This window comes from Melissospora conviva, from assembly GCF_049523535.1.
Classification (GTDB): domain Bacteria; phylum Actinomycetota; class Actinomycetes; order Mycobacteriales; family Micromonosporaceae; genus Melissospora; species Melissospora conviva.
Window position 1 is genome coordinate 290,347 of record NZ_JBLLDT010000001.1, and the last position, 115,343, is coordinate 405,689.

Sequence of the window (115,343 nt, forward strand, 5' to 3'; positions counted from 1 at the left end):
CAGGGCGAGATCCTGGAGCTGAAGAACACCGTCAACACGATGGTCGACCAGCTGTCGTCGTTCGCCGACGAGGTGACGCGGGTGGCCCGCGAGGTGGGCACCGAGGGCAAGCTGGGTGGTCAGGCGCAGGTCAAGGGCGTCTCGGGCACCTGGCGCGACCTGACCGACAACGTGAACTCGATGGCGTCGAACCTGACGTCGCAGGTCCGCAACATCGCCTCGGTCACCACCGCGGTGGCGAAGGGTGACCTGTCGCAGAAGATCACCGTCGACGCGCAGGGCGAGATCCTGGAGCTGAAGAACACCGTCAACACGATGGTCGACCAGCTGTCGTCGTTCGCCGACGAGGTGACCCGGGTGGCCCGCGAGGTCGGCTTCGAAGGCCAGCTCGGTGGTCAGGCGCAGGTCAAGGGCGTCTCGGGGACCTGGCGCGACCTCACCGAGAACGTCAACCAGCTCGCCTCCACCCTCACCACCCAGCTGCGGGCGATCGCCGAGGTCTCCACCTCGGTCACCCGCGGCGACCTGACCCAGCAGATCAGCGTCCAGGCGCGCGGCGAGGTCGCCGAGCTGAAGGACAACATCAACCAGATGATTGTCACCCTGCGGGAGACGACCCAGAAGAACGCCGAGCAGGGTTGGCTCGACTCCAACCTGGCCCGCATCGGCGGTCTGCTCCAGGGACAGCGCGACCTCGGCGAGGTCTGCCGCATGATCATGCTGGAGGTCACCCCGCTCGTCGACGCCCAGCTCGGGGCCTTCTTCCTCGCCGACCTGGCGGAGAGCAGCGAGCAGCTGCGGCTCACCGCCGCGTACGGCTACCCCTCGACCGACCAGGACGTCACCTTCGCCGTCGGCGAGGGGCTGGTCGGCCAGACGGCGCTCTCCCGGCGCACCCTGCGCACCGGCGGCGGCGAGGCGGGACCGTTGACGCTGCGCTCCGGGCTGATCGAGATGCCGCCGAACGACCACGTGGTGCTCCCGGTCCTCTTCGAGGGCGAACTGCTCGGCGTGATCGAGTTCGCGAGCATCACCCCCTTCTCCGAGCTGCACATCGCCTTCCTCGAGCGGTTGGTGCTCACCATCGGCATCGCCGTCAACACCATCCAGGCCAACCGGCGTACGGAGGAGCTGCTGACCCAGTCGCAGCGGCTGGCCCGGGAGATGCAGGAGCAGTCGGCCGAGCTGCAGCGGACCAACACCGAACTGGAGGAGAAGGCCCAGCTGCTCTCCGCCCAGAAGGGCAACATCGAGGTCAAGAACCGCGAGATCGAACTCGCCCGCATCGGCCTCGAGGAGAAGGCGCAGCAGCTCAGCCGCGCCTCGGCGTACAAGTCGGAGTTCCTGGCGAACATGAGCCACGAGCTGCGCACCCCGCTGAATTCGCTGCTGCTGCTGGCCCGGCTGCTCGCCGAGAACTCGGAGCAGAACCTGACCCCGAAGCAGACCGAGTTCGCCCGGACCATCTACGGCGCCGGCTCGGACCTGCTGCGGCTCATCGACGACATCCTGGACCTGTCCAAGATCGAGGCCGGCCGGATGGACGTCGAGCCGATCGAGGTCCGCTTCTCCGACATCCGCTCGTACGTGGAGCAGGTGTTCGTGCCGCAGGCCGAGGAGAAGGGGCTCGGGCTGCAGGTCGAGGTCGCCGACGACCTGCCGGAGTTCCTCGTCACCGACGCGCAGCGCCTGCAGCAGATCCTGCGCAACCTGCTCTCCAACGCGATGAAGTTCACCGATCAGGGGTCGGTGACGCTGCGCATCGGCCCGGCGCCGCAGCACGCCTTCTTCGACGTGCCGGCGCTGGCCACCGCCCGGCGGGTGATCGCCTTCTCCGTCGCCGACACCGGGATCGGCATCTCCGACGACAAGCTCTCGCTGATCTTCGAGGCGTTCCAGCAGGCCGACGGCACCACCAGCCGCCGCTACGGCGGCACCGGCCTGGGGTTGTCCATCAGCCGCGACCTGGCCCGGCTGCTCGGCGGCACCATCGCTGTCACCTCGGTGCCCGGGCAGGGCTCGACCTTCACCCTGTACGTGCCGGACGTGCTCAACGCGGTGCTGCCCCCGATGCCGGCCGTGGCGCCGCCGACCCCGCGCCCGGCCGCCCTGCCGTCGGTGCCGACGCAGCCCGAGACGCCGCCGATGCTGCGCCCGGTGCCCGACGAGAAGGACCGGCAGGTCCCCGCCTCGGCGCGGCGGCTCGACGGGGCGACCGTGCTGATCGTCGACGACGACGTCCGCAACGTCTTCGCGCTCACCAGCGCCCTGGAGCTGCACGGCATGACGGTGCTCTACGCCGACAACGGCGTCGACGGCGTACGGCTGCTCGCCGAGCATCCGGAGGTGCGGATCGTGCTGATGGACGCGATGATGCCCGACCAGGACGGGTACGAGACGACCCGCTCCATCCGGCGCAACCACCGCTTCGCCGAGCTGCCGATCGTCTTTCTGACGGCGAAGGCGATGCCCGGTGACCGGGAGTCGGCGATCGACGCGGGCGCGAGCGACTACATCACCAAACCTGTCGATCTGGACGAACTGATCGAACTGATGGCGTCCTGGATGGACGACGGAGCGGAGGACAACCGGTGACCGAGCTGGCGAAGGCACTGCTGGTCGACGACCGGCGGGAGAACCTGATGGCGCTGGAGGCGATCCTGCAGGGCCTGCCGGTCAGGTCCGTCGCGGTGGAGAGCGGCGAGGCGGCGCTCAAGCAGCTGCTGGTGGACGACTTCGCGGTGATCCTGCTGGACGCGCAGATGCCGGACATGGACGGCTTCGAGACCGCCGCGCACATCAAGCGGCGGGAACGGACCCGGCACATTCCGATCATCTTCCTCACCGCCGCCGACCGGGACGCCCAGCTGGCGCTGCGCGGGTACGCCGTCGGCGCGGTCGACTACCTCACCAAGCCCTTCGATCCCTGGGTGCTGCGCGCCAAGGTGTCGGTATTTCTCGACCTGTGGGTCAAGACCCGGCAGCTGGCGGCGCAGTCGGACCTGGCGCGGGAGCAGGAGCAGAGGTATCAGACGCTCAGCGGCGCGGTCGACGAGGCCACCGCGATGCTGCGGTCGGACGACCCGGACGCCCGGGACCGGGCGGTGGACCTGCTGGAGCAGGTGCGCTGGGGTGCGACGTCCTGACGCCGGCGCCCGGCGTCAGGCGAGCGGTTCGTTGCGGATGGTCAGCGCCTGCCGCAGCCCGGTGATGTCCAGCACCCGCAGCAGGAAGTCCCCGACGTTGGTCAGGATCAGCAGGCTGCGGGCGCGGCTGGCGTTGCGGGTGAGCACCACCAGGGTGCCGAGCCCCTGCGAGTCGCAGAATGTCACGTCGGCCATGTCGAGCACGATCCGCGGGGGCGGGGTGACGAGGACTTCGGCGACGGAGGCCGACAGTCGCGCGGCAGTGAGCATGTCGATCTCACCGGCGAGGCTGAGCACCGCCTCGTCGGCCGTCCGCTGCGCGTGGATGGACAGCTCGGCACGATGCACCCGGTCAGCCTAGCGCGATCTCGATGTTCCGGCTTCCTGTGGAAAAGCTGGGTGAGGTGGTTAACCGGCGCAGGGGTGGCGCGGCACCCGATCGGCAGGGTTGACACAATGGCCTCATCGTGAGCGATACGTATCCTGCCGGTGAGCAGCCGTACCCCGCTGCCGCACCCGCCTCCGAGGCCCTGTTCGACCGCGCCCGCGCCATCGTGCCCGGCGGGGTCAATTCGCCGGTGCGCGCCTTCGGCGCGGTCGGTGGTTCCCCGCGTTTCATGGTCCGGGGCGCAGGCCCCTGGCTCTTCGACGCCGACGACCGCCGCTACGTGGACCTGGTCTGCTCCTGGGGTCCACTGATCCTGGGGCACGCCCATCCCGAGGTGGTCGGGGCGGTGCAGGCCGCCGCGGCGCTCGGCACGAGCTTCGGCACCCCCACGCCGGGGGAGGTGGAGCTGGCTGCCGAGATCGTCGCGCGGACCCCGGTCGAGCAGGTACGCCTTGTCAACTCCGGCACCGAGGCGGTGATGTCGGCGATCCGGCTGGCCCGCGGCTTCACCGGCCGATCCAGGATCATCAAGTTCGCCGGCTGCTACCACGGCCACTCCGACGCGCTGCTCGCCGCGGCGGGCTCCGGGGTGGCGACCTTCGGGCTGCCCGACTCGCCCGGCGTCACCGGCGCGGCGGCGAGCGAGACCATCGTGCTGCCGTACAACGACATCGCCGCCGTGGAGGCGGCCTTCGCCGCCCAGGGCGGCGAGATCGCCGCGGTGATCACCGAGGCGGCCGCCGGGAACATGGGCGTCGTCGCCCCCCGGGACGGCTTCAACCAGGCGCTCGCCCGGATCGCCCACGCCAACGGCGCGCTGCTGATCGTCGACGAGGTGATGACCGGCTTCCGGGTCTCCCGTTCCGGCTGGCTCGGCCTGGACCCGGTCGACGCCGACATCGTCACCTTCGGCAAGGTGATGGGCGGCGGCCTGCCCGCGGCGGCCTTCGGCGGCCGTACCGACGTGATGTCGAAGCTCGCCCCGGCGGGCCCGGTCTATCAGGCCGGCACCCTCTCCGGTAACCCGCTGGCCTGCGCCGCGGGGCTGGCCACGCTCCGGCTCGCCGACGACGAGGTCTACCGCACCCTGGACCGGATCTCCGGGCAGGTGCGCCAGCTGGCGGTCGAGGCGCTGAGCGCGGCCGGGGTGCCGCACCGGCTCTCCACCGCCGGCAACATGTTCTCGATCTTCTTCACCGACGCCGACGTGGCCGATTACGACGCGGCCCGCACCCAGCACGTGCCGGCCTTCAAGGCGTTCTTCCACGCCATGCTCTCCCACGGGGTCTATCTGCCGCCGAGCGCCTTCGAGGCCTGGTTCGTCTCCACGGCGATCGACGACGAGGCGCTGGCGCGGATCGCCGCGGCGCTGCCGGTGGCGGCGCGGGCGGCGGCCCAGGAGTGCGGCACATGATTTCGCGGCGCCCCCGCCGCACAGCCCGGAGGAAGGCGACGGCGTGAGCAAGACGGTGGTCCACGTGCTGCGGCACGGCGAGGTGCACAACCCCGAAAAGATCCTCTACGGCCGGCTGCCCGGTTACCGCCTCTCGGAGCTGGGCGTGCAGATGGCCAAGGCCGCCGCCGAGGAGCTGGCCGGCCGCGACATCGTGCACCTCGTGGCGAGCCCGCTGGAGCGGGCGCAGCAGACCGCCGAGCCGTTCGCCGCCCAGTTCGGGCTCCCGGTCGCCGCCGACGAGCGGCTGATCGAGAGCGCCAACTTCTTCGAGGGCAAGCGGGTCGCCGTCGGCGACGGCGCGCTGCGCGACCCGCGCAACTGGTGGGTGCTGCGCGACCCGGTGACCCCCTCCTGGGGTGAGCCCTACCAGCAGATCGCCGAGCGGATGTTCGCCGCGATCCAGGCCGCCCGCGCCGCGGCCGAGGGGCACGAGGCGGTCTGCGTCTCGCACCAGCTGCCGATCTGGACGCTGCGCCGCCACGTCGAACGCAAGAAGCTCTGGCACGACCCGCGGCGGCGGCAGTGCGGCCTGGCGAGCCTCACCTCGTTCCACTTCGAAGGCTCCAAGATCACCGGAGTGGCGTACTCCGAGCCCGCCGCCCACCTGGTCGCGCTCTCGCCCGGCGCCCAGCAGGCCAAGGGCGCCTGATGCGTACGCCTCGGGTCCTGGCGGGTCTGCTCGCCGGTGTGATGGCGCTGGCCCTGGCCGGCTGCACGGGCAACCGGGAGCAGGAGTGCGGAACCGACGAGCAGGGCGCCATCGTCTGCTCCCCGCAGCAGCGCTCGGCGGCCCCGGCGCTCGCCGGTGACCTGCTCGACGAATCCGGGACCTGGGACGTGACGCAGGAGCGCGGCAACGTCGTGGTGCTGAACTTCTGGGGTTCGTGGTGTGCGCCCTGCCGGGCCGAGGCCGACGACCTGGAAGCTGTCCACCTCGCCACCCGGGACTCCGGGGTGCGCTTCATGGGCATCAACATCCAGGACTCCCGGGACAAGGCGCTCGCCTTCGAGGAGGGGCGCGTCACCTACCCGAGCCTCTTCGACCCGCCGAGCCGGCTGGCGCTCGCCTTCGACATCGCCCCGAACAGCATCCCGGCGACGATCGTGCTCGACCGGGAGGGACGGGTCGCCGTGGTGATCCGCGGCGCGGTCCAGCAGGAGACCTTCCTGCCGTACGTCGAGCGGGTCGCCGCCGAGTCCAGCGGCGCGAACGGGCCGGACTGATGGGCGAGGCCTTCTCCGCCGCGGTGACCAGCGGCCCGCTGCTGCTCGCCATCGGGGCGGCGGCGCTGGCCGGCCTGGTCAGTTTCCTCTCCCCGTGTGTGCTGCCGCTGGTCCCCGGCTACCTGTCGTACGTCACCGGGCTGGCCGGCGCGGACCTGGAGGGGCGCAGTGACGCGGCTCCCGGCGCGGGCGGCGGCGCGGTCACGGTCGCCGAGCGGACCACGCCCCGGCGCGGCGTGCTCGCCGTCAAGGGGCGGGTGCTCGCCGGCACGCTGCTCTTCATCGCCGGGTTCACCGTCGTCTTCACCACCACCGTGGTCATCTTCACCAGCCTCGGCAAGTCGATGCTGAGCAACAGCCGGGCGCTGGAGGTCGGCGTCGGCGTGCTGATCATCGCGCTCGGGCTCGCCTTCGTCGGCGTCATCCCGGGTCTGCAGCGGGAGTTCCGCATCCGCAAGCTCCCCTCGGCCGGGTTGATCGGGGCGCCGGTCTTCGGCGCGGTCTTCGCGCTGAGCTGGGTGCCCTGCGTCGGCCCGACCCTGGCGGCGGTGATCGGCATGGCCGCCGTGGGCGGGCAGAACGACCGCGCCGTGGTGCTCGCCGTGGCGTACTGCATCGGTCTCGGCCTGCCGTTCGTGGTCTTCGGGCTGGCCTTCCACCGGCTGCTCGGCGTCTTCCGGGCGGTACGCCGGCACAGCCGCTGGGTGACCCGCATCGGCGGCGTGCTGCTGGTGCTGATCGGCCTGGCGCTGGTCACCGGCGGCTGGGGCGATTTCGTGATCTGGCTGCGGACGACCTTCGGCGTCGGTGAGGTGAGTATCTGATGGCACTCGTCGAGGACCGGGTCACCGACCCGCAGCCGCCACGCCCGCGCCGGGCGAACCCGGTGGTGGCGCTGCTGCGCAACTCCTGGCGGCAGCTGACGAGCATGCGGACGGCCCTGGTGCTGCTCTTCCTGCTGGCGGTGGCGGCGATCCCCGGCTCGGTGCTGCCGCAGCGCGGGGTCAACCCGGAGGACGTCAACGACTTCTTCCGGGAGTACCCCGAATGGGGTCCGGTGCTGGACCGCATCGGCGCCTTCGAGGTCTTCTCCTCGGTCTGGTTCTCCGCGATCTACCTGCTGCTGTTCATCTCGTTGATCGGCTGCATCGTGCCGCGGCTGCGCGATCACGTCCGCGCGCTGCGCGCCCCGCTGCCGGCGGCGCCGAAGCGGCTGGAGCGGCTGCCGCAGCACACCGAGCTGGTCGCCGGGACCGACGCCGCGGCGATCGCCGCGGTGCTGCGCAAGCGGCGCTGGCGGGTGGCGGTCCGCGGCGACGAGGTGTCCGCCGAGAAGGGCTACCTCAAGGAGACCGGCAACCTGCTCTTCCACTTCTCGCTGATCGCCGTGCTCATCGGCGTCGCGCTCGGCTCCTGGTACGGCTGGCAGGGCAACCGGCTGCTCGTCGCCGGCGAGGAGAACAGCTACTGCAACACCCGCCAGCAGTACGTCGAGGCGGACATCGGCCCGCAGGTCGACGACGCCGGGCTGCCGAAGTTCTGCCTGACCCTGGACGACTTCGAGGCCCGCTTCCTGCCCACCGGCATGCCGGAGCAGTACACCGCCACCGTCACCGTGGTCGAGGGCGACGCGGCCCCCCGGACCGAGAAGTTCTCGGTCAACTCGCCGCTGCGCCTGGACGACGCCAACGTGCACCTGCTCGGCCACGGCTACGCGCCGGTGCTGCGCTACACCGACCGGTACGGCCGCAGCCAGACCTCCGACGACGCCTTCCTGGCGCAGGACGGGAACCTGACAAGCGAGGGCGTGGCGATCTTCCCGGACGCCAACTTCGACCCCGACACCGGCAAGCGCGACGAGGCGCTGCAGATCGCTTTCGAGGGCATCTACATGCCGACCGCGCCCGAGGACGCCGACATCGCGGTCAGCTCGCAGTTCCCGGAGCAGAACAACCCGGCGATCTTCCTGATCGCGTACCAGGGGAATCTCGGCCTGGACTCGGGCATCCCGGGCTCGGTCTACAGCATCGACCAGACGCAGGTGCAGGCCGGCCGGCTGACCCAGATCGGCAACGGCAAGCTGCTGGCCCCCGGGGAGACCTGGACCCTGGACGACGGCACCACGCTGGAGTTCCTCGGCACCAGGCCGTACATCACGATCTCGGCGCGGCACGATCCGGGAACGACGCTGCTGCTGGTCAGCTCGGCGACCCTGCTGATCGGCCTGATGGGTTCGCTCTTCGGCAAGCGGCGCCGGATCTGGTTCCGGTTGGCGCCCGCGCAGGGTCCGACAACTGGTGGGGAGGCGGCGAGCGCCGCCACGACAACCGGTAGTAGGTTGATCGCCGCCGGGGGCCTGCCCCGGACCGACTATCCCGGCTTCGCCGACGAGTTCGCCGAGATCATCGCGGCGATCGGCGGCGAGCGAAGCGCCGAAACGGGCGCAGACCGGGCTCCGGCGGCTGAGACTGGCAAGAACGCGGCTACGGACGAGGCGACAACGGAGCACGCGACGAAGGACGACAGCGCCGGGGCGGCACGCCGCGCCGGCGCGCCAGAAGGGACCACGTGATGGCCGCACTCTCCGACCAGCTGGTCGCGATCGCGATCCTGGTGTATCTGGTGGCGATGATCTGCCACGCCGCCGAGTACGCCCTCGCGCCGGCTCCGGCCCGCAAGGCCGCGCCCGAGCGGGAGCTGGTGGGTGCCGCCACGGGTGCCGGCGGCGTCGCGGGTGAACCGCCCGTCGCGACCCCGCTCGCGCCCCGCGGTCCGAGCCCGGCGATCCGCATCGCCGGGCGCCTCGCCGTCGTGGTCACCGTGCTGGCGACGCTGGTGCACGGCGCCGCGACCGTCACCCGGGGAATCGCCGCCGAGCGCATGCCCTGGGGCAACATGTACGAGTTCGTGCTGACCCTCTCCTTCGTCGGCGTGGTCGGCTGGCTGGTGCTGCTCTGGCGGCACCCGGAGGTGCGCAAGCTCGGCCTCTTCGTGACGCTGGTGATGGTGCTGCTGCTCGCCGTCGCGGAGCTGGTGCTCTACGTCGAGGTGGTGCCGCTGATGCCGGCGCTGCAGTCGTACTGGTTCCAGATCCACGTCTCGACCGTCGTCTTCGCCTCGGGGCTCTTCCTGCTCGGGGTGGTGCCGGCGCTGACGTACCTGATGCGCGCCGGCTACGAGGACGGGCGGCGCAGCTTCCCGTACACGCTGGCCCGGCGGCTGCCGGCGGCGGCGTCGCTGGAGCGGCTCACCTTCGGCCTGCACGCCTTCGCGTTCCCGCTCTTCACCTTCGGTGTGATCGCCGGGGCGGTCTGGGCCGAGGCGGCCTGGGGCCGGCCGTGGGGCTGGGATCCGAAGGAGACCTGGTCGTTCATCTCCTGGGTGATCTACGCCGGTTACCTGCACGCCCGCGCGACGCCGAGCGTCAAGCGCAACGTGGTGGTCTGGATCGCCGTCTTCGGCTTCGCCACGATGCTGATGAACCTCTTCGGCGTCAACATGTTCTTCGAGGGCCTGCACTCCTACGCCGACATCGACTGAGCCCACCACCGCAAAATGTAGGACTACACTTATAAGAAGTGTGGTCCTACATTTTGAGGTGCGCATGGAGCTGACCAAACCGGCGGAGATCTTCGACCGGGACGTCGAGTGGGCGGAGCTGAGCCGGTTCGCCACCGACGTCCGTCAGGGCGCCACGCTCGGCGTGGTCAGCGGCCGCCGCCGACAGGGCAAGACCCTGCTCCTGTACGAACTCGCGAAGGCCACCGGCGGCTTCTACTTCGGGGCTACCGAGGCGACCCCGGTCGATTCATTGCGGCGGCTCGGTGCGGCGCTCGGCGAGTACACGGGCGCGGCGGGGCCGCTGCACCTGGCGGACTGGTCACACGCTGTGGACGCGCTGCTGGCGCTTGGCCGCGACCGGCCGGTCACGGTCGTGATCGACGAGTTCCCGTACCTGGCGCGGGCGAGCCGGGACCTGCCATCGGTCATCCAGCACGCCCTGACCCCCGGCCGGCCGGAACGGGTGGAGTCGCGTGCCCGGCTGCTGCTCTGTGGCTCGGCGCTCTCCTTCATGGGTGGTCTGCTCGCCGGCTCGGCCCCGCTGCGGGGACGCGCCGGGCTGGAACTGCCGGTAGCTCCCCTGGACTACCGGGCCGCGGCGTCCTTCTGGGGCATCGAGGACCCGGTCCTCGCCGCCCAGGTCTTCGCCATCGTCGGTGGAACTCCCGCCTACCGGCGCGAATACGTGCAGGACGACAGCCCGGACGGCCCGGACGACTTCGACGACTGGGTGGTGCGGGCCGTCCTCAACCCGGCCCGTCCCCTCTTCCGTGAGGCGCGGTATCTGCTCGCCGAAGACCCCGACCTGCGGGACCCGGCGCTCTACCATTCGGTGCTGGCAGCAGTTGCGGAAGGCAACGCCACCCGCGGTGGGATCGCCGGTTTCATCGGCCGTAAGGCCACCGACATCCAGCACCCCCTCACCGTGCTGGAGGACGCCGGTCTGGTGGTCCGCGACCCGGACCCGCTGCGCAGCGGCCGCAGCCGCTACCGCATCGCCGAACCCTTGATCACCTTTTATCAGGCGGTCATGCGCCCCGCCTGGACGGCACTGGAGCAGCGCCGCAGCGCCGACGTCTGGCGGCGCTCACAGCGCCGCTACGCCAGCGCCGTGCTCGGGCCCGGCTTCGAGGAGACCGTACGGCAGTGGGCGCTGCGCTTCGCCGCGCCCGAGACGTTCGGCGGCATCGTCGCCGAGGCGAGCGCCGCCGTGATCACGGACCCTGTCAGCCGGACCAGTCAGGAACTCGACCTCGTCGCGCTCGGTGAACCGCCGTTCGGGGACGGGCCCCGTCCACTGCTCGCCATCGGCGAGGTCAAGTGGGGTCGTACTCCCGGTGTCGCCGAACTCGAACGGCTCGTTCGGGCCCGGGAACTGCTCGCCGGCCGCCCCGGCCTGGAGACGGCGCAGACCCGGCTGCTGCTCGCCGGCGGAAAGGGCTTCACCGACGAACTCCGCCGCCTCGCCGAGCAGCGATCGGACGTCGTGCTCGTCGACCCCGTACGGCTCTACTCGGGAAACTAGGGCAGCTCTCTGGTTGCGCGGGTGCTGAACGGCTCTGCTCGGGGCACTGACCGGCCTGGAGTGGGCCGGGTGGGGGGAGGTTCAGGTTGGTGGGGGAGACTGGGGGGCATGGCCGCTCGTGGTTTTCCCTACACCGACCTGAAGGACTTCCTCGCCGCACTGGAGCGCGCGGGTGAACTCACCCGGATCAGCGCCCCGGTCGATCCGACGCTGGAGATCAGCGAGATCGTCACGCGTACGGTGCGGGCGGGTGGCCCGGCGCTGCTCTTCGAGCGCCCCACCCGGGGCGAGATGCCGGTGGCGATCAACCTCTTCGGCACCGAGAAGCGGATGGCGATGGCGCTCGGGGTGGGCAACCTCGACGAGATCGGCGCCCGGATCGGCGAGATGCTCAAGCCGGAGCTGCCGCAGGGCTTCTCGGGGATGATGGGCGGCCTCGGCAAGGTCATGCAGCTCAAGTCGATGCCGCCGAAGAAGGTCAAGACCGCCCCCTGCCAGCAGGTTGTCTACCGCGGCGACGACGTGGACCTGAACCGGCTGCCGGGGCTGCAGGTCTGGCCCGGTGACGGCGGGATCTTCCACAACTTCGGGCTGACCCACACCAAGCACCCGGAGACCGGCAAGCGCAACCTGGGTCTGTACCGGCTGCAGCAGCACTCGCGCAACAGCATCGGCATGCACTGGCAGATCCACAAGAACTCCACCGCCCACCACGCGGTCGCCGAGCGCCTCGGCCAGCGGCTGCCGGTGGCGATCGCGATCGGCGCCGACCCGGTGGTCGCCTACTCGGCGAGCGCGCCGCTGCCGGCCGATATCGACGAGTACCTCTTCGCGGGGTTCCTCGCCGGTGAGCGGGTCGAGATGGTCGACTGCCTGACCGTGCCGCTGCAGGTGCCGGCCAGCGCCCAGATCATCCTGGAGGGCTACATCGAGCCGGGCGAGCGGCTGCCGGAGGGTCCCTTCGGCGACCACACCGGCTTCTACACGCCGGTGGAGCCCTTCCCGGTGATGCACATCGAGTGCATGACGATGCAGCGCGACCCGGTCTACCACTCGATCGTCACGTCCCAGCCGCCGCAGGAGGACCACGGCCTCGGCAAGGCGACCGAGCGGATCTTCGCGCCGCTGCTGCGCTTCCTGATCCCGGACATCGTCGACTACAACCTGCCCGCGGCCGGGGTCTTCCACAACTGCGCGATCGTCTCGATCCGCAAGCGTTACCCGAAGCACGCCCAGAAGGTGATGAACGCGATCTGGGGCGCGCACATGATGTCGCTGACCAAGCTGATCGTGATCGTCGACGAGGACTGCGACGTGCACGACTACAACGAGGTCGCCTTCCGGGCCTTCGGCAACGTCGACTACGCCCGCGACCTGATGGTCACCGAGGGGCCGGTCGACCACCTCGACCACGCCTCGTACCAGCAGTTCTGGGGTGGCAAGGCGGGCGTGGACGCCACCCGCAAGCTCCCCGAGGAGGGCTACCACCGCGACTGGCCCGAGTCGATGAACATGTCGCCCGAGGTCGTCTCGCTGGTCGACAAGCGCTGGAAGGAGTACGGCATCTGATGGCTGTCGTCGACGCGCCGGTCGAGAAGCCGGGCCGGGTGAAGGCGTTCCTGAAGCTGGTCGCCATCGAGCACTCGGTCTTCGCGCTGCCGTTCGCGTACCTGTCGGCGCTGACCGCCATGCAGGTCAACGGCGGGCGGGTCCGCTGGCTCGACCTGCTGCTGATCACCGTGGCGATGGTCGGGGCGCGGACGTTCGCGATGGCCGCCAACCGGATCCTGGACCGGCAGATCGACGCGCGGAACCCGCGTACCGCCGGGCGGGAGCTGGTGACCGGGGCGGTGAGTGTGCGGACGGCCTGGACCGGTGCGGTGGTCGCGCTGGCGGTCTTCCTCGCCGCTGCCGCGCTGCTCAACCCGCTCTGCCTCTGGCTGGCGCCGCTCGCGGTGATCCCGCTGATCGTCTATCCGTACGGCAAGCGCTTCACGAACTGGCCGCACGCGATCCTCGGCGTGGCGCAGGCGGTCGGCCCGGTCGGCGCCTGGCTGGCGGTCACCGGCACCCTGACCGGCTCCGGGCCGGCGTGGCTGCTCGGGATCGCGGTCGGGCTCTGGATCGGCGGCTTCGACCTGATCTACGCCTGCCAGGACGTCGACGTCGACCGGCAGATCGGGGTGCACAGCGTCCCGGCCCGGTACGGGCTGCGGTTCGCGCTGCACGCCTCGACGGTCGCGCACGTGGTGACCTTCGCGCTCTACGTCTGGTTCGGCCTGCTGATCGGTTTCGGCTGGCTCTGGTGGGTGGGGCTGGCGCTGACCGCGGTCGCCTTCGGCTACCAGCACCTGGTGGTCACCCCGACGGACCTGTCGAAGGTGAACCGGGCGTTCTTCACCGCCAACGGATTCGTCGGCATCGCGCTCTTCGTCTTCGCGCTGCTGGACCTGGTGGTACGGCTGGGCCTGCGCCCCTAGCGCGGACGGTATGCGGAGAACGGCGGCGGGCAGTGGCCCGCCGCCGTTTCGCGTACCCGGGGCCCGGCAACTTGTTCTAGTACCACTAGAACAAGTAAGCTAAAGCCATGCTTTTCCGCATCGACTCCACCGCGGACGAGCCGCTCTTCACCCAGCTCGTCACCCAGGTCCACCTCGCGGTGGCCCGAGGTGAGCTGCACCCCGGCGAGCGGCTCCCCGCCGCCCGGGAACTCGCCGCCTCGCTCGACCTGAACGTGCACACCGTGCTCCGGGCCTACCAGGTGCTCCGCGACGAAGGGCTGATCGAGCTTCGCCGCGGCCGGGGTGCGATCGTCACCGCCCGCCCGGCGGCCGACCACACCCCCCTGCTGGCCGCGATCGACGAGGTGGTGCGCGCCGCCCGCGCCGCGCACCTCTCCCCGGAGGCCACCGCCACACTGCTGAAGGAGGCGTTCCAGAAATGACCCGCGCCCTCACCCCGGAAGCGGTCGCCGAGCGCCGGACGCGCCGTACGGCCGTCGCCGTCACCGCCGTCGGCCTGCTCGTCGTCGCCGTCGCGGCCCTGATCAGCTGGTCCTGGCGCGGTGACCTGCCGGAGCGGGTCGCCACGCACTGGAACGTCAACGGCAACCCCGACTCCTTCGGCTCATTCGGGGCGCTACTGGCGCTGACGACCGGGCTCGGTGTCGCGATGGTGGCCGGCTTCGGCGCGCTGACGGCCTTTCTCGGCCAGTCCGCGCTCAACCGCCGGGTCTCCGCCGGCGCCACCATCTGGGCCGGTCTCTTCGTGGCGGTCCTGCAACTCGGCACCTTCGCCGTGCAGCGCGGACTCACCGACGCCCGGGACGCCGGCAGCGTCGACGTCGTGATCGTCGGTGCGCTCGTCGGCGCGCTCATCCCCGCGGTGCTGGTCGCTCTGCTGGTCCCCGGCGACCCGCCCCAGCCCGCCGCCGTGCCTGTCGCGGACGACGCCCCCCGGGTGCCGCTGGGCACCGCGGAACGGGCCAGCTGGATCGGCCGGGTCGACGGCGGCCCCGGCATCGGCATCGGGGTCGGCGTGACGGTCCTGCTGGTCGTGCTCGCGGTGCTCGGCGGCATGTGGGTCATGCTGGTGGTGCCGGCGCTGCTGGCCGCGCTGATGGCGGCGATGCTCTCCTTCGTGGTCCGGGTCGACGCCGACGGGCTGACGGTCCGCTCCGCGCTCGGCTGGCCGCGCACCCGGGTCCCCGTCGACGAGGTGCTCCGTGCCGACGTCGTCCCGGTCAACCCGCTGCGGCAGTTCGGTGGGTGGGGCTGGCGGGTCGGCCGTGGTGGCCGGGTCGGCATCGTCCTGCGCAAGGGCGAGGGGCTGCTCGTCGAGCGGACCGGCGGGCGTTCGATCGTCGTCACCGTCGACGACGCCGCCACCGCGGCGGCCCTGCTCAACACCCTCGCCGACCGCAACCGCGGCTGACGCGGCGCGCCGTCGTCAGCGCTGGGGTACGGCGTACCGGGCGCTCTCCAGCGACCAGTCGACCGTGCCCCGCACCGAACAGGCGATCCCCTCGACGTGTGCCGACACCGCCGCGTCCAGTTCCGGGCCGAAGGAGGGCATCCGCGCGCGCAGCTCCATGAAGCGCCGCATCCCCGCCCGCCAGCGCGTCAGCGCCGTCTCCACCGCGCGGTCGACCGGGATCCGCTGTTCGCGGGCGATCGCCAGGACCAGGTTGTGCCCGCCCGAGGTGATCCGGTCGTTCTCCAGCGACACCAGGTCGTTGAACCACGAGAGCAGGTCGTTGCCGGTCGCCGCCAGCGCCCGCAGCGCCGGATGGTGGTAGACCGCGTCCGGCAGCACGTGCCCGGTCGCGAACTCGATCATCGTGTACGAGACGTACGCGGCGGAGGTCGCGCGCCGCAGGGCGACGTACTCGGCGACCGGCGGCGCGTAGCCCCGGGTCTTGTTGACCGCCTCCACCCGGTTGCCCTCCAGGTGATGGGCGACCGCGTCGGCGAAGCGCTCCTGCCACTGCTGCGGCATCCGTGACCTCGGCACCCGCCAGGCGTCGACCAGCATCCGGCGCAGCGGCCCCTGGAATCCGGCGGGGCGGCTGCGCGGACCGGCTCGCAGCACCCGCAGCACTCCCGCCCGGAGCGCGGCGACCTCCTCGCCGGTCGCCCGCTGCGGTCCGTCGCAGGCGTCGTCGAGCAGGAAGAACCAGGTCCAGAGCGCCGCGATCGTACGCAGGTCGGCGGCGGAGGCGTCCGGGTAGAGGCGCCCGGCGTACCAGGCGAAACCGGCGGCGTCGAGGCGACGCAGGGCGGCCGGGTCCAGCGGCAGGTCGAAGCGGCGAACCCAGCCGGAGAGCCACTCCTGGGTTGCCTCACTGTGCGGCGAGCACCGTACGGGCAGCGGGCATTCGGTGCGTAGCGTCCGCGCGTGCGCCACGGTCATCCGCCGCACCACCCCTCCGGTCGCTCCACAGTGGTGATCGTCCCGGGGGAGCATGGCAGAAATTCAGCCGCGGCGATGCCCCGGGTCGAGCTGGTGGGACGCTGCGGTGGTGGCCGGTACGGGGGGTGGTGCCACGGGGCCGGCCGCGACCAGGCAGGCTGGGGGGATGCGTGAGCCATGGGTGGTGGGGGTCTCCGGCGCGTCCGGAACCCCCTACGCGGCGGCGGTGATCCGCGGCCTGCTCGACGCGGGCGAGGCGGTGGACCTGGTGGTCTCCCGGGCCGCCCGGCTGACGATCATGGACGAGACCGGACGACCGTTCCGCGACGGGCACTGGGAGCGGGACCTCACCGACTGGCTCGGCCGGGACCTGAGCGGGGCCGACGTGCGGCACTGGGCGGCCGGTGATCTGGCGGCCGGGCCGAGCAGCGGGTCGTACCCGGTCCGGGGCATGGCCGTGGTGCCCGCCAGCACGGCGGCGTGCGCGGGCATCGCCATCGGGTTGTCCAAGGATCTGCTCCAGCGGGCCGCCGAGGTCAACCTCAAGGAACGGCGCCGGGTGGTCGTGGTGCCCCGGGAGACGCCGGTTACCCGCAGCCACCTGGAGCATCTGATCGCCCTGCACGACGCCGGCGCGGTGGTGCTCCCCGCAAGTCCGGGCTTCTACGGTGCGGGCGCGGCGGCGAGCGGGGCGCAGCTCGTCGACTTCGTGGCCGGAAAGGTCCTCGACGCGCTCGGTGTCGAGCATGACCTGTTTCGTCGCTGGAGCGGAGACCTGGGCGCCGGCCACCGCTCGCGATGACCGGCCGCGGTCTCAGTACGGACCGCTGTTGCCCTGTCCCGGCACACCCTGATTCGGGCCGGTGTTGCGGGGCTGGTTCGCCAGGCCCTCGGCCTCGTCCAGCATCCCCTCGCCCTCCAGCAGGGCACGTACCTCGGATTCGCGGAACCGGCGGTGTCCGCCTGGCGTCCGGATACTGCCGATCCGTCCGGCCGCAGCCCAACGGGTGACGGTCTTCGGATCGACCCGGAACAACGCCGCGACTTCTCCCGGCGTCAGCAGGCGATCTCCAGTGTCCACAGCCCCTCCTCGCGTCGACGAAGCCCCCGGCTGATCACACTGCCCCGGCTGGTGCGAGCTCAGAGCCGTCTTAAGGGACGTACGGCAATTACAACGCAGGAGAAAGGGCGTGTCCGGCAAACGCGAAAAAACCACGAGTGGGCAGGTTGGCTAGACTTCACGGGCGGCTTGGACCGTAGCGTCGGTACTTGTCGCTGCGTTCAACTCCCGCTCCCGGTTGGGCGTTACGCCCCATTTCGCAAAGGTTCTTCCTCGTGGATGCCATCGACCTCGCTCTCGTGGAGCTGCTCCGCGGCAACGCCCGCCTCTCGTACGCCGAACTCGCCCGTCAGGTGGGGCTCTCCTCGCCGTCGGTGCACGACCGGGTCGGCAAGCTGGAGACCGGTGGGGTGATCCGCGGCTACCGGGCCGAGGTCGAACCGGAAAAGGTCGGGCTCGGGGTCACCGCGCTGATCGGGGTCGTCGAGGACTCCAACGCCGACACCGACGACCTGCTGGAGGCTTTCCGGGTCCTGCCGGAGATCGAATCCTGCTATTTCATGGCCGGGGTCGAGTCGTTCCTGCTCAAGGCCCGGGTGAGCACCATCGGCGAGCTTGAACGGCTGATCGTGCAGCTCGGCCGCATCCCCGGGGTCGCCTCGACCCGGACCAGCATCGCCCTGTCGACCAAGTGGGAGAACCGGCCGCAGCCGCTGCACCCCGGGCAGTGAGCCCACCCGCGCCGCATATCCGTACCCGCCGCCCGCTGTCGCCGGCCGGCGCGTTACGTTCAGCGACGTGGACCATCTGGACCGCTGCGACGACAGCGAACGGGCATGGGTGACCGAGGCCATCGGCATGGTCGAGGCCGACGCCAACCGCTCCGCCGACACCCACCTGCTTCCCTTCCCGCTGCCCCGCGAGTGGGGGGTGGATCTCTACCTCAAGGACGAGTCGGTGCATCCGACCGGCTCGCTCAAGCACCGGCTGGCCCGATCGCTCTTCCTCTACGGCCTCTGCAACGGCTGGATCGGGCCGCGCAGCACCGTCATCGAGGCTTCCTCGGGCTCGACGGCGGTCTCCGAGGCGTACTTCGCCCGGATGCTCGGGTTGCCGTTCGTGGCGGTGATGCCGACGAACACCTCGCACGAGAAGATCGAGCTGATCGAGTTCCAGGGCGGCAAGTGCCACCTCGTCGACGATCCGGCCGACGTCGTCGCCGAGGCCCGGCGGCTCGCCGCCGCCACCGGTGGTCACTTCATGGACCAGTTCACCTACGCCGAGCGGGCAACCGACTGGCGGGGCAACAACAACATCGCCGAATCGATCTACGCGCAGATGGCGCGGGAGCGGCATCCGATCCCGGCGTGGATCGTGATGGGCGCCGGCACCGGCGGGACCAGCGCCACCATCGGCCGGTACGCCCGCTACCAGCGCCTGCCCACCAAGCTCTGCGTCGTCGACCCCGAGAACTCGGCCTTCTACCCGGCCTGGGTCAGTGGCGACCCGACAGTACGCACCAATGTCGGCTCGCGGATCGAGGGGATCGGCCGGCAGTGCGTGGAGGCGTCGTTCCAGCCGGCGGTGGTGGACCGGATGGTGCGGGTCCCCGACGCGGCGTCGCTGGCGGCGATGCGCGCGGCCTCGGCGGTGCTCGGGCGCCGCGTCGGCGGCTCCACCGGCACCAACCTGTGGGGGGCGTTCGGACTGATCGCGCAGATGCGTGCGGCCGGTCAGCGCGGCTCGGTGGTGACCCTGATCTGCGACGCCGGGGAGCGCTACGGCGGCACGTACTACAGCGACGAATGGCTGGCCGCCGGCGGGTTCGACCTGCCGCCGTACCTGGAGATCATCGAACGTTTCCTGGCGACCGGCGAGTGGCCGGCGGCGAAAACCGACTGACCGGGTACGCGGACACGGCGGCTCTGTCAATGCGCCTGCCCCTGCCGTCGAGGCGGTACGGGGCTCTCCGCGTGCGGACGGGCGTCAGAGGTAGCCGGGGCGGTGCGCCGCACGTTCGGCGAGCCCCGGGTAGCGCAGCACGTAGCCCTCGGGGTCGATCTCCAGCTCGGCAGTGAAGCCTTCGCTGGCGTAGCGCACCCGCTCCGGGTCGACGAGTGTGTAGCTCTGCACGGCCGGCAGGACCACCAGGCTCGGCACCAGCACCCAGGCGACGGTGATCCGGTGGGAGGTGCCGTCGTCGGCGTCGCGCAGTCCGAGCCGGCGGATCGGCAGGGTGTTGGTCAACGGGGAACCACCCAGGTCCACGTCGAGGGCGTCGCCGAGCCGGGAGGCGTCCTCGATGCCGGGCAACCCGGCCGGAGGATGCCCGGCGGCGACCAGCGCCGCGTCCAGGTCACCCTGCTCGGAGGTGGTGGCCCGCCACTGGCCGTCGCGCCGTTCGAGTTTCAGCCCTCGGGACCAGCCCGCCCCCTCGACCTCCACGGCCAGGCGCAGACTCGCCCAGCCCTCGTCGGTGTTCAGCTCGTACCGGCAGGTGTGCGGGACCGGCTCGGCGGACTGGGCGACGCCCCTGGCGGTGAGTCCCCGCACGTCGTCGAAGATCGCGTGTTCTGATCCGGCGGTGTCGCGACGGCTCCAGAAGAGAGACTTCGGCAAGGTGGGCATGTTCGCGAGGCTACGGCAGTGGGGCGACACGAAGGTGAAAAACGCCGACGACGGGCGCCGCCGAAGCCGGCAGCGCCCGTCGAGGTCGGTACGTGATCAGTAGGTGCGGGTGGGGCGACGCCCGGCGAAGCCACGCCGGTCGCCCTGCGCACCGGTGGCGGCCCGGTCACCGTACGAGCGACGCTCGCCCTGCGGGCGGTCGCCGTAGGTGCGCTCGCCCTGGGGACGGTCGCCGTACGTACGACGTTCGCCCTGGGGCCGGTCGCCGTAAGTGCGCTCACCCTGCGGGCGGTCGCCGTAGGTACGACGCTCGCCCTGGGGACGGTCGCCGTAGGTGCGACGCTCGCCCTGCGGGCGGTCGCCGTAGGTGCGCTCGCCCTGCGGGCGGTCACCGTAGGTACGACGCTCGCCCTGGGGACGGTCGCCGTAGGTGCGCTCACCCTGCGGGCGGTCGCCGTAGGTACGACGCTCGCCCTGCGGGCGGTCGCCGTAGGTGCGACGCTCGCCCTGGGGACGGTCGCCGTAGGTGCGACGCTCGCCCTGCGGGCGGTCGCCGTAACGGCGCTGGCCGTACGAGCGGTCGCCGCCGCCGCTGCGCCGCGGCGCCTCGGCCGGCTCCGGGGGGATCGGGACGCCGCTGGGCTCCCGGGCGCCGGTCACGTCGGCGAGCGCGGTGTCACCGGCGCGGACGCGGAGCTCGGCGGGGGCGACCCCGGCCTTCTCCATCATCGCCAGCGTGGTGCGCCGCTGCTTCGGCAGCGCCAGGGTCGCCACGGCGCCGGACTCGCCGGCCCGTGCGGTACGACCGGCGCGGTGCAGGTAGTCCTTGGGGTCCTTCGGCGGGTCGACGTGCACGACCAGCGAGACGCCGTCGACGTGGATGCCGCGGGCGGCGACGTCGGTGGCGACCAGGACGTTCATGCGCCCTTCCTTGAACTCCGCCAGCGTGCGGGTGCGGACCCGCTGCGTCTTGCCGCCGTGCAGCGCGCCGGCGCGGACACCGACGGCCGCGAGCTGCCCGACGAGGCGGTCGACGCCCATCTGGGTGCGGGCGAACATCATGGTGCGGCCGGAACGGGCGGCCAGCGACGCGACGACGGTGAACTTGTCGTGCGGCGGGACCAGCAGCAGGTGGTGGTCCATCGTGGAGACCGCCGCGGTGGCGGGCGCCGTGGAGTGGGTCACCGGGTCGGTCATGAAGCGCTTGACCAGGGTGTCGACGTCACCGTCGAGGGTGGCGGAGAAGAGCAGGCGCTGGGCGTCGGCCGGGGTCTGCGAGAGCAGTTCGGTGACCTCGGGCAGGAAGCCCATGTCGGCCATCTGGTCGGCCTCGTCCAGGACGGTCACCTCGATGTCGTCGAGGCGGCACACGCCCCGCGAGATCAGGTCACCGAGCCGGCCCGGCGTCGCGACGATGATCTCGACGCCGCGGCGCAGCGCCTCGACCTGACGGTCGTAGGGCACCCCGCCGACAGCGGTCTTGAGGGAGACGCCGACGGCCCGGCCCAGCGGCGCCAGGGCGTCGCTGACCTGCATCGCCAGCTCGCGGGTCGGGACCATGATCAGGGCCCGCGGGTGCAGCGGGCGGGCCCGCTCGCCGATGGAGACCCGGGCCAGCGCCGGCAGGCCGAAGGCGAGGGTCTTGCCCGAGCCGGTCTGGCCGCGGCCGAGGACGTCCCGGCCGGCGAGCGCGTCGGGCAGGGTCGCCCGCTGGATCGGGAACGGGCTGGTGATGCCTTCGCGCTTCAGCGCGCGTACCAGGGTCTGGGGCACGCCGAGGTCGGCGAAGTCGGTGGTGGGCTCGGACGTCACGGCGTCGACGGCGGCATCGGCTTCGATGGTGGCCGGGGCGTCGACCGGCAGGTCGGCCGGGGCGTCAAGGACGGACGGAAACGTGCTGGGGTCAGCAAAGGTGGTCAAGTAATGCCTCTCAAGCGGGGCGCATCTTCGCGATGGCCGCGCAGCATTTTCTCGCCGCTGATCTGCCCGCAAGATCGCCCAGAGGTGCGCGCTTCGGGCGCACCGGGTCAATGATCGGAACCAAGTGTACGGGTAGCGCGCCCCGGCCCGCTCACCTCGGGCACCGGAGTGGGCCGACTCACCATCATTGCGGTGGTTTGCCCGGGTACCGGTGACGACGGGTCATGCGCTGCCGGGGCCGGTCATGCGTTGCCGAAGAGCGCGTCGAGGATGTCACCGGCGGCGAAGACCACGAAGGCGCTGACGCCGACCGCGACCAGCAGCGCCACCGCCAGCACGATCAGGACCTTGGTGTTGTTGCCGCCGCTGGACTCGGGGGTGTCCGGCCAGCCCTGGGCGAGGATGTGGCCGGTCAGCGAGCCGGTGTTCTCCACCGGGTTGGCGGCCGGAAAGCCGGCCTGGAATCCGATCGTGGCGTAGCCGGGGCTGTCGGTGCCGGCGCCGTAGACGGTGCCCTGGTAGGCCGGGTCCGACCCGCCGGCGCGCGGCGCGGGGACCACCGGATGGCTGCCGGTGGCCCGGGCGTCGACCGGCCGGGCGGCGGTGGCCGGTGGCGGCGGGAAGGCCGGCCGGGCGGTGGTGGCCGGTGGGGGCGGGAAGGGCGGCGCGGGCATCGGGCCGGGCGGCGCCGGGGCCGGCGGAACGGGCGGCATCGGGTCCGGCGGGACCGGGACCGGCGGCGCCGGGGGGTCCGGGATCGGGGAGGGGCCGGGCGGAGCCGGCGCCGGGGCCGGCGGCACGGGGTTCGGCGGGGTGGGCGGGGGCTGGCTCGGCTCGGGCTGCCTCGGCCCGGGATCCGGCTCGGCGGGGTGCGGACCCGGCGCGGGCGGCGCCGGAGCCGGCGGACTGGGAGCGGGGCCCGGCTCGGTCGCGGCGGGTGAACCGGCGGAGCGGTAGACCTTGGCGTTGGCCGTGCGGGGCGGCAGGGCCGCCAGCTCCTGGGCGCTGACCGCTTCCCCGCCGGAGACGCTCGCGCTGGCCCGGGCGGGGCTCTGGTCGTCGCCGCCGCCGGCAGCGGGTCGTTGCGCGGGAATGACGGTGGCGCGACCCTGCGATGGCCCCGGCCCGCTGCTGCCCAGGCCGGCCCGGCCCGCGCCGTTCGGTTCGGCACTTCGCCCCGCGCGGTGATCCTCGGGTGCGGCAACCTCTTGTTCGCCCATGGCTTCCTCCGACCGCATAAGCCGACACCCCTGGTGTCTGCTACCGGAGTGTTGAACTCACGGTAGCGACAACCAGGGGTGTCGGCACAGCCGGTACGCCGGCTTTCAGTCTTGCGGTCAGGCCTCGCCGGCGGCGGTGGGTGCCGCCGAGCTGCTCGCCTCCGGTTCGGGGCTCTTGCTCGACTCGCCCGCCGGTGGCGGGCTGGATTCGCCGCCGCCGTCGTCGCCGGGTCCCGGGGTTTCATCCGGGCCGGTGCTCGGGTCGGGGCTCGCCGGCGGGTCGCTCGGCGTCGGGTCGCTCGGTGTCGGGCTCGGCTCCGCCGGGTCGCTCGGTGTCGGGCTCGGCTCCCCCGGGTCGGTGGGTTCCGGGCTCGGCTTGGCCGGCTTGGTCGGATCCGGCTTGGGCTTGACCGGCTTGTCCTTGACCGGCTTCGGCTTGTCCTTCTCGGCCACCGCCCCGAAGATCCGGGTGGCGGCGTAGATCCGGGAGGTGTCCACCGGTGCGATCCGGACCACGTCGCCGAAGGTCGGCGCGTGCACCATCTTGCCCTCGCCGATGTACATCCCGACGTGGTGCACGCTGGTCCACGAGCTGCTCGAGGCGAAGAAGACCAGGTCGCCGGGGAGCAGCGCCGATCGGGCCACCGTGCGGTGCCGGGTGGCGTAGTACTGGTCGGCCGCCACCCGGGGCAGGTTGAAGTAGTCGGCGCCCGCCGTGCGGTACGCCGCCCACATCAGACCCGAGCAGTCGAACGCGTCCGGCCCTTCGGCGGCCCAGACGTACGGGTCACCGAGCTGGGCCAGGGCGTAGCGGACCGCGGCGAGTGCCCGCGGGTGCGCCTCGCCGCCGGCGATGATCACGCCGTTGGAGCCGGGACCGCCGCCGGGAATGCCGGTGGTGGGACCGAAACCCGCCGCCGGGATCGACTGGGCGAGCCGCTGCTGCTCGAGCAGCCGGTTGACCGTCGCCTGCTGGTCCTGGTGCGCCTTTTCGGCCGCGGCGAGTTCCGCGGCGGTGGTCCGCGCCCGTTCCTGGGCGGAGAGCACGCCGGCTTCGGCGGTCTCCACCGCCTTGCGGGCTCGGACGAGTTCCCGGGCTGCGCTGTCGGCGTCGGTGCGGTCGGTCTGACCGCGCTGAACGCGGTTGAGGAGGCTGAGTTTGTACAGGTCGGAGGTGAGGGCGCCGGGCGGGAGCGCGGCGGCCTCCTTGAGGGCGGTGGCAGCAGCGGTGTCGGTCGCCGCCTGGGCGCGGGTCAGCTCCTGCTGCGCGAACTGACGGATCTGCTCCGACTCCAGCACCTGCGCGCGGGCGATGCTGTCGGCCTGCCGTAGCCGGGTGACCTCCTGCCCCAGCCGGAGCAGTTCCTGCTGGGCGAGGGCGACCTTGGTGGTGAGGTCGCCGCCGCCGGCCGGGATTGCCGACACGCCGGGGGTGGCGTTGCCGGCGAGTTCACCGGGCAGCTGGAAGACTCCGTTGGTGACGGGGCGGGCACCGGCGTCGGGCAACCGCACCGCTGCGTTCGCCACCGGGAGGGTGCCGGTCTCCGGCGTTTCCGTGCGGTTGTCGCGCGGTGCCGGATCGGCGTAGCCGGGAGTGACGAGTACGGCGGAGGCGACCGCTCCGATGAGCGCGGCCCAGAGACGGGGACGCAGCACGGGAGAGACCAGTGGCTCCCGTAGGCGGCGATTTTCGGCTTTGGCCAAAAGTGCTCCCCGGGTACAAGGGGTGACGCCGCGCCAGGGGAGACGCGGCGGAGTGACAAGAAAGGCGAGACCAGTGGTGTCGCGCCTCACTTTGTCTACCGCATTGCGCCCCCGATGTCGATCGGTTCAGCAATAACGACGGGTCAGATCACCCAACCGATCGCACAGTGAGAACCCAGTGAAGTATGTCGCTGTCACCGGCCGTCCTCGTCGCCCGCGGGCGAGTCAACGTAGGCTCGCAGGGGATCGCAGGTGGAAGGGACGTGTTGGCATGGACGCCGGACTCAAGCGTGAGCTCGAAGCGAAGGTGTACGCCGGGGAGCGGCTCACCAGGGAAGACGGGGAGGCGCTCTACGCGAGCGACGACCTGACCTGGCTGGGCAAACTCGCTCATCACAAGCGCACCGAGCTCAATGGCGACCGGGTGATGTTCAACGTCAACCGGCACCTCAATCTGACGAACGTCTGCTCCGCCTCGTGCGCGTACTGCTCGTTCCAGCGCAAGCCGGGCGAGAAGGACGCGTACACGATGCGCATCGACGAGGCCGTGCGCAAGGCCAAGGAGATGGAGGACGAGCAGCTCACCGAGCTGCACATCGTCAACGGGCTGCACCCGACGCTGCCCTGGCGCTACTACCCCAAGGTGCTGCGCGAGCTCAAGGCGGCGCTGCCGAACGTCAAGCTCAAGGCGTTCACGGCGACCGAGGTGCAGTGGTTCGAGAAGATCAGTGGCCTGGACGCCTCCGACATCCTCGACGAGCTGATCGACGCCGGGCTGGAGTCGCTCACCGGCGGCGGCGCGGAGATCTTCGACTGGGAGGTCCGCCAGCACATCGTCGACCACGCCTGCCACTGGGAGGACTGGTCGCGCATCCACCGGCTGGCCCACTCCAAGGGGCTCAGGACGCCGGCGACGATGCTCTACGGGCACATCGAGGAGCCGCGGCACCGGGTCGACCACGTGATGCGCCTGCGGGAGCTGCAGGACGAGACCGGCGGCTTCACCGTCTTCATTCCGCTGCGCTACCAGCACGACTTCGTCGACTCCGCCGACGGCAAGATCCGCAATCGGATCCAGGCGCGGACCACGATGGCCTCCCCGGCCGAGTCGCTGAAGACCTTCGCGGTCTCCCGGCTGATGTTCGACAACGTCCCGCACGTGAAGTGCTTCTGGGTCATGCACGGCCTGTCGCTGGCGCAGATGTCGCTGAACTTCGGCGCCGACGACCTGGACGGCTCGGTGGTCGAATACAAGATCACCCACGATGCCGACTCGTACGGCACGCCGAACACCATGCACCGCGACGACCTGCTGCACCTGATCTGGGACGCCGGTTTCCAGCCGGTGGAGCGCGACACCCGCTACAACGTGGTGCGCGAGTACGACAAGGCGCCGTCGCTGGCGGAGCGCCGTTCCGAGCCGCAGCAGGTGTGGTCCTGACGGTGGAGCGGACGTGAGCGAGGCGAAGGGCACCTTCCCCCGCCGTGACGACGAGGGGCGGGTCGTGGCCCTGCCCGACCTGCTCGGCATCACCCTGGCGGGCGTGGTGATCGGCGTGCTGGCGCTGGCCGTCTTCGACCTGGCGGCGGCGAGTTTCGGCGCCGGGCGGTTCGGCGGTGCGAACGGCTGGCTGGCGTTGATCCTGCCGGTCTGGCTCTTCGTCGAGGACTTCCGGGCCTGGCGGTACGGGCCGGCGCGGGTGGTGGCGGCGCTCGTCGCGGCGGCGCTGGGAATGGCCTGCGGGCTGCTGGTCGCCGGGTTCGCGCAGGAGCTGCCGGCGCTGGTCGGCGGCGCTCTCGGCGCGGCGGTCTTCACCGTTGTCTACGCGACGGTCTGGTTCGCCGGCGTGCGGTGGCTCACCAACCGCACGGGCTGAGAATCGGATGAGCCGAATTGCCCGTACGGGCGGCCACGGGTTCGTAGGAATTGCCCTGACGGGCGGGAATGGAGTGCATTCATGAGTTCCGCGATGAAATACACGCTGGGCCGGATCGGCTTGTTCGTGGCGGCGTTCGTGGCGCTCCTGCCCGTCAACATCGACATCTTTCTGAAGCTGATGCTGGCGCTGATCTTCTCCGCCACGCTCTCCTTCTTCTTCCTGCGCGGCCTGCGTGACGAGATGGCCTACGAGATGGCGCAGTCGGCCGAGCGGCGCAAGGCGGAGAAGGAGCGGTTGCGTTCGGCGCTCGCCGGCGAGGACGAGACGGCCGACGGCAGGGACGCCGACGCCCGCTGACGTCCTCCGGTCAGCGGGCCGGCGCGCGGGTCAGCAGTGTTCGGTCTGCACCCGCTGTGCCGCCGGGTCCGCGCCCGCGCCCAGATCGAGCCCGCACCTGATCGCCCCGATCTGCGGGTCGGACCAGCTCAGCAGGGTTCCCTCCGCCGGCGTCCGGTCCGGGCAGGTGACGGTCAGTGGCACGGCGACGCGCTGGAGCGCGACGTACCCGAGGTAGACGCCGTTTTTGACGGGCAGGTCGTCGAGGTACGCGTCGACGCGGTCGAGGCCGGGACTCGGGTAGGTCGGCACCGCGGTGCTCCCGTCCGAGGCGAGACTGTCCATGAGCATTTCTTCGCCGGGTGGCGGAGCCGTCCGCCAGTCGATCCGGGGCACGATCGGGCTGTCGCGGACGAGGCTCGGTTCGACAGAGCCGGTGGCGATGTCGACCCTGCGGACGGTGGTGATCGTGAGGCCGGAGGCGGTCGCCTCGTGCAGTGCGATCGTGCAGCCCGGGGCCGGATCGGGACCGGCGGCGCGGGTCGTCGCGGGCGCGGTCGGGGCGCAGCCGGCGAGGGTGATCAGCAGGGCGGCTGTGGTCCCGGCGGCCCGGCGGTGTCGTGCGTTCATGGGGCGACCTCGTTGCGGGAAATCGCCCGGGAGGGGCGGAGTGCACCTCTCCCGGGCGTCTGGCCGGACGTCGGTCAGCAGTAGCCCTTGGCGACAGCGGCGAGGCTGCCGGAGGGGGCGCTGAGGTCGCAGCGCTGCGCGCCGGTCTCGGGGACCTTGGTGAACGACCGGGCGGTGCCCTTGGAGGCCGCCAACAGCACGCCGCCGGTGCAGTGCCAGTAGGTGTAGTTGCCGGTGACCTGGACGTTGCCGCGGTAGGCGACCAGGTACTTGCCGTGCGGCAGGGTGGCGGTGACCGAGACGCTGGAGCCGGAGGTCGAGGAGCCCGACAACGCCAGCGAGTAGCTGGTGCTGGCGGAGAGTTTGGCGATGACCGTGTTCGCCTCCACTGAGCCGCCGGTGGTGACGGTGACACCGGCGGTCAGGGTCGTCTCCTTGTACGCGGTGAAGTTGGTGCTCAGCGGTGCGCCGGTGCCGTTGTAGTAGCGCTCGGCGTGGGTGATCTTCTTCGGCGTGGCGACGCTGGCAACGGTGTAGAACCGTTCGCCCTGCGTCTCGCAGGGGATGGCCATCGGGGTGATGACGTTGTCGGCGTACGCGGGGGCGGCGGTCGCGAACGCGCCGGTCGCCACGAGCACGGTGGCGGCGGCGAGTCTTCCGGCGGTGGCGAGCCGTCGTCTGCCGGGGCCGGTGGGCTTTCCGATGAGCTGCATGTGGGGGTCTTTTTTCTCGGTGCGCGGGGGATCGCATCGATGGAACCGTTGCGGGACAAGGGATCCCGCCCGATGCAGAGATCATCGTATGCAGATGGATCATCGTCCGCAATGATCTTCGCGGGCCCGCCCCGGTCCCGGGACGGCCGGGTGGGCGGCCCGGGACGCCGCGCCGTGGTGGGCTACCAGTTGGTCGAGCCGGGGACCTTGGGCCACGGCTTGTTCGCCGGCTTGATCAGGTACGCGATGCCGCCCGAGCCGCCGGAGACCCCGCCGGAGGCGTTGATCCGCTTGGTCCGCAGCCAGATCTGCTCGAACTGCTCCCGCGAGTAGACGTGGCGTACCTCGTCGTTGCTCGGTGAGGCCGGGTCGTTGACGATCACGTCGCCCTCGGCGGTGAAGCCGACCACGACGAAGAGGTGCCCGGAGGTGCCGTAGTTGGAGCCGTCCAGTTCGGTGGCGAGGAACGACTGCGAGGTGATCACCGGGATGCCGGCGCGGATGAAGTGCTCCACCTCGTCGAGTGAGTGCAGCCGGGTGACCTTGGCGTCGATGTCGTCGAAGGTCGACGCGTACGCGGTGTTGAAGGGCCAGTTGCCGGCGCCGTCGTAGGCGTGGTCCCAGGTCATCCGGGCGGCGTGGGCGACCTGCGGGTCGGTGTAGCCGGGGGCGACCCAGGCCAGGTCCTCGGCGGAGGGGACGCGGCCGTAGTACTCCAGCACCATCGTCGTCGAGGTCGGGCTGCACCAGACCTGGCCGCCGCCGCCCCACTCGGGGTAGCTGCCCCGGTGGATCATCTGCGAGCGCCGCGGTACCGCCAGCTCCCGGCCCCAGGCGATCCCGCCGCGGCTCGGCGTGACCGTGAACCGGTCCGGCACGTACGAGCTCATCGCGCCGAGCATCCGGACGTAGGGCGACGCGGCGCTGCCGGGGGCCCGGTGGAGGGTCAGGCGCAGCTGGTACGCGGCGAGCAGCACCCCGGCGTCGACGTCGTCGATGGCGAAGGTGTCGGTCCAGATGCTGGAGAAGGCGTCGCCCTGGCGGTTGACGGTGGTGCGGCGGATGTCGTCGTCACCGTCGGCCCAGCGTCCCATCACGAACCAGGGGCTGGTGTCGCCGGTGTTGTAGGTGCCCTGCAGTTCGACCTGGATCCAGGTGCCGGGCGGGGTGTCGGCGTTCCAGGAGGCGACGAGTTCGCTCGCGCCGAAGCCGGCCGGGGTGACCGGGGAGGTCCAGGTGGCGTACTCCCAGGTCGCGGTGGTGCCGGTGTGCGGGTCGGGGTAGTCGACGGTGCCGGCGGGTTCGGCGATCGTCACGCCGGGGCGCCGGCCGGGGACCGCGGTGGTGCCGTCGTGGTGGCCGCGGCGCCAGTCCGGGTAGCGCGACCACTCCTGGAAGCCGATCTGTTCGTCGTGGGCCGAGGGCGGGGCGGCCGCGGCCGGGGCGAGGGCGATGGAGAGGGTGAGCGCGGCGGCGCCGGTGACGGCGACCGCGCGCAGGCAGGGCCTGGTCATGTGAGCTCCACAGGTGACAGGGGGCGAGGCATCGGCTGCTGCCACTATCCTGCTCGGCGCTAACTTTCGCCAGTGGTGAACTATCGGAAAATCTTTTGCGGCGTGATGGTGAAGCTGACATGGAACATATCGGTCGATGTGGATGCGAGGATGGTGAGCGTGCCGGAGTTGTCACCCCCGCGACTCCGGTCCTCCCCTTCCCCCAGGAGGCAGGCATGTCCCGACCCGTACCTCACCGGCGCCGGTTCGTCCCGGTCGCCGCCGCGCTGCTGGGCCTGGCCCTGATCGGCAGCGCCGCCGGCCCGGCCGGCGCCCAGCCGGCCCCGGCCCGCGGTGAGGCCCCCGCCGCCGCGCAGTACCGGGTGCTCGGCCCGAAGACCCTCGACGACCGCAACGCGGTGGCCGCCACCGGCGCCGCCATCGACTACTCCGAGCACGGCGTACTCAACATCTCCGCCACCCGCACGGAGGCCGCCGCGATCCGCAAGCTCGGCTTCCAGCTGGAGGCGGTGCCGGCCGCCCCGGCGGCCGCGCCGCACGACGAGGGCGTCGGCACGATGGACTTCCCGTCGGCGGACTCCCGCTACCACAACTACGCCGAGCTGACCGCCGCGGTGAACAAGGTCGTCGCCGACCACCCGGGCATCGCCCGCAAGATCAGCATCGGTACGTCGTACCAGGGCCGGGACCTGATGGCCGTCAAGATCTCCGACAACGTCGGCACCGACGAGAACGAGCCGGAGATCCTCTTCAACTCGCAGCAGCACGCCCGCGAGCACCTGACCGTGGAGATGGCCATCTATCTGATGAACCTCTTCACCGACAGCTACGGCAGCGACACCCGGGTCACCAACGTCGTCAACAGCCGCGAAATCTGGATCGTGCCGAGCGTCAACCCCGACGGCAGCGAGTACGACATCGCCACCGGCTCCTACCGCTCCTGGCGCAAGAACCGCCAGCCCAACAGCGGCTCGTCGTACATCGGCACCGACCTGAACCGCAACTGGGGCTACAACTTCGGCTGCTGCGGCGGCTCGTCGAGCTCCAAGTCGTCGGACACCTATCGCGGGCCGTCGGCCTTCTCCGCCCCCGAGACCGCGGCGCTGCGCAACTTCGTCAACAGCCGCGTCGTCGGTGGTGTCCAGCAGATCAAGGCCAACATCGACTTCCACACGTACTCGCAGCTGGTGCTCTGGCCGTACGGCTACACCACCGCGAACACCGCCACGGGCATGAACGCCGACCAGTACAACACCTTCGCGACCCTCGGGCAGCAGATGGCGGCGACAAACAACTACACCCCGCAGCAGTCCAGCGATCTGTACATCACCGATGGGAGCAGCATCGACTGGATGTGGGCCACGCACCGGATCTGGGCGTACACCTTCGAGATGTATCCGGGGTCGGCGTCCGGGGGTGGGTTCTACCCGCCGGACGAGGTGATCGCGGCGCAGACGTCGCGGAACAAGAACGCGGTGCTGCTGCTGGCCGAGTACGCGGACTGCGCGTACCGGGTGATCGGCAAGCAGTCGACGTACTGCTGACGGATCCGTAATACCGAGCTGGACCGGGACCCATCCCCCCACATGGGGTCCCGGTCCTTCGGTGTGTCCGGCTCGCTCCGACTCTCAGCGGGGCCGTAGCGCGGTTACGGCGTGGCGGGGCACGGGCGGACTTTGCAGGTGGGCATGCAGGGCAGCGGAAACCCGGGTCACCTCGGCGGAAGCGACAGCGGGCTGGTCCGGCTTGCCGATGAGAGCAAAGACCCGAGGGCCCTGGAACTGCTCGGGCAGCCCGTCAGCGCGGGGCACGATGTGGAAGTGGACGTGCGCAAAACCTTGCTGCTCGGCGAACTGCACGACGTAGGTCTTCGCGCATCCGGTCACCGCGTGCAGTGCGCGGGACAACCGGACCTGCCACGTCCCCAGCGCGGCGGCTTCCTCGTCGGTGAGGTCCGCGATGGTGACGACGTGCCGGCGCGGCACCAGGACGAGCCAGCCGGCGACCGCGGCACCGAACGCGTGGCCAACCCGCCAGTGCTCGTCGGAGGCGATCCAGTTCTCCGGGCGGCGGTTGTTCGTGTCCTCGGCATTCTGCACGCAGGAAAGGCAGGCTGACCGCTCTGACATGACACTCCTCAACGTTGCGGTGTCACCGGGGCGTGAAGGGTAACCCAGGCGCGTTCGTCGGCGGCGCCTCGCGACATGGGTGCCCGTTGATCGGCGTGCGCAGGCTGGTGTCAACGCCGTCATCAGCCCCCCAATGCGCGTGCTCCTGGGGCACAGTTCACCCAACCGTCGACCGCCATGGCGGGTCACCGCAACCCGTCATAGCGATGCTGCCGAGCTCGTGGGCGCTACCGACTCACGTGCCGTGGAGGAAGGACTCGACTTGACGCTGAAGGGCTTCAGGAGCGCTGGGCCATGCCGGGCTCCGCATCACCTCGCGTAGCTTGACCGCCTTTACGTCCCTGGGAGCGTCCTTGCGCAGGCCCACGTGGGCCCAAAGCTGGTCCAGCTCCGTGTACGGCAGGTCCCAGACACTGCCGACGGTCGGCTCAACGGCGCCGGCCGGCTCCTGAGGTGGGACGTGAACCTCCTTGGCGGTGGCGGCAGGGGTGATCTCGATGAGAGTGAGGCCGAACCGATCGACGGCCTCGCGGAGCAGCGCCCGGTGGCTGTCGACGGTCTCATTCGAGGGCGGTTCCCCGTCGAAGAACAGAGTGAGCACCCAGCCGGACTCCCCGGTGGGGGCCAGATCCAGGACGAGACGGGTACCGGGGGTGTCTGCGAAGGAACGGTGAGCCACGCTCTTCGCCGCTGCGGGCCCCTCGCTGCGAGGAGTACCGACGAGCTGAAGCATGCCGAGTAGCTCTTGCAGCTGGTCGGATGTCAGCGTTCCCTGAGAGAGCACCCGGAGCGCGGGCCAGAGCATGAGAGCTTCCCTTCTCTCGATCTTCACGATTGCGGTGTGCGGGACGGGCCAGCACCCGGTCCAAGGTAGATGGGGTTGCTCCATGCGCGCTGCCCGTCGACGTCCTCGACAGTGACCCGACACCAGCCACGCCTGAACATCGCTATCGGCAGGGAGCACTCCGTGAGTGCCTCGCCCTGGATCACCTGTGCACCCGGCAATCGCAGCGTGGTGTGAGAATGACGGCTCGCTGCCCGTGGACGAGTTAGACCAGCTTGCCCGGCTCGTCGACGGCATCTGCTGCACCTATCGGCGGGCGCATGTCCAGCCTGGACCGGGACCTCGCACTCCGCCGGGTCCCGGTCCTTTTGCGTATCCAGGCCTCCTGGCTTTCAGCGCGGTTTCGGGATCTGCCGGTTGAAGCAGGGCTGGAGGGCGCGCACGAGTGTTTCCTTCGCGGGCTTTGGGTCGTCGGTTTCCTGCCAGCGCAGTTCGCGACGGCCCAGCCAGGCGACGACGTCGTCCGTGGTGGCGGTGTGGTCCGGGGTGTCGAAGAGGTGCGCGATCTGGTCGTGCAGCACGGAAGAGCCCCGGTTGCCGGTCAGGTGCTGGCGGAGGCGGCTGCGCAGGTTGCCGGTGTAGCCGACGTAGACGACGCTGCCGGCGTCGAGGACCACGTGCACGCCGGGCGCCGGGGGAGCGTCGGCGGCGGCTTCCATCGTGTACGGCCGCGGGGGCGTGAAGCCATCGAGGAGTTCTTCAAGATCGAGCATCCGGGGAGACTACCGGCGTCCTCAGGCGCGTGTCCCCGTACGGTGCTGGCTCCGCACCCGGTTCCACGCAGACCCTCTACATGATCACCTATGTGGCTTGCTCAGCAGGCGCAAGTGAGCGGCAAGGCTGCGCTTTAGTGGGCGGTCCTGCGGCCGATGGGGAACGAACAGTGGCTTGCCGTGCAACTTCGCATAGGTGGAACCGGCGAGGCTTTCGGAAACGACGAGTTTGCCGTCCCGGTCTATTCCGATCAGGTGTAAATCGAACAGCGCGTGTAGATCCGAGCGGAGAAGTAGGCCGTTGTCAGGACGGTTGGTGTGCGCCCCCTTGTACCCACCGATGTGGGCCGCTTCGAGCACGCCCTCGACTCGTTCACCGGTGACAGCACACTGCCCGTCGTATGCATCGAGCAGGCGACGCCGGAAAGCCGGCTGCCCTTGCCTTAGAACGATGGATCGCAGGGTACGGAGTCGCAGATCTTCGTCAGAGCCGGGCTCGCCGCTCAGAGTGGCCAGCGTGACCTTCTGACTCGTCAGCCAGTCGTCAAGCACCTTGCTGGTGTGCTGGTCGGCTCGGACGGCCGCAGTCCGCGCTACCTGACCGAACATCGACCGTGGGATGGGATCACTAATCAGCCGCTCAGTGGCGGCACGGTCCCAGGCCAGCGAAATGAGCCACCTTTCACCGTCGTGATCCACGTCGACGGCTTGAGCGAGTGCGTAGATGTACTGGTGTGGGTTCGAGGCATAGATCCAGATGGCGTCACCAGGGCGCATCTGGCGGAAACCCGTCGTCAAGAGCCACTGATCAGCCTCGTCGCGCATCCGCCGGATGTGGTGGAGCACAGTCTGCGGCGATACCTCGATGTTTCCTTGCGTGTCGAGGGAGTAGTAGCTCTGTTCGTTCGTGGGATAGATCCAGTGCGTGGCTGGCATATCTCTCCGTCCTACAGGCTTCGGTCTTTGCCTTCGCGCCACGCGATCACGTCGAGGATGCGCAACGCGCTGATCTCCTCCGGAAGCTGAAGCGCATCACGGAGGTGCAGCAGCCGGCGGTGTAGCGCGAGTTTGTCGGCGCGCAGTGCCACGCGAAGCGGTTCCCACTGGTCCTTCGAGGTATCGGTCACGTCACGGATCACGATGTCCCAGATGGGCAGCAGACGCGGCCGCTTCCGCGCCAGCAGCTTGGAGGCAGTGGTCCTGCCGACGCCTGGAATGAGGCGCAGCTTGTCTTCGAGCCGCCATCCCGGCCAGGAGTTGTCGAGTGGTTTGTCCTCGTCGGCCAAGTCGCGGTCGGGGCCCAGTTCCATGAGCAGGGCGGCGAACTCATCGGCGCGGTCCCGTAGCAGCGCACGTACGGCTGTTTTGGGTGCCTCGACGGAGAGGAACTTGACCGCGAGCAGGTCGTCGGCGGTGAACCGCATGGGGTCGCTGTCGGTCGCCCAGGTGTCGAAGTGTGCGCCGTCTGCGCAGCCGGCACCGAGATACGGCGCACCGTAGTAGCGCCTCAACAAGGCGATGGCGGTGGCGTCATCGGATGTCTGGAGCGCCTCGGGCAGCCGGAACGTCATGACTGGAGACCCTGCCAGTGAGAGTCATGACTGTCCATGGACGAACGGGGGGCGCCGGCCCGAAACACGTCGGAATTTCATGTGTCATCGGTCGATGCATGACCGCCCACGCCGCCGACGAGTCAGCGTGACTGGTTCTCTGCGACGAAGACTCCACGTCCAGGGCGTCCGATCAGGATGCCCTGTTTCCGCAGCGTGGCTACTGCGCGATGGATCGTCGACAGCGAGAGGTTGTAGTGGTCGGCGAGCTCGCTCGTGGATGGGATCTGCGAGCCAGGCGGCAGCTCGCCCTCATCGATCCTCCTCACCAGGTCTTCGAGCAGCTCGTTCATCGTCGGCGGAATCGGCACGTCGGGCCCCTTGCGGTTGGTTGGCGCGCCCAGTATCGATCAACCCCTACCTCAGGAGCAAGGAATGCGAGGGGAACGCTAGTAGCCAGATGGTCCAGGGCTAATAGGGAAGCAAGGGTTGACAGAGGTTGAGGGAGTGGCTAGCTTCGATCTCGGCAAGCGGACCTCGTGCGGTTGGTTGGCGCCTTACGCACCGGGTTTGTGTCGCCGGGATCGGTCCACGGCAGGGCGACACAACGGCGTGCCGTTCTGCCGTGGCCATCCATCAGATGCACCCACTAGTTGGTCCTGCTGTCGTACTCGCCGCTGGGCTGCGGTGGCAGGGCCGGGTGGTCCTGCCGGCACCCGCACGGCAGGACCACCCATCCATCTGGCACCTGAACGAGAAAGGCGGAACCGATGCGCAACCTGCTCCGACGGATCTTTCTCCGCTCCGAGGACAACCGGACAGGACCACTCGAAGACCTCGCCCAGCACGCCGACGCCTGGTCACCACACGCCAGCCGGTGGGCCGATAGCGGCCCAGCGGTCGGGCACGTGCCGGCGGCGGACACCCGTAAGCCGCCGCGTCTGCCGCTGTTGCCCTGGCAGGTGCGCCACCGGCGCTTCTCACCGACCCGCTGGGGACGGCGGGGCGTCGACCCGGCGGAGGTGGACGCCTTCCTCCAGCGGATCGCCGACGACCTCACCACCATGTACGCCCAGCTCGCCAACAGCCGCGACGAAACCCTGCGGATCAAGGACGCCCTGCGCGACTGGCAGAGCCGCCAAGCCCGCAACACCTACGAGTACGCACGCCGATGACCGACCCAAACACCCGCTGGGTAATCCACCTCCCCGTCACCGCAGCAGACCTGCCGCGCGCCCGCATCCTCGCCCGTACGGCCGCCCGCGCCCTGTCATTCCTCACCGAACTCGACCCCGGCGAAACAACCGTCTCCGCCGAAGACACCCAGAGCGAACACCACCGCGCCTTCTGCGACCAGCTACTCCCCGGCGGCCGGCGCTGCATCCTCCGCGCCGAACACCTCCACCCCTGCACCGACCGCCCACCCCGCTCACCCCACAACGGCCGCCCGTACGGCACCTCCCGCCGCCGCTGATCCCTACATGCGCTCGCGGACGTCCTGACCTGCCGGTTACATCTTCACCCGGACGCGGATCGCAAGATCAATTTGTCGATGCGGGTAACGCCGACGCCATCGTTGCCCCGCATCTGCGCAGCCACCTGCGTCGAAGGTTTCCACTGGCCAGGCAGGGAGGGAGAAGGCGCGGCAGGCTGGCATTCCTTCCACGGGTCTAGTATCTCCGCGTTGGCAGCGAGGAGGAACCCTGTGGCGCGTGTTCGGTCGTTCGGTCCGTCGAAGCAGAGTGTCAAGGTGCATCCAACAGAGGTGGATTGCGAATACGTTGTCATCAACAACGGGTCACAACGTTTACTGCATCTGAGCACGTTCGGCAGTGATGACCGCGAGAGTGAAAGAAAATCGAGCCAGAGTCTGCAGCTGGATTTGAAGGCGGCCCTTAGCCTCATGGAGATTCTCGAGCGAGCTTTTCCGGACCTCAGGCACCGCTGATTGCGCTGGAAATGGGTACGTCTGCCGGCAGTTCCTCAGCGGGAAGCCGTCCGCCTCCCCTGAATCGGGCGGTCTCATCCCAGATGAAGAGGATGCCGAGAGCATCCACGAAGCCCGAGGTGGCCGTTCGGAGAGAGTTGCACAGGCGTGGGCTGCGTTATCGGACCAACCACCCGGGGTTGCCGGGAAGGCCCGACATCGCCTTCACGAAGGTGCGTCTGGCCGTGTTCGTTGACGGCTGCTTCTGGCACCGCTGTCCGGAACATGGGGTGCTGCCAAAGAATAACCGTGAGTGGTGGCAAGCGAAGTTGCAGCGCAATGTCGAGCGTGACCGGGAGAAGGACGCCGCACTAGTGGCGCTCAACTGGCACGTCTGCCACTTCTGGGAGCACGAGAATCCAGAGCGCGTCGCGGACGAGATCTCGCGCCTGTGGCGAGCCTTGCGGTACGGAGGCAGTGCCTGAAGCAGCATTCAGGGGTGTCGTGTGACATCCTGGTCCCGCTGCTGGAGCGCTGATGGAGGTGGGCCGACATGCCAGACAAGGCTTGGTTCGAGGTGGCCCCGTCGGCCGCGCGCCTGACCAGCTCGTTGCGGGACATCGGTTACGACTTCCCCACCGCGGTCGCGGATGTGGTCGACAACAGCGTTGCTGCTGGAGCGACCCGGGTGGAAATCATGATGGAGTTCGCCGGATCCAAGTCCCGGGTGTACATCGCCGACGACGGTCACGGCATGTCGCCGGGAGCACTGCTGGAGGGTCTTCGGCTCGGCACCCGTCGTTCATACGGGCAGGGTGAACTCGGTCGCTACGGTCTCGGGCTCAAAACCGCCTCGCTATCCCAGTGCAGGTCCGTCGGCGTGATCTCCCGGAGCAATCCGGAGGTGGTGCGGACGGCCGCCCGCGTCCTCGATCTGGACGTGGTGGAGGAGTGGGACCAGTGGGTGGTCGTCGATCCGGGGGCGGATCCGGACGTGGCCCGAGCCAAGCAGTGGCTGGCGGAGGGGACCGGCACTGTTGTCCTGTGGCGGAACCTCGACCGCGTGCTGCCCGAGAAGCGGCCCGAGGGCGGTTGGGCGCGGCGCCGACTCGAAGCGTTGGCGACAAAGACGGCCGAACACCTCGGGATTGTCTTCCACCGCTTCCTTGAAGGGCTGGAAGGCGGAACCCCGCTGGTGATAACGGTCAACGGGCAGAAAGTGAAGCCCTGGAACCCGTTCGCGCCCGATGAGGAAGCCTGCACGGAGTTGCCGTCGCAGCGTTTCGAGGTCGCTATTGGCGAGGTGTCCGGCCACGTCGGTCTCCGTCGATTCATACTTCCTTCACGTGACCGTTTCTCGAATTCGAGTGAATTCGAACGGTTGTCCGGTCCGCTCAACTGGAACCGTCAGCAGGGGCTTTACGTGTACCGGGCGAACCGTCTGGTGCAGTGGGGCGGCTGGAGCGGCATCCGGGGCATTGACGAGCACACCAAGTTGGCGCGTGCGGCGATCGACTTCAGCACCGATCTCGACACGGCGTTCAACATCAACGTGGCGAAGATGAAGGTGTCTCTTCCTCCGCAACTCCGTCAGATGATCGAGGCGCCGGTCAACGAGCTCTGCATCTACGCCAACGACGCCTACCGGCGCGGTGCCCGCACCAAGCCCAAACCGGTTCCCGGAAACCTGGATGCCGCCCCTGATGTCCGCGCTGCGGCCCAGGCGGTGTCGACGGCAGGGTTGGCGCTCCGCGCTGCGGCCATGCAGGCCGGCGAGTGGGAAGCATGGCAGCGGATCGCTGCCCTGCTGCGCCGCGAAGCGCCGGAAATTGCGGAGTCGCTGCGGCTCAACGACTGAGCAGCTCGACGGCGATTCAGAAGAGCCGCAGCGGGTCCGCCCGCGATTCGACGCAGAGCTTCTGCAGCGGGCAGGCATTGCATGCGGGTTCGGTGGTGCGGCACAGCGAATTGGCCAGCTCCACTAGGCCCAGGTGGGCGCTGCGGGCGTTGCTGTCCGCGCCGATCATCCGGGCGATTTCGAGCCGTCCGTCAGTGAGTCGGTTCCGCCGGTTGACAGGGTCCCCGCTGAATCGGGCGGCCACCCGAAGTACGCCCTTGGTGACCAGCACAGGTTCCTCGGAACCGCTGTCACCCTCAGCGGGAACAACCAGGATCGCGAGGTCGGCGACGGACTCCGTCAAGCCGGGCACCTTACGCAGGGCGTCGTCATCCAGCAGTACCTCGGGAGTCTCGGCGAGCCGGCCCGCCAGTTCAAGGATCATCCCCGCCCGTTGTGGCCGGGACGCCCATTTGCTGATCTCCACCAGTTCGTTCTCGGCGAGAACCGTGTCCTGTGGCATTCGCCAGCGTGCCAGTAGGGGCCAGATCAGGCGGGCGACCTCAGCGGGTGCGCGGTCCAGCAGCAGCTCGGCCTGGATCACCTGCCAGCGGGCGGTCGCACGCAGCCAGGGGATGCCGCGGACGGCGCCGCTCTCGAACCACCCGGCAAGAACACCTGCCACATCCTGGGTCGTGGTCGTGGCAGGAACTGGCTCGTCCAACGACTTGCGCACGGCGGCCGCCAGGTGTTCCCCCAGCAATGGCGGTACGGCGTTGCCGATCTGACGGAACGCCGCCGAGGGAGGGCCCGCGAAGCGGAACCAGTCGGGGAAGGTCTGCAACCGTGCGGCCTCGCGAACGGTGATGGTGCGGTTCTGGCGTGGGTGGATGTACCAGTACCCGTCCTTGGCGATGTGCGCGGTGATCGTCCTGGAGAGGTTGTTCTCGTCGAGACGCTTGTACTTGTCGTCGAAGATGTCGTCCCGGTACCGCTTCACCTCGTCCGGCAGGTCGCTGTACCGCGTGTTGTGGTCCATGGCCTCGAAGGCCCGGGCGTCGTCCTCGCGTACGGGCCGGGTGACGTGGTCGAAGACCTTGTGCTCGTCGCCGGCGGGCACGGCCTTGCGCATGCGCCGTTGGAAGTCGCTGGCGGGGCCGTCGTAATCGCTCCAGCCCTCAGCGCCATTGGCAGGGCGCCATCCGCCCTCCACCGGCGGAAGGTCGCCGATGGCGTTCCAGACTGTCACCCGGTCCGGCTGCTCCTGAGGCCAGGTGAACTGGACGTTGTCCCGCAACGCCACAAGGATGAGCCGCTGGCGGAACTGCGGAACCCCGTAGCGGAAGGTCTCCACCAGGCGTTCCTCGACCGAATAGCCCATCGATTCCAGCTCGTGGACCATCGTCCGGAGAATGAACATCTCCTTGTCGAGGGCCATGTCCGGCACGTTTTCCATGAGAACCGCCTGCGGGCGCGCGATCCGCGCGATCTCCAGGTACGAACGCCAAAGGTCCCGTCGCTCGTCGTACGGGTCACGCAGGCCCTCACGGACGCGGTGCCGGATCTTCGATCGCCCGGCCTTGGAGAAGGGCTGGCAGGGCGGACCGCCGGCCAGCAACTCGATGCCGGCGGCCTTCATCAGCTCGCCGACCTGCCGTACGCGGTCCGGGTCACCCAGGTCCCAGTCGACGCTGAGGCCCGGGTGGTGGTGGCGGTGCGTTTCCACCGCTTCCGCGTCGTGGTCGACGGCGAGCACGACCTTGTAGCCGGCCGCGTCCAGGCCGAGGCTCAGACCGCCCGCACCGCTGAACAGATCAGCGGCAAGTCGTTCGCCTCTGTCGTGCAGTTTCGCGGCGAGATCCAGCAGTTCCTCCGGCTCCGTGCACGCCTCGGGGTGCGGCGCGAGCCGGACGAACGGGCCGCGGACCAGCTTGACTCCGTAGCCGCGGCGGCGGGCAGGGGCGGCAGGCTGGATTTCACTGGTCACGGTGGGAGGTTACCGGCCGACGCCCGGCGGTCCGTAGCCCACCGCTGTCGACACGTGCCCAACCGTTGGTGCAGCCTCCCGCCCTGTTGACCTGAGCTGGAGTCATCCGTGCGGGCCGAAATGCGTACCGACAGAAACACGACCCGCCCTCGTTTTCCATTGGCAAGCAGCCAGGGCCGTTGTACCGTCCGACCAAGAACCCCTGCACTTCCCCGACCGTGCGGCACCGCCCAGGTTTCTGCACCAACTGGAGCCCACTGTCTTGAGCTACGACATCGCCAATCCCGATCCGGCGGGCACCATTACCTCGCTCAGGTCGCTGGGTTACAGCATCGAGGCGGCCATCGCCGACCTGATCGACAACAGCCTTTCAGCCGGCGCCCGGCGCATCGACGTCTTCTTCACCTGGGCCGGATCGGACTCCTGGGTAGCCGTGGTGGACGACGGATGTGGCATGACCACCCGGGGATTGATCAGCGCCATGACCGTGGCGGCCCGTGGCTCGTACGACGCCCGTGCCTCCGAAGACCTCGGCCGTTTCGGGATGGGACTGAAGAGCGCGTCGTTCTCCCAGGCGGGAAGACTGACCGTGGGCACGCGGCACGCGAGCAGCGCCGAGGACGCGGTCCGGACCTGGGACCTCTCCGTCGTCGCCGAGACGGGCGAGTGGCGGCTGCTGCACGGCGCCGACGAGGACACCGTCCGGGTGCTCAAGGACCTCAGACCGGAGGGCGGGCCCGGGACGGCGGTGGTCTGGAGGGACCTGCACCGTTTCGTTGCCGACGGCGTGACCTCCGACGACGTCTCGGCGCAGAAGCAGTTCTACGGGGAGGCGACCCGGGTCGAGGAGCACCTGGGCATGGTCTTCGCGCGGTTCCTCGCCGGGCGGAACCGGGTGACGATGACCGTCAACGAGGTCGCGGTCAAGGCCTGGGACCCCTTTCTCGGCAACCACCCGTCGGTTCAGCGGTTGCCCGTCGAGCACCTGCCCGTCGGCGGCCACATCATCCGCATCGAGCCGTTCATCCTGCCGCATCCGAAGAAGCTCGACGCCGAGCAGCAGAAACAGGCGGCCGGGCCGGGCGGCTTGCTGGACCAGCAGGGCTTCTACGTGTACCGCAGGGACCGGCTGATCATGGCCGGCGACTGGCTGGGCATCCGTGGCTTCCGGCGGGACGAGAGATACAACCTCGCCCGCATCGTCGTGGAGGTGCCGGCCGAGGCGGACGCGGACTGGGCCATCGACGTCCGAAAGTCGACGGCTGTTCCGCCGGTCGCGATCCGGCGGCATCTGACGCGCATCGGCACCGCCGCCCGCAGCAGAGCCGCCGAGGTGCTCAGCCACCGGGGCCGGATCGCCGCGCGCGAGCGCGGCGCCGAGTTTGTCTACGCCTGGCGGGTCGAGAAGCGGGACGGCGGCATCCGCTGCCGGATCAACCGGGACCATCCGCTCGTGCGTGAGGTGCTGCAGGGCGGTCCGGACGCGGTTGTCGACGCGCGGGCCCTGATCCGGTTGCTCGAGGAGACCGTGCCGGTCGCCGCGCTCCGGATCCTGCATGACGGTGACGCGACGGATGACCCGGAGCCGTTCCTCGACGCGCCGTCCAAGGAGGTCAACGAGGTGGCGAACCGGGTCTACGCCGCCTTCGTCAACCAGGGCAGTACGCCTCGGGAGGCGAAGGAACGTCTCGCCGCGTCGCCTCCCTTCGACCGGTTCGACGGCTTCTGGCGTCACAGCTGATCGAGCCCATCCCGACCTGACCGCCGTCATCCCCTGGAGGGCGCAGTGACCATCAGCACCGACGAACAGGACCAGACTCTCGAGCAGTCGATCCGACTCGTGCTCAACCTGTTGCCGCAGGACCGGCAGGCCGAGCCTTCCGATGTCGTTCGCGGTGTCGACATGATCTGGGGCATGCAGCACTCCATGGGGGTGGCGCTGGACAAGAGTCTCCTGCTCCGGGAGATCCAGTCGCGAATCGTGGTGTGGCAGGGCGAACCGGTCGGGTTGGTCGACGACCGGAATCACATCGAGTGGCTGACCGAGGCCGAGATCGAGCGCGACTGGGACTTCTGGGGCCGGTACCGGCGGTATCTCGAGGACGTCCGTCTCATGCCACCCCCGGTGGTCAGAAAGCTCGATTCGAGCACCCGGCGTGTACTGGGCCATCTTGAGGATCCGCGTCGGCCGGGGCCGTGGCGACGGACAGGCCTGGTCGTCGGACAGGTGCAGTCGGGCAAGACCGGCAATTTCATCGGGCTCGCCGCCAAGGCGGCTGACGCCGGGTACAAGCTGATCGTCATCCTCGCCGGCATCCACAACAGCCTGCGCAGTCAGACCCAGCTGCGGGTTGACGAGGGGCTGCTCGGCTTCGACACCCAGTACCAGAACCGCTACGACGAGAACACCAACAGCGCGCACATCGGTGTGGGTGCGATGCCCGGCGCGAAGCGGCTGAAGATCGCCTCTCTCACCAACAGCGCGGAGAACGGGGACTTCCGGCGGGACATCGCCGCGAAGATCAGTCTTCCGATCGGGGACTACCCGGTCGTGCTGGTGATCAAAAAGCACCGCAGCATCCTCGAGTACGTGCGGAAGTGGATCGTCGAGGTCAACGGTGAACTCAAGAGCGACGGAAAGACGAAGGTCGTACGCGAGATCCCGCTCCTGGTCATCGACGACGAGGCGGACCATGCGTCGATCGACACGAGCAAGGACGCCGACACCGACCCCACCAAAATCAACGCTGCCATCCGGCACCTGCTGAACAGCTTCGAGAAGGCCGCCTACGTCGGGTACACCGCCACCCCGTTCGCGAACATCTACATCCGGCCGAACTCGGAGCACGACACCTTCGGCCTGGATCTCTTCCCGGAGAGCTTCATCGAAAGCCTGCGGGCACCGTCGAACTACCTGGGACCCGAGCGGGTCTTCGGGCTCAGCCGGGGAGATGACGGCAACGTGGCCGCGCTGCCGATCTTCCGTCCGGTCGAGGACTACGAGCACTGGATGCCTCCGAAGCACAAAAAGGAATGGGTGCCGCCGGAGGAGATGCCGGAATCTCTCGTCGAGGCGATCCATGCCTTCGTGCTGACCTGTGCTGCCCGTTCGGCGCGCGGACAGCAGCGGGATCACAACTCGATGCTCGTGCACGTGACCCGCCTGGTGAATGTCCAGAACCGGATCCACGAGCAGATCGACGACCACGTGGCGCTGTTGCGGGACAGGCTGCGTGACACCATGGGCGACCAGGCGAAGCAGGTGCTCACCGAACTCCGCGATCTCTGGGAGCGGGACTTCGTCCCCACCACCGCGCAGTGCGGCGAGGACGGCAGTCTCGCGACCGCATGGGACGACGTCGAGGAGCACCTGCGGCCGGCGCTGCTCAAGATCCAGGTGCGGGCGATCAACGGCAGTTCCCGGGACGCCCTGGAGTACTACGAGCACCGCAAGAAGGGGCTCTCCATCATCGCCGTCGGCGGCGACCGGCTCTCCCGGGGACTGACCCTCGAAGGACTGAGCGTCAGCTACTACCTGCGCGCCTCGAACACGTACGACACGCTCCTGCAGATGGGGCGCTGGTTCGGGTACCGCCCCCGTTACGAGGATCTCTGCCGGCTCTACACCACCTATGACCTGCGGAACGCGTACGCCGAGATCACCGCTGCGGACAACGAGCTCCGCGGTGATTTCGTGGCGATGTCAACCATGGGCGCCACCCCGGAGACCTTCGGGCTGCGGGTGCGTGCCTCCTCGGCCGGCCTGGCCGTCACGGCTCCGAACAAAATGCGCCGCGGTGTGAAGGTCCGGTTGAGCTACTCGGGTGAACTCCCCGAAACCACCACGTTCAACCTGCGTGATGACGTGGTGAAGGAGAACTTCGACAACCTCGAGCGCTTCGTCAGGAGCCTGGACCAGCAGGGCACCGCCACCGAGGATCACGCCAGCCTCGTCTGGAAGGACGTTCCGCCGTCCGACATTGTCGACAACTTCCTCGAGGGCTATGTGCCTGACCGAGGTTCGTACCGCGTGCGGCCGGCGCTCATCGCCGAGTACGTCCGTCGGTGTGCAGGCGTGGGCGAGCTGACCCGGTGGACGGTGCGGCTCGTCGGGGCGCCGAGAGGTGAGGCATTCAAGATCGCAGGCCACACCCGGATTCCGGTGACTCGTTCCCGCCCAAAGAACCACGTGGACGAGCCGGGCCGCTACACCATCAAGCGCGTCCTCAGCCCGGCTGACGAGGGCCGGGACTTTCCGCGTGATCTGTACGCGAAGGCACTGGAGGCAACGCGCAAGGCCCGTGCCCTCAAGACCGAAAAGCCAGTCGAGGCGGACGCCGTCAAGGTCGCGACCGGCGCACCGCTACGGCTGCTCCGTCCCGCGGACCGTCCACTTCTCCTGATCTACCCGATCCAGCACCCCGACTGGACCGCCGAAAAGCAGCCGCCTCCCCTGGTCGGATTCGCGATCAGCTTCCCGTTCTCGGAGCATCCCACCGAGACCGAGTACGTCGTGAACGAGATCTGGAGGCAGCAAGGGCTGGACATCGATGACGAGGCCGACGACGCATGATGATTCTGGAAGGTGACTGGGAGGCGCTCGAGGCGGAAGAGCGTCCTCATGGGACCGCCAGGCTCCGGCTGTTCCCGCGCTCCGAGCACGACATCTTCCTGGGGGTTGATCAGCAGACCCGCCAACGGCTCCTGTTGATCACCGTTCCGACGGCTGCTGTGGCGCAGCTTCTGCGTGAGAACCCGGTCCTGCCGCAGACCAAGGGGCTCTCGCTGCAGATCGTGCCCGCCGGTGGGGATCGCCATGATCTGCAGGTGGTACTGACCGCCCGGGAACGGCGGGAGGTCTTCAACCCGCTGATCGCCGACATCGCGGGCGCTGTCGCGGCCGAACGGGGTCCGGTCGCCGCCCTCCGGGCCGCCGTGGGCCGCTTCGAGCACTGGCGCCGTCTGCTCCAGTCGATCGCCGACACCGGACTCGGAGCCGAAGCGCGACTCGGCCTCTTCGGGGAACTGGCCGTTCTCAGAGATCACGTCGTGCCCGCGGTCGGTCCGGCGGCCGCCGTGTCCGCGTGGCGTGGTCCAGCCGCTGCCGACCAGGATTTCCAGATGGCGGCCTGCGCGATCGAGGTGAAGACCGGCGCCGGGAAGAACCCGCGCGCCGTCACGATCGCCAGCGAACGGCAGCTCGACGGGCGGAGCGTCAAGCGGCTGCTGCTCTGCCATCTCTCGGTGGAGGAGCGCCAAGGCGGGTCGGGTGAGTCGCTCAACGAGATCATCGATGACCTGCTCCGCGGTCTCGGCCCGGGGCCGGCCGGCCTGCTCGCCGCTCTGCTCGTCACAGCCGGATATCTCTCCGAGCATCGGCACCTCTACGACGAACCGCGCTACACGGTGCTGCGGACGAGTTTCTGGGACGTCGCCGGAGAGTTTCCGCGGATCGTGGAGAGCGACCTTCGCCCCGGCGTCGGTGGCTGCAGTTACCGCATCAGTCTCGCCGGCCTGGGCCCGTACGAGGTGCCGGCAGACCGAGCCATCGGCATCATCAAGGGGGAATCGTGACGCAGCAGGATCTGCAGACATACGTCCAGGGGCTTGTTGCAGATGTGCTCGCGACCGCGGAGGCCGAGAACGCCACCGCACCCGACACCTTCACCCGTCGGGTGCTCGACGATCTTGAGCAGGCCGGGGAAGTGGAGAACACCTTCACCGCGTATCACCGGGCGCACGGCCTGGAGGTCAACGGTTACGGTGCGAACCAGTCCCTCGGCACCCTCGACCTGTTCATCACCCACTTCAGCCTGGCTCCCACCGAGGACCGCCTGTCCAAGGCGCAGGTTGAAGCTCTGTTCAAGCGGGTGGCCGCCTTCGTCCGCAAGTGCCGCGACGGTCTCGCACGTGACATCGACGAGTCGTCCGACGTGCACGACATGTGCCAGGCGGTCGAGAAGACGCTGTCGGACGCGCCGCGGATCCGTCTCTTCCTGCTCACCGACGTCGTCAGCACGGTGTCGGCACTTCCCCCCGGCGAACTCGACGGGCTGAAGGTCAGCTACGAGATCTGGGACCTCAACCGGTTGCACCGGCTTTCCTCCTCGGGGACGCTCAGCGAACCGATCGTGGTCGAGTTCGACACCCCGCTGCCCTGCCTGGCGACGCCAGAGACGGACCGGAACTACTCGGTCTTCCTCGCCATCATCCCCGGGCAGGAGCTGGCAGATCTGTACGGCAGGCACGGCACCCGTCTGCTCGAACTCAACGTCCGCTCGTTCCTGCAGACCAAGGGCGGCGTCAACCGGGGCATCCGGGACACGCTCCTGAACAACCCCGACCGCTTCCTGGCGTACAACAACGGCATCACCGCCACCGCATCTAAGGTCGAGTTCACCCACCTGCCCGACGGCGGGCAGGCGATCAGCCGGATCCACGACCTGCAGATCGTGAACGGTGGACAGACCACCGCCTCCATCCATGCTGCGTACGCCCGGGACAAGGCCGATCTCGGCCGGGTCCACGTGCAGATGAAGCTGACCCGGGTCTCCGCGGACCGGCTCCAGGAGATCGTTCCGGAGATCTCCAAGTACTCCAACACCCAGAACAAGGTCACGGTGGTCGACTTCAGTTCGAACCACCCCTTCCACGTGAGCCTGGAAAAGGTGACCCGGTCCCTCTGGGCACCTGCGGCCGACGGAAGCGGACAGGAGACCCGCTGGTTCTACGAGCGGGCGCGGGGGCAGTACACGGATGCGCTGGCCCGGGAGCGGACGCCGGCGAACCAGCGCAAGTTCAAGGCACTCCATCCCTTGGCGCAGAAGTTCACCAAGGCGGATGCGGCCAAGTACATCCACTCCTGGTCCGGGTTGCCCCATCTCGTCAGCCGCGGTGCGGAGAAGAACTTCCGCGAGATGATGATGCGGATGGGCGACGCCGTGCCGGACGTCAACGTGAGCTACGCCCAGCGTCTGATCGCCAAGGCGATTCTCTTCAAGGCCACAGACAAGATCGTCGCCGCCCGGAACTTCGGCGGTTACAAGATCAATATCACCGCGTACTCCATCGCCCGCATCGTAGAGGCCACCGGCCGTCGCATCGACCTCGACCGCATCTGGCGCGAGCAGCGCCTGAGCCCTGCGCTGACGGCTGCGCTGGACGAACTCTGCCAGCCTGTCCGGGAAGTGATCGTCACGCCTCCGCGCACCGGTACGAACATCGGCGAATGGGCGAAGCGCCCGGACTGCTGGGAGGAAGTGCTCGCGATCCCGTGGCAGGTTCCGGACAGCTCGGTCGCCGAACTGGCCGAAGAACCTGTCGAGGACAGCAACCCTGTGAGCCAGGACGACGCCGTCAGCGGAGATGTCGCGGCGGTGAAGGCCGTGCCCGCCCCTGAGTGGTTCGCCCTGGCCCGCTGGGCGAAGGAGACCCAGAACCTCGAGCCGTGGCAACGGCAGGTCGCCGAGAACCTCGGCCGCTACCTCAACAACGACTGGGAGATCGCCGACAAACTGGCTTCCCAGGCGCTGCGGGCCATCGAAGAGGCCAAGCGGCTCGGCTTCCACACGACGGCCTGACCGGGTGCAAAGGCGAGGTTTCAGCATGGGTCATGGAGGATGACTGTGAGCGATACGGGCTTTGGCGAACTGCCTCCAGAGGCCTATCACGATGCGCCCTGGGCCAGGCTGTTGCCCTGGCTGGCCCCGTACACACCGGCGACGGCACGCGAGATCGCCGATCTGACACCGTCACCCGACTGGTGGATCACCGAGTCGCCGGCGGTGACGACGATGATGGTGGAGCACGAGACGCTCTGCCGTCGGCTGGCGCAGATGTTCGTCCTCCACCATGCGGACGCCACCATCGGATCAAGCTTCCCGAAGATCCCCCGGGCGACGCCGCTCGCTGGTCTCGCCACCAATTCCAGAGTGGCGACGGCCTTCCAGCGCCTGCGGGCGCAGACCGTGGCCGACCTCGAGCCGCTCACGGTTGCGGACTTCTACGGGGTGCGGGGGACCGGCCACGGCACTATCGAGGAACTCGTCGCCGGGCTTGTATCCGCGGCAATCGTCCGATCCGGTGAGGTCGACGGATGGGAGGAGCCCGAGGAAGAACACGGGCCGGTCGAGGGCGACTCCCAGGTCCAGTTGCCTCCCGTGAAGCGTCAACTGCTGGAGGATCTGGCGCAAATCGCGGCGTGGCGCCGGCTCCGCCGCGGGTCGGATCAGCCCTTGCTCCGGGTCGTAATCGAGGAGGGAGCGCCGGAAGAGCTTCAGGAGGTGACCTTCCGGCTCAACTCCCTTACGGCCGATGATCTTCTGCCTCCCGGTATGGGGCGCACCGACCCGGTCCTCGAGTTCACCGCCTGTGTCTCCCAGTTCGACGAGCGGCAGATCCGGATCCTGCGTGACCGCTTCCTCGGCACGCCACCCAGGACACTCGTCGAACTCGGGGCCGAATTCGGTGTCAGCCGCGAACGCGTCCGGCAGCTTGAATCACAGGTCAAGGATGTCCTGGACACGCGGTTCCACTTCGGAACTGCGATCGGCGATCTGCTTGCCAGCCTGCGGACCGAGATCCAGCCGATCGCGGCCCTCGACCGGCTGATCGCCCTCCATCCCGATCTGGCGCGCGACGTCCCAGGACTCGACGTCCCCTTCTGGCTCGTCCTCGACCGCCTCGACGACTATTTCGAGGTCATGGACGGCTGGGCGGCTTCGCCGGACGTCGAAGCGGCACGGGAGCAGACGCGGATCCTGCTGGAGGACTTCGCGACGGACCACGGTCTGGTCGACATTGCCGTCGTCGCGAGTGCCATCTCGATGCCGGAGGCGGAATTGCTCGCATGGCTCAGCTGGTGCGGTTACCCGCTGTACAACGGGCACGTCCTGACCCGCACCCGTTCGCTGGCTGATCATGCCGCCGGCCTGCTCGCCGCCACAGGCAAGCCTCTCCATATCGACGACCTCCACACGGAGATGGGGCGGGACAGCAACATCCGGTCTCTGGTCAACCAGCTCGCCATCGACGAGCGGTTCGTCAGGACCGATCGGGCGAGCTGGGGGCTCGCCAGCTGGGAGGTCGAGGAGTACACGTCGATCAGGCAGCAGATCGGGCTCGAACTCGCCGCCGCGGGAGGCCGGATCGAGCTCAAGGAGCTGGTCAGATCCATCACCAGCCGGTTCGACGTCTCCGCCAGCAGCGTGCAGGCGTACGCCGGGAACGGTGACTACGAAATCGTGCAGGGCGTCGTCCAGCGCAGGTCCACCCCGGCCGCACCGCCCCGTAAGGAGCCACGCGACACCCGCAGGCTCTTCCGGTACGACGAGGACTGGTGGCAGTTGCGCGTGACCGTTACTCGCGACCACCTGCGCGGTTCTGGTTTTCCCGTCCCGTCCGGGGTGGCCGTCGTCGTCGGCTGTTCGCAGGGCGAGGTCGTGGAGCTTGAGTCGGAACTGGGCACGCACAGCATCCGCTGGACGGGCAGACAGCCCTCAAGCGGGACGATCAAGAGGTTCCTCGACCGTCTCGACGTCCGAGAGGGGGAAAACGTCTTCCTCGGGTTTGGTCCCTACGGTCGCTTCGAGGTCTCCGTCCAGGAAGCGATCAGCGCGGATGACCACCCACTGATGCAGGCGGTGACGCTGACTGGCTGCGCGGAAGCGGTCTGGGACATCGAGGAGGCGCCGGCGGCTCTGGCGAGAGCGATCGAGCTGGCCGCCGATGTCGAGCCCCGGGATCTCGTCGCGGCGTACCGGCAGCGCGGTGACGACGACATCGCGGAACTCCTTGAACGGGCGTGGTCCGGCGGCACCGGTGAGGGCTTGGGGTCAGAACCCTCGGGCTCCTCTGAAGTCGAGCGGACGCAGGCTGATACGGCGGCCGCGGGCGACGGAACGGGCCGGCCCGAGCCGGCAGGGACTGGCGCGCAGGTGGCCCAGGACCAGGAGAGCAGCGCACCGGTTCCGCCGGGCTACCGCAGCGCCGGGTGGGTACGCCCGCACGAGGCGGAGGCCGCTGTTCTCGCCTACCAACTGCACTCGGATGTCCCGGTCCACGATGGGGACGAAATCGTCGGTTGGGCGCGTTACGTGGACGAAGGGTCCGGCGACGCCACCAGGTCGCGTGCGCCCGTTGTGCTGGCGAGGAGCCGGGCCACGGGTGAACGCATCGTGGGCTGGATTCGCGAGTACGAGGCATTTGGGATCATTCAGGCCGTAGCCGAGCGCCGATCGGTGACCGTCCGGGATGCCGGTGGGGCTGTGACGGGCATGGTCCAGTACTTCCCGGCAGACAGCGAACCGGCCGAGCGCTATCGGAGCACCACCAGGCTGCTCCGGAGGCGATCCGGAAGCGCCTGACCCGCCGGTCGCGGTCGCGTCGAGGCCTTGATGTGGCAGTCGCGGCCTCGCACGGCCGGCTCCGTCAACCGGCGGCGGAGGTAGCCTCCACCCTGCCTCTCGCCACCGCCAGTTCGTCCTCGGTGAAGAGTGACTGGTACTGCTCCTGCAGGACGAGCGACTCCACCGTGAGGTCGACGCGTCCCCTTTCCCACAGGGTCGTGAAGCCGTCGGAGAGCGCGAGATTGTGGAGCAGGTGGCGTGCCGCACCGAGACCGCCCCGGTCGGCGACCATTTTCAGCAGCTGTGTCGAGTTGTAGTTGGCCTCGTCGCGGGCACGCGCCAGGACCCGGACCATCGCCAGGTGGAAGCTGTGCTCGACCAGATCGGGGGATGATGCCTGACGTCGGGAAGAGGAGGTCGTGACCTCCTCGGCGGGTGCACGCCGCTGAGCAGGAGCGGGAACCTCGCCGCCCTCCGGGGCGCTGTGGTCTTCGGCGCGGCGCTCGTTCACACCGGAAACAGGCATGCCTGCACCGCGGGCCAGGGCCGTCACGCTCCGGTTGCGCAGTGCTCCCGGGCTGGCGGGCGAAAAGTAGCGGACGACTCCCTCGCTGCCGGTGTGGAGGTCCTCCCAGGGGGCGTCTCGCCTCTGGGTGGCTGCTTCGATGACCGCCTTGGCTTCCGGCCGGCAGACCCAGCACAACGCTTCAGGGCCGTCAGAGCCGAGGCGTTCGACCCGGACATTCGCCTGGTGGACGTGAGCTTCCTGAGAGTTGAGCGGAAGGAACCGTGCCCAGCCCAGCAGTTCGCCGCCGTGGCGGATCGCCTCGTCGCGTCGCTTCTGATAGCTGTGCAACACGGCGGCAGCCTCGTACGGTCTGAGCCAGATGAGGTCGCCGTCTTCGTGTGATGGCTCATCGGGCTTCGAGTTCGTGTGGTCGTCCGGCAGCAGGAAGGGCGTGGCCGCGTCATCGTCGACGTTGCCCGCCGAGTGGTCAGCTTGCTCTGAGAGCAGGGCCTCCTGCTCATCCGGCGAATCGTCTCTTGATGAGCCGACCTCTGAGGAATCCTCCACGGGGACCGGGATCTCCTCTACCAGGTGGACGTCGTCAGGAGCGAAAAGGCCGGCGCTTTCTTCGATGTCCTCGTCGAGGCTGGGATGGTTGTCATCGTCGAGTGTCGACCAGCGGCCCTCAACGACGTCGGCCGGTGACCAGTTGCAATCGTTGTCGGCCTCTTTTACTTCGGCGCGAGCGGGCTGATCTGCCAATGCCGGGGCGGGACCGGTGCCTCCGACGTGGCCGCTCAGGCGTAGTGCGGAGAGGTGAGACCCTCCGCCGGGTTCGTCTGCGGAATCAGCGGTATCGGCGGAAGCCTCAGAGGCCAGCGGAACCCGCAGCTCGTCGATCCGCTGCCACAGCGGCTCCAGGGCCGCGTCCGGGTCACGGCTGAAGAGGCTGCCGCGGATGCGGACGAAGACGCAGTTGCCGACCCGTTCGAGCACCGCCTGCCGGCGCATGTCGCTCTCCCAGCGGTCAGGGCCGTGGTAGACGTCCCCGTCACATTCGACCGCGAGACGACGGCCGTCCGGTGCCGGGAGGACGAAGTCGATGCGGTACCCGCCGATCGGATACTGCGGCAGCGGACGGTATCCGCGCTGCAGGATCCGGCGCAGCACCTCGCGTTCGAAGTCGCTGTCGCAGCGCCGTTCCAGGTCGTCGTAGGCCTCCTCGGTCGTCCTGGTGTTCTGGCAGTAGGTCAGCAGCATCCGCCGGGCGTCGTCCTCCTTCAGGTCCGCCGGCTGCACCGAGTGGAACACCCACAGCTGGTCCCGGGCCCGGGACGCGGCGACGTTGATCCTCCGGTGGTGGTCGCGCTTGGTGAAGGCGGCGACAGGGCCCTGATGAGGATCCGCCACCATCGACACCAGGACGATGTCCCGCTCGTCGCCCTGGAAGGTGTACGGGTCACCGACCCGCAGCCGCCGCCGCTCCATCTCCTCCTCGCCGATCTCCTCACGGAGCCGGGTGAGCAGGTAGAGCGCCTGACCGCTGGTGCTGAGCAGACTGACCACGCCGATGCTGCGACCCTCGTACTCCCGGTCGGCGACGATGGCCTTGACCTTCTCCACGAGCGCGTCCGCCTCCGGCACGTTGACGCTGCCGTAGCCCGGGAGGTCCTGGCGGATGCCCTGCGGAATGTGCACGGCGATGACGGGGTCGCCGATACCGGTCGGACGGTCGGTCCGCAGAGGTTCGATCTTTCCGTCGTAGTAGGCCCTGCTGGAGAACTCGATGATCGCGGGCACGGACCGGAAGTGCTCGGTGAGCAGGATCCGCTCGGGCGATCGCCGTACCGCGTGGTCGTAGAGGCTGCTCTCCGGGTCGAAGTGCTGGGCCGAGGGGACGTCCACCAGGTGCGAGTTGATCAGGTTGTGCACCGAGCCGACGAAGGAGAGCTGCGGACCGATCTGCTGGTCGTCACCGACCACGACCGCCCGCTCGGCCAGGCTCAGGATCGGCAGCGAGAAGAGGTCGGCCTGCGAGGCCTCGTCCACGATCACGACGTCGAACCCGGCGCCGCCGGTGAACTGTTCGATGGCCCGGTCGACGGACATGACCCAGACGGGGACCGCGTCGACGGCGGCCGTCATCGCCTGTTGCGCCTGCGCCTGCCAGTGGGCGGCGTTCTTTCCGGTACCTTTTCCGATCTTGCGAAGGGCGGTGGTCCAGTCCGCGAGAGCGGCCCGGCGCCGGTCGTTGAGAGCCTTCGAGACCTCCAGCCAGGAGGAGGCGACGACGAGCTCCCTGGTCAGGTTGCGGATGCGTTCGCGGATCTGTTCGACCTGACGGCCGAGGTTGGCCGGGTCGACGCTGCCCACCACTGCGTCGAACCAGGTCTGCGCACGGCGCCACTGCCAACGGTGCAGGCAGTCCAGGCCTGTTCCGTTCAGTGCCGGGGCCGTGCCCTGGTCGATCTCTGCCGCCCAGGCGGGGGCGGCGCCACGGAGCCGTTCCATGAGTTCGCTGAACCGCTGCGCGTCGGCCCGGAGAACGGCCAGCCGGCGTGCCTCATCGAGGACGCCGTCCCAGCCGGGCAGGTCCTCCTGCCCACGGATCTGGTCGAGCAGCCGCCACAACGCACTCGCGTTGTCCGTGGCGAGACCGGTCTGCAGCATCACGCCCAGCTCGCGCTCATCGGCGGTGAGCCTGTCGTGGGTGAAGACGACCGAGCAGCGACTGACGAGTTCGGTGAGAACCGTCAGCTTCGACACGTCGACGGTCTGATCGGCCCGGGGGAGCACCCGGCGGACCGCCGCGAGCAGCGCCGGCCAGCGCCTGTTGTCCCAGGTCAGAGCGAGCTGCGCGTCGTTGAGCAACCGGCCGACCCAGACCTCTGGCGGGCCCTCGGGCCCGGGCAGCGCGAGCGACTCCTGCCATTCGGTCCACCGGGTGACCAGTTCCTGCCTGGCCCGGAGCCGGTTGACGTGGGCGATGACCACATCGACATCCGCGGCGCTGCGCAGAGCCTCACCGTCGATCCGGCACTCGGTGGCGAGCCGGGCGAGTGAGCCCTGGAAGAACCTGTTGACGCCCTTGCCGGTGGCGAAACGTTGACGCAGGTGGCCGAGTTCGGTCAGAAGCCGGCGCGGTTCCGGCAGGTACGAGTCGGCGATCGTCACCTGGTGCCCGGCGACGGTCCGGACCGCGACGGTGAGTTCACCGAGCGCCTGCTCGCTGGCGGTGACGTGGTGGTCCCACATCGTCCGCCATGTCGGATTGGTCTGCAGGAACGTTGCGAGTCGATCGGTCCACGCGCCCTCTCTGGCAGTCAGCACGGCGAGTGCCTCCTGCAGCTGGGCGGTCAGATCATCGAGCGCCTGCCGGCCGAGCGTCCGTACCTCACCGAGGGCGACACCCGCTGCGGTCAGCTGCTGCAGTTCGACGCTCGTGGCGGCGAGCTTCCTGCGCGTGGCGAGGATCGTCGACGCGTTCGGCAGCATGTCAGCCACCGGCAGGTACCGCAGCGCTTCGGCACGGTCACGACGGACCGTACGCTTGGCGATCTCGAGCAGTGCCGCGAACTCCTCGGCGGTGAGCGGAGCCTCGAGGTGCGTGGGGACCTCGTCGGGAATGTCGCCGTACCGGTCAGCACGCTCGCGCAGCCACCTGCCCACACCGCCCGGGGAGAGGCCGACGCCGTCAATTTCGTACTGCGCGGACTCCTTCTCCGCCATGCTCCGCAGGGCGCCGAGCGCACGGCCCAGGTCGCGCTCGGCTTCTTCGAGCTGCCGGCGTAGCAGGTCGACCCGCTGCTGCTCGGCACGGCGGTCGAGTGTGGCGCCGCGGTCGGAGAGCTCTCGCGCCGCGAGCTGGAGCTGCACCAGCTGGTCGGCCGACCGCCCGAGCACGGCCAGGCAGAGCGGCTGGATCTCCTCGGGCAGCCCGTCCCGCAGCACCCGCAGCGGGTCCTCCTTCTGAGCGACGACCAGGACCCGTTTGCCGTGCGCCATCAGGTGACAGATCAGGTTGCGGATCGTGTGTGTCTTGCCGGTGCCCGGAGGTCCCTGCACGGCGACATTGCGGTGCTGCGCCAGCCGTCGGACGATCGACTCCTGCGCCTCGTTGCTGGGCAGTGGCATCAGCAGCCGTTGTCCCAGCGGGATCCACCGCTCCGGCTCGTCCTCGGACATCCGCAGTCGGCTCGGCTCGTCGGCGAGGATGGAGGCCAAGGCGCCGATGCTGTCCGTGTCGCCCGCCGTCAGGCGGTTGCGCAGCTCTGCAAGGAAACGGCGCAGCATCCGCTGCCGGGGCCGGAGAAACAGCACGCCCGTGTCGTGGACGTGCGGTCCTGGGGGTGTGGGGCCGGAGGCGTCCCGGATGGTCGGGTCGTGACCCAGGCGACGCAGTGCTCGTTCGGCGAACTCGCGGCGGCTCAGGTCGTCCCAGACGTCGAGGTCGACCTGCCCACCCGGACCGGCGAGGGCGAGCAGTTGACCGAGATACCGCTCGTCGAGCCCTGCGAGCGAGTCGGTCTGAAGCCTTCCGAGGCCCTGTGGAACCACCCGGACCACCGAGCGGTCGGCGTCGAACTCGATGCCCACCGGCGTCACGATCAGCGGATACCGCACGCGGCTCCCGTCGACCTCGGTGTGCAGCACGGAATGGCCCCACACCAGTTCGTGGGTGGCGGCGGTCATGTCGATGCGGTGCTTGAGGTCGAAGAGGCTCCGGTGCAGCCGGCGGACCTGCTCGATGCGCCGGGCCTGCCCGGCCCAGGGACGCCAGAACTGCTCACGCCACTGCGTGAACCGCGATCGCAGTTCGGCGGGTACCTCCTCGCCCTCGGTCAGCAGCGGCTCGGCGTTCCAGGAGATTGGCCCGATGAGGTGGGCATCGAACTCCGCAGGGGCCCGGAGTTGCTTCGGCGCGGCGGGAAAACCGACCTGGAGCCAGCTACTGCCGTCCGGGGACAGACCGGACCTGCACTCGGGGTGGTCCGGAAGGTCGTGCTGCCAGAAGGCATCGGTCGTCGGCAGCGTCCGGGCCGGTTTCTCCATCTGCGTGCGGACCGCCAGCAGGTACTCCACCAGGGAGGTTGCCCGGTCTCGGATCAGGGAGGGCGATTCTGCCGGGGAGGCGCTGCGGAGAGGCATGGTGAACCTTCGACTCGTTGTTGATGGTCCGTCGATGGCGAGGGCGGGCCCGGACCCTATGGTCCGCTGAGCCGTTCAGTGCTTTCGATGGGGGTGGGCAGGCAGCCGCGCACCTGCGGGGGCAGGGGGCGTCTGGTGAACTTCTGCATTTTTGTACCCACTTGTACCAGCACCTTTCGGACGATACCGGCAGGTCTCCGAGCAGTGGAGCCCCTGTGCCGCTGATGATCTCGGACGAGTCGCTCGTTCGAAGTCATCTTTCGGACACATTGCGCATCCGGTTCGGGCTGATCAGCCACTCTGTGCGATCCACAGTGCAGGCGTTTCAGGGTCTTGACAGGCGCTGGCTGGTGGCGGGCGTGACGTGCCAGCGCCATGCCGTCACGTCGATGGCACCAGATCCCTGATCAGTGCCTGCATGCGGGCGCGATCGGTGGGATGAGGAGACGTCTGCTTCAACCCTGCCGCCCCTGGCCGGCCGAAGAACTGGTGCAGGACCTCGGCGGCCTGCCGTCCGGTGACGCTGGTCGGCCAGTCGGATACGCGCAGACCGGCGGCGTGCGCGGCGGTTGCGAGACGCCAGAGATCCACCGCGTCCTTCGACGCGAAGCGTCCGCGATAGGCAAGGGCCTTGAGGCAGAGTGCCGACGTGACGTCCGGGAGCGCCAAGCGCATGGTCAACTCCCTGCCGCCGGTGAGGCGGACGAGGACGTCGAGCAGTTCAGCGGGCCGGTGCAGAGCGAGCACCAGGTCGGGGACCTCGTCGACCACCAGGTCCCCGTGCCGCTGGTTCGGTACCAGCGTGCCTCGGAACGAGGGCGCGAGAATGTCGATCACCAGATCGAGACGGCCGTGCGGATCCTGGGTGCCGCGAGTGAAACGGTTGGCTGCCCCCTCGGCGAGGTAGCCGCGTTCGATCAGGGTCGCCGGCAGGCGTGGATCGGCGATGACGGTTGGCATGGCCGCGAAGTCGGCATCCGCGGTCTCTCGCAGGGGCACCTGGTTGGCGACGCCGTGACGTGCCACGAGCAGGGTGACCATATGGCCGCCGACGATCCGGTAATCCGATCTGAGCGCGGCCGCGATGTCGGCCAGATCGGCCAGGGCCAGGAAACCGGCATCCGAGGCTCGGCTGGTGGAGACAAGCGAGATGTGGCCGGGTGTTGCGGGCAAGGGCGGAGTCGGCGTTCCGTCGCTCATGCCGCCTGCCGCCGTTCGTGATGACGACGACGCAGTTCGTCCCACAGGTGCTGCACTGCATCGTCGCTGTCGGCACCCGGCGAACGCCGGACGTCCCAGAGGATCTGCAGGGGATCGGCAAGAGGGAGCCCGGATCCCTTCGCCGGCGGCGCAGCCGGGTCCGGCCACAGGCCGGGATCTTTCGGCACGGTGAATTCGAGCGTGGCTTCCTCCGCCCCGGTTGGAACGTAGCCGGCATCGGGCAGGTCGATCCCGGTCCGGGCGTAGAGGACCGCGCGGGCGGGGGTGCGCCAGGGCGCGAGGAGGTCGGCCGCCACGTCACCGGAGACCGCGATGCCGGAGCGGTAGGTGGTGGCGAAGGTCGAGACGGCCCGTTGGACCTGGTCGATCGGCGTACCGAGTCCGTACCAGTAGGTGCTGATACCACCGGGACCCGGATACGTCGCCAGCCACCAGCGAAGCGCCTCGTCGAGGTCGCGTATCGCCCAACCCGCCGACGTGCGCTGGACCAGACCTTTGTCGGCCAGGGCCCGCAGGGCCTGTGAGACCCGAGGCTGGGAGACGCCCGAGAGGGCAGCAAGCTGCCGCTGGGTGGCGTGCGGAATCTGCACCAACCGGCGTACCAGGGTGAAGGTCCCCCATGGCACCGGACCCGGCCGTGTGGGTCGGCCTGCCACCGTCGGAGCCGGCAGGTCGATGCGGCGTCGGCCGATGCGCAGAGCGGCGACAATCTCCTGCCCGGTGTCGACCAACCACGACCAGCCGGCCTCCTCGATCGCCCGCCGCACGGTGGGGCTGGCGGCGGGCACGACGACCAGGTAGGGCTCTCTGTCCCGGGAGATCAGGGCCGCGATGTCCCGTGGCCCGAGCGGCCTGGCCGAGGAGACGACCGGCAACACGGCCCGGCTGCCGTCGTGGATCAACTCGACCACGTCCGGTCCGCGCGGAATCAGAGTCACCCCGGCATCGGCGAGTGCTCGGACGGCAGCCGTCGATATAAGCATTAGGCAGCCTCCTTCATTAATACTTATACACTCTGTTCGACGTCCCCGGGCGTGTTCGACACCTCGCACCTCGGCTCCCCGGTGCCGGGCTCCGCCGCCGTCGTGCGCTACCTTGCACCTGGCTCGCCAGCAGCGAAGTCGGTGTGAATCCGACGCTGTCCCGCAACTGTGATGCCCCACCTGCCCGCACGCCGGGCCTGAGGGGGACAAGTCAGGTCGCCTGCGGTGGGCCGCGACACGCGCTCTCGAGGTAGGGGCGCCTCGCAGACAGAGCCGGTCCTCCGGCCGCCCCTGTCGGCGAAGCACCAGTTCCTCGCCCGACAGGAGGTATCACGATGTTCAGACGGAGCAAACTGCTGGTGGCGGCGCTGGCCGCTGCCGCGGTCACCCTCGCCGGGTGTGCCGACAACGGCGGCAACGAGCCCGCCGACACCGGTGCGCAGAGCGCCGGGTTCCCGGTCACCGTCGGCGCGGTGACGGTTGACCAGCGCCCGGAGCGGATCGTCTCCCTGGCGCCGGTCGCCACCGAGATGCTCTTCGAGATCGGCGCCGGTCCGCAGGTGGTCGCCGTTGACGACATGTCGAACTTCCCGGCCGACGCGCCGCGGACCGACCTCTCCGGCTATCAGCCGAACGTCGAGGCGATCGCGGCGAAGTCGCCGGACCTGGTGGTGACCACCGGCGACCCGAACGATCTGATCGCCCAGCTCACCAAGCTGAAGATCCCGGTCTATCTGGCGCCGGCCGCCGTCACCCTGGACGACACGTACCGGCAGCTCGCCGAGCTGGGGCAGCTCACCGGGCGGGTCGACGAGGCCGGCGACACGGTCACCCGGATGCAGGACGAGATCACCAAGCTGACCCGGGATCTGCCGAAGCGCACGGCGCCGCTGACCTACTACTACGAGCTGGACACCACCTACTACTCGGTGACCAGCACGACGTTCGCCGGCACGGTCTTCGCGATGGCGGGGCTGGAGAGCATCGCCGACGCCAGCGACGCCGACGGCGCCGCGGGCGGCTACCCGCAGCTCTCCCAGGAGACCATCATCAAGGCGGACCCGGACTTCATCTTCCTGGCCGACACGAAGTGCTGCGGGCAGTCCGCGGCCACCGTCGCGCAGCGGCCGGGCTGGTCGACGATGAGCGCCGTCCGCGACGGCCGGGTCGTCGAACTCGACGACGACATCGCCTCCCGCTGGGGTCCGCGCACCGTCGACCTGCTGCGCGTCGTCATCGACGCCGTGACCAAGGTCCCGGCCTGACGGCCCCGGCAGCGACAACACAGTGAACGAAACCATCACGGCGTCGCCGCCCGCGGCGCCGGCCGGCGGGCGGAACGCGGCGGCCCGGCTGCCGCGTCCCGCCCGGCTCGGGCCCGCCTGGATCGTCGGCGGGGTCGTCGCGGTGCTGGTCGCGCTGGTCGCCGGGGTGGCGTTCGGCCCGGTCAGCCTCCCGCCCGGGTCGGTCGCCCTGGAGCTGCTCAACCTGATCCCCGGCGTACGGCTCGACAGCGGGCTCGACGAGCGGGAAATCGCGATCATCACCGAGCTGCGCCTGCCCCGGGCGGTGCTCGGTGTGCTGGTCGGCGCCACGCTCGCCGTCGCCGGCGCCTGCTACCAGGGGGTGTTCCGCAACCCGCTCGCCGACCCGTACCTGCTGGGGGTGGCGGCCGGGGCGGGGCTCGGCGTCACTGCGCTCATCGCCCTGGCCGGTGGGAGCATCGTGCTCTCCGGCGTCGTGCCGCTGACAACGCCGGTTGCGGCGTTCGTCGGTGCGCTCGGGGCGGTGGGGCTGACGTACCTGCTCGGGGTGACCGGTGGGCGCGACCGCGGCCCGGCGACGCTGATCCTCGCCGGGGTGGCGATCTCGGCGTTCCTCTCGGCCGCGCAGACGTACCTGATGCAGCGCAACGTCGACAACTTCCGGGAGATCTACTCCTGGCTGCTGGGGCGCCTGTCGAGCGCCGGCTGGCACGACGTACGGGTGCTCCTGCCGTACACGCTGCTCACGGCGGTGGTGGCGCTGCTGTACCGCCGGCAGCTCGACGTGCTCGCCGTCGGTGACGCCGAGGCGACGGGGCTGGGGCTCAACCCGCGGCGTACCCGGTTCGTGCTGCTCGCGGCGGCGTCGCTCGGCACCGCCGCGGCCGTCTCGGTCTCCGGTCTGATCGGCTTCGTGGGGATCATCATTCCGCACCTGGTCCGGCTCCTGGTCGGGGTGAGCTACCGGCTGATCCTGCCGATGTGTCTCCTGCTCGGCGGGGCCTTCCTGACCCTCGCCGACGTGCTGGCGCGCACCGCCACCGCCGCGGAGTTGCCGATCGGGGTGGTCACCGCCTTCTTCGGCGCGCCCTTCTTCGTCCTGGTCCTGCGTACGGCGAAACGGGTGGCGGTATGAGCGAGGTGCTGCGCGTACAGGACCTGCACGTCACCCTCGACGGGCAGGAGATCCTGCGCGGCGTGGAGCTGACGGTGCCCGCCGGCGAATGGTTGACGATCATCGGCCCGAACGGCGCCGGCAAGTCGACGCTGCTCAGTGCGGTCGGCGGCCTGCGACGCCCGACGGCCGGTGAGATCCGGCTGCACGGCACGCCGATCGGCCGGCTGCGCCGGCGGGAGCGGGCCCGCGCGGTCGCCACCGTCGCCCAGGACCCGGTGGTGCCGGCCGGCATGACGGTCACCGACTACGTCCTGCTCGGCCGCACGCCGTTCATTTCGGCGCTGGGCCGGGAGTCCGCGGCCGACCTGGACGCCGTCGCCGACGTGCTCACCCGGCTGGACCTGACGGCGTTCGCCGACCGGGAGCTGGCGACCCTCTCCGGCGGTGAACGGCAGCGGGTATTCCTGGCGCGGGCGCTGGCGCAGGAGGCGAAGCTGCTGCTGCTCGACGAGCCGACGAGCGCGCTGGACGTCGGCCACCAGCAGGAGGTGCTGGACCTGGTCGACCAGTTGCGGCGCTCGGCGGGGCTGACGGTGGTGGCGACGATGCACGACCTGTCGCTGGCCGGCCTCTACGCCGACCGCCTGCTGCTGATGGCGCAGGGCCGGGTGGCCGCCGTCGGCACCGCCGAGCAGGTGCTGACCGAGGAGCTGCTCAGCCGCCACTACCGGGCGCGGGTCCGGGTGATCGACGGCGGCGACGGCCCCCTGGTGGTCCCGGTCCGGGCCCGCTGACCGGCCCGCTGACTGGCCCGCTGACCGGCCCGTGTCGCGGCCACACCGCGCGGCGCCGGGCCGGTCGGCGCCGCGTGGCCGCCGGACTCAGTCCGGCGACCCGGGTGTGATCACGCAGAAGCTCGCGCCCTGCGGGTCGTTGAGCACCGCCAGCCGGCCGGCGGGCAGCTCCCGCGGCGGCACCATCACCACCCCGCCGAGCTCGCGGCAGCGCGCGGCGGCGGCGTCCACGTCGTCGACCTCGAAGAAGACCGCCCAGTACGCGGGCAGCCCGTCGGGCCAGTTCGGGTCGAAGGTGGGCATCATGCCGGCCACGAACCGGTTGCCCAGCCGCCAGGAGGTGTAGATCAGCTCCTGGTCCGGCTGTTCGATCGGCTCCTCCTCCGGCTGCCAGCCGAAGACCAGCTCATAGAACTCCTTCGCCCCCTCCTGGTCCGGAGTCGTCAGCTCGTTCCAGGTCAGCGAGCCGGGCGCGTTGAGCAGCTCGGCGCCCTTCATCAGCTTGGGCTGCCAGACCGAGAAGGCGGCGCCGGCCGGGTCGGCGAAGACCGCCATCCGTCCCTGGTCGGTCACGTCGAAGGGATCGACCAGGACGTCGCCGCCGGCGGCCTGCACCCGGTCGGCGGCGGAGTCGGCGTCGTCGGTGGAGACATAGACCGACCAGGTCGAGGGCTGGCCCGGCGTGGCGGGCGGCCCGAGACCGGCGACCGCGCTGCCGTCCTTGTCGAAGATCGCGTAGGTGCCGGTATCCCCCTGCGGCACCTCGCGGCAGTTCCAGCCCAGTAGTCCGGAATAGAAGCGCCGTGCCCCGTCGAGGTCCGACGTGGCCAGATCCACCCAGTTCGGGGTCCCTGATTCCACGGTGAGCACCATGTCCCTCCCCCTTTCGCGGCCCGCGCTGGGCGGACCCCTACGCGCATCGTGGCACCGCCGGAGGCGACGCGAGCCGGGTTCACGCAATCGCCCGCGCCCCGACCGCCGGGTAGCCGGACACCGGCGCCGAGACCTGCGGAAAGCGCGGGCCGGTCAGCCGGCGCGCAGCAGCTGCGCCGACTCGCGCAGCGCGTCGTCGAAGGGCTCGGGGGTGAGCCCGAACGTCTCGGTCGCGGCGGTGGAGTCCATGACGAACGGGGCGGTGAACTGGTAGCGGGTGGTCTCCAGCTCCCGCACCATCGGCGAAAGGAGCCCGGCGGCCCGCATCAGCGGGTGGGGCAGCACCGCCAGCTTCGGCGCGGGAGCCCCGTTGACCTGGGTGAACCGGGTGGCGAGCTGCCGGATGGTCAGCGGTTCGTTGCTCGGCACGTGCCAGGCCCGGCCCCAGCCGCGTTCGTCGGCGGCGACGGTGACCAGCAGCCGCGCGACGTCGTTGACGCTGGTCCAGGTGTGCGGCACGTCCAGCGGCGCGGGGGAGAAGGCGCGCTTTCCGGCGAGCAGCGGGCCGCCCAGGATGAAGGTCAGGATCGACTGGGCCTGGAGGTAGTCACTGGCGCGCACCTCGGTCGCCCGGATCCGTCCGGCGCTGTGGGCGGCGAGCGCTTCGCGCCACTGGTCGCCGCGGATGCGCAGCTTCGGGTGGGTGGCGGCCAGCGGCGTCTGCTCGGTCATCGGGCCGGAAACCGGACCGTACGAGTAGAGGGGCGCGGCGCTGGCCAGGGTCGCGCCGGTGCGCTCGGCGGTCTGCAGTAGCGCACTCCACAGTGGCGCCCAGTCGGTGAGCCAGCGGTGGTAGGCCGGGTTGGCGCAGTTGTAGAGAACTGCGGCGCCAGTGGCGAGGGCGGCGAGCCGGGCCGGGTCGGTGGCGTCGGCGGCGACCCGTTCGATGCCCGGGTCGGACGGGCCGGAGCCGCTGCGGCTGATGACGCGCACCTGCTCGCCGCGCTCGGCGAGGAGCTGGGCGGTGGTGCTGCCGACGCGGCCGGCGCCGACGATGACGTGCAGGGACATGCTTGCCTCCGAGCTTTCGAGAGCGGTGCTCTCTGTGTGGAGCAACTGTCACAGTCCCGGCCGCACTCTGTCAAGAGCAGTGCTCTCGAATGTGTGCGACAATCTCGGCCATGTCCGCAGGATCGATCCGCACCCGGGTACGCGCCGAGATGACCGAAGAGATCAAGCAGGTCGCCCGTCGGCACCTCGCCACCGAGGGCGCCAACCTCTCGTTGCGCGCCGTCGCCCGCGAGATGGGCATGGTCTCCTCCGCCGTCTACCGCTACTTCGCCAGCCGCGACGAACTGCTCACCGCCCTGATCGTCGACGCGTACGCCGACCTGGCCGACGCCGTCGAGGCCGCCGACGCCGCGATCGCCGACCGCGCCGACCTGACCGGCCGCTGGCTGGCCGTCTGCCACGCCGTACGCGACTGGGCGCTCGCCCACCCGGCCGAGTACGCCCTGCTCTTCGGCAGCCCGGTCCCCGGCTACGCCGCCCCGCCGGACACGACGACGCAGGCCGCCCGCACGCCGGCCACGCTGGTCGGCGTCATCGCCGACGGGGTCCGCGCGGGCCGGCTCACCGAGCCGGCGGAGCTGCCCGAGGTGGTCCGCGCCGACCTGGCCCCGATCCGGGAGTCGTTCGCGCCCACGCTCTCCGAGTCGATGCTGGCGCAGGCGATGGCGGCCTGGATGCAGCTCTTCGGCATGGTCAGCTTCGAACTCTTCGGGCAGCTCAACAACGGCGTCAACGCCCGCCGCGAGTTCTTCGACCACCAGGTGCGCACCCTCGCCCGCCAACTCGGCCTCTGACGAGGGCACCTGTCACAGAGGAGCGGGTAGTGGCTCCCGGTGCAGGACCGTCAGGCGGGAGACCGCGCGGGTCAGCACCACATAGAGCCGGTGCAGGCCGCGCGCCTCGGCGGCGACGATCGCGGCCGGCTCCACAGTGACGACGTGGTCGTACTCCAGGCCCTTGACCAGGGTCGCCGGCACCACCGTGACCCGCACGTCGGAGGGGTCGTCCACGTCGCCGGTGACGATGCCCGCGGTGGCCAGCGCCGCCCGCAACCCCTCGACCTGGTCGTCGGCGCAGATCACCCCCACCGACCCCTCGTACGCCAGCGCCGCCCGCACCTCGTCCACTGTGGCTGCGGTCAGGTCGTCGACGGCCCGTACGTCCAGCGCGCCGTCACCGCGCAGCGACCGCGCCGCCGGCACGTTCACCGCGAGCGCCGGCAGCAGCCGGTTGGCGAAGGCGACAACGGCGGCCGGCACCCGGAAACCCACCGTCAGCGGCACCACGACGGCCTGCGGTTTGCCCAGGTGCCGCAGCGACTCCCGCCAGTCGGTCGCCGCCCACGGCGCGGTGCCCTGCGCCAGGTCGCCGAGGAGGGTGACCGAGCCGTGCTCGCTGCGGCGGGCGACCGCCCGGCACTGCATCGGCGAAAGGTCCTGCGCCTCGTCGACGACCACATGCCCGAAGCCCGGCGTACGGTCGATCAGCCCGGCCGCCTCGTCGATCAGCACCTGATCGGCGGCCGTCCACTTCGCCGACTTGACGGTCTTGGCCGGTTTGGCCCAGGTGAGCAGCGCCTGCTCGTCCGCGCTGAGCAGCCCCTCGGCTGCCGCGGCGAGCACCGCCGGCTCCGACAGCAGCCCGAAGACCAGCTGCTCCGGGGTCAGCGCCGGCCAGGCCGCGTCGAGGAAGGCGGCGACCGGCTTGACCCGCCCCATCCGGCGCAGCCACGCGTCGCTCGGCGAGTCGCCGCGGGTCGCCTCCACCTGCCGTTGCAGCAGCCCGACCACCCGGGCCCGGACCCGTTCGCGTCCCGTCGCGTACGGCAGGCCCTCGGCGCGGGCCTCGGCGACGATGCGGCGCAGCGGCTCGGTCCCGATCCGCCAGCGGAACGAGTCGTCCGGCACCACCATCGACTCCTCCGGCAGCCGGATCCGCGACTCCAGCGCCCGGCGCAGCACCTCCGCGAGGCGTACGTCGTGCTTGAGGGCGGCCGCGGCGGGGGAGTCGACGGCGCGGACCGGGGTGCGGGCGATCAGGTCGTCGATGGTCGCCTGGGCGACCTCCACCTCGCCGAGCGCCGGTAGCACCGACCCGATGTAGGACAGGAACGCCCGGTTCGGCCCGACGATCAGCACGCCCGCCTTGCGCAGCCGCTCCCGGTGCAGATAGAGCAGGTACGCCGCCCGGTGCAGCCCGACAGCGGTCTTCCCGGTGCCCGGCGCGCCCTGCACGCAGATCGAGTCGGCCAGCTCGGCGCGGACCAGCTCGTCCTGCTCCGGCTGGATGGTGGCGACGATGTCGCGCATCGGCCCGACGCGGGGGCGTTCGATCTCGGCGGTGAGCAGCCGGCTGGCGGTGCCCAGCTCCTCGCCGCGGTCCAGGTGCTCGTCCTCGAAGCTGGTCAGCGTGCCGGCCTGGAAACCGAAGCGGCGGCGCACCGCCACCCCCTGCGGGTCGCGGGCGCCGGCCCGGTAGAAGAGCCGGGAGACCGGCGCGCGCCAGTCCAGCACCAGCGGTTCCCCGGCGTCGTCGGTGACGTGCCGGCGCCCGATGTGGTAGCTGTGCCCGGCGTGCTCCGGGTCGACGCCGCCGGTGCCGGCCCCGATGCCGCCGACGCCTGCGTTGCTGGCGGCGTCTGCGGTGTCGGTGGCGGTGTCTGCGGCGGTGGAGAAGTCCAGGCGGCCGAAGAAGAGCGGGGTGCCCGGGTCGTCGGCGAGTTCGGCCACCCGCCGGGAGAGCGCCCGGCCCAGCATTTCCGCGGCGTACCCGTCGCCGGCGACGGTGTGGCCGGTGGCGAAGAGCTCCTCGGCGCGGCGGCGCATCCGCTGCAACGCCGTACGGGAGAGGTCGAGGTGGTGTTGTTCGGCGGTGAGCTGGTCGTCGAGGTCGGGACGGGCGGCGAGGGTCATCCGGGGCAGCCTTCCGGTGCGGCGTGGAGGAGGTGACCTGGGCCGCCCGGCGCTCCGTCGAACGCGGTACCGGCTGTGCCCGTTCCGGCGCATTCCGCGGCGCCGGTCGCGGCGCGTCGCGCGGACACCCGACGGGGTCGCGCGGCGCTGCTTCACCCGCGCCGCGGCGGTGCCTTTTACGGCGGACCACGAGCGCGGCGTACCACGATACGCCTCCGTGGGAGTGCCCGCGATCGATTTTCACTGGCCGCCGGCGGGTCCCGTTCCCGGCCTGCGACGTGATCCGAGGGGTCCGGCACGGGTGTTCGGGCATGGGATCAGCGGTGGGGGAGGAGGCAGAAGCGGCGGCGGGGGCTAATCATGGGGGAATGACGCAGGCGCGGGCACGGCGACGGGGAATGACGATCACCGATCCTCGGGTGATGCGGGCACTGGCGCACCCGGCGCGGGTGGCCATCCTGCAGCACCTGGGTTCGCTCGGGGCCGGCGCCTCGGCGACCGAGTGCGCCGAGGTGGCCGGGCTCTCGCCGAGCGCGACCAGCTATCACCTGCGGGCACTGGCCCGGTTCGGCCTGGTCGAGGAGGCCCCGGGCCGGGGTGACGCCCGCGAGCGCCTCTGGCGGACCGTCAACCCGGCACTGAGCGTCCAGGCCGGCCCGGAAGCCGGCCCGGAAGCGCGGGCGGCCGAGGAGATCCTGGTGGAGGCGCACCTGACCCGGGGCCTGGAGCAGGTACGGGCCTGGATGGCGCGTTCCGGCCAGGAGCCCGCCGAGTGGCATGAGGCGGCCCTGCTCTCGGACTCGGTGCTGCTGCTCACCGCGGAGGAGCTGGCCGCGCTCAACGGGGCGGTGAACGAGCTGCTCGAGCCGTACCGGCGGCGCAACCGGGGCGGCGTGGCCCCGGCCGGGTCGCGGGCCGTCGCCGTGCAGTACCGGGCAATACCCGGCGACTGAGGGTCCCTGGTGCGGGATCGGCCACTACCGGGGCCGCCCCCGCGGCCCGCCGCCGGGATCAGCGATACGGTCGGATCATGGGTGACGAGCGCACGGCCCGGCCACGAGTCGGACATATCCAGTTCCTGAACTGCCTGCCGATCTACTGGGGGCTGATGCGCTCGGGTGCCCTGATCGACGTCGACCTGCACAAGGACTCCCCGGACCGGCTCAGCGCCGCCCTGGTGGCAGGCGACCTCGACATCGGGCCGATCTCGCACGTCGAGTACCTGCGCCACGCCGACGAACTGCTGCTCCTGCCCGACATCGCGGTCGGCAGTGACGGGCCGGTGCTCTCGGTCAACATCGTCTCCACCCGGCCGCTCGAGGAGCTCGACGGCGCCAAGGTCGCGCTCGGCTCCACCTCGCGAACCGGGGTGCTCCTGGCCCAGCTGCTGCTCGCCGAGCGGTACGGCGTACGGCCGGAGTTCTTCCGCTGCCCGCCGGACCTGACGCAGATGCTGCTGGAGGCCGACGCCGGGGTGCTCATCGGCGACGTGGCGCTGCGCGCCCTCCACGAGGCGCCCGAGCGCGGGCTGACCGTCACCGACCTGGGCGCGGCGTGGCGGGAGTGGACCGGGCTGCCGATGGTCTTCGCCGTCTGGGCGGTCCGCCGGGACTTCGCCGCCGCCCACCCGGGGCTGGTCAAGGAGGTGCACGAGGCGTTCCTGCGCTCGCGGGACCTCTGTCTGTCGGAGCTGGACCAGGTCGCCGAGGCGGCCTCCCGCTGGGAGCCCTTCGACGCGGCGACGCTGGCGAACTACTTCCGGGCGCTGGACTTCTCCCTCGGGCAGCGGCAGGTCGCCGGGCTGCGTGAGTTCGCCCGCCGGGCGGCCGAGATCGGCGAGGCACCGGCGCTGCCCGCGGACGGCCCGCAGTTCTTCGCCGGCTGAGCGGTCGCCGCGGTCCGCGAGCCTGACCCGTCGCTCAGCTCGCGAGCCTGATGTGCTGCTCAGTCGGCCAGCAGGGCTGCGGTGATCTTCTCGCAGCCCGCCATGCCGTACTCGTAGCCGAGGTCCTTGGGGTAGCGCAGCATCACGCCCATGGTCCACTCGTCGGCGACGGCGAGGCAGTTGACGTGGATCTCGTCCTCGCCGTCGCGTTCGGTGCGTTCGACCCAGCCGTTCTTGATGGCGATCCCGGCGCGCTGCGCCGCCGGGAATGCATCGCGGATGCCGAAGTCGCCGAGGCCGTGCACCTGGCGCATCTCCTCCAGCAGCCACTTCGTCCATTTCGGGCCGGCGGCGGTGCCGTCGGCGATGCAGCCACCGAGGCGGGCGGTGTCGCGGGCGGAGAGCCGGGTACGGCTCCAGAACGTGTCGTCGGAGGCGGAGCTGTCGGTCAGCTCGCACGTCCGGATCAGGCGGGTGATCGAGTCGGTGCCGCCGAGGGTGTCCCAGAGCTCGTGGGTCAGTTCGTTGTTGCTCTCCCGGATGATCAGGGAGAGGTCGTGAAGCTCGCTGTCGCTGGGGCGTTCGCCCGCCCGGTCGGTGCGGCGGAGCTGGTCGGCGACGACCCAGGCCTTGATCATCGAGGCGGTGGTGCTGGTCTCGGCCATGTTCGGCGAGCCGGTCAGCTCGCCGGTGCGCCGGTCCAGCACGCTCCAGGCGTACCAGCCGTCGAGGTCGAGGTCGACCCCGGTGGCCTGGAAGGGCAGTGGGCGCAGCGTCGAGGTGGGTGTCGGCTCCGGCCCCGGTCCGGGGGTGCCGGCCTGGCCGCCGTCGCCGCCGACGATCCCCGCGGCGGCGTCGCTGTGCCAGGGCGAACCCGGCAGGAAGCGCAGGGTCGCCGCGCCGACCAGCAGGAGCACCAGCAGCAGCGCGCCGGTGCGGACCAGGCGCGGCCGCCGGCCGGCGCTCACCGGGCTGCCAGGATCTCGGTCGCCCCCGCTCCCGGGTCGCCGACGACCTGTTCGGCGACGGCGGCGCAGGTGCGCGCGCCGTACTCCAGGCCGGCGTCCAGCGGGTAGCGCAGCAGCACCGCCATCGACCACTCGTCGGTGACGGCGAGGCAGTTGACCCGCCAGGTCTCATCGGCGTACAGCGGCGTCCAGCCGTTCTTGATGCCGACCCGGCCGTCGGCCACGACCTCGGCGGGGAGGCCGTCGATGATGCCCCAGCGGCCGCCGCCCCGGCGTTCCTGCTGGTCGGCGAGGTCGCCCCGCACACTGCTCATCTGGTCGAGGATCCAATCCGTCCACGTCGGACCGGCGGCGGTGCCGTCGGCGATGCACTCACCCATCCGTGCCGCGTCCCGGGCGGACATCCGGGTGAAGCTCCACCAGCCAGCGTAGGGCCCGGTGGTGTTCTTTGCAGTCTCGGTGAGTTTGCATTTGTCGATGAGTCGGTCGATGGAGGCCGCGCCGCCGGCCGCGGCGTAGAGGGCGTTGGCCGCGTCGTCGTCGCTGTCGCGGATCGCGGTCTCGGCATTGGCGATCATCGTGTCGCTGGGCGAGCGGTCGCCAACGGCACGCAGGTAGTCCGCGGCGAACCACACCTTGATCATCGACTCGGTCGAGCTGGTCTCGGCCAGGTTCGCCGAGCCGGCGAGTTCGCCGGTGTCGTGGTCGAGCACCGCCCAGGAGAGCAGTTCGCCGTCGAAGTCGACATCGATGCCGGCGGTGGCCGCCACATCGGCGCGCGGTCGCGGAGCGTCTTCGCCGCCGGCGAGCCGGGCGTACGCGGCGGGAACCGTCAGCGCGCCGCCCACCAGCGCCGCCGTGAGAGCGATCGACAGTACGAGCCGGGTATGCATGGGCGGGGTGACTCCTGACGGCCGGGGACGTCGACCCGGATCGGCGGTAGCAGTCAGTGACGGCAAAGCCGTCGATTGCTGGGGGATGCTGCCGTTCCCGGGGCGGGGGGACTCGCGAATTCTACGGTCCGCAGCTGTTGCGACAACGCTGTTGACCTGTGAATACGCCCTCGTCGGCGGAGGTATGACCCGGGCGCGTGCCCGCCGTCCGGGTTGCCGCATGCGGACGTGCAGAATCTCACTCTCAGTGATCAGAGTGCGGAAAGTCCATCGACGGCCACCTGTTTCAGCCGAGGACTTTTCTATGACGCCCTCTGGTGCTCATGCTGCCCAGCTGTAACACTTGTCCTGTGTATGGCAACGATTTCGGAATCGAGACCCCTGACGACGGCGGCCTCCTGCGCCAGGTCGAGGCGGCCGAGGAGGAGCTGCGCCACGCCGCCGGGCGCGGGCTCGGCGCCCCCCTGGCCGACACCGACCTGCAGGAGTACTTCGACCGGGTCGTCGGCGCCGACCAGAAGATCGAACCGCGCGACTGGATGCCGGAGGCGTACCGCAAGACGCTGATCCGCCAGATCGCCCAGCACGCCCACTCCGAGATCATCGGCATGCAGCCGGAGGGGAACTGGATCAGCCGCGCCCCCTCGCTCAAGCGCAAGGCCATCCTGCTGGCCAAGGTGCAGGACGAGGCCGGGCACGGGCTCTACCTCTACGCCGCCGCCGAGACCCTCGGCATCAGCCGCGACGAACTTGTCGACCTGCTGCTGGCCGGCAAGCAGAAGTACAGCTCGATCTTCAACTACCCGACGCTGACCTGGGCCGACGTCGGCGCCATCGGCTGGCTCGTCGACGGCGCCGCGATCGTCAACCAGGTGCCGCTCTGCCGCTGCTCCTACGGCCCGTACGCCCGCGCCATGATCCGGGTCTGCAAGGAGGAGTCCTTCCACCAGCGCCAGGGGTACGAGATCCTGCACACCCTCAGCCACGGCACCGAGGCGCAGAAGGCGATGGCGCAGGACGCGATCAACCGCTGGTGGTACCCGTCACTGGCGATGTTCGGCCCGCCCGACACCGACTCCACCCACTCCGCCAAGTCGATGGCGTGGAAGATCAAACGCTTCTCCAACGACGAGCTGCGCCAGCGCTTCGTTGACATGTGCGTCGGTCAGGCCGAGATCCTCGGCCTGACCCTGCCCGACCCCGGCCTGCGCTTCAACGAGGAGCGCCAGTCGTACGACTTCACCCAGCCCGACTACGACGAGCTGATGCGGGTCATCGCCGGCGAAGGCCCCTGCAACCGGCAGCGGATCGAGCACCGGCGGGCCGCCCACGCCGAGGGCGCGTGGGTCCGGGAAGCCGCCGCGGCGTACGCGGCCAAGCAGCACCAACGACTGGAGGTGGCGGCGTGAGCCGGCAGCAGTGGCCATTGTGGGAGGTCTTCGTCCGGGCGCGGCGCGGCCTGTCGCACACACACGTCGGCAGCCTGCACGCCCCCGACGCCGAACTGGCGTTGCGCAACGCCCGCGACCTCTACACCCGCCGTCAGGAGGGCGTCTCGATCTGGGTCGTGCCGGCGACCGCGATCACCGCCTCCAGCCCGGACGAGAAGGACGCCTTCTTCGACCCGGCCGCCGACAAGGTCTACCGCCACCCGACCTTCTACGAGGTGCCCGAGGGGGTGGCGCACCTGTGAACCCCACCTACGCGCTGGCGTTGCGCCACGGCGACGACGCCCTGATCGCCGCCCAGCGGCTCGGTGAATGGGTGGCCCGCGCGCCCGAGTTGGAAGAGGACGTGGCGCTGGCCAACATCGCCCTGGACCAGCTCGGTGCCGCCCGGCTGCTGCTGTCGTACGCGGGCGAGCTGGAAGGGGCCGGCCGCGACGAGGACGCGCTGGCGTACCTGCGCGACGACCGCGAGTTCCGCAACTGCCTGCTCGTGGAACTCCCCAACGGCGACTTCGCCGTCACCATCGCCAAGCTCTTCTTCCTCGCCGCCTACCAGCGGCGGTTCTACGAGCGGCTCTGCTCCTCCACCGACGCCCGGCTCGCCGCGATCGGCGCCAAGGCCCGCAAGGAATCGGCGTACCACCTCGACCACGCCGCGCTCTGGGTCCTGCGCCTGGGCGACGGCACGGCGGAGTCGCACCGGCGGATGCAGGCCGCGGTCGACGAGATCTGGCCGTACACCCATGAGCTCTTCGCCGCCGACGAGCTGACCCGGCAGGCCGAGGAGCAGGGCCTGGCGGTCGCCTCGCACACCTTCCGCCCGGAGTGGCTCGCCGAGGTCGACGCGGTGCTCGCCGAGGCGACCCTGCGCCGGCCCGACGACAACTGGGCACCCGGCGGCGGCCGGGACGGCCTGCACACCGAGCACCTGTCGTACCTGCTCGCCGAGATGCAGGTCCTGCACCGCGCCCACCCGGGCGCCCGCTGGTGACGGGTCACCCGATGGCGACCGAAGTACGCCGGCCCGGTGTGAGCGCGTGGGACGCGGCGGCCGCGGTGGTCGACCCGGAGATCCGGGTGATCACCCTCGCCGAGCTGGGGATCCTGCGGGACGTCACCGAGGACCCGGCGACCGGACAGGTCACCGTCACGATCACCCCCACCTACACCGGCTGCCCGGCGATGGATGTCATCCGCACCGACATCCGCCGGGCCCTGGCCGCCGCCGGGTATCCGGACAGCGTGGTGGAGACCGTCTTCGCGCCGGCCTGGAGCACCGACTGGATCTCCGAGTCCGGGCGGGCGAAGCTCGCCGCCGCCGGCATCGCCCCGCCCCTGCCGGCCGGCGGACCGGTCCGGCTGACCCTTGCCGTCCGTTGCCCCCGCTGCGCGTCCGTGGAGACTGAACAGGTGAGCCGGTTCGGTTCGACCGCCTGCAAGTCGCTCTGGCGCTGCCGTACCTGCCGGGAACCCTTCGACCATGTGAAGGCGCTGTGACAGTCACCATCACCCGGCCGGTCCGTCGCCGGCCGGTCTTCCACCCGCTGCCCGTCGCCGCCGTCGAGCGGCTCACCGCCGACGCCGTGGCGGTGACCTTCGCCGTGCCCGAGGAGCTGCGCAGCACCTTCTCCTTCCGCGCCGGCCAGCATCTGACCGTACGCCGGGTCACCGAGGCCGGGGCGGAGGTGCGCCGGTCGTACTCGCTCTGCTCGACCCCGCAGGAGCTGGCCGCGACCGGCCGGCTGCGGATCGGCGTGCGGGAGGTGCCCGGTGGGGCGTTCTCCAGCTTCGCCTGCGCGGTGCTGCGCGACGGGGACACCGTCGACGTGCTGCCGCCGATGGGGACCTTCACCACCGCCTTCGACCCGCAGCGCGCCCGGCACTACGCGGCGGTGGCCGGCGGGTCGGGGATCACCCCGGTCCTCGCGCTGGTCGCGACCGCGCTCGCCGTCGAACCGGCGAGCACCTTCACCCTGCTCTACGGCAACCGGACGGCGAGCAGCGTGATGTTCGCCGAGGAGCTGGCCGACCTCAAGGACCGCTACCCGGCCCGGCTGCACCTGGTGCACGTGCTCTCCCGGGAACCGGGGGAGTCGCCGCTGCTCTCCGGGCGGCTCGACGGGGATCGGCTCACCCGGCTGCTGGCGGGACTGGTGCCGGCCGACGGGGTCGACGAGTGGTTCCTCTGCGGGCCGTACGGCATGGTCACAGAGGCGCGCGAGGTGCTGGCCGCCCACGGGGTGCCGGAGGCCGCCGTGCACGCCGAGCTCTTCCACGTCGAGGCGGCCCCGCCGCCGCAGCGCGCGGCCGAGGAGGTGGCGGCCGGCGGCAGCGACGTCACGATCGTGCTGGAAGGGCGGGCTTCGACCTTCACCATGGGGCGCACCGAGCGGGTGCTCGACGCCGCACTCAAGGTCCGCGGCGAGCTGCCGTACGCCTGCAAGGGCGGGGTCTGCTCGACCTGTCGCGCCAAGGTCGTCTCCGGCGAGGTGGCGATGGCGCGCAACTACGCCCTCGAACCCGACGAACTCGCCGCCGGCTACGTCCTGACCTGCCAGTCCACCCCCCTCACCGACGAGGTAGTAATCGACTACGACGCCTGACCCACCCCTCCCTCCCTCCCTCCCCCCACCCCACCCCCCCGCTGCGGCGATCATGACGTTATGACCACGACACGCCGCGCAGGCGGGTCATAACGCCATGATCGCGGCAGGGAAGGGGTGGGGGTGGGGTGGGAAGGGGGGAGGGGGTGGGAAGGGACGTCACAGGCGTGAACCGCCCGGATGTCGGCTGCGGCGGGCGGGCGTACCCTCTGAGACGTGACGGCGAACTCGGAGATCGACAGCATTCTTCAGCGCGGCGCGGACGGCGGGCGGATCACGCCCGAGGAGGCGCTGCTGCTCTACACCGACGCGCCCTTCCACGCGCTGGGCGAGGCGGCTGACGCGGTACGCCGGCGTCTCTACCCCGACAACATCGTCACGTACCTGATCGACCGCAACATCAACTACACCAACGTCTGTGTGACGGCCTGCAAGTTCTGCGCCTTCTACCGTGCCCCCAAGCACAAGGAGGGCTGGACGCACCCGACCGAGGAGATCCTGCGCCGCTGCGGCGAGGCGGTCGAGCTCGGCGCGACGCAGGTGATGCTCCAGGGCGGGCACCACCCCGACTACGGCGTGGAGTACTACGAGGAGCTCTTCTCGGCGGTCAAGCAGGCGTACCCGCAGCTGGCGATCCACTCGATCGGGCCGAGCGAGATCCTGCACATGGCGAAGGTCTCCGGCGTCAGCCTCGACACCGCGATCGCCCGGATCAAGGCCGCCGGTCTCGACTCGATCGCCGGCGCCGGCGCGGAGATGCTGCCGGAGCGCCCCCGTAAGGCGATCGCCCCGCTCAAGGAGTCCGGTGAGCGCTGGTGCGAGGTGATGGAGCTGGCGCACCGCCAGGGCCTGGAGTCCACCGCCACGATGATGATGGGCACCGGTGAGACCGCCGCCGAGCGGATTGAGCACCTGCGGATGATCCGCGACGTGCAGGACCGCACCCGCGGCTTCCGGGCCTTCATCCCGTGGACGTACCAGCCGGAGAACAACCACCTCAAGGGGCGGACCCAGGCGACCACGCTGGAGTACCTGCGGCTGGTGGCCGTCGCCCGGCTCTTCTTCGAGACCGTGCCGCACCTGCAGGCGTCCTGGCTGACCACCGGCAAGGACGTCGGGCAGCTCGCCCTGCACATGGGAGTCGACGACCTCGGCTCGATCATGCTGGAGGAGAACGTCATCTCCTCCGCCGGCGCCCGGCACCGCTCCAACCTGCACGAGCTGATCGGCATGATCCGCTCGGCCGACCGGATCCCCGCCCAGCGCGACACCCTCTACCGGCGCCTGGCGGTGCACCGCACGCCGGCCGACGACCCGACCGACGACCGGGTGGTGTCGCACTTCTCCTCGATCGCGCTCCCCGGCGGCGGCGTCGGCAGGTCCCTGCCGCTGGTCGAGGCGAACTGACCGTACGGGTGGCACGCACCCGCTGAACGGCGGCAAACGGGCGGGATGGTCACCCATCCCGCCCGCGCTCGTTTCCGTGGACGGACGCTGCGCTGGGATTTTGCCGGTTAAGGCTAATCAGTGAATATTCGGCCTGATTTCTCGCTCTTGAGCCCGTACGCGCGCTTTCTGGCTATGGTCCGAAGGTCTGAATGTCCGATCTATCCTCCGGGGGATTGATGACCGTTCGAACCCGAAAACTGCTTGCCGGCGCCGGTGTGTCGGCGCTCCTGACCGCCGCAGGCCTGGCCGTGGGACCGCCTGTCCAGGCAGCCGCCGACGTGACCTTCACGGTCGACACCACCGGCAGGACGGTGGTGCCGATGGCGGCTGCCACGCCGACGAAGACCGCTACGCCGAAGCCGACGAAGACCGCTACGCCGAAGCCGACGAAGACGCCGACCAAGACGCCGACCAAGACGCCGACCGAGACGCCGACCAAGACGCCGACCGAGACGGGTGCGCCGACGCCGAGCCCGACTGAGCTCCCGGTAACCGGTGCGCAGGGCGGTCTGATCGGTGGCATCGGTCTCATCGCGCTCGGCCTGGGTCTCGCGCTGACACTGGCCGGCCGCAGGCGGCAGGCGACAGCGCGCGCCGGAGGCAAGGACGCGTAGTAGCAGGAAGCGACGACCGGACCCGGTGCGGGTGGTGAGCCCTTCGCACCGGGTCCGAGGCTTACTGTCCGTGGTCCGTTCCGCCGTCGTCGAGGGTGCCGTGCGGGCCGGGCGGGCGGGCTGGCAGAGTGGGCCGACCTGAGTCGCACCCCGCAGGGCCAGTGCGCTCGTCTGGACAAGCAGCCGCACGAGGTCGCCGCGATGTTCGACGGCGTCGCGTCCCGGTACGACCTGACCAACACCGTCCTCTCCTCTGGTTTTTCGGTCCACCCGTTGCGAACGGGGTGGCAGCGCATGATCAAGGCCCGTTAGCCTGCCGGGCGTCGATTCATGTCGTCCACAGTGGGGCCTTCGAAGATGAATGTGCGTAAACGATTGGCGGCGCTGCTGAGCGTGGCGGCACTGCTGCTGCCGGCAGGCGCCGCGCTCTCCGCTGCTCCTGCCGCCGCGGCCGAGGAACGGGTGGACCTCGCCGTGGAGTTCATCGGTGGTACGGCCCCGGCGGGCGCGACCACCAAAATCGCCCAGATCCGGGTCAGTAATCACGGGACGCGCATCATCAAACTCGCGTTCGTCAATTTCGAGATCCTGGAACACGAACGGTTCGCCGGCAAGGTCCGCGTCGACGGCGGCGGCTGCGAGCGGCGCCCCACTGATGAAGAGGAACGGCACCACTGCGCCATCGGGACGCCCGACAGGGAGGGGGCCTTCAGCACCATTCCCGCCGGCGGCAACTTCGAGATTCCCGTCTTCTTCACCAAGCTCTCCGGGTACGACGACTCGGCCGCCACCGTGCCGATCAGGATCACGGGCAGCACCGAGGGGGACATCGATCCCACCAACGACACGGTCACCACGACCTTCCGCTTCGATGTCGGGAATGGGCCGGACCTGCGCGTCGACGCCTCGAACATCGGGGCCCCGGAACGGACCTACCCCGACTACACGCCGGACCCGGTACGCCCGGGCGACGGCAGCACCCTGACTCTTGAGGTGGCGAACCTCGGCAACCGTTCCTCCCGGGGGCTGCGCGTCACCGTCGATCTCCCCGCGGGTGTCACCTTCAAGGAAGCCCACGACGGGACGTACGACGGTTGCGTGCGGAACGCGGCGGCCGGCGGTGGCACGCGGATGGTCTGCACCTGGGAGACGCTGGCTGTCGCTCCCCGGAAGCCGGCGAGCAGCGACCTCTACCTCCGGTTCCCGATCGGCATCGCCCGGGATCTGGCAGCGCCGGTCAACCTGCGCGGCTCGGTGAGCGTGGCCCCGATCGGCGTCCTCGACGCGGAACCGGCCGCGCGGGCGGCGTCGGCGGACCTGCCGAAGGCGGCGCATTACGCCACCGCGCAGCAGACCGACCTCGACGAGAGCGACAACACCGACACCTTCGCGGTGGTGGTCGCGGCCCGCGAGGGCGACAACGGCTGCGGCGACCGCCCGGCGGCCGACTGCGGCAGGACTGACCTCTCCGTCGACTTCCGCGGAACGACGCTGGCCGCGGGTACCGAGCGCAAGCCGATCCAGATCAGGATCACCAACCACGGCAGGAAGACCCCGCACGCGCTGGAGTACCGGGTCAGGTGGTCGGCCGCGAACGCCGACAAGCTGGCGCCGGGCGCGTTCTGGTCGTCCTGCGACTGGCGGGCGCCGCGGGACGTCGTCTGCGCGGTGCCGCCGACCGAGCTGCCGGGTCCCGGCCAGACTCTGACGATCAACCTCGAAGCGGTGCAGAAGCCCGGCGGCAACGGCACCTACAGCGTGGCAGTCGAGGTCGGCATCGCTTCGGTGGACGACACCGACGCCCGAAACAACACGGCGAAGGGGAAACTCGTCGCCTCCGGGCGCAGCGGGCCGGACCTGGTGGTCGACGCTTCGGATCTCACCAACGCCATCGATTACGGCCAGGGCGGCGGGCGGGACATCCTCAACCCCGGCCTCTACCCCGGTGAGAAGGCGCGACTCGAGATCAGCGTGCGGAACCTGGGCGACCGGGCCAGCGGGCTGCGTGTGATGGTGGACCTTCCCGCGGGTGTCACCTTCGCCGAGATCCCGAAGTGGTGCGAGCAGGACCCGGCCGACCCCACCTCGATCACCTGCGACAACCCTTACATCCAGGTGGTGCCCTCCCGGGACCAATGGATCATGATGGACTTCGAGGTGGTCGTCGCCGCGGGGGTCGACGCCCCGGTCACCCTGCCGGGCGGACTGGTCAGGGTGGAGCCGGTTGCGACGGCGAAGCCGGCTGCGCGGTCGAACTCGGCGTCGGGGGAACTTCCGGACGGGGTGCGGCGGCTCGCCGCGGCCGATCTGCCCGGCCAGGGTCCGGCCCACCTCACGGCTACGCCGCAGGCTCCGTCGAAGAGTGACGCAGGCGAACCGCTGGAGATCGACGAGGTCGACAACAGCGACGCCTTCGTCGCGGTGGTGCTCTCGCGGGACGGCAGCGGTGGCGGTGGCGGCGGCGGGGATGCCGGTTTCCTGCCGGTCACCGGTGCCCAGGCCCAGATGATCGGCGGAGTCGGTGCGCTGGTGCTCCTCGTCGGTGGGCTGATGTTCGTGGCGGCGCGTCGTCGCAAGCTGGTCCTGGTGGCTCCGGACGACGAGAAGCCGGCCGCCTGACAGGCCCGTTCAGGAGCTGTACGCAGGTAGTAGCAGGTAGTGAACGACGTACCCGACCCGGCGCTGGTGGTTCTCCACCGCGCCGGGTCCGGTGCGTCCTGTGGCCGTTGCGCCATGCCCGAGGGTGCCGTGGCAGCCGGCGAGGGCTGCTGGCAGAGTAGGTCGCTGTGAGTCGCACCCCGCAGGGCCAGCGCGCTGGTCTGGACAAGCAGCCGCACGAGGTCGCCGCGATGTTCGACGGCGTCGCGTCCCGGTACGACCTGACCAACACCGTCCTCTCGTTCGGGCAGGACCGCGGTTGGCGCCGCGCCACCCGGGCGGCACTGGATCTCAAGCCCGGTGAACAGGTGCTCGACGTGGGCGCCGGCACCGGCGTCTCGACCGAGGAGCTGGCCCGGTCCGGTGCCTTCGTCGTCGGCGCCGACCTCTCCCTCGGGATGCTCCACGCCGGCAAGCGCACCCGTCCGCAGGTGCCGCTGCTGGCCGGGGACGCGCTGCGGCTGCCCTTCGCCGATGCCAGCTTCGACGCGGTGACGATCTCCTTCGCGCTGCGCAACGTGACCGACACCGAGGCGGCGCTGCGGGAGTTCGCCCGGGTCACCCGCCCCGGCGGGCGGCTGGTGGTCTGTGAGTTCAGCACCCCGGTCAACCCGGCCTTCCGCAAGGTCTACCTCTCCTATCTGATGGGGTCGTTGCCGGCCGTTGCCCGGTCGGTCTCCAGCAACCCCGACGCGTACGTCTATCTGGCCGAGTCGATCCGGGCCTGGCCCGACCAGCCGGCGCTCGCCGAGCGGCTGGCTTCGACCGGCTGGGGCGCGGTGGCCTGGCGGAACCTGACCGGCGGCGTCGTGGCGCTGCACCGGGCGACGCGCCTCTAGTCTTTGCCCATTGCGCGGGCATTTGCCCGGTTGTCTCCGTAAGCTCGCGGTATGAGCGGTTCAGAGGAGACCGGGCGCCGCGTTGCGGAGAGCGACGGAGACGCCGCCGAACTCATCGCCGAGCTGCGCAACCTCGCCGGCGACGACCCGGCGGGCGTACGCCAGGTCGTGGCGGAGGTCCTCGCCGCCCTCGACCGGGTCGCCGGTGGCGCCCTGCGCGACGAACTGCCCGAGGCGATCCGGCGCGACACCGAGCACGTCGTCGGCCCGGGGCGGCCGGAAGAACCGACTCGTTAGGACGTCCGGCCTGTCCGGGTCGGGACCTCTGACCTGGCCCGCAGCCGGGCGGTACGGCCCACGGCCGGCCGGGCCGCAAGTCCCGATCCGCCCGCCGGAATCACGCCTCGCACGCCTTCGACCTGCTCCGACAGCCGACTTAGGACCCCCTAACACAGCGATGTCGGGCGGCCGGTCATAGACTGCCTCACCGAGCATGCTTGTGAAGCATTTCACGAGCTATCGGGAGGAGGCGCGAATGGCCCCGGCAGTACACGACGCCGATGTGATCGTCATCGGTGCCGGCCCCGGCGGCTCCGCGACCGCCTACCACCTGGCCAAGCACGGCGTGCGCGTGCTGCTGCTGGAGAAGACCGAGTTCCCCCGGGAGAAGGTCTGCGGCGACGGGCTCACCCCCCGCGCGGTCCGGCAGCTGATCCGGATGGGTGTCGACACCTCACCGGAGAACGGCTGGCTCCAGAACAAGGGCCTGCGGGTCATCGGTGGCGGCGTCCGGCTGGAGCTGGACTGGCCCGACCTGGCGACCTTCCCCAACTACGGGCTCACCCGGGCCCGGATGGACTTCGACGACATGCTGGCCCAGCGGGCCGTCGCCGCCGGTGCGCAGCTGCGCACCGGGGTCAACGTCGTCGCGCCGATCTTCAACGACTCCGGCCGGGTGATCGGCGTCGAGGCCGAGGTCGGGCCCGGCAAGGAGAAGGCGACCTTCCACGCGCCGCTGACTGTCTCCGCCGACGGTGTCTCCGGCCGCTTCGCGCTGACGCTCGGGCTGGCCAAGCGGGAGGACCGGCCCATGGGGGTCGCCGTCCGCCGCTACTACAAGTCCCCCGTCAAGCACGACGACGACTACCTCGAGTCCTGGTTGGAGCTGCGCAGCAAGGAGAGCGGCGACAAGCTTCTCCCCGGCTACGGCTGGATCTTCGGCATGGGCGACGGCCGGGTCAACGTCGGCCTCGGCGTGCTGAACTCCTCGAGCGCGTACGGCAAGACCAACTACCGCAAGCTGCTCACCGACTGGCTCGACAACACCCCGGCCGACTGGGGCCTGAACGACGAGGCCAACGCCGACGGTCCGATCCTCGGTGCCGCCCTGCCGATGGGCTTCAACCGCGTGCCGCACTACACCCGCGGCGTGCTGCTCGTCGGCGACTCCGGCGGCATGGTCAACCCGTTCAACGGCGAGGGCATCGCGTACGCGATGGAGTCCGGCGAGCTCGCCGCGGAGATCCTGGTGCAGGCGCTGGCCCGCCCGGCCGGCCCGGAGCGCGAGCGCGCACTGGCGGCGTACCCGGCGGAGCTGAAGCTGCGCTTCGGCGGTTACTACCGCCTCGGCGGCATCTTCGTGAAGCTGATCGGCCGCCCCGAGATCATGGGGCTGGCGACCAAGTACGGGCTGCCCCGGCCGCTGCTGATGCGGTTCGTGCTCAAGCTGCTGGCGAACCTCACCGACCCCAAGGACGGCGACGCGATCGACCGGATCATCAACGCGATGACGAGGGTGGCGCCGAGTGCGTGAGCAGGGGACCCGCGTAACACTGTGAAGCCGCAGACAAATAGTGTGATTCCGATCAACCGATAGACAAGGACGGCAGGAGGAGACGATGTCACTCTCCGCGTGGGTGCCCATCGTGGGTCTGTTGATCCTGGGCGCGCTCTTCGCGCTTTTCTCCGTGGGCATCGCCCCGATCGTCGGACCGAAGCGCTACAACAAGGCCAAGCTCGAAGCGTACGAGTGCGGCATCGAGCCGTCGCCGCAGCCGATCGGCGGCGGACGGGTTCCGGTCAAGTACTACCTGACCGCGATGCTCTTCATCGTCTTCGACATCGAGATCATCTTCCTCTACCCGTGGGCCGTGTCGTTCGACGCGCTCGGCCTCTTCGGGCTGGTCGAGATGGTCCTCTTCATCGCCGCCGTCTTCGTCGCGTACGCCTATGTCTGGCGCCGCGGTGGGCTGGACTGGGACTGAGGTTTCGCCATGGGTATCGAAGAGAAGCTGCCGTCCGGCATTCTGCTCACGTCGGTGGAGGCACTGTCCAACTGGGCCCGTAAGTCGTCCTTCTGGACCGCGACGTTCGGCCTGGCCTGCTGCGCCATCGAGATGATGGCCGCCGGCGGACCCCACTACGACCTGGGCCGCTGGGGCATGGAGGTCTTCCGCCCCTCGCCCCGGCAGGCGGACCTGATGATCGTGGCCGGCCGGGTCAGCCAGAAGATGGCCCCGGTCGTGCGCCAGATCTACGACCAGATGCCGGAGCCGCGCACCGTCATCTCGATGGGGGTCTGCGCCTCCTCGGGCGGCATGTTCAACAACTACGCGATCGTGCAGGGCGTCGACCACATCGTTCCGGTCGACATGTACCTGCCCGGTTGCCCGCCGCGGCCGGAGATGCTCATCGACGCCATCCTCAAGGTGCGCGAAAAGATCATGGTCCAGCCGCTCGGCCCGAACGGCCGCAAGATGCTCGAGGCCCGCAAGGCCCGCGGCGACGTGCCGGTGGTCGCCCCCGGCGCCATGCCCTCGTCGTACCGCAGTGACAAGGCCCGCCGCGCGCAGTGGGAGCAGGCAGTCAGCGAGGGCCGCGAGGAGCAGTTGCGGATCGAGAACTGGATGAAGGCACAGAACCACGTGGCCGGAGGTACGCGGTGAACACGCCGGCGAACCCCGTGGTCGCGAGTGGAAGGTGGCTCAGCGAATGACCGCGCCCAGCCCAGCGCCCAGCGAGAAGCCCGGAGGCGGCGTACCGGTGGTGGCCCCGCCGGTCGGTGCGAGCAGCACCGCCTCGGCCGAGTACCCGCCGGCCAGCAAGGCCGGCCAGGGCATGTTCGGCGTGCAGGGCTCCGGTGACACCTCCGGTTTCGGCGGCCTCGTCCGTCACCGGGTTGCCGTCGAGAGCACCCCGCGCCCGTACGGCGGCTACTTCGACGAGGTCTGCGACGCCCTCGCCGAGGCGTACCCCGCCTTCAACGACGCGATCGAGAAGGTCGTGGTGGACCGGGGCGAGCTGACCCTGCACATCGTGCCGGCCCGCATCGCCGAGGTCTGCAAGGTGCTGCGCGACGACGAGTCGCTGCGGTTCGAACTCTGCAACTCGGTCTCCGGGGTCGACTACCTCGGCGCCGACGACCGCCGGCTGCACATCGTCTACCACCTGACCTCGATGACCTACCGCCGCCGCGTGCGGCTGGAGGTCGCGGTGAGCGTCGAGGAACCGCACCTGCCGACGGTGACCCAGGTCTACCCGACCGCCGACTGGCAGGAGCGGGAGGCCTACGACATGTTCGGTGTCGTCTTCGACGGACACCACGGCCTGACCCGGATCCTGATGCCCGACGACTGGGAGGGCCACCCGCAGCGCAAGGACTACCCGCTCGGTGGCGTGCCGGTCGAGTACAAGGGCGCGCAGATCCCACCGCCGGACCAGCGGAGGAGCTACCAGTGAGCTACGCGACCGAACGCGAGACCAGCGAGGGCAAGGTCTTCACCGTCACCGGTGGGGACTGGGACAAGGTCGTGACGGGCATCGACCCGATCAACGACGAACGCATCGTGGTCAACATGGGTCCGCAGCACCCCTCCACGCACGGGGTGCTCCGGCTGGTGCTGGAGATCGAGGGCGAGACGGTGCGCGAGGCGCGCCCCATCGTCGGCTACCTGCACACCGGCATCGAGAAGAACCTCGAGTACCGCAACTGGGTGCAGGGCTCGACCTTCGTCACCCGGATGGACTACCTCGCGCCGCTGTTCAACGAGGCCGGCTACGCGTTGGCGGTCGAGAAGCTGCTCGGCATCACCGACGACATCACCGAGCGCGCGAACACCATCCGCGTGCTGATGATGGAGCTCAACCGGATCTCGTCGCACCTGGTCTGGGTGGCGACCACCGGCATGGAGCTCGGCGCGCTCTCGATCATGCTGTACGGCTTCCGTGAGCGTGAGTACATCCTGGACATCTTCGAGATGATCACCGGTCTGCGGATGAACCACGCGTACATCCGTCCCGGCGGTGTGGCGCAGGACGTCCCGGACGAGGCCCTCAAGAAGATCGACGAATTCCTCGACTACCTGCCCAAGCGGCTCAAAGAGTACGAGGACATGCTCAACGACCAGGTCATCTGGCACGGGCGTACCAAGGGCGTCGGCGTGCTGGACGTGACCGGCTGCATGGCGCTCGGGATCACCGGACCGGTGCTGCGCTCCGCCGGCCTGGCCTGGGACCTGCGCAAGACCATGCCGTACTGCGGCTACGAGGATTACGAGTTCGACGTGCCGACCGCGACCTCGGCGGACGTCTGGGGCCGCTACCTGGTCCGGATGGCCGAGATCCGCGAGTCGATGAAGCTGGTGCGGCAGGCGGTCGACAAGCTCCGCCCGGGCCCGATCATGGTGGCGGACAAGAAGATCGCCTGGCCGGCGCAGCTGGCGATCGGCGTCGACGGCATGGGCAACTCGCTCGAGCACGTCGCCAAGATCATGGGGCAGTCGATGGAGTCCCTGATCCACCACTTCAAGCTGGTTACCGAGGGCTTCCGCGTCCCGCCGGGCCAGGTGTACGTCGCGATCGAAGGGCCCCGCGGTGAGCTCGGGGTGCACGCGGTCTCCGACGGCGGCACCCGCCCGTACCGGGTGCACTACCGCGAGCCCAGCTTCATCAACCTCCAGGCCATTCCGGCCATGGCGGAAGGGGCGCTGCTCTCCGACGTGATCGCCGGCGGCGCCTCCCTCGACCCGGTGATGGGTGGGTGTGACCGGTGAGCGTGACCAACGACCACGCCGACGGCGTACCCGTGAACGAAGGAACAGCCGTGGGATTCAGCGAAGAGACCCGGAAGCGGGCCCGCGAGATCGTCGCCCGGTACCCGGCCGACCGGTCCCGCTCGGCGCTGCTGCCGTTGCTGCACCTGGTGCAGGCCGAGGAGGGTTACGTCTCCCCGGCGGGCGTCGCGTTCTGCGCCGAGGTCCTCGGCCTGAACAAGGCCCAGGTGGGAGCGGTCGCCACCTTCTACACCATGTACAAGCGCCGCCCGACCGGTGACTACCTGGTCAGCGTCTGCACCAACACCATGTGCAACGTGCTCGGCGGCCAGGAGGTCTACGACGCCCTCACCGAGTACCTCGGGGTCGGGCACGACGAGACCACCGCCGACGGCAAGATCACCCTGGAGCACGCGGAGTGCCTCGCCGCCTGCGACTACGGCCCGGTGATGACCGTCAACTACGACTTCTTCGACGGCGTGAACCCGGACACCGCCAAGGGTGTCGTCGACGAGCTGCGCGCCGGCGGCCGGCCGATGCCGACCCGCGGCGCCCGGCTCTGCACGCTCAAGGAGATGGCGCTGCAACTCGCCGGCTTCGCCGACGAGCGCGAGGGCGCCGTCGCCGACGGCCCGGCCGGTGACCCGACGCTGCGCGGCCTGCGGCTGGCCCAGGAGCACGGCATCTCGGTGCCGGACTTCGACCCGGCCACGCCGATCCCGAGCCGCGAGGCGAAGGACGCCGCCAGGCCCGCGCCGAAGCCGGCCGTCGAGGCCGACAAGCCGACCGGCAGCACCGCCCCGGACGTCAAGGCCCCGGACGCCAAGTCGCCGCAGGTGCGGACCGCCGAGACCCGCTCGCCGGACGCCGACACCCCGGTCGCCGACGCGCCGGGTACGCGTACCCCGGTCGACGGTCCGCCGCCGGCCGCCGCGGACGCCGCCGCGGCCCAGACCGCCGGCGCCGCCGCGAACCCGCCGGCCGGCGACGCCAAGCCGGCCGGAGACGCCGACACCGCCCAGCGGCGCTCGCTCGACGCGGCCGAGGGCGAAACGGAGGGCACGAAGTGAGCACGCCTCGACCCGAGACGCTGGCCAAGCTGACGCCGGTGCTGACCAAGCGCTGGCTCTCGCCGGATGCCTGGCGACTGCCCACCTACGAGCAGCTCGACGGCTACGCCGCGCTGCGCAAGGCGCTGGGCGCCCACCCGGACGACCTGATCCAGCTGATCAAGGACTCCGGGCTGCGCGGCCGTGGCGGCGCGGGCTTCCCGACCGGCCTCAAGTGGGGGTTCATCCCGCAGGGCGACGGCAAGCCGCACTACCTGGTCGTCAACGCCGACGAGGGCGAGCCGGGCACCTGCAAGGACCTGCCCCTGATGACCCACGACCCGCACTCGCTGGTCGAGGGCGTCATCATCGCCTCGTACGCGATCCGCGCCAGCCGGGCCTTCATCTACATCCGGGGCGAGGCGGTGCACGCCGCGCGGCGGCTGCGCAACGCGGTCAACGAGGCGTACGCCGCCGGTTACCTCGGCAAGGACATCCTGGGCAGCGGTTTCGACCTGGACCTGGTGGTGCACAGCGGAGCCGGTGCGTACATCTGCGGCGAGGAGACGGCGCTGCTGGACTCGCTGGAAGGCTTCCGCGGCCAGCCGCGGCTGCGCCCGCCCTTCCCGGCAACGCACGGCCTCTACGCCAGCCCCACGGTCGTCAACAACGTCGGCACCATCTCCAGCGTGCCGTACATCGTGCTCGGTGGCGCCGACTGGTGGAAGACCATGGGCACGGAGAAGTCCTCCGGGCCGATGATCTACTCGCTCTCCGGGCGGATCGCCAACCCGGGCCAGTTCGAGTGCTCGATGGGGATCACGCTGCGCGAGCTGATCGAGCTGGCCGGCGGCATGCAGCCCGGTCACAAGCTGCGCTTCTGGACCCCGGGCGGCTCCTCGACGCCACTGCTGACCGACGAGCACCTGGACGTGCCGCTGGACTTCGAGGGCGTCTCGGCGGCCGGGTCGATCCTCGGCACCACGGCCACCCAGATCTTCTCCGACCAGGACTGCCCGGTCTACGCGACCTACCGGTGGCTGGAGTTCTACCACCACGAGTCGTGCGGCAAGTGCACCCCGTGCCGCGAGGGCAACTACTGGATGGTCCGGGTCTACCGCCGGATCCTCGCCGGCGAGGGCACCCACGAGGACCTGGACACCCTGCTGGACACCTGCGACAACATCCTGGGCCGCTCGTTCTGCGGCCTCGGTGACGGCGCCACCAGCTCGGTCACCTCCTCCTTGAAGTACTTCAAGCAGGACTACCTCGACTACATCGAGGGGCGTAAGGCGCCCAGGCTCTCCGCCAAGCAGTTGGTAGGAGCGCACTGATGCGCGCACCGAGTCCCGCAGTCGCGAATGAAGGGCGGCTCCGATGACGGACGTAGCCAAGAAGACCGACACCGTCACCCTGACCATCGACGGCATCGAGGTGACGGCGCCGAAGGGCGCGTTGGTCATCCGGGTCGCCGAGGAGATGGGCATCCAGATCCCGCGGTTCTGTGACCACCCGCTGCTGGCCCCGGCCGGCGCGTGCCGCCAGTGCCTGGTGGAGGTCGAGGGACAGCGCAAGCCGGTCGCCTCGTGCACCCAGACGGTCGCCGACGGCATGGTGGTCCGCACCCAGCTCACCAGTGAGGTCGCCAAGAAGGCGCAGACCGGTGTGATGGAGCTGCTGCTGATCAACCACCCGCTGGACTGCCCGATGTGTGACAAGGGCGGTGAGTGCCCGCTGCAGAACCAGGCGCTCTCCACCGGCCGGACCGACTCCCGGTTCCACGAGCACAAGCGGGAGTACCCCAAGCCGCTGCCGATCTCCAGCCAGGTGCTGCTGGACCGGGAGCGCTGCGTGCTCTGCCAGCGCTGCACCCGCTTCTCCGAGGAGATCGCCGGGGACAAGTTCATCGACCTGATGGGCCGCTCCAGCGCCGAAGAGATCAACATCTACCGCGACGAGGCGTACGGCGCCGAGGGCGAGACCGAGGGGGACGTCCCCTTCAACTCGTACTTCTCCGGCAACACCGTGCAGATCTGCCCCGTCGGGGCGCTGACCGGCGCCCAGTACCGCTTCCGGGCCCGCCCGTTCGACCTGGTCTCCAGCCCGAGCGTCTGCGAGCACTGCTCGGCCGGCTGCGCGATGCGCACCGACCACCGGCGCGGCAAGGTACTGCGCCGGCTGGCCGGCGACGACCCGGCGGTGAACGAGGAGTGGAACTGCGACAAGGGCCGCTGGGGCTTCCGCTACACCCAGGCCTTCGACCGCCTCACCACCCCGCTGGTACGCGACCGGGCAACCGGTGAGCTGCGCGAGGCATCCTGGAGTGAGGCGTTCGCGGTGGCGGCCGAGGGGCTGCGCGCCGCACGCGACGGCGGCACCGGCATCGGTGTGCTGACCGGCGGTCGCCTGACCGTCGAGGACGCCTACGCCTACGGCAAGTTCGCCCGGGTCGCGCTGAGCACCAACGACATCGACTTCCGGGCCCGGCCGGTCTCCAAGGAGGAGACGGCCTTCCTGGCGGCGACCGTGGCCGGGCGCACCGACGTCACCTACGACGACGTCGAGAACGCCCCGGCGGTGGTGATGGTCGGCCTGGAGCCGGAGGAGGAGTGCCCGATCCTCTTCCTGCGGCTGCGCAAGGCGTACCTCAAGAAGGGCCTCAAGGTCTACGCGGTGGCGCCGTTCGCCTCCCGCGGACTGCAGAAGCTCGGCGCCAAGCTCGCCCGGGTCATCCCGGGCGAGGAGGCGCAGGTGCTGCGCGAGCACGACACCGTCGCCGAGGCGCTGAGCGCCCCGGGCGCGGTGCTGATCGTCGGCGAGCGGCTCGCCTCGGTCCCCGGCGGGCTCACCGCCGCGGCGGAGGTCGCCGCGCGGACCGGCGCGAAGCTGGCCTGGGTGCCGCGGCGCGCCGGCGACCGGGGTGCTGTCGACGCCGGCTGCCTGCCGAACCTGCTGCCCGGTGGGCGGCTGGTCACCGAGCCGGCGGCCCGCGCGGAGCTCGGCGAGGCGTGGGACCTGCCGACCGGCGCCATCCCGAGCCAGGCCGGCCGGGACACCGACGCCATCCTGGCGGCGGCGGCCGCCGGTGAGCTGGGCGCCATGGTCGTGGCCGGGGTCGACCCGTCCGACCTGGCCGACCCGAGGCTCGCCGAGGAGGCGCTGGAGCGGGTGCCGTTCCTGGTCAGCCTCGAACTGCGCAACAGTGCGGTCTCCCGCCGCGCCGATGTGGTCTTCCCGGTCGCCCCGGTGGTCGAAAAGGCCGGCAGCTTCCTCGACTGGGAGGGCCGCCTGCGGCCCTTCGAGGCGGTGCTGCACACCACGGCGATGCCCGACGCCCGGATCCTGGACGCGATCGCCGCACAGCTGGGCGTCTCGCTCGGCACCGGTGACGTCCTCAGCATCCGGCGTGAACTCGGCGCCCTGCCGGCCACCCGCAGCGACCGGGCCCGGCTCGGCGACGTGGAGCCGGTCGCGGTGCCGCAGCCGGGCGCCGGCGAAGCGGTGCTCGCCACCTGGCACCAGCTGGTCGACCTGGGCAGCCTCACCGACGGCGACGAGCACCTGGCCGGCACCGCCCGGCCGCCGGTGGTCCGGCTCAGCGCCGGCACCGCCGAGACGCTCGGCGTCGCCGAGGGCCAGGCCGTCACCGTGGGCACCGACCGCGGTGCGCTGACCCTGCCCGCCGAGATCACCCAGATGCCGGACGGGGTGGTCTGGCTGCCGACGAACTCGCCCGGGGCCACCGTGCGCCGCACCCTCGGGGTCACCTCGGGTGCCATTGTCACGATCTCCGCCGGGGCCGCCGCGTCGCAGCTCCCGCAGCAGACTTCCAAGGAGGCGGTCCGGTGATCACCACCTACCTGGCGGAAAGCCCGACCCTGGCCGACTTCGGCAAGGACGTCTGGTGGATCGCCGCGATCAAGGTCGTCGGCGTCTTCGTCCTGCTCCTGCTGCTGACCCTGTTCACGATCAACTACGAGCGCAAGGTCGTCGCCCGGATGGCGGTCCGTCCCGGACCGAACCAGGTCGGCCCGAACGGCTGGCTCCAGTCGTTGACCGACGGCCTCAAGCTGCCGTTCAAGGAAGAGATCATTCCGTTCACCGCGGACAAGATCGTCTACTTCCTGGCCCCGGTGATCTCGGCGGTCTGCGCCTTCACCGCCTTCTCGGTGATCCCGCTCGGCCCGATGGTGTCGATCTTCGGGCACCAGACGCCGCTGCAGGTGACCGACACCTCGGTCGCGGTGCTGGTGGTCCTCGCCTGCGCCTCGATGGGCGTCTACGGCGTGGTGCTCGCCGGCTGGGCCTCCGGCTCGACCTACCCGCTGCTCGGCGCGCTCCGCTCCACCGCCCAGATGATCTCGTACGAGGTCGCGATGGGTTTGTCGATCGTGGCGGTCTTCATGACCGCCGGCACGATGAGCACCTCGGAGATCATCCGGGCGCAGGAGAACGGCAACCCCTTCCAGCTCTTCGGACTGGAGCTGACCGCCCCCGGCTGGTTCGCGATCCTGCTGCTGCCGAGCTTCGTCATCTACGCGATCTCGGCCATCGGTGAGGTCAACCGGGCCCCCTTCGACCTGCCCGAGGCCGAGTCCGAGCTGGTCGGTGGCTTCCACACCGAGTACTCGTCGTTCAAGTTCGCGATGTTCTTCCTCGCCGAGTACATCAACATGATCACCGTCTCGGCGGTCTGCACCACGCTCTTCCTGGGCGGCTGGCGGGCACCGTGGCCGATCAGCATCTGGGACGGCGCCAACGAGGGCTGGTGGCCACTGCTCTGGTTCCTCGGCAAGGTGCTGCTGCTGCTCTTCGGCTTCATCTGGCTGCGGGGCACGCTGCCCCGGCTGCGCTACGACCAGTTCATGCGCTTCGGCTGGAAGGTCCTGCTGCCGATCAGCCTGCTCTGGATCGTGGTCCTGGCCGGCATCCGGACCCTTCAGGGCTCCGACGTCGCCACCGGCACCCGGAACCTGATCATCGGTGCCATCGTCATCCTGATCCTGCTGGTCGCCTTCCTCTGGCCGGCCCGCAAGGCCGCGCCGGAGCCGGACCTGGCCGAGCAGCTGGCCAACCGTCCGCCGGGCAGCTACCCGGTGCCCCCGCTGGACCTGCAGGTCCCGGCCAGCCCGCGCACCTGGCGCACCGTCGCCGAGCGCGAGCCGGCGATGGCCGGTGGCGACACCGGGTCCACTCCATCGACCGACGACCAGGCCGGCTCGGCCGACAAGGAGGTGTGAGATGGCATTCGGCTTCGCCAAGGGGTTCGGTGTGACCTTCTCCCACATGTTCCGGAAGGTCATCACCACCGAGTACCCGTTCAAACCGCCGGTTTCGGCGCCGCGCTACCACGGGCGGCACATCCTGAACCGGCACCCGGACGGCCTCGAGAAGTGCATCGGCTGCGAACTGTGCGCCTGGGCCTGCCCGGCGGACGCGATCTACGTCGAGGGTGGTGACAACACCGAGGACGAGCGCTTCTCGCCCGGTGAGCGCTATGCCAAGACGTACCAGATCAACTACGCCCGCTGCATCTTCTGCGGTCTCTGCATCGAGGCCTGCCCGACCCGTTCGCTGACCATGAGCAACGAGTACGAGCTGGCCCGGGACTCCCGGCAGGACCTGATCTTCACCAAGGAGCAGCTCCTCGCGCCGCTGCTGCCCGGTATGGAGCAGCCGCCGCACCCGATGCGGCTCGGCGACACGGAGAAGGACTACTACATCGGGGCGCTGACCAACCCCGGTACCTCGGCCGGCGCGGAGCGCGCGCCCTGGTCGGAGACCGGCACGGTCGACGGCTCGGGAAGCACGGGAGAGGCGTCATGACGGACGCGGTGCTCGCGGCAGCCGGTGGGGTCTCCACCGGCGAAGAGATCACCTTCTGGGTCCTGGCCCCGCTGGCCCTGCTCGGGGCCTTCGGGATGGTGCTCTCCCGCAACGCGGTGCACTCCGCGCTGTGGCTGGTGCTGACGATGCTCAGCCTGGGCGCCTTCTACGTGGTGCAGGCCGGGCCCTTCATCGGCATGGTGCAGATCATCGTCTACACCGGCGCGATCATGATGCTCTTCCTCTTCGTGCTGATGCTGGTCGGCCGGGACGCCTCCGACTCCCTGATCGAGACGCTGCGCGGGCACCGCATCGCCGGGCTGCTGCTCGGCGTCGGCCTCGCCGGCCTGCTCGCCACCGGCCTGCACCGCTCGCTGGGCGACGTCCCGGCGGTCGGGCTGGAAGCGGCGAACGCCGACGGCAACGTGCAAGGCATCGCCTCGCTGCTCTTCACCAAGTACGTCTTCGCCTTCGAGGTGACCTCGGCGCTGCTGATCACCGCCGCGGTCGGCGCGATGGTGCTGGCCTACATCGAGCGGCGCAAGAGTGAGCGGACCACGCAGGTGGACCAGATGAAGGCCCGCTTCGCGCCCGGCAACTACCCCGGCCCGAAGCCCGGCCCCGGTGTCTTCGCCACCTCCTCCTCGGTGGCCACCCCGAGCCGGCTGCCCGACGGCACCATCTCCGACGTGAGCGTTCCGCAGATCATGGCGCCGCGGGAGCTGACCCAGGCCGAACGCGAGCCGAAGGGGACGGAGAAGTGACGACCCTTACGCGTACCTCCGGTCGCGACCGAAAGGCGGTCCAGCGATGACGCCCGACTACTACCTGATCCTCGCCGCCGTGCTGTTCAGCATCGGCGCGGCAGGGGTGCTGATCCGGCGCAACGCGATCGTGCTCTTCATGTGCATCGAGCTGATGCTGAACGCGTCGAACCTGGCGCTGGTCACCTTCAGCAGGATCAACGGCGACCTCAACGGCCAGGTCATGGCGTTCTTCGTCATGGTGGTGGCCGCGGCCGAGGTCGTGATCGGTCTCGCGATCATCATGTCGATCTTCCGGACTCGGCGCTCCGCGAGCGTCGACGACGCCAACCTGCTCAAGTACTAAAGGGGCCTACCGGTGGACGCATTTCTCACGGACCCGACGGCCGCACCGCTGGCAGCCGTCGAATTCGCTCCGGCGAGCGGGTTGCTCAGCGGCATCTGGCTGCTGATCGCGATCCCGCTGATCAGCGCGGCCATCCTGCTCCTGCTCGGCCGCCGTGCCGACCGCTGGGGCCACTGGCTCGGCGTCGCCGCCGTCGGTGCCTCCTTCGTGCTCGGCGCGACCCTCTTCTTCCAGCTGCGCGGCCTGACCAACCGCTCCGTCGAGCAGAGCCTCTGGGAGTTCATCGCCGTCGGCGACTTCCGCGTCGACTTCGGTCTGCTCTTCGACCCGCTGGCCGCCGTCTTCGTGCTGCTCATCACCGGCGTGGGTTTCCTGATCCACCTCTACGCCGTCGAGTACATGAAGCACGACCCGGGACGTCGGCGCTTCTTCGCCTACTTCAACCTCTTCGTCGCCGCGATGTTGCTGCTGGTGCTCGGCAACAACTACGTGATGCTCTACTTCGGCTGGGAGGGCGTCGGCCTGGCGTCGTACCTGCTGATCTCCTTCTGGTACGTGCGGCCCGCGGCGGCCACCGCCGGTAAGAAGGCGTTCCTGATGAACCGGGTCGGCGACGCCGGCCTGGCGATCGCGATCTTCATCATGTTCGCCACCCTCGGCACCACCCAGTACGACGAGGTCTTCAGCAACGTCGGCGCGCTTGCCGGCGGCACCGTGCTGGTGATGGGTCTGCTGCTGCTGCTCGGCGCGGCCGGCAAGTCCGGCCAGTTCCCGCTCCAGGCCTGGCTGCCCGACGCGATGGAGGGCCCGACCCCGGTCTCGGCCCTGATCCACGCCGCGACGATGGTCACCGCCGGCGTCTACCTGATCGCCCGCTCCAACGCGATCTTCTCGGCGAACGAGACGCTGCAGCTGGTGGTCGTCAGCGTCGGTGCGCTCACCCTGCTGATCGGCTGCATCATCGGCGCCGCCAAGGACGACATCAAGCGCGTCCTGGCCTGGTCGACGGTGAGCCAGATCGGTTACATGTTCCTCGGCGTCGGGCTCGGCGGTGGCGCGTACGCGCTGGCGATCATCCACCTGCTCGCGCACGGCTTCTTCAAGGCCAACATGTTCCTCGGCGCCGGCTCGGTCATGCACGGCATGAAGGACCAGGTGGACATCCGCCGCTTCGGCGGCCTGTCGAAGTACATGAAGATCACCTGGCTGACCTTCGGGGCCGGCTGGCTCGCCATCATCGGCATGTTCCCCTTCTCCGGTTACTTCTCGAAGGAGCCGATCATCGCGGCCGCCTTCGAGCGCGAGGGCTGGACGGCCTGGCTCTTCGGCGGCGCGGCCCTGCTCGGCGCCGGACTGACCGCCTTCTACATGACGCGGCTCTTCGTGCTGACCTTCCACGGCCCGAAGCGCTGGACCTCCGACATCGAGCACCCGCACGAGTCGCCGCCGCTGATGACGATCCCGCTGATCCTGCTCGGCATCGGCTCCATCGGCGCCGGCTTCCTGCTCACCACCTCGGTTCCCGACTGGCTGGCCCCGGTGGTCGGCACGGGCGAGGCCGAGGCGCACGGCGTGCTGTCGCACACCGCGGTGACGATCCTGTCGCTGGCGCTCACCGTCCTCGGCGCCGGCCTGGCGTTCCTGCTCTTCCGCAAGGGCACCGCCGAGCAGGAGCAGCCCGCGGGCGTGCTGGTCACCGCCGCCCGGCGCAACCTCTACACCGACGCCTTCAACGAGGCGGTCTTCGAAAAGCCGGGTGTCTTCCTCACCCGGGCCCTGGTCTACCTGGACAACAGGGGCATCGACGGCCTGGTCAACGGCCTCGCCGCCGGTGTCGGCGGCGGCTCCGGACGACTCCGGCGCCTGCAGACCGGCTTCGTCCGGTCGTACGCCATGTCGGTCCTCGCCGGCGCTGTGCTGGTGCTCGCGGCCTTCCTGGCCGTGCAGGCGGGGTGGACGGCATGACAAAGCGCTACTCGCCGGCCGCCGGCGAACCGTGCACTGACGACGGAGGTAAGGCCAAATAATGTCCGACTTCCCCTTCCTCTCGGTGCTGACCGTGGCGCCCCTGGTCGGCGCCCTGGTCGTGGCCTTCCTGCCGCGACGTCGCCCCGAGCTGGCCAAGCAGGTGGCGTTCGGATGGTCTCTGGCCGTCCTGGCGCTCGCCGTTTTCATGTGGTTCTCGTTCTCCGCCGGCGGTGACCGGTTCCAGTTCCACGAGTCGTACCCGTGGATCCCCGCCTGGGGGGTGAACTTCACCTTCGCCGCCGACGGCATCGCGCTGGTCATGCTGATGCTGATCGCCGTGCTGGTGCCGCTGGTGATCCTGGCCTCCTGGCACGACGCGGACCGCTCCAAGCGTTCCGTGCCGGTCTACTTCGCGCTGCTGCTCGTCCTCGAAACCACGATGATCGGCGTCTTCGCCGCCGCCGACATCTTCCTGTTCTACGTGTTCTTCGAGGTCATGCTGGTGCCGATGTACTTCCTCATCGGCAGCTTCGGTGGCCACCAGCGCCAGTACGCCGCGGTGAAGTTCTTCCTCTACTCGCTCGTCGGCGGTCTCTTCATGCTCGCCGCGGTCATCGGGCTCTGGGTCGTGGGTGGCAACACCTTCGACTGGGCGAAGCTGACCGAGATCGACATGCAGACCGGGGTCGGGCGCTGGCTCTTCCTGGGCTTCTTCATCGCCTTCGCGATCAAGGCGCCGTTCTTCCCGTTCCACACCTGGCTGCCCGACGCCGGTGGCGCGGCCCCGGCCGGCGCCGCGGCGCTGCTCGTCGGCGTCCTGGACAAGGTCGGCACCTTCGGCATCCTGCGCTACTGCTTGCCGCTCTTCCCGGAGGCGTCGCGCTGGTTCGCGCCGTACGCGATCGCCCTGGCGCTGGTCGGCATCATCTACGCCGCCCTCGTCGCCATCGGGCAGAACGACCTGAAGCGGCTGGTCTCCTACACCTCGATCGCCCACTTCGGCTTCATCGGTATCGGCATCTTCGCCTTCACCACCCAGGCCGGCACCGGTGCGGTGCTCTACATGCTCAACCACGGCCTCGCCACCGGTCTGCTCTTCCTGGTGGTCGGCATGCTGGTCGCCCGCCGCGGCTCGGCGCTGATCAGCGACTTCGGCGGCGCGGGCAAGCTGCTGCCGCTGCTGGCCGGGGTCTTCTTCTTCGCCGGTCTGGCCTCGCTGGCCCTGCCGGGCACCGCCCCGTTCGTCTCCGAGTTCCTGGTGCTGATCGGCACCTTCACGGTGAACAAGCCGGTGGCGGTGATCGCCACGCTCGGGATCATCCTCGCCGCGGCGTACGTGCTCTGGATGGTGCAGCGCACCACGCAGGGCACCCTCAACCCGGCGCTGCCGCAGATCGAGGCCATGAAGAAGGACCTCAGCCTGCGGGAGAAGGCCGTTGTCGCGCCGCTGATCGCGCTGATCCTGCTCTTCGGCTTCTACCCGCAGCCGGTGCTCGATGTGATCAACCCGGCGGTCGAGGCGACGATGCAGGACATCGGGGCCACGGACCCGGCGCCGACCGTGGGCGTTCAGGAGGCTCAACAGTGAACACCGCAGTCGCTAACGAAAGGCGGCACCTCCGATGACCGAGCTGAAGTTGCCGGCGATTGACTACGCGGCACTCGCTCCGATGCTGATCATGCTGGGTGCGGCCCTGGTCGGCGTGCTGGTCGAAGCATTCGTGCCCCGCCGCCTGCGCCACCCGGTCCAGCTGGTCGCCGCGGGCGTGGCGATGCTCGCCGCGCTGGTCATGGTGGTCCGCAACGCCGGCGGTGAGGTGATCACCGCCGGGAACGCGATCGCCATCGACGGGCCGGCGCTCTTCCTGCAGGGCACCATCCTGGTGCTCGCGCTGCTGGCGCTGCTGCTGATCGGCGAGCGGGCCATCGAGCACGGCGGAGCGTTCGTCGCCCGCGCCGCGATCGTGGTGGACTCGGCGGAGGATCGCCGGCAGACCGCGAACAGCCGGGGTGCGACCGAGGTCTACCCGCTGACCAGCTTCGCCGTCGCCGGCATGCTCCTCTTCGTCGCCGCGAACGACCTGCTGACGATGTTCATCGCGCTCGAGGTCTTCTCGCTGCCGCTCTACCTGCTCTGCGCGCTGGCCCGTCGCCGGCGGCTGCTGAGCCAGGAGGCCGCGCTGAAGTACTTCATGCTCGGCGCGTACGCCTCGGCGTTCTTCCTCTTCGGTATCGCCCTGGTCTACGGCTACACCGGTGGAGTGGCCGGCGCGGGCGCCGGCGTCGACTTCGCCACGATCAGCAACGCGGTCGGCAACTCGGCCCGCAGCGAGGTCATCCTCTTCGCCGGTATGGCCATGGTCGCCGTCGGCCTGCTCTTCAAGGCCGCCGCCGCCCCGTTCCACGTCTGGACCCCGGACGTCTACCAGGGCGCACCGACCCCGGTCACCGCGCTGATGGCCGCCTGCACGAAGGTCGCCGCCTTCGGCGCCCTGCTGCGGGTCTTCTACGTCGCCTTCGCCGGTGCCGCCTGGGACTTCGTCCCGGTGCTCGGGGTGCTGGCGGTGCTGACCATGCTGATCGGCTCGGTGCTGGCGGTTACCCAGACCGACATCAAGCGGCTGCTGGCGTACTCCTCGATCGCCAACGCCGGTTACCTGCTCGTCGGTGTGCTGGCGCTCAACGAGGCCGGGCTCAGCGGCACCATGTTCTACCTGGCCGCGTACGGCTTCTCGGTGCTCGCCGCGTTCGCCGTGGTGACGCTGGTCCGCGACGCCGACGGCGAGGCGACCCACCTGTCCCGCTGGGCCGGGCTGGGACGGCGTTCGCCGCTGTTCGCCGGCATCTTCACCTTCATCCTGCTGGCCTTCGCCGGTATCCCGCTGACCAGCGGGTTCACCAGCAAGTTCGCCGTCTTCGCGGCGGCCGCGGAGGCCGGGGAGATCTGGCTGGTCATCGCCGGTGTGCTCACCAGCATGATCCTGGCCTTCCCATACCTGCGGGTCGTGGTGATGATGTGGCTCTCCGAGCCGGGCGAGTCCACGCCCAGCGTGGCGACGCCGGGTGGTCTGACCGCCGCGGCGCTGACCGTGGGTGTCCTGGCGACGCTGCTGCTCGGCGTCGCGCCGGGACCGCTGCTGGACCTCGCCAACGGCGCTGCCAGCTTCCTGCGATGAGCTGTCACCGGGGGCCGTGGGGCGGCCGTCACCTGACGGCTCCCCCCGGCGGCCGGCCGGCTGCGATGTGGCAAGGTTGAGCCCGTGGTGAACCCGGCTGACCAGCAGACAGGTGCACCCGGTTCCGGCGGTCGCCGGAGCCGGGCCAGCACGAGCCAGTACGGCTTCGCCGCGCTCGGTCTCGATCTGGTCGACCAGCGCGTCGAAGACTCCGTACTGGGGTTGCTGGCGGCCGTCGAGGTCGAACTGCGCGAGAGCATCGACAGCGCCGACCCGCTGGTGGTGGAGGCGTCGCGGCATCTGGTCGACGCCGGCGGCAAGCGGTTCCGGCCGCTGCTGGTGGCGCTCGGCGCGCAGTTCGGTGACCCCACCGCGCCGCTGGTCGTGCCGGCGGCGGTGGTGATGGAGCTGACCCACCTGGCGTCGCTCTACCACGACGACGTGATGGACGAGGCCCAGGTGCGGCGGGGGGCGCCCAGCGCCAACGCCCGCTGGAGCAACTCGATCGCCATCCTGGTCGGCGACTACCTCTTCGCCCGCGCGGCCGACCTGGCCGCGGATCTGGGCACCGAAGCGGTCCGGCTGCAGGCGCGCACCTTCGCGCGGCTGGTGCACGGCCAGATCGCCGAGACCGTCGGCCCGCGCGCCGGGCAGGACCCGGTCGCGCACTACCTGGCGGTCATCGCCGACAAGACCGGTTCGCTGATCGCCGCCTCGGCCCGTTTCGGCGGCATGTTCGGCGGGGCGACGCGCGAGCAGACGGCGGCGCTGGCGGCGTACGGCGAGACGCTCGGGGTGGCGTTCCAGCTCTCCGACGACCTGCTCGACATCGCCTCCGAGTCCACCGACTCGGGCAAGACACCCGGCACAGACCTGCGCGAGGGCGTGCCGACCCTGCCGGTGCTCTACGCACTGGAGTCGACCGAGAGCGACGCCGACGCCGTCCGGCTGCGCGAGATCCTCGCCGCCGGTCCGGTCACCGACGACGACCTGCACGCCGAGGCGCTCGGTCTGCTGCGCAAGTCGCCGGCGCTTGAGCGGGCCCGCGAGACGGTCCGCGGCTACGCCGAGAAGGCCCGTGAGCAGCTCGCCCCGCTGCCGCAGACCTCTCCCCGGTACGCCCTCGAATCCCTCTGCACCTTCATCGCCGACCGCACCGGCTGATCCGGCGCACCGGCTGATCCGGCGCGCAGGCCCGCCCTCCCGCGCACCCCAACGGTGCGGGGTCAGGCCGTGGCCGGGGACCGGCGGCGCAGCGCTGAGCTGCCGACCAGCATCAGGGCCGCGGCGAGCACCATCGAGATGGTGGCGACCGTCCACATCGCCGGGTAGCCCAGTGTCGCGGCGACGGCGCCCAGCCCGAGCGGGCCGACACAGCCGCCGGCGTACACCCCGGTCTGGGTGATCGAGGTGGCGGCGGCCGGTGCCTGCGGGTGCAGCCGCACCACGGCGAAGTTCATCAGCCCGGGCCACGCCCAGCCGAGCCCGAAGCCGAGCACCACCCCGGCGACCAGCGGCGCGGTGCCGTCCAGGGCGAGCAGCGCCAGGCCCGCCGCCCCGACGATCAGCATCGCGGCGATCAGCGCGATGTGGCCGTCGGCACGGCGGTCGGCGAGCCAGCCGGCGCCGATGCGGGCGACGAGGCAGACGACACTGCCGAGGGTGAGGGTGAGCCCGGCCAGTGCGGGGTCCAGGCCGCGGCCGGCGGCGGAGTCGACGAGGAAGGTGCCGAGGGCGTTGGCGGCCCCGGCGGCGAGACAGGCCGCCAGCCCGACGATCAACAGGGCTCCCGGGACCCGGCCACCTTCCCGGGCGCTGAGCCGGCGTCCGGCGCCGCGTGCCTGGGCGGGCACCAGCGCCAGGACGGTGAGCGCCGCCGCCGCGGCGGCCACGAACGCCCAGCGCCATCCGACGGTGAGTGCGACCGCTGGCACGGCGGCGCCGGCGAGCAGTGTGGAGGTGGGGATCGCGGCCTGTTTCAGGCCGAAGAAGAAGCCCTGCCGGTTGGCCGGGACGTGCTGGGCGAGTGCCGAGTTGCTGGCGAGCTGGCCGAGCGCGTTGGCGGTGGCGCTGATGGCGAGCAGGAGCACCAGCAGCGCGTACGTCCGGGCGGCGACGGCGATGGCGAGCAGCGACGCGGCGGCGAGCAGGATGCCGGCGCGGGCGACGACGTTCGGGCCGTAACGTTCGACGAGGGCGCCGGAGGGGACGGAGGCAAGGGCGCTGACGCCGAAGTAGACGGCCACCGCCAGTCCCAGCCCGGCGGGGGAGAAGCCGAGGTCGGCGCTCATCTGCACGGCGAGTCCGCCGACCAGAAAGACCGGCAGCACGCAGGCGATGGTGGTGGCGATCGCCGCGCCGCCGACCTGCGTCGGCCGCCGGACCGGCGGGGCCAAAGGGGTGGCGACAGGGCTTTTGATCATGACTATTCCATCCTACGCCGCCGATTTCCGCACCCAACGTGTCCGCCGGTGTACCCATCGTGGTGAAATATCTGGCATCCTCGATCTGTGACCGTTACATCGACGGTCCCGGTTTCATATGGTGTAGACCCCGGCGGCGGAGGTGGTTGTGCGCGACCCCCTGGCGGAACCTTCGGATCTCATCCGGAGCGTCTCGCGTGCGCTGCGGGTGCTCGAATCGGTCGGCCGCGCCCCGCGCGGCCTGACGGTCAAGCAGATCGCCCGCCGCTGCGACCTGACCGTGGCGACCACCTACCACCTGGTCCGCACCCTGGCGTACGAGGGCTACGTGATCCGCCGCGAGGACGGCACGTACGTCGTCGGCATGGAGGTCGCCGACCGGTACCGGGAACTCGTCGCCGCCTTCCGTGGGCCGCCGGCTGTCGGTGAGGCGCTGCGCCGGGCGGCGCTGGAGAGCGGCTACAGCCACTACCTGGGCCGTTTCGTCGGCGGTCAGGTCGCGATCACCTCGGTCTCCGAGGGCCTGCGCTCACCGTACGTCGAGGATCTGGTGCCCGGCTTCGACGAGGGCGCGCACGCCACGGCGCTGGGCAAGGCGCTGCTGGCCACGCTCGGCGCCGAGCAGCGGTTCCGCTATCTGCGGGACTTCGGGATGCGGCCGTTCACCCCGGCGACGCTGACCTCGATCGAGGCGCTGGAGGCGGACCTGGCCGCCGGTGAGCGGCGCGGCATGCACGTGGAGCTGGGACAGTTCCGGGCCGGCGTCGCCTGCGCGGCGGTGCTGGTCGCCCCGGAGAAGGAGTTGGAGCGCCGGGTCGTGGTGGCCTGCGCGCTGCCGGCCGGCGAGATGATGAACTCCGCCCGGCTGGTCCGGGCGAAGCTGCTCGCGGTCGCCCGGGGCGTCGCCGACGGCCTCGTCGCCGACGCCTGAGGCCGGGCACGACACCGCGGCCGGAGACGTCGGCGACGGCCGAGGCTCACGCCGGCGCGCCGGCCGGTGCGGACTCCTCCCGGCGCGCCGCCCGGCTGCGCCGGGTCGTCCGGAACGCATCGACGGTGAAGACGAGCAACGCCAGCCAGACCAGGGTGAAGCCGGCCAGCCGGGCCGGCGGCATCGGTTCGTGGTAGATCAGCACCCCGCAGCCGAGCTGCAGGATCGGCGTCATGTACTGCAGGATCCCGAGGCTGGTCATCGGCAGCCGGTTCGCCGCCCCGGCGAAGAGCAGCAACGGAATCGCGGTGGCCGCGCCCGCCGCCACCAGCAGCAGGGTGTGCCCGGTCGAGATCTGCCCGAAGGTCGACTCCGCGCGCCAGGCCAGCCAGCCGAGATAGCCCAACGCCGGCAGGGCGAGCACCGCCGACTCGATGAAGAGCGCCTGTGCGGCCGGCAGCCCGAGCCGCTTCTTGATGAAGCCGTACCCGGCGAAGCTGAACGCCAGCACCAGCGCCAGATACGGCAGGTGGCCGTAGTCGACGGTGAGCACCGCGACGGCCAGCCCGCCGAGGCCGACCGCGGCCCACTGCGCGACCCGCAGCCGCTCGCGCAGCACCACCACTCCGAGTACGACGGTGACCAGCGGATTGATGAAGTACCCCAGCGCGGTCTCCACCACCCGGTCGGCGTTCACGCCGTAGATGTAGGTGCCCCAGTTGACGCCGATCAGCAGGGCGGCGAAGCAGATCCCCGCCAGCACCCGCGGCCGGCGCAGCAGTTCCCGCAGGAACCGCCAGTTGCGGGCGACGGCCAGCAGCAGCGCCACGAAGAGCACCGACCAGAGCACCCGGTGGGCGAGGATCTCCACCGGCCCGGACGGCCGTAGCGCCTTGAGGTAGATGGGGAAGAAACCCCAGATCAGGTACGCGCCGAAGCCGTACAGGTAGCCGAGGCGGAGCGTACTCATCGGTACAGGTTCACCGCCTTCGCGCCGCGGATGTCACGGGGGCGATCCCCGGTGGCGATTGTCACCCCGGCTGTCCGCAAAGTCCCGAGTTTGCCGAGGAGCAAATCCGTAGGCTCGGTTGGCATCGCTCGGCCGTCGCTCTTCCGCCGGGGACGCCACCACCGCCACCTTCAGCCCCGGAGACACCATGGCGTACGCCAGCAAGACCACCTCGGCCGAGACAGCCCCGACCACACCGGCCGAACGCCACGCCGGACTGGCGATCTTCGTCATCGCCGCAGCCCAGCTCATGGTTGTCCTCGACGGCACCATCGTGAACATCGCCCTGCCCAGCATCCAGCGCGACTTCACCATCGCCCCCTCGGCGCTGACCTGGGTCATCACCTCGTACGCGCTCGCCTTCGGCGGTCTGCTGCTGCTCGGCGGCCGGGCCGGCGACATCTTCGGCCGCCGCCGGATGTTCCGCATCGGCCTGGTGGTCTTCACCATCGCCTCACTGCTCGGCGGGCTCGCCCCGAACGTCGAACTGCTGATCGCCGCCCGGGTGCTCCAGGGCGTCGGCGGGGCGATCATCGCCCCCACCGCGCTGTCGCTGATCGCCACCACCTTCGCCGAAGGGCCGGCCCGCAGCCGCGCGCTCGGCGTCTACGCCGCGATGGCCGGCATCGGCTCCACCGTCGGACTGCTCCTCGGCGGCCTGCTCACCGACGCGCTGAACTGGCGCTGGGTCATGTTCGTCAACATCCCGATCGGCATCGGCGTGCTGCTCGGCACCCGGATCCTCGCCGAGGGCACCGGCGGCCGGGGCCGGCTCGACGTGCCCGGCGCGATCACCGGCACCGCCGGTCTGGTCAGCCTGGTGTACGCCATCACCCGTGGCGGGGAAGCCGGCTTCGGGGACCGGGTCACGCTCGGCTGCTTCGCCGTCGCCGCGGTGCTGCTCGCGCTCTTCCTGGTCATCCAGGCCCGCAGCACCCACCCGATGCTGCCGCTGAAGCTGCTGCGCGACCGCAACCGCGCCGCCACCTACACCACCATCCTCTTCGTCGGCTCGGCGATGTTCGCCTCCTTCTACTTCCTGACCCTCTACATGCAGCAGGTGCTGGACTTCGGCCCGATGCGCGCCGGCCTGGCCTACCTGCCGTACAGCGCCGGCATGATGGTCTCGGCCGGCATCCTCGGGCCGCGTCTGGTCGCCCGCTTCCCCAGTCGCGTGATCGTCGCCGGGGCGATGCTGCTCGGCACCATCGGCATGTTCTGGTTCAGCCGGCTCACGCCGGACTCGTCGTACACGCTGCACCTGATGCCGGCGATGTTCCTGACCGCGCTCGGGCTCGGCGGTGCCTTCCTGCCGCTGACGCTGAGCGCCGTCGCCGGGGTGGCGCGCGAGGACTCCGGGATCGCCTCGGCGATCCTCAACACCGCCCAGCAGATCGGTGGCGCCCTCGGCCTGTCGGTGCTGGCGACCATCTCGACCACCGCCGCGAACAACGCGCTCCCCGACGCCGGCCAGGTCTTCTTCGCCGCCCGCGCGGCCGGCGACCCGGGGCTGCTGGCCCGGGCCGCCGACGCCCTCACCCAGGGCTACAGCGCCGCCTTCATCGGCGGCTGCGCCCTGCTGCTCGTCGCCCTCGTGGTCGCGCTGGCAGGGCTCAACGCCAAGCGCCGGCCCGCCCCCGCCGAGGAGGAGGAGCCGGCCCCCGTCGCGTGAGGCGGGTCACCACGGGAACTTCCCCGCCGGCCAGGGCGACCAAGGATTGTCACCTGCCCTGCCGTGTGGAGGATTCATGTCGTACAGCTTGCGGCGGCGCCGCGTCCCGATGGCCGTGACGGCGGCTGCTGCCGCGCTGCTGCTCGGCCTGGCCGGCTGCGGCTCGTCGGACTCCCCGGCAACGGCCGACCCGAGCACGAGCGCCGCCCCGGGCACCGAGCAGGCCGGCGGCGACGCCGCGAGCGTGCTCACCGTGCACGACCCCTGGGTGAAGGCAGCCGAGGGTGGGATGACCGCCGCCTTCGGGGCGTTGACCAACAGCGGTGACGTCCCGGTGACCGTGGTGAGCGCCAGCACCGACATCTCCCCGGTGGAGCTGCACGGCACCAGCGCCGGCCACGACGGCGCGATGTCGATGTCGCAGAAGGAGGGCGGCTTCGTCATCGAACCCAACAACGGACTCGCCCTCGAACCGGGCGGCGACCACCTGATGCTGATGGCGCTGAGCAGGCCGATCCGCGCCGGCGAGGAGATCGTCATCACGCTGACCCTCGCCGACGGGCGGACCGTCGAGTTCACCGCTGTCGCAAAGCCGTTCGCCGGGGCGCAGGAGAGCTACGCCCCGAGCCACGGGTGAGCGCTGACCGGCCGGCGGTGAGCCGCCGCCGGCTGCTCACCGGCGGTGCCCTCGTCGCCGGCGGCGCGCTCGCCGCCGGCAGCGCCGTCGCGGCCGCCACCGGCGGCCGGCCCGGCGCCGGGCCGGTTCCCGTCGCCCAGTACGGCACCGACGTCGAGCCCTTCCACGGCGAGCGGCAGGCCGGCGTCGCCACCATCGCCCAGGCGTACGCGTCGTTCGTGGCGTTCACGCTGCGGCCCGGCGCCGACCGGGAGACGCTGGCGCGGATGCTGCGTCTGCTCAGCGACGACGCGGCCCGGCTGACCCGCGGCGAGCCGGCGCTCGCCGACACCGAGGCGGAGCTGGCGCTGCTGCCGGCCCGGCTGACCGTGACCTTCGGCTTCGGCCCGGGGTTCTACACCGCGGCCGGGCGTGACGACCGGCGCCCGGAGTCGGTGGCGCCGCTGCCCGCGTTCGCGATCGACCGGTTGGAACCGGCCTGGTCGGGCGGGGACCTGCTGCTGCAGATCTGCGCCGACGACGCGATGACCGTCGCCCACGCCCAGCGGGTCCTGGTCAAGGACGCCCGCCCCTTCGCCACCGTGCGCTGGGTGCAGCAGGGTTTCCGCCGGGGGCGCGGCATCACCGACCCCACGCAGACCCAGCACAACCTCTTCGGCCAGCTCGACGGCACGGCCAACCCGGCCGCCGGCACCCCGGCCTTCGACACCGCCGTCTGGCGGACCGAGCCCGAACCCTGGCTGTACGGCAGCACCACCCTGGTGCTGCGGCGCATCCGGATGGACCTGGAGGGGTGGGACCTGCTGGGGCGCACCGAACGGGAGCTGGTCGTCGGACGGCGGCTCGACACCGGCGCGCCGCTGACCGGCACGAGCGAACACGACGAGCCGGACTTCGCCGCCCGGCACGCCAACGGGCTGACCGTCATCCCCGACTTCGCGCACCTGACCCGGGCCCGGGTCGGCGAGGACAACCAGAAGATCCTGCGCCGCACCTACAACTACGACGCCGCCCCCGCCGCCGACGGGACCGCCGACAGCGGGCTGATCTTCGCCTCGTACCAGGCGGACATCGCCCGGCAGTTCCTGCCGATCCAGCAGCGCCTGGCCGAGGCGGACCTGCTCAACGAGTGGACAGTGCCGATCGGCTCCGCGGTCTTCGCCATCGCGCCCGGTTGCCGAACCGGCGACTGGATCGGCCGGCAACTGCTCGAATAGTCACCGGTGGCAGGTGCTGCCGCTGTCGTTCGTTCCGGGCCGCACCGGTCCCGGCTGGTGTCCGTCACTGATCCGGAAGGCTCCGCCATGACCGCCGTACCGTCCTCGCTCCCCGCCAGCGGGCGGGCCGTCGCCGGCCGCGCCGCCCGGCTCGTCGCGGCCGCCCTCGCCGCCGCGCTGCTGCTGGTGGCGCCCGCGGCTCCGGCCTGGGCACACAACTCGCTGAAGTCCGCCACCCCGGCCGCCGGCACGACGCTGACCGGCGCGCCGCAGGAGGTGGTGCTGGAGTTCATGTCGAGCCTCAACCCGCAGTACACGACGGTGACGGTCACCGGCCCGGACCAGCAGCAGGTCGGCACCGCGCCGGAGGTGGCGGGAGCGCGGGCCACGGTGGCGCTCGGCGACACCCTGACCAACGGGGCCTACACCGTCGCGTACCGGGTCGTCTCCAGCGACGGGCATCCGGTGCAGGGCTCGTACGCCTTCACCCTGGCCGTCCCCGGGGCCGCTGCGCCGCCGGCCACCTCGGCGCAGCCGACGACGGCGCCGACGCCGGAAGCGGAGCTGACGGCCGACTCGACCGGCGTCAGCGGCGTGACGATCGCCGCCATCGTGATCGCCCTGCTGCTGCTCGCCTCGGCCATCGTCTTCTTCTGGATCCGCAGCCGCCGCACCCCCTGACGGGCGCGTCGGCGGCGCTGGTGTCAGCTCCTGCTGCCGACCGCGCGAGGGCTTGCCGGGGTGACAGAGCGGTACCGCGGCGGGGCCGGGTGGGCGTACGCTCCGCCGGTCGGCGACGACCCGGGGGGAGCGTGTGACATGTCCGTTCAGGTGCGACCGGCCACCAGCGCCGACGACGCGGCGCTGGTGGTGCTGGACCGGACCTCGTGGAGTACCGAGTCGGGATTCCCGTCGGTCTTCGCCAGGGAGCAGGCGGCCTTCTTCTCCGATCGCAATCCGCCCGGGTCGTTCCTGGTCGCCGAGTTGGACGGCGTGCTCGTCGGCTACGTGAAGGTGGAGTTGAAGTACCCGCCGTTGCCGGAGGCGGCCCATGTCTTCGGCATTCGCGGGCTGGTGGTGGCGCGGCGGGCCCGCCGGGCCGGCGTCGCCTCGGCGCTGCTGGTCGCCGCGGAGGATTACGCCCGGTCGCGGGGCGGCCGCAAACTCAGCCTGAACGTCCTCGGCGGCAACGTCACCGCCCAGCGTCTCTACGCCCGGCACGGGTACGTCCTCGAGGGCCGCCACCGGGCGGAGTTCGTCATCGACGGCGGGTACGTGGACGACCTGACGTTGGCGAAGGAGATCGCCCCGCTCGGCTGATCGTCAACTTATGGTTGACGGCACGGGACCGTCAACCTATGGTTGACGCATGACGAATCCACAGCTGAATCCCCAGGTCCGACTCGACGACCTGATCGAAGGGATCAAGAAAACCCACCCCGACAGCCTCGACCAGCTCGCGGGCGCCGTGCTCGTCGCGGACTACCTCGGCGACATCGCCGACCACCTGATCGGCCACTTCGTCGACCAGGCCCGCCGCTCCGGTGCCTCCTGGACCGAGATCGGCCGCAGCATGGGAGTCAGCAAGCAGGCCGCCCAGAAGCGCTTCGTCGCCAAGCCGGGCGAGCAGCCCGACCTGGATCCCCGGGAGGGATTCCAGCGGTTCACGCCCCGGGCCCGCAACGTGGTGGTGGCCGCCCAGGAGGAGGCCCGCACAGCCGGCAACCCGCAGATCGGCGTACCGCACCTGATCCTCGGGCTGCTCGCCGAACCCGACGGGCTCGCCGCCCACCTCGTCGCCGAGCAGCAGGTGACGCTCGCCGACATCCGCGCCGCCGCCACTGCCGCGCTGCCCGCCGCCGCCGACGAGGTGCCCGCCCTGATCCCGTACGACGCCCCGGCCAAGAAGGCGCTGGAGCTGACCTTCCGCGAGGCGCTGCGGCTGGGACACAACTACATCGGCACCGAGCACGTCCTGCTGGCGCTGCTGGAATTCGAACAGGGCGACGGAGTGCTGACCGGCCTGGGGCTGGACAAGGCCAGGGCCGAGAGCCGGCTCACGCAACTGCTGGCCGAGATCTCCGTCGCGCCGGACTGACACCTTCGGCATAGAGGGCGACGAGTTCATCCATGGGATCCATGCTAGAGCGCCCGGTCGCCGTACGGCCCGCGCCGCCGGGCGGCGTGGGGTGACCACCCTCAACGGAGCCCGGGCCGGCCCGGCGGTAACCGTCGCGAGACGGCGGACGGGCCGGCCCGGTGCAGCCGGATGATCAGTCGCGGTCGAGGATGGCGCCGAGGATCCAGGTGACAACGCTGACGAAGAGCGCGCCGAGCACCGCCGGCCAGAAACCGTCCACGTGGAACGGCAGGTCGAGCCGCTCGCCGATCCAACTGGTCAGCATCAGCAGCAGACCGTTGACGACCAGCGCGATCAGACCGAGCGTGAGCAGATAGAGCCCACAGCCGACGAACTTGATGATCGGCTGCAGGACGGCGTTGACGAGACCGAAGATGATCGCGATGCCGATGACCGTCACGACGGTCTCACCGGTCGTCTGCGCACTCAGGTCGATGCCGGGGATGATGAGGGTGGCCAGCCAGAACGCCACCGCGGTCGAGCCGAGCCGGATCAGTAGACCTTTGAGAAAACCCATGGCGGGATGCTCCCATGATCGGCGACAGCGGAAAACCCGCCGCCGCCGCACCGAACCCGCTAGGCCTGCACCGCCGGGCGGTAGACCGTCCCCGCCGACGCCCGTCCCGTCACCGTCGGGGCGGGACGGGTCGGCGCCCCGACAAGCTGCGTCTCGATCGGGGTGATGGTGAGCATCGCCCAGCGCAGCGTCCGCCGGTTCACCACCGCGACCATGTCCGGGCGCATCCTGGTCAGCCACTCCGCCGCCTCGCCGAGCCCGAGCGCCGCCCCGGCCAGCGACGCCTCATCCGCCCGCAGCGGCTGCAGCAGCACCACATCGGCCCGGGAGAGGCCGTCGCTGTCGGCGTGGGTCAGCTGCTCCCGCACCACCAGGGTCGCCTGCCATCCCGGGCCGGTCCCCGGCCCGACCGGGCCCTGGTTGTTCTCGGCCGGTCCGCAGTCACTGACGATCAGCGTCGGCTGCCACGACGTGCCGTCGACCTCGCCCAGCTGACGGCCCGGCGGCACCATCGGGATCACCTGGCCGGGCATGGTCGCCCCCCGGATGAAGGGCTCCCAGGCGTGCGGCCGGTAGGTCTGGACCAGCACCCGCGCACCGAGCGCCATCGCCCGCAGGGCCATCAACTGCGCCGCGCGCACACCACCGACGAGCGTCATCCGCGTCGGCTCCGGACGGAACAGCCGCAGCGTCATCGGTGCGCCCTGCCGGTTGCGCCCCACCATCAGACCGGTCAGGCCGAGCGGCAGCGCCAGCCGGTTCACGTCGGCGGCGGCGAGCGTCAGGTTCTGGCCCCCGCCGCCCAGGGGGAGGGTGGCGGCGAGTCCGTCGAGCTGCTCGCCGTCGATCCGGCGTACCTCGGTGCCCTCGGCCTTGGCGGCCTGCCGCAGTGCCTGCGCGGCGAGGTTCAGCTCCGCCGCGGCCGGGGCGGCCAGCCGTACGGTCATGCCGATCGGCAGCATCTCGTCCCTGCCGGTGCCCCACGGGCCGGCGCTGATCGCGACAGTGGTCGTGGTCGCCGGCAACGCCAGGAACCGGGCCACCAGGCGGGCGTCCTGCCCGGCCTCGCTGCCCGGCCAGCGGCGCAGCCGGAAGACCGCCTGCGCCTGCCCGCCGACCCGCAGCGCCTGCCAGGACTCCTGGACCGGCTCGCTCTCGCCGTGCAGGGCCAGTTCGGCCAGCACCCGGGTCGCCGCCGCGTCGCCGAGGAGCTGGGCCGGCGTCTCGTCCAGCCGCCGCCGGACCTTGCGCACCGCGCTGGAGAGCGCGCGCCGCAGGTCCTCGGTCGACCACCCTTCGGTACGCGAGACGCGCACCGCCAGCAGCACCCGAGCCTGGGCGAGCAGCCGCCCGTCGGTGAGCTGGCGGTACGAGGTGCCGGCCGGGCCGTTGCCGGTGGCGAGCACCGGCGCGGGGGCGGCGGTGAGCAGCAGCTGGAGCCGGATCGGCGGGTTCTCGGGGTTGGCCGGCGGCAGCAGGGTGGCCAGCGGCGGCAGGTTCTGCGCCTGTTCACCGAGGAGCCCGGCGCGGTCGCCGACCTCCAGCACGGCGGTCAGGCCGTACCCGTCGCTGATCATCGCGGCGTTCTCGCCCGCCAGCTCCGCGGCGACCGTGGTCGTCCCGGGGCAGACCAGCTCGGCGAAGGCGGCCGGCGGCGCGCCCGCCGGCAGCGCCTTGCGCCGGGTCGCGTACCGCAGGCCGACGCCGGCCCACTCGAAGAGCCAGCGCTTGCGTACCGGGGCCCAGGTCAGCGCCAGCAGCAGGACCGCGACGACGGCGCCCACCACGATGCCGACGACGCCCTGGGTCGCCGCAGCCACGGCCACCAGCGCGGCGACCTGGGTCGCGACCACCTGGCCGACCCGCAGGCCGCCCGTCGAGGAGTCCTGTCTCGATCCCGACCGCGGGCGGTCGCCCAACGTCATCGTCACGCCTTGCCTCCCCTTGGCCGACTCGGAGCGCCCCCCGCAGTCATTCAGCGCCGCCTATCGTATGGGCCGGACCGGACGGAGAGGGACCCGATGTCGTCGCGGCAGGACCAACTGCACTCGTACCAGTTCATGATCCAGCGGGTGGTCGCCGCTCTCGTGCTCCGTGACACCGACCCGGCCCGCTCACCGATGCGGCGGCTGGCCGGTACGGCGCTCGCAAGTGTACTGATCGCCGCGATCGGCGTGGGAGCGATGGCCGTCTACGGCGCGCTGACCGGCAGCGGCCGTAGCGACTGGCGGGAAGCCGGCGGCGTGATCGTCGAAAAGGAGACCGGAGCCCGCTACGTCTATCGCGACGGCACGCTCCATCCGGTACGCAACTACACCTCCGGTCTGCTGCTGGTGCAGGGCGGCGGTGCGACGGTGCCGGTCTCCCGCTCGGCGCTGGCCGGGGTGCCCCGCGGCGGGCCGCTGGGCATCACCGACGCGCCGGACTCGCTGCCCGCGCCCGGGCAGCTCGCCGGCGCGCCCTGGACTGTCTGCTCCACGGCGTCGGAGGGCGCACCGCCGCGCTCGGCGCTGCTGGTCGGCCGGGCGCCCGAGGGCGGACGCGTCCTCGGCGACGACGCGATCCTGGCCCGGCACCCCGACGGGGGTCTGCACCTGATCTGGCACCAGCGCCGCTACCTGCTCCGGGACGCCGCCGTCGCCCTGGCGGCGCTGGCGGCGACCCCGTCCCAGGCGGTCCCGGTGGCCCCGGCGCTGCTGAACGCGCTGCCGGCCGGCGCCGACCTGGGCCGGATCACGATCGAGGGGGCCGGCCGGCCCTCGCCCCACCTGTCGGGCGCGCGGGTCGGCGACGTCTTCGTCGCCACGGTTCCCGGCGGCGGCCGGCAGTACGCGGTGGCGGTGCGGACCGGGCTGGCCCCGATCACCGAACTTCAGGCCAGCCTGCTGCTCAGCGGCGGCACGAACCGGCAGGTAACGGCGGCGGAGATCGCCCAGGGACAGCTCGTGGCCCTCCAGGTGCCCGACCTGGTGCCCGGCGGCCCGACCGCGCCGCCGCCGGGCAAGCCGCAGCTGGTCGCGGTGGCGGCCGACACGATCTGCGGCGTCATCACCGACGACAGCGGGGTCGGGCAGGTGCGCTACGGCGTGGCGCCGGTGGAGACCGGCGGCGGCCGGCCCGGCGGTGGCGCCGAACTCGTCGACCACATCGCGATCGCGCCGGGACAGGGCGCCGTGGTGGAGGCGGTCGCCGCGCCCGGCGCCGCCGGTGGTGGCCTGATGGTCGTGACCGACCTGGGCGCGCGGCATGCGGTCGCCGACCGGCAGGTGCTCGACTGGCTCGGGTACGCGGGCGTGGCTCCGACGCGGATCCCGGCCGCGGTGGTCGCGCTGGTGCCCGCCGGGGTGCCGCTCGACCCGGCCGCCGCGGAGCAGCCCGCGCAATCCTGACGAAGCCCGTTGTCCACAGGCGACGTGGACGGGGTGGCGCCTGCGTGATCACTGCCGATACGGTCGGTGACGAATTGACGTAGGCGAGTGTCCTCGGCGCGTACGCCCCCGGCCGGGGCGAGCGCGCCGGTGATCCTCCGAATCAGGAACGAGGTGACCACGGGTGGCCAGAACCCAGGCGGAAGCCGCGGTGATGCAGCAGACCGCCGCGAAGTTCGAGCAGGTCAACGAGACGTTGCAGTCGACGCTCAGCGGCTTGCTGCGCGAGCTGGAGGTGCTGCAGAGCGCCTGGCAGGGCGCCGGCGGGCGCTCCTTCGCGCAGGTCAAGCAGCAGTGGGCCCAGGACCAGGCGGCGATCCAGCGCAACCTGCAGGCGACCGCCGAGGCGATCCGCTCCGCCGGCGGCCAGTACACCGCCTCCGACACCGCCGCGGCCGACCGGATGGCCCGGACCAACCGCGGCGGCATCAACCTGCCGCTCTGACCGGCCCACCAGGAGGAGATCGCAATGAACGACGGCACGCTCGTCATCAACTTCGGCGCCCTGCAGCAGGCCGGCGCCGACATCCAGAAAGCGCTCAACACGATGGACTCCCAGCTGCGCCAGCTGGAGCAGGACGCCGCCCCGCTGGTGGCGACCTGGGAGGGCGAGGCTCAGCAGGCCTACGCCCAGCGCCAGGCGAAGTGGCAGGCCGCCTCGGAAAACCTCAAGGCGATGCTGCGCGACATCAAGCTCGCCATGGACGAGTCCTCCGCCGAATACCTGGCGACCGAGCGTCGCAACACCCAGCTCTTCCAGTAAAAGCGGTCAGGGCCGGGCGGCGCCGGCCCGCCAGCGCCGCCGCCGGCCGCGGGGGAGCACCACCGCCGCCAGCAGCAGGGTTGCTGCCACACCGCCACCCACCGCCGCCACCCGCCAGGACCGGTCAGTGGCCGCCGCGCGTCGCACCTGCGCGGCGGCCACCGCCGTATCGGCGACGGACGCAACCGGGTCAGGCTGCGCCGCCGGCCGCACCTGCGCGGTCTCGGTGACGGCCCGGTACGGGTTCAGCACCCCGGCGCCGTAGCCGTCGCGCGGGGCACCCGGAGCCGGATCGGCGGTCCCGATGATCCGTGCGGCCACCTCGGCCGCGGTCAGCCCCGGGTGGTACTGCCGCACCAGCGCCGCCGTGGCGGCGACGAAGGGAGCCGCGAAGCTCGTGCCCGAGTCGACCCGGTGCCCGCCACCCGGCGCCGTGGCGTGCACTTCGACGCCGGGCGCGACCACGTCGACGTACGGCCCGGCCTGTGAGAACGAGGCCCGCGCTCCGGTCTCGTCGATCGCCCCGACACCGATCACCCCGTCGTACGCCGCCGGGTACGGCGTCGGGGCGCCCTCCTGCTGCCGGTTGCCGGCGACCGCCACGACCACCACGTCCCGGGAGTGCGCGTACGCGATTGCCGCGCGGACCGCCGGCTCGTCGCGGTGCAGGACCAGCGAGAGGTTCAGCACCCCGGCGTCGCTGTCGACCGCCCAGCGGATCGCCCGCGCCAAGCCGGCCGGGTCGACCCGCCGGCCCGGGGTGTCCCCGTCGACTTCGCGCTGCTCGCTGACCCGTACCGGCAGGATCCGGGCTTGCGGTGCGAGGCCGGTGAAGCCCGTGCCGGGCGCCGTTGCCGCGGCGATGATGCCGGCCACAGCGGTGCCGTGCCCGACGCAGTCGGTGCTCCCGTCGCCGCCGTCGAGGAGGTCAGCCCCGGCCAGGACCCGGCCGCGCAGCTGCGGATGGCCGCGGTCGACCCCGGAGTCCAGTACTGCCACGACCACGCCGTCGCCGGTGGCCAGCGGCGCGATCCGCTGGGGCGCGTACCGTTGCTGGGGCCAGGGCGTGCCGGGGAATGGTGCCGCCGCGGGAGGGGCATCGGCGCAGGCCGGGGCCCGGAGCGCGGCCGCGGCGGGGACGGCGCCGGCGATCGGGGTGGCGAGCGCCGTGCTCGCGAGCAGGGCGGTCCCCAGCAGTCGGATCCGGCGGCAGGGCATCGACGTCCTCCGTGGTGTGGCGGGCTCCGGAGCGGATGCTAGCGCCGGTACGCCATCCGTCAACCGGCACACCTGGCCTGCGATTGTGATCATGCGTCAACCTTGTAGGTTGTACGCGACAGCTGTATCTGCTCGCCGGGTGAGGAGGTGGCCGTGACCGCATGGGAGCCGGCCACCTCGGTCGAAGTTGCGCTGCGTGACGCCTTGCGGGCGCAGGATCAGGATCTCTACTTCCGGGTGCTCTCCCGCGCCGACCTGCTGCTGCCTGTCGCCGCGCCCCCGGTGCCCGGCGCCACCGGGGCCGGCTGGGGGACCTGGGTCACCGGCGGCCGTACCCACGTGCTCGCCTTCACCTCGCCCGCCGCGCTCGCCGCCTGCCTCGGCCAGGCCGCCGGCAACACCCGCTGGTCCTCCTACGCGGAGCTGGCCGGCGACTGGCCCGATCCGCAGTGGTGGCTCGCGGTCAACCCCGGCCTGCCGATCGAGGGATACCTCCCGGCCTGGTTCGTCCAGCAGCTCGTGCGCGGTGAGAGCAAGGTCCCCGGGCGCACGCTCGGCGCCCGTTCCCGGCTGGAGCGGGTCGAGCAGATGGCCCGGGTTCGCGCCAACGCCGGCCCGGGCGGCCGTGAATCGGGCAGCCGGGAACGGTCGAGCGCCGCCGAGCCCACCGCCACGCCCGCGGCCGACACCCCCGCCGCACCGCCGGTCGTCATCGACCCGCGCACCGGCCTGCCCCGCCGGTCCGCCGCCGCGGGCACCGAAGCCGGACCTTTCCGGTACGGCCAGACCCCGCCCCGCCCGGCGACCGCG

At 70.6% G+C, this 115,343-nt stretch carries 101 protein-coding genes, 2 pseudogenes and 1 riboswitch (1 of these 104 running past the window's edge); of the genes and pseudogenes, 73 read left to right on the top strand and 30 right to left on the bottom strand.

Annotated features, from left to right (window positions below):
• A partial coding sequence (locus tag ACK8GG_RS01510) for an ATP-binding protein (RefSeq protein WP_440355334.1) occupies positions 1-2,595 on the top strand: 2,595 nt, incomplete at its 5' end.
• On the top strand, positions 2,592-3,146 hold the full coding sequence (locus ACK8GG_RS01515) for a response regulator (protein WP_440348635.1): 555 nt from the start codon (positions 2,592-2,594) through the stop codon (positions 3,144-3,146). The genes ACK8GG_RS01510 and ACK8GG_RS01515, both read left to right, overlap by 4 nt.
• Positions 3,147-3,161: 15 nt before the next feature.
• On the opposite strand, the gene ACK8GG_RS01520 is transcribed toward ACK8GG_RS01515, so the two are convergent.
• Positions 3,162-3,494, bottom strand: coding sequence for an STAS domain-containing protein (locus ACK8GG_RS01520; protein WP_440348634.1), 333 nt, complete (start codon positions 3,492-3,494; stop codon positions 3,162-3,164).
• A gap of 119 nt (positions 3,495-3,613) precedes the next feature.
• Here ACK8GG_RS01520 and hemL point away from each other — a divergent pair, with 119 nt between their 5' ends.
• The 11 genes from hemL (at position 3,614) to ACK8GG_RS01575 (ending at position 15,233) form a co-directional block, all read left to right on the top strand.
• On the top strand, positions 3,614-4,948 hold the full coding sequence (gene hemL, locus ACK8GG_RS01525) for a glutamate-1-semialdehyde 2,1-aminomutase (RefSeq protein ID WP_440354379.1): 1,335 nt from the start codon (positions 3,614-3,616) through the stop codon (positions 4,946-4,948).
• Between the two features lie 43 nt (positions 4,949-4,991).
• Positions 4,992-5,639 (top strand): histidine phosphatase family protein, encoded by a 648-nt coding sequence (locus ACK8GG_RS01530; RefSeq protein ID WP_440348632.1) that lies wholly within the window; start codon positions 4,992-4,994, stop codon positions 5,637-5,639.
• Positions 5,639-6,214, top strand: a complete 576-nt coding sequence (locus ACK8GG_RS01535; protein WP_440348631.1) for a TlpA family protein disulfide reductase — start codon at positions 5,639-5,641, stop codon at positions 6,212-6,214. The genes ACK8GG_RS01530 and ACK8GG_RS01535 overlap by 1 nt, the downstream gene beginning before the upstream one ends.
• Positions 6,214-7,038, top strand: coding sequence for a cytochrome c biogenesis CcdA family protein (locus ACK8GG_RS01540; RefSeq protein ID WP_440354378.1), 825 nt, complete (start codon positions 6,214-6,216; stop codon positions 7,036-7,038). Before ACK8GG_RS01535 ends, ACK8GG_RS01540 begins: the two co-directional genes overlap by 1 nt.
• Positions 7,038-8,786, top strand: a complete 1,749-nt coding sequence (gene resB, locus ACK8GG_RS01545) for a cytochrome c biogenesis protein ResB (RefSeq protein ID WP_440355335.1) — start codon at positions 7,038-7,040, stop codon at positions 8,784-8,786. The genes ACK8GG_RS01540 and resB overlap by 1 nt, the downstream gene beginning before the upstream one ends.
• Positions 8,786-9,754, top strand: coding sequence for a c-type cytochrome biogenesis protein CcsB (ccsB, locus tag ACK8GG_RS01550; RefSeq protein WP_440355336.1), 969 nt, complete (start codon positions 8,786-8,788; stop codon positions 9,752-9,754). Before resB ends, ccsB begins: the two co-directional genes overlap by 1 nt.
• Positions 9,755-9,818: 64 nt before the next feature.
• The gene (locus ACK8GG_RS01555) at positions 9,819-11,300 is read left to right on the top strand and encodes an AAA family ATPase (RefSeq protein ID WP_440354375.1); all 1,482 of its coding nucleotides are present in this window, start codon (positions 9,819-9,821) and stop codon (positions 11,298-11,300) included.
• Positions 11,301-11,408: 108 nt separating this feature from the next.
• Complete coding sequence (locus ACK8GG_RS01560) at positions 11,409-12,869, top strand: menaquinone biosynthesis decarboxylase (RefSeq protein WP_440355337.1); 1,461 nt, start codon at positions 11,409-11,411, stop codon at positions 12,867-12,869.
• On the top strand, positions 12,869-13,780 hold the full coding sequence (gene mqnP, locus ACK8GG_RS01565) for a menaquinone biosynthesis prenyltransferase MqnP (protein WP_440355338.1): 912 nt from the start codon (positions 12,869-12,871) through the stop codon (positions 13,778-13,780). Before ACK8GG_RS01560 ends, mqnP begins: the two co-directional genes overlap by 1 nt.
• Before the next feature lie 107 nt (positions 13,781-13,887).
• Positions 13,888-14,244 carry a GntR family transcriptional regulator gene (locus tag ACK8GG_RS01570; protein WP_440355339.1) on the top strand — a complete coding sequence of 119 codons (357 nt, stop codon included), beginning with the start codon at positions 13,888-13,890 and terminating at the stop codon, positions 14,242-14,244.
• Positions 14,241-15,233, top strand: a complete 993-nt coding sequence (locus tag ACK8GG_RS01575) for a DUF1648 domain-containing protein (RefSeq protein WP_440355340.1) — start codon at positions 14,241-14,243, stop codon at positions 15,231-15,233. The genes ACK8GG_RS01570 and ACK8GG_RS01575 overlap by 4 nt, the downstream gene beginning before the upstream one ends.
• 15 nt (positions 15,234-15,248) lie before the next feature.
• Here the strand turns inward: ACK8GG_RS01575 and ACK8GG_RS01580 are convergent, their stop codons facing one another.
• Positions 15,249-16,211 (bottom strand): terpene synthase family protein, encoded by a 963-nt coding sequence (locus ACK8GG_RS01580; protein WP_440355341.1) that lies wholly within the window; start codon positions 16,209-16,211, stop codon positions 15,249-15,251.
• A gap of 166 nt (positions 16,212-16,377) precedes the next feature.
• Here ACK8GG_RS01580 and ACK8GG_RS01585 point away from each other — a divergent pair, with 166 nt between their 5' ends.
• The gene (locus ACK8GG_RS01585; protein WP_440354369.1) at positions 16,378-17,013 is read left to right on the top strand and encodes a UbiX family flavin prenyltransferase; all 636 of its coding nucleotides are present in this window, start codon (positions 16,378-16,380) and stop codon (positions 17,011-17,013) included.
• 12 nt (positions 17,014-17,025) lie between these two features.
• Here the strand turns inward: ACK8GG_RS01585 and ACK8GG_RS01590 are convergent, their stop codons facing one another.
• Positions 17,026-17,292, bottom strand: coding sequence for a BldC family transcriptional regulator (locus ACK8GG_RS01590; RefSeq protein WP_440348620.1), 267 nt, complete (start codon positions 17,290-17,292; stop codon positions 17,026-17,028).
• 254 nt (positions 17,293-17,546) lie between these two features.
• On the opposite strand from ACK8GG_RS01590, the gene ACK8GG_RS01595 reads away from it, so the two are divergent.
• Together ACK8GG_RS01595 and cds1 are read left to right on the top strand one after the other, a co-directional pair.
• Positions 17,547-18,002 carry an Lrp/AsnC family transcriptional regulator gene (locus ACK8GG_RS01595; RefSeq protein ID WP_440348619.1) on the top strand — a complete coding sequence of 152 codons (456 nt, stop codon included), beginning with the start codon at positions 17,547-17,549 and terminating at the stop codon, positions 18,000-18,002.
• Positions 18,003-18,069: 67 nt separating this feature from the next.
• The gene (gene cds1 / locus ACK8GG_RS01600; protein WP_440355342.1) at positions 18,070-19,173 is read left to right on the top strand and encodes an L-cysteine desulfhydrase Cds1; all 1,104 of its coding nucleotides are present in this window, start codon (positions 18,070-18,072) and stop codon (positions 19,171-19,173) included.
• Between the two features lie 84 nt (positions 19,174-19,257).
• Here the strand turns inward: cds1 and ACK8GG_RS01605 are convergent, their stop codons facing one another.
• The 4 genes from ACK8GG_RS01605 to ACK8GG_RS01620 all read right to left on the bottom strand — a co-directional run bounded on the left by ACK8GG_RS01605 (position 19,258) and on the right by ACK8GG_RS01620 (position 24,695).
• On the bottom strand, positions 19,258-19,899 hold the full coding sequence (locus ACK8GG_RS01605) for a putative glycolipid-binding domain-containing protein (RefSeq protein ID WP_440355343.1): 642 nt from the start codon (positions 19,897-19,899) through the stop codon (positions 19,258-19,260).
• Positions 19,900-19,995: 96 nt separating this feature from the next.
• Entirely contained in the window at positions 19,996-21,819 is a 1,824-nt protein-coding gene (locus ACK8GG_RS01610) for a DEAD/DEAH box helicase (protein WP_440355344.1), read from the bottom strand.
• Between the two features lie 242 nt (positions 21,820-22,061).
• Positions 22,062-23,039, bottom strand: coding sequence for a hypothetical protein (locus tag ACK8GG_RS01615; protein ID WP_440355345.1), 978 nt, complete (start codon positions 23,037-23,039; stop codon positions 22,062-22,064).
• A gap of 117 nt (positions 23,040-23,156) precedes the next feature.
• Positions 23,157-24,695, bottom strand: a complete 1,539-nt coding sequence (locus ACK8GG_RS01620) for a C40 family peptidase (RefSeq protein WP_440355346.1) — start codon at positions 24,693-24,695, stop codon at positions 23,157-23,159.
• 319 nt (positions 24,696-25,014) lie between these two features.
• On the opposite strand from ACK8GG_RS01620, the gene mqnE reads away from it, so the two are divergent.
• The 3 genes from mqnE to ACK8GG_RS01635 all read left to right on the top strand — a co-directional run bounded on the left by mqnE (position 25,015) and on the right by ACK8GG_RS01635 (position 26,980).
• Complete coding sequence (gene mqnE / locus ACK8GG_RS01625) at positions 25,015-26,184, top strand: aminofutalosine synthase MqnE (RefSeq protein ID WP_440348613.1); 1,170 nt, start codon at positions 25,015-25,017, stop codon at positions 26,182-26,184.
• 13 nt (positions 26,185-26,197) lie between these two features.
• Positions 26,198-26,620 (top strand): hypothetical protein, encoded by a 423-nt coding sequence (locus ACK8GG_RS01630; protein ID WP_440348612.1) that lies wholly within the window; start codon positions 26,198-26,200, stop codon positions 26,618-26,620.
• An 81-nt stretch (positions 26,621-26,701) separates the two neighbouring features.
• Entirely contained in the window at positions 26,702-26,980 is a 279-nt protein-coding gene (locus ACK8GG_RS01635; RefSeq protein ID WP_440355347.1) for a DUF4229 domain-containing protein, read from the top strand.
• A 30-nt stretch (positions 26,981-27,010) separates the two neighbouring features.
• On the opposite strand, the gene ACK8GG_RS01640 is transcribed toward ACK8GG_RS01635, so the two are convergent.
• From ACK8GG_RS01640 to ACK8GG_RS01650, 3 genes are all read right to left on the bottom strand, one after another.
• Positions 27,011-27,589, bottom strand: a complete 579-nt coding sequence (locus tag ACK8GG_RS01640) for a hypothetical protein (protein WP_440354361.1) — start codon at positions 27,587-27,589, stop codon at positions 27,011-27,013.
• A 74-nt stretch (positions 27,590-27,663) separates the two neighbouring features.
• Complete coding sequence (locus ACK8GG_RS01645) at positions 27,664-28,302, bottom strand: hypothetical protein (RefSeq protein WP_440354360.1); 639 nt, start codon at positions 28,300-28,302, stop codon at positions 27,664-27,666.
• Between the two features lie 182 nt (positions 28,303-28,484).
• On the bottom strand, positions 28,485-29,816 hold the full coding sequence (locus ACK8GG_RS01650) for a C39 family peptidase (RefSeq protein ID WP_440355348.1): 1,332 nt from the start codon (positions 29,814-29,816) through the stop codon (positions 28,485-28,487).
• 215 nt (positions 29,817-30,031) lie between these two features.
• On the opposite strand from ACK8GG_RS01650, the pseudogene ACK8GG_RS01655 reads away from it, so the two are divergent.
• A pseudogene (locus ACK8GG_RS01655) lies at positions 30,032-31,357 on the top strand (M14 family metallopeptidase); the annotation flags it as partial.
• 87 nt (positions 31,358-31,444) lie between these two features.
• Here the strand turns inward: ACK8GG_RS01655 and ACK8GG_RS01660 are convergent.
• The 6 genes from ACK8GG_RS01660 to ACK8GG_RS01685 all read right to left on the bottom strand — a co-directional run bounded on the left by ACK8GG_RS01660 (position 31,445) and on the right by ACK8GG_RS01685 (position 35,423).
• Positions 31,445-31,915, bottom strand: a complete 471-nt coding sequence (locus tag ACK8GG_RS01660; RefSeq protein WP_440355349.1) for an HIT family protein — start codon at positions 31,913-31,915, stop codon at positions 31,445-31,447.
• A 265-nt stretch (positions 31,916-32,180) separates the two neighbouring features.
• Positions 32,181-32,777, bottom strand: coding sequence for a hypothetical protein (locus ACK8GG_RS01665; protein WP_440355350.1), 597 nt, complete (start codon positions 32,775-32,777; stop codon positions 32,181-32,183).
• Between the two features lie 344 nt (positions 32,778-33,121).
• On the bottom strand, positions 33,122-33,502 hold the full coding sequence (locus ACK8GG_RS01670) for a GIY-YIG nuclease family protein (RefSeq protein ID WP_440355351.1): 381 nt from the start codon (positions 33,500-33,502) through the stop codon (positions 33,122-33,124).
• Between the two features lie 84 nt (positions 33,503-33,586).
• Positions 33,587-34,438, bottom strand: coding sequence for an HNH endonuclease (locus ACK8GG_RS01675; RefSeq protein ID WP_440355352.1), 852 nt, complete (start codon positions 34,436-34,438; stop codon positions 33,587-33,589).
• 11 nt (positions 34,439-34,449) lie between these two features.
• Positions 34,450-35,073 carry a DUF6308 family protein gene (locus ACK8GG_RS01680; RefSeq protein ID WP_440354353.1) on the bottom strand — a complete coding sequence of 208 codons (624 nt, stop codon included), beginning with the start codon at positions 35,071-35,073 and terminating at the stop codon, positions 34,450-34,452.
• A gap of 122 nt (positions 35,074-35,195) precedes the next feature.
• Entirely contained in the window at positions 35,196-35,423 is a 228-nt protein-coding gene (locus tag ACK8GG_RS01685) for a winged helix-turn-helix domain-containing protein (protein WP_440354352.1), read from the bottom strand.
• Positions 35,424-35,822: 399 nt separating this feature from the next.
• Between ACK8GG_RS01685 and ACK8GG_RS01690 the strand changes: the two genes are divergently transcribed.
• The 4 genes from ACK8GG_RS01690 to ACK8GG_RS01705 all read left to right on the top strand — a co-directional run bounded on the left by ACK8GG_RS01690 (position 35,823) and on the right by ACK8GG_RS01705 (position 38,837).
• Positions 35,823-36,227, top strand: a complete 405-nt coding sequence (locus tag ACK8GG_RS01690; RefSeq protein WP_440355353.1) for a DivIVA domain-containing protein — start codon at positions 35,823-35,825, stop codon at positions 36,225-36,227.
• Positions 36,224-36,526 (top strand): hypothetical protein, encoded by a 303-nt coding sequence (locus ACK8GG_RS01695; RefSeq protein WP_440355354.1) that lies wholly within the window; start codon positions 36,224-36,226, stop codon positions 36,524-36,526. The genes ACK8GG_RS01690 and ACK8GG_RS01695 overlap by 4 nt, the downstream gene beginning before the upstream one ends.
• A 557-nt stretch (positions 36,527-37,083) precedes the next feature.
• Positions 37,084-37,464: a very short patch repair endonuclease gene (locus ACK8GG_RS01700; RefSeq protein ID WP_440355355.1), complete on the top strand. Its 381-nt coding sequence runs from the start codon at positions 37,084-37,086 to the stop codon at positions 37,462-37,464.
• A gap of 68 nt (positions 37,465-37,532) precedes the next feature.
• Positions 37,533-38,837 (top strand): ATP-binding protein, encoded by a 1,305-nt coding sequence (locus ACK8GG_RS01705; protein ID WP_440355356.1) that lies wholly within the window; start codon positions 37,533-37,535, stop codon positions 38,835-38,837.
• A 16-nt stretch (positions 38,838-38,853) separates the two neighbouring features.
• On the opposite strand, the gene ACK8GG_RS01710 is transcribed toward ACK8GG_RS01705, so the two are convergent.
• Positions 38,854-40,803, bottom strand: a complete 1,950-nt coding sequence (locus tag ACK8GG_RS01710) for a DNA cytosine methyltransferase (RefSeq protein WP_440355357.1) — start codon at positions 40,801-40,803, stop codon at positions 38,854-38,856.
• Positions 40,804-41,065: 262 nt separating this feature from the next.
• Between ACK8GG_RS01710 and ACK8GG_RS01715 the strand changes: the two genes are divergently transcribed.
• The 5 genes from ACK8GG_RS01715 to ACK8GG_RS01735 are packed head-to-tail and all read left to right on the top strand — an operon-like array spanning position 41,066 to position 51,167.
• A complete protein-coding gene (locus tag ACK8GG_RS01715) occupies positions 41,066-42,544 on the top strand; it encodes an ATP-binding protein (RefSeq protein WP_440355358.1) in 1,479 nt (492 codons plus the stop codon).
• Between the two features lie 45 nt (positions 42,545-42,589).
• Entirely contained in the window at positions 42,590-45,376 is a 2,787-nt protein-coding gene (locus ACK8GG_RS01720) for a Z1 domain-containing protein (RefSeq protein ID WP_440355359.1), read from the top strand.
• Positions 45,373-46,377 carry a PD-(D/E)XK motif protein gene (locus ACK8GG_RS01725; protein WP_440355360.1) on the top strand — a complete coding sequence of 335 codons (1,005 nt, stop codon included), beginning with the start codon at positions 45,373-45,375 and terminating at the stop codon, positions 46,375-46,377. Before ACK8GG_RS01720 ends, ACK8GG_RS01725 begins: the two co-directional genes overlap by 4 nt.
• On the top strand, positions 46,374-48,383 hold the full coding sequence (locus tag ACK8GG_RS01730) for an AIPR family protein (RefSeq protein ID WP_440355361.1): 2,010 nt from the start codon (positions 46,374-46,376) through the stop codon (positions 48,381-48,383). The genes ACK8GG_RS01725 and ACK8GG_RS01730 overlap by 4 nt, the downstream gene beginning before the upstream one ends.
• 45 nt (positions 48,384-48,428) lie before the next feature.
• Positions 48,429-51,167 carry a sigma factor-like helix-turn-helix DNA-binding protein gene (locus tag ACK8GG_RS01735; RefSeq protein ID WP_440355362.1) on the top strand — a complete coding sequence of 913 codons (2,739 nt, stop codon included), beginning with the start codon at positions 48,429-48,431 and terminating at the stop codon, positions 51,165-51,167.
• 64 nt (positions 51,168-51,231) lie between these two features.
• On the opposite strand, the gene ACK8GG_RS01740 is transcribed toward ACK8GG_RS01735, so the two are convergent.
• From ACK8GG_RS01740 to ACK8GG_RS01750, 3 genes are all read right to left on the bottom strand, one after another.
• Positions 51,232-56,805: a PDDEXK-like endonuclease domain-containing protein gene (locus ACK8GG_RS01740; RefSeq protein ID WP_440355363.1), complete on the bottom strand. Its 5,574-nt coding sequence runs from the start codon at positions 56,803-56,805 to the stop codon at positions 51,232-51,234.
• Between the two features lie 381 nt (positions 56,806-57,186).
• Positions 57,187-58,005 (bottom strand): hypothetical protein, encoded by an 819-nt coding sequence (locus tag ACK8GG_RS01745; protein WP_440355364.1) that lies wholly within the window; start codon positions 58,003-58,005, stop codon positions 57,187-57,189.
• Positions 58,002-59,009, bottom strand: a complete 1,008-nt coding sequence (locus ACK8GG_RS01750; RefSeq protein WP_440355365.1) for a MarR family transcriptional regulator — start codon at positions 59,007-59,009, stop codon at positions 58,002-58,004. The genes ACK8GG_RS01745 and ACK8GG_RS01750 overlap by 4 nt, the downstream gene beginning before the upstream one ends.
• A 137-nt stretch (positions 59,010-59,146) precedes the next feature.
• Positions 59,147-59,225, top strand: a riboswitch (cobalamin riboswitch).
• A gap of 119 nt (positions 59,226-59,344) precedes the next feature.
• On the opposite strand from ACK8GG_RS01750, the gene ACK8GG_RS01755 reads away from it, so the two are divergent.
• The 3 genes from ACK8GG_RS01755 to ACK8GG_RS01765 are packed head-to-tail and all read left to right on the top strand — an operon-like array spanning position 59,345 to position 62,185.
• Positions 59,345-60,274: an ABC transporter substrate-binding protein gene (locus ACK8GG_RS01755; protein ID WP_440355366.1), complete on the top strand. Its 930-nt coding sequence runs from the start codon at positions 59,345-59,347 to the stop codon at positions 60,272-60,274.
• 22 nt (positions 60,275-60,296) lie between these two features.
• Positions 60,297-61,409, top strand: coding sequence for a FecCD family ABC transporter permease (locus ACK8GG_RS01760; protein WP_440348593.1), 1,113 nt, complete (start codon positions 60,297-60,299; stop codon positions 61,407-61,409).
• A complete protein-coding gene (locus tag ACK8GG_RS01765) occupies positions 61,406-62,185 on the top strand; it encodes an ABC transporter ATP-binding protein (protein ID WP_440355367.1) in 780 nt (259 codons plus the stop codon). The genes ACK8GG_RS01760 and ACK8GG_RS01765 overlap by 4 nt, the downstream gene beginning before the upstream one ends.
• Before the next feature lie 87 nt (positions 62,186-62,272).
• Here the strand turns inward: ACK8GG_RS01765 and ACK8GG_RS01770 are convergent, their stop codons facing one another.
• Both ACK8GG_RS01770 and ACK8GG_RS01775 read right to left on the bottom strand, forming a co-directional pair.
• The gene (locus tag ACK8GG_RS01770) at positions 62,273-63,058 is read right to left on the bottom strand and encodes a VOC family protein (RefSeq protein ID WP_440355368.1); all 786 of its coding nucleotides are present in this window, start codon (positions 63,056-63,058) and stop codon (positions 62,273-62,275) included.
• Between the two features lie 153 nt (positions 63,059-63,211).
• Positions 63,212-64,129 (bottom strand): Rossmann-fold NAD(P)-binding domain-containing protein, encoded by a 918-nt coding sequence (locus tag ACK8GG_RS01775; RefSeq protein ID WP_440355369.1) that lies wholly within the window; start codon positions 64,127-64,129, stop codon positions 63,212-63,214.
• A 110-nt stretch (positions 64,130-64,239) separates the two neighbouring features.
• On the opposite strand from ACK8GG_RS01775, the gene ACK8GG_RS01780 reads away from it, so the two are divergent.
• Positions 64,240-64,923, top strand: a complete 684-nt coding sequence (locus tag ACK8GG_RS01780; protein WP_440355370.1) for a TetR/AcrR family transcriptional regulator — start codon at positions 64,240-64,242, stop codon at positions 64,921-64,923.
• Positions 64,924-64,935: 12 nt separating this feature from the next.
• On the opposite strand, the gene ACK8GG_RS01785 is transcribed toward ACK8GG_RS01780, so the two are convergent.
• Positions 64,936-67,041, bottom strand: a complete 2,106-nt coding sequence (locus tag ACK8GG_RS01785; protein ID WP_440355371.1) for a HelD family protein — start codon at positions 67,039-67,041, stop codon at positions 64,936-64,938.
• A 368-nt stretch (positions 67,042-67,409) separates the two neighbouring features.
• Between ACK8GG_RS01785 and ACK8GG_RS01790 the strand changes: the two genes are divergently transcribed.
• Positions 67,410-67,994: an ArsR/SmtB family transcription factor gene (locus tag ACK8GG_RS01790; protein WP_440355372.1), complete on the top strand. Its 585-nt coding sequence runs from the start codon at positions 67,410-67,412 to the stop codon at positions 67,992-67,994.
• Positions 67,995-68,071: 77 nt separating this feature from the next.
• Positions 68,072-68,926 carry a menaquinone biosynthetic enzyme MqnA/MqnD family protein gene (locus tag ACK8GG_RS01795; protein ID WP_440355373.1) on the top strand — a complete coding sequence of 285 codons (855 nt, stop codon included), beginning with the start codon at positions 68,072-68,074 and terminating at the stop codon, positions 68,924-68,926.
• 59 nt (positions 68,927-68,985) lie between these two features.
• On the opposite strand, the gene ACK8GG_RS01800 is transcribed toward ACK8GG_RS01795, so the two are convergent.
• Both ACK8GG_RS01800 and ACK8GG_RS01805 read right to left on the bottom strand, forming a co-directional pair.
• Entirely contained in the window at positions 68,986-69,894 is a 909-nt protein-coding gene (locus ACK8GG_RS01800; RefSeq protein WP_440355374.1) for a serine hydrolase, read from the bottom strand.
• Positions 69,891-70,787, bottom strand: a complete 897-nt coding sequence (locus ACK8GG_RS01805; RefSeq protein WP_440354328.1) for a serine hydrolase — start codon at positions 70,785-70,787, stop codon at positions 69,891-69,893. Before ACK8GG_RS01805 ends, ACK8GG_RS01800 begins: the two co-directional genes overlap by 4 nt.
• A 350-nt stretch (positions 70,788-71,137) precedes the next feature.
• On the opposite strand from ACK8GG_RS01805, the gene paaA reads away from it, so the two are divergent.
• From paaA to ACK8GG_RS01940, 27 genes and pseudogenes are all read left to right on the top strand, one after another.
• Complete coding sequence (gene paaA, locus ACK8GG_RS01810) at positions 71,138-72,196, top strand: 1,2-phenylacetyl-CoA epoxidase subunit PaaA (RefSeq protein ID WP_440354327.1); 1,059 nt, start codon at positions 71,138-71,140, stop codon at positions 72,194-72,196.
• Positions 72,193-72,480, top strand: coding sequence for a 1,2-phenylacetyl-CoA epoxidase subunit PaaB (gene paaB / locus ACK8GG_RS01815; RefSeq protein WP_440348580.1), 288 nt, complete (start codon positions 72,193-72,195; stop codon positions 72,478-72,480). The genes paaA and paaB overlap by 4 nt, the downstream gene beginning before the upstream one ends.
• The gene (paaC, locus tag ACK8GG_RS01820; RefSeq protein ID WP_440348579.1) at positions 72,477-73,226 is read left to right on the top strand and encodes a 1,2-phenylacetyl-CoA epoxidase subunit PaaC; all 750 of its coding nucleotides are present in this window, start codon (positions 72,477-72,479) and stop codon (positions 73,224-73,226) included. The genes paaB and paaC overlap by 4 nt, the downstream gene beginning before the upstream one ends.
• An 11-nt stretch (positions 73,227-73,237) precedes the next feature.
• Positions 73,238-73,732, top strand: a complete 495-nt coding sequence (gene paaD, locus ACK8GG_RS01825; protein WP_440354326.1) for a 1,2-phenylacetyl-CoA epoxidase subunit PaaD — start codon at positions 73,238-73,240, stop codon at positions 73,730-73,732.
• Positions 73,729-74,838, top strand: a complete 1,110-nt coding sequence (gene paaE / locus ACK8GG_RS01830; protein ID WP_440355375.1) for a 1,2-phenylacetyl-CoA epoxidase subunit PaaE — start codon at positions 73,729-73,731, stop codon at positions 74,836-74,838. The genes paaD and paaE overlap by 4 nt, the downstream gene beginning before the upstream one ends.
• Before the next feature lie 216 nt (positions 74,839-75,054).
• Complete coding sequence (mqnC, locus tag ACK8GG_RS01835; protein WP_440348576.1) at positions 75,055-76,245, top strand: cyclic dehypoxanthinyl futalosine synthase; 1,191 nt, start codon at positions 75,055-75,057, stop codon at positions 76,243-76,245.
• 191 nt (positions 76,246-76,436) lie between these two features.
• On the top strand, positions 76,437-76,901 hold the full coding sequence (locus tag ACK8GG_RS01840) for a hypothetical protein (protein ID WP_440354324.1): 465 nt from the start codon (positions 76,437-76,439) through the stop codon (positions 76,899-76,901).
• Positions 76,902-77,039: 138 nt separating this feature from the next.
• A pseudogene (locus tag ACK8GG_RS01845) lies at positions 77,040-77,207 on the top strand (bifunctional demethylmenaquinone methyltransferase/2-methoxy-6-polyprenyl-1,4-benzoquinol methylase); the annotation flags it as partial.
• Positions 77,208-77,258: 51 nt separating this feature from the next.
• On the top strand, positions 77,259-79,520 hold the full coding sequence (locus tag ACK8GG_RS01850) for an LPXTG cell wall anchor domain-containing protein (protein WP_440355376.1): 2,262 nt from the start codon (positions 77,259-77,261) through the stop codon (positions 79,518-79,520).
• A 167-nt stretch (positions 79,521-79,687) separates the two neighbouring features.
• On the top strand, positions 79,688-80,398 hold the full coding sequence (locus tag ACK8GG_RS01855) for a demethylmenaquinone methyltransferase (protein ID WP_440348574.1): 711 nt from the start codon (positions 79,688-79,690) through the stop codon (positions 80,396-80,398).
• A 51-nt stretch (positions 80,399-80,449) separates the two neighbouring features.
• Complete coding sequence (locus ACK8GG_RS01860) at positions 80,450-80,695, top strand: hypothetical protein (RefSeq protein WP_440354322.1); 246 nt, start codon at positions 80,450-80,452, stop codon at positions 80,693-80,695.
• A 238-nt stretch (positions 80,696-80,933) separates the two neighbouring features.
• Positions 80,934-82,211, top strand: coding sequence for a geranylgeranyl reductase family protein (locus ACK8GG_RS01865; RefSeq protein ID WP_440348572.1), 1,278 nt, complete (start codon positions 80,934-80,936; stop codon positions 82,209-82,211).
• Positions 82,212-82,296: 85 nt separating this feature from the next.
• Entirely contained in the window at positions 82,297-82,662 is a 366-nt protein-coding gene (locus ACK8GG_RS01870; RefSeq protein WP_440348571.1) for an NADH-quinone oxidoreductase subunit A, read from the top strand.
• A 9-nt stretch (positions 82,663-82,671) separates the two neighbouring features.
• Positions 82,672-83,343, top strand: a complete 672-nt coding sequence (locus ACK8GG_RS01875) for a NuoB/complex I 20 kDa subunit family protein (protein ID WP_440348570.1) — start codon at positions 82,672-82,674, stop codon at positions 83,341-83,343.
• 46 nt (positions 83,344-83,389) lie between these two features.
• Positions 83,390-84,136 carry an NADH-quinone oxidoreductase subunit C gene (locus ACK8GG_RS01880; RefSeq protein WP_440355377.1) on the top strand — a complete coding sequence of 249 codons (747 nt, stop codon included), beginning with the start codon at positions 83,390-83,392 and terminating at the stop codon, positions 84,134-84,136.
• Complete coding sequence (locus ACK8GG_RS01885; protein ID WP_440355378.1) at positions 84,133-85,449, top strand: NADH-quinone oxidoreductase subunit D; 1,317 nt, start codon at positions 84,133-84,135, stop codon at positions 85,447-85,449. The genes ACK8GG_RS01880 and ACK8GG_RS01885 overlap by 4 nt, the downstream gene beginning before the upstream one ends.
• A 50-nt stretch (positions 85,450-85,499) precedes the next feature.
• Positions 85,500-86,519: an NADH-quinone oxidoreductase subunit NuoE gene (gene nuoE / locus ACK8GG_RS01890; protein ID WP_440355379.1), complete on the top strand. Its 1,020-nt coding sequence runs from the start codon at positions 85,500-85,502 to the stop codon at positions 86,517-86,519.
• Positions 86,516-87,832: an NADH-quinone oxidoreductase subunit NuoF gene (nuoF, locus tag ACK8GG_RS01895; RefSeq protein ID WP_440354320.1), complete on the top strand. Its 1,317-nt coding sequence runs from the start codon at positions 86,516-86,518 to the stop codon at positions 87,830-87,832. Before nuoE ends, nuoF begins: the two co-directional genes overlap by 4 nt.
• A gap of 43 nt (positions 87,833-87,875) precedes the next feature.
• The gene (locus ACK8GG_RS01900) at positions 87,876-90,347 is read left to right on the top strand and encodes an NADH-quinone oxidoreductase subunit G (RefSeq protein ID WP_440354319.1); all 2,472 of its coding nucleotides are present in this window, start codon (positions 87,876-87,878) and stop codon (positions 90,345-90,347) included.
• Complete coding sequence (gene nuoH, locus ACK8GG_RS01905; protein WP_440349213.1) at positions 90,347-91,738, top strand: NADH-quinone oxidoreductase subunit NuoH; 1,392 nt, start codon at positions 90,347-90,349, stop codon at positions 91,736-91,738. Before ACK8GG_RS01900 ends, nuoH begins: the two co-directional genes overlap by 1 nt.
• Position 91,739: 1 nt before the next feature.
• Entirely contained in the window at positions 91,740-92,324 is a 585-nt protein-coding gene (nuoI, locus tag ACK8GG_RS01910; RefSeq protein WP_440348564.1) for an NADH-quinone oxidoreductase subunit NuoI, read from the top strand.
• Positions 92,321-93,088: an NADH-quinone oxidoreductase subunit J gene (locus ACK8GG_RS01915; protein WP_440348563.1), complete on the top strand. Its 768-nt coding sequence runs from the start codon at positions 92,321-92,323 to the stop codon at positions 93,086-93,088. Before nuoI ends, ACK8GG_RS01915 begins: the two co-directional genes overlap by 4 nt.
• Positions 93,089-93,134: 46 nt before the next feature.
• On the top strand, positions 93,135-93,434 hold the full coding sequence (gene nuoK, locus ACK8GG_RS01920) for an NADH-quinone oxidoreductase subunit NuoK (protein ID WP_440348562.1): 300 nt from the start codon (positions 93,135-93,137) through the stop codon (positions 93,432-93,434).
• A 48-nt stretch (positions 93,435-93,482) separates the two neighbouring features.
• Positions 93,483-95,399, top strand: coding sequence for an NADH-quinone oxidoreductase subunit L (nuoL, locus tag ACK8GG_RS01925; RefSeq protein ID WP_440349212.1), 1,917 nt, complete (start codon positions 93,483-93,485; stop codon positions 95,397-95,399).
• A gap of 61 nt (positions 95,400-95,460) precedes the next feature.
• Positions 95,461-96,990 (top strand): NADH-quinone oxidoreductase subunit M, encoded by a 1,530-nt coding sequence (locus ACK8GG_RS01930; protein ID WP_440348561.1) that lies wholly within the window; start codon positions 95,461-95,463, stop codon positions 96,988-96,990.
• Between the two features lie 34 nt (positions 96,991-97,024).
• Positions 97,025-98,578, top strand: a complete 1,554-nt coding sequence (gene nuoN / locus ACK8GG_RS01935; protein WP_440348560.1) for an NADH-quinone oxidoreductase subunit NuoN — start codon at positions 97,025-97,027, stop codon at positions 98,576-98,578.
• Between the two features lie 84 nt (positions 98,579-98,662).
• Positions 98,663-99,742 carry a polyprenyl synthetase family protein gene (locus ACK8GG_RS01940; protein ID WP_440348559.1) on the top strand — a complete coding sequence of 360 codons (1,080 nt, stop codon included), beginning with the start codon at positions 98,663-98,665 and terminating at the stop codon, positions 99,740-99,742.
• A 62-nt stretch (positions 99,743-99,804) separates the two neighbouring features.
• Here ACK8GG_RS01940 and ACK8GG_RS01945 read toward each other — a convergent pair whose 3' ends face one another.
• Entirely contained in the window at positions 99,805-101,001 is a 1,197-nt protein-coding gene (locus ACK8GG_RS01945; protein ID WP_440355380.1) for an MFS transporter, read from the bottom strand.
• 148 nt (positions 101,002-101,149) lie between these two features.
• On the opposite strand from ACK8GG_RS01945, the gene ACK8GG_RS01950 reads away from it, so the two are divergent.
• A complete protein-coding gene (locus tag ACK8GG_RS01950; protein ID WP_440354317.1) occupies positions 101,150-101,932 on the top strand; it encodes an IclR family transcriptional regulator in 783 nt (260 codons plus the stop codon).
• Positions 101,933-101,978: 46 nt separating this feature from the next.
• Here the strand turns inward: ACK8GG_RS01950 and rarD are convergent, their stop codons facing one another.
• On the bottom strand, positions 101,979-102,902 hold the full coding sequence (gene rarD / locus ACK8GG_RS01955) for an EamA family transporter RarD (protein ID WP_440355381.1): 924 nt from the start codon (positions 102,900-102,902) through the stop codon (positions 101,979-101,981).
• 118 nt (positions 102,903-103,020) lie between these two features.
• Between rarD and ACK8GG_RS01960 the strand changes: the two genes are divergently transcribed.
• From ACK8GG_RS01960 to ACK8GG_RS01985, 6 genes are all read left to right on the top strand, one after another.
• Positions 103,021-104,613, top strand: a complete 1,593-nt coding sequence (locus ACK8GG_RS01960; RefSeq protein WP_440355382.1) for an MFS transporter — start codon at positions 103,021-103,023, stop codon at positions 104,611-104,613.
• Between the two features lie 76 nt (positions 104,614-104,689).
• Positions 104,690-105,250, top strand: a complete 561-nt coding sequence (locus tag ACK8GG_RS01965) for a copper chaperone PCu(A)C (RefSeq protein WP_440354314.1) — start codon at positions 104,690-104,692, stop codon at positions 105,248-105,250.
• A 17-nt stretch (positions 105,251-105,267) separates the two neighbouring features.
• Positions 105,268-106,467, top strand: coding sequence for a Dyp-type peroxidase (locus tag ACK8GG_RS01970; RefSeq protein ID WP_440354448.1), 1,200 nt, complete (start codon positions 105,268-105,270; stop codon positions 106,465-106,467).
• 87 nt (positions 106,468-106,554) lie between these two features.
• Positions 106,555-107,148: a copper resistance CopC family protein gene (locus ACK8GG_RS01975; RefSeq protein WP_440354313.1), complete on the top strand. Its 594-nt coding sequence runs from the start codon at positions 106,555-106,557 to the stop codon at positions 107,146-107,148.
• Positions 107,149-107,286: 138 nt separating this feature from the next.
• Positions 107,287-107,787, top strand: a complete 501-nt coding sequence (locus ACK8GG_RS01980; protein ID WP_440354312.1) for a GNAT family N-acetyltransferase — start codon at positions 107,287-107,289, stop codon at positions 107,785-107,787.
• 49 nt (positions 107,788-107,836) lie between these two features.
• On the top strand, positions 107,837-108,565 hold the full coding sequence (locus ACK8GG_RS01985) for a Clp protease N-terminal domain-containing protein (RefSeq protein ID WP_440355383.1): 729 nt from the start codon (positions 107,837-107,839) through the stop codon (positions 108,563-108,565).
• Between the two features lie 175 nt (positions 108,566-108,740).
• On the opposite strand, the gene ACK8GG_RS01990 is transcribed toward ACK8GG_RS01985, so the two are convergent.
• Both ACK8GG_RS01990 and eccE read right to left on the bottom strand, forming a co-directional pair.
• A complete protein-coding gene (locus tag ACK8GG_RS01990; protein WP_440348550.1) occupies positions 108,741-109,124 on the bottom strand; it encodes a phage holin family protein in 384 nt (127 codons plus the stop codon).
• Positions 109,125-109,183: 59 nt separating this feature from the next.
• Positions 109,184-111,049, bottom strand: a complete 1,866-nt coding sequence (gene eccE / locus ACK8GG_RS01995; protein ID WP_440355674.1) for a type VII secretion protein EccE — start codon at positions 111,047-111,049, stop codon at positions 109,184-109,186.
• 96 nt (positions 111,050-111,145) lie between these two features.
• Here eccE and eccB point away from each other — a divergent pair, with 96 nt between their 5' ends.
• The 3 genes from eccB to ACK8GG_RS02010 all read left to right on the top strand — a co-directional run bounded on the left by eccB (position 111,146) and on the right by ACK8GG_RS02010 (position 113,315).
• Positions 111,146-112,513 carry a type VII secretion protein EccB gene (eccB, locus tag ACK8GG_RS02000; RefSeq protein ID WP_440355384.1) on the top strand — a complete coding sequence of 456 codons (1,368 nt, stop codon included), beginning with the start codon at positions 111,146-111,148 and terminating at the stop codon, positions 112,511-112,513.
• 163 nt (positions 112,514-112,676) lie between these two features.
• Entirely contained in the window at positions 112,677-112,997 is a 321-nt protein-coding gene (locus ACK8GG_RS02005; protein WP_440348548.1) for a WXG100 family type VII secretion target, read from the top strand.
• A 24-nt stretch (positions 112,998-113,021) separates the two neighbouring features.
• Positions 113,022-113,315 carry a WXG100 family type VII secretion target gene (locus ACK8GG_RS02010; protein ID WP_440348547.1) on the top strand — a complete coding sequence of 98 codons (294 nt, stop codon included), beginning with the start codon at positions 113,022-113,024 and terminating at the stop codon, positions 113,313-113,315.
• 6 nt (positions 113,316-113,321) lie between these two features.
• Here ACK8GG_RS02010 and mycP read toward each other — a convergent pair whose 3' ends face one another.
• Positions 113,322-114,533: a type VII secretion-associated serine protease mycosin gene (gene mycP / locus ACK8GG_RS02015; protein ID WP_440355385.1), complete on the bottom strand. Its 1,212-nt coding sequence runs from the start codon at positions 114,531-114,533 to the stop codon at positions 113,322-113,324.
• A gap of 153 nt (positions 114,534-114,686) precedes the next feature.
• On the opposite strand from mycP, the gene ACK8GG_RS02020 reads away from it, so the two are divergent.
• Positions 114,687-115,343 carry the start of an SseB family protein gene (locus ACK8GG_RS02020; RefSeq protein WP_440355386.1) on the top strand. 1,986 nt of this gene lie beyond the right edge of the window, so only the first 657 of its 2,643 coding nucleotides appear in the window; the start codon lies at positions 114,687-114,689; the stop codon falls past the right edge of the window.

Coding starts and splice junctions, on each gene's coding strand:
- ACK8GG_RS01535 (WP_440348631.1), top strand. CDS start 5,639: ATGCGTACGCCTCGGGTCCTGGCGGGTCTGCTCGCCGGTGTGATGGCG.
- ACK8GG_RS01540 (WP_440354378.1), top strand. CDS start 6,214: ATGGGCGAGGCCTTCTCCGCCGCGGTGACCAGCGGCCCGCTGCTGCTC.
- resB (WP_440355335.1), top strand. CDS start 7,038: ATGGCACTCGTCGAGGACCGGGTCACCGACCCGCAGCCGCCACGCCCG.
- ccsB (WP_440355336.1), top strand. CDS start 8,786: ATGGCCGCACTCTCCGACCAGCTGGTCGCGATCGCGATCCTGGTGTAT.
- ACK8GG_RS01555 (WP_440354375.1), top strand. CDS start 9,819: ATGGAGCTGACCAAACCGGCGGAGATCTTCGACCGGGACGTCGAGTGG.
- ACK8GG_RS01560 (WP_440355337.1), top strand. CDS start 11,409: ATGGCCGCTCGTGGTTTTCCCTACACCGACCTGAAGGACTTCCTCGCC.
- mqnP (WP_440355338.1), top strand. CDS start 12,869: ATGGCTGTCGTCGACGCGCCGGTCGAGAAGCCGGGCCGGGTGAAGGCG.
- ACK8GG_RS01570 (WP_440355339.1), top strand. CDS start 13,888: ATGCTTTTCCGCATCGACTCCACCGCGGACGAGCCGCTCTTCACCCAG.
- ACK8GG_RS01575 (WP_440355340.1), top strand. CDS start 14,241: ATGACCCGCGCCCTCACCCCGGAAGCGGTCGCCGAGCGCCGGACGCGC.
- ACK8GG_RS01580 (WP_440355341.1), bottom strand. CDS start 16,211: ATGACCGTGGCGCACGCGCGGACGCTACGCACCGAATGCCCGCTGCCC.
- ACK8GG_RS01585 (WP_440354369.1), top strand. CDS start 16,378: ATGCGTGAGCCATGGGTGGTGGGGGTCTCCGGCGCGTCCGGAACCCCC.
- ACK8GG_RS01605 (WP_440355343.1), bottom strand. CDS start 19,899: ATGCCCACCTTGCCGAAGTCTCTCTTCTGGAGCCGTCGCGACACCGCC.
- ACK8GG_RS01615 (WP_440355345.1), bottom strand. CDS start 23,039: ATGGGCGAACAAGAGGTTGCCGCACCCGAGGATCACCGCGCGGGGCGA.
- mqnE (WP_440348613.1), top strand. CDS start 25,015: ATGGACGCCGGACTCAAGCGTGAGCTCGAAGCGAAGGTGTACGCCGGG.
- ACK8GG_RS01635 (WP_440355347.1), top strand. CDS start 26,702: ATGAGTTCCGCGATGAAATACACGCTGGGCCGGATCGGCTTGTTCGTG.
- ACK8GG_RS01640 (WP_440354361.1), bottom strand. CDS start 27,589: ATGAACGCACGACACCGCCGGGCCGCCGGGACCACAGCCGCCCTGCTG.
- ACK8GG_RS01645 (WP_440354360.1), bottom strand. CDS start 28,302: ATGCAGCTCATCGGAAAGCCCACCGGCCCCGGCAGACGACGGCTCGCC.
- ACK8GG_RS01650 (WP_440355348.1), bottom strand. CDS start 29,816: ATGACCAGGCCCTGCCTGCGCGCGGTCGCCGTCACCGGCGCCGCCGCG.
- ACK8GG_RS01670 (WP_440355351.1), bottom strand. CDS start 33,502: ATGCTCGATCTTGAAGAACTCCTCGATGGCTTCACGCCCCCGCGGCCG.
- ACK8GG_RS01675 (WP_440355352.1), bottom strand. CDS start 34,438: ATGCCAGCCACGCACTGGATCTATCCCACGAACGAACAGAGCTACTAC.
- ACK8GG_RS01680 (WP_440354353.1), bottom strand. CDS start 35,073: ATGACGTTCCGGCTGCCCGAGGCGCTCCAGACATCCGATGACGCCACC.
- ACK8GG_RS01690 (WP_440355353.1), top strand. CDS start 35,823: ATGCGCAACCTGCTCCGACGGATCTTTCTCCGCTCCGAGGACAACCGG.
- ACK8GG_RS01695 (WP_440355354.1), top strand. CDS start 36,224: ATGACCGACCCAAACACCCGCTGGGTAATCCACCTCCCCGTCACCGCA.
- ACK8GG_RS01700 (WP_440355355.1), top strand. CDS start 37,084: ATGAAGAGGATGCCGAGAGCATCCACGAAGCCCGAGGTGGCCGTTCGG.
- ACK8GG_RS01705 (WP_440355356.1), top strand. CDS start 37,533: ATGCCAGACAAGGCTTGGTTCGAGGTGGCCCCGTCGGCCGCGCGCCTG.
- ACK8GG_RS01725 (WP_440355360.1), top strand. CDS start 45,373: ATGATGATTCTGGAAGGTGACTGGGAGGCGCTCGAGGCGGAAGAGCGT.
- ACK8GG_RS01740 (WP_440355363.1), bottom strand. CDS start 56,805: ATGCCTCTCCGCAGCGCCTCCCCGGCAGAATCGCCCTCCCTGATCCGA.
- ACK8GG_RS01745 (WP_440355364.1), bottom strand. CDS start 58,005: ATGAGCGACGGAACGCCGACTCCGCCCTTGCCCGCAACACCCGGCCAC.
- ACK8GG_RS01750 (WP_440355365.1), bottom strand. CDS start 59,009: ATGCTTATATCGACGGCTGCCGTCCGAGCACTCGCCGATGCCGGGGTG.
- ACK8GG_RS01755 (WP_440355366.1), top strand. CDS start 59,345: ATGTTCAGACGGAGCAAACTGCTGGTGGCGGCGCTGGCCGCTGCCGCG.
- ACK8GG_RS01765 (WP_440355367.1), top strand. CDS start 61,406: ATGAGCGAGGTGCTGCGCGTACAGGACCTGCACGTCACCCTCGACGGG.
- ACK8GG_RS01770 (WP_440355368.1), bottom strand. CDS start 63,058: ATGGTGCTCACCGTGGAATCAGGGACCCCGAACTGGGTGGATCTGGCC.
- ACK8GG_RS01775 (WP_440355369.1), bottom strand. CDS start 64,129: ATGTCCCTGCACGTCATCGTCGGCGCCGGCCGCGTCGGCAGCACCACC.
- ACK8GG_RS01780 (WP_440355370.1), top strand. CDS start 64,240: ATGTCCGCAGGATCGATCCGCACCCGGGTACGCGCCGAGATGACCGAA.
- ACK8GG_RS01785 (WP_440355371.1), bottom strand. CDS start 67,041: ATGACCCTCGCCGCCCGTCCCGACCTCGACGACCAGCTCACCGCCGAA.
- ACK8GG_RS01790 (WP_440355372.1), top strand. CDS start 67,410: ATGACGCAGGCGCGGGCACGGCGACGGGGAATGACGATCACCGATCCT.
- ACK8GG_RS01795 (WP_440355373.1), top strand. CDS start 68,072: ATGGGTGACGAGCGCACGGCCCGGCCACGAGTCGGACATATCCAGTTC.
- ACK8GG_RS01805 (WP_440354328.1), bottom strand. CDS start 70,787: ATGCATACCCGGCTCGTACTGTCGATCGCTCTCACGGCGGCGCTGGTG.
- paaD (WP_440354326.1), top strand. CDS start 73,238: ATGGCGACCGAAGTACGCCGGCCCGGTGTGAGCGCGTGGGACGCGGCG.
- ACK8GG_RS01840 (WP_440354324.1), top strand. CDS start 76,437: ATGTCCGATCTATCCTCCGGGGGATTGATGACCGTTCGAACCCGAAAA.
- ACK8GG_RS01850 (WP_440355376.1), top strand. CDS start 77,259: ATGAATGTGCGTAAACGATTGGCGGCGCTGCTGAGCGTGGCGGCACTG.
- ACK8GG_RS01860 (WP_440354322.1), top strand. CDS start 80,450: ATGAGCGGTTCAGAGGAGACCGGGCGCCGCGTTGCGGAGAGCGACGGA.
- ACK8GG_RS01865 (WP_440348572.1), top strand. CDS start 80,934: ATGGCCCCGGCAGTACACGACGCCGATGTGATCGTCATCGGTGCCGGC.
- ACK8GG_RS01870 (WP_440348571.1), top strand. CDS start 82,297: ATGTCACTCTCCGCGTGGGTGCCCATCGTGGGTCTGTTGATCCTGGGC.
- ACK8GG_RS01875 (WP_440348570.1), top strand. CDS start 82,672: ATGGGTATCGAAGAGAAGCTGCCGTCCGGCATTCTGCTCACGTCGGTG.
- ACK8GG_RS01880 (WP_440355377.1), top strand. CDS start 83,390: ATGACCGCGCCCAGCCCAGCGCCCAGCGAGAAGCCCGGAGGCGGCGTA.
- ACK8GG_RS01900 (WP_440354319.1), top strand. CDS start 87,876: ATGACGGACGTAGCCAAGAAGACCGACACCGTCACCCTGACCATCGAC.
- nuoI (WP_440348564.1), top strand. CDS start 91,740: ATGGCATTCGGCTTCGCCAAGGGGTTCGGTGTGACCTTCTCCCACATG.
- ACK8GG_RS01915 (WP_440348563.1), top strand. CDS start 92,321: ATGACGGACGCGGTGCTCGCGGCAGCCGGTGGGGTCTCCACCGGCGAA.
- nuoK (WP_440348562.1), top strand. CDS start 93,135: ATGACGCCCGACTACTACCTGATCCTCGCCGCCGTGCTGTTCAGCATC.
- ACK8GG_RS01930 (WP_440348561.1), top strand. CDS start 95,461: ATGTCCGACTTCCCCTTCCTCTCGGTGCTGACCGTGGCGCCCCTGGTC.
- nuoN (WP_440348560.1), top strand. CDS start 97,025: ATGACCGAGCTGAAGTTGCCGGCGATTGACTACGCGGCACTCGCTCCG.
- ACK8GG_RS01945 (WP_440355380.1), bottom strand. CDS start 101,001: ATGATCAAAAGCCCTGTCGCCACCCCTTTGGCCCCGCCGGTCCGGCGG.
- rarD (WP_440355381.1), bottom strand. CDS start 102,902: ATGAGTACGCTCCGCCTCGGCTACCTGTACGGCTTCGGCGCGTACCTG.
- ACK8GG_RS01965 (WP_440354314.1), top strand. CDS start 104,690: ATGTCGTACAGCTTGCGGCGGCGCCGCGTCCCGATGGCCGTGACGGCG.
- ACK8GG_RS01975 (WP_440354313.1), top strand. CDS start 106,555: ATGACCGCCGTACCGTCCTCGCTCCCCGCCAGCGGGCGGGCCGTCGCC.
- ACK8GG_RS01980 (WP_440354312.1), top strand. CDS start 107,287: ATGTCCGTTCAGGTGCGACCGGCCACCAGCGCCGACGACGCGGCGCTG.
- ACK8GG_RS01985 (WP_440355383.1), top strand. CDS start 107,837: ATGACGAATCCACAGCTGAATCCCCAGGTCCGACTCGACGACCTGATC.
- ACK8GG_RS01990 (WP_440348550.1), bottom strand. CDS start 109,124: ATGGGTTTTCTCAAAGGTCTACTGATCCGGCTCGGCTCGACCGCGGTG.
- eccE (WP_440355674.1), bottom strand. CDS start 111,049: ATGACGTTGGGCGACCGCCCGCGGTCGGGATCGAGACAGGACTCCTCG.
- eccB (WP_440355384.1), top strand. CDS start 111,146: ATGTCGTCGCGGCAGGACCAACTGCACTCGTACCAGTTCATGATCCAG.
- ACK8GG_RS02010 (WP_440348547.1), top strand. CDS start 113,022: ATGAACGACGGCACGCTCGTCATCAACTTCGGCGCCCTGCAGCAGGCC.
- mycP (WP_440355385.1), bottom strand. CDS start 114,533: ATGCCCTGCCGCCGGATCCGACTGCTGGGGACCGCCCTGCTCGCGAGC.